The sequence below is a fragment of the Sediminibacillus terrae genome (assembly GCF_009602435.1).
GTDB lineage: Bacteria > Bacillota > Bacilli > Bacillales > Amphibacillaceae > Sediminibacillus > Sediminibacillus terrae.
In genome coordinates this window covers 173,015-288,357 of record NZ_VZDQ01000025.1, presented here as the reverse complement: position 1 = coordinate 288,357, position 115,343 = coordinate 173,015, and the positions used below count along the sequence as shown (strand labels likewise).

General features: G+C 42.8%; 104 protein-coding genes and 1 pseudogene (2 of these 105 running past the window's edge). 25 read left to right on the top strand and 80 right to left on the bottom strand.

Annotated elements, in window-relative coordinates:
* Nucleotides 1-1,513: the 3' portion of an efflux RND transporter permease subunit gene (locus F6X55_RS14750; protein WP_153464470.1), read on the top strand. It extends 1,526 nt beyond the left edge of the window; the window shows 1,513 of its 3,039 coding nt (coding positions 1,527-3,039); its start codon lies beyond the left edge, outside the window; it ends in the stop codon at nt 1,511-1,513.
* Between the two features lie 89 nt (nt 1,514-1,602).
* On the opposite strand, the gene F6X55_RS14745 is transcribed toward F6X55_RS14750, so the two are convergent.
* From F6X55_RS14745 to F6X55_RS14735, 3 genes are all read right to left on the bottom strand, one after another.
* Nucleotides 1,603-2,481, bottom strand: coding sequence for an SMP-30/gluconolactonase/LRE family protein (locus tag F6X55_RS14745; protein WP_035426518.1), 879 nt, complete (start codon nt 2,479-2,481; stop codon nt 1,603-1,605).
* A gap of 122 nt (nt 2,482-2,603) precedes the next feature.
* Nucleotides 2,604-5,336, bottom strand: a complete 2,733-nt coding sequence (gene ppc, locus F6X55_RS14740) for a phosphoenolpyruvate carboxylase (protein ID WP_035426573.1) — start codon at nt 5,334-5,336, stop codon at nt 2,604-2,606.
* Between the two features lie 208 nt (nt 5,337-5,544).
* Nucleotides 5,545-7,062, bottom strand: coding sequence for a DUF4179 domain-containing protein (locus tag F6X55_RS14735; protein WP_026569301.1), 1,518 nt, complete (start codon nt 7,060-7,062; stop codon nt 5,545-5,547).
* A gap of 200 nt (nt 7,063-7,262) precedes the next feature.
* Between F6X55_RS14735 and F6X55_RS14730 the strand changes: the two genes are divergently transcribed.
* A complete protein-coding gene (locus tag F6X55_RS14730; RefSeq protein ID WP_153464468.1) occupies nt 7,263-7,934 on the top strand; it encodes a serine/threonine protein kinase in 672 nt (223 codons plus the stop codon).
* A 152-nt stretch (nt 7,935-8,086) separates the two neighbouring features.
* Here the strand turns inward: F6X55_RS14730 and galU are convergent, their stop codons facing one another.
* Both galU and F6X55_RS14720 read right to left on the bottom strand, forming a co-directional pair.
* Nucleotides 8,087-8,977, bottom strand: coding sequence for a UTP--glucose-1-phosphate uridylyltransferase GalU (gene galU, locus F6X55_RS14725; RefSeq protein WP_026569299.1), 891 nt, complete (start codon nt 8,975-8,977; stop codon nt 8,087-8,089).
* 153 nt (nt 8,978-9,130) lie between these two features.
* Entirely contained in the window at nt 9,131-10,708 is a 1,578-nt protein-coding gene (locus F6X55_RS14720; RefSeq protein WP_081704442.1) for an alpha,alpha-trehalose-phosphate synthase (UDP-forming), read from the bottom strand.
* Nucleotides 10,709-11,149: 441 nt separating this feature from the next.
* Here F6X55_RS14720 and F6X55_RS14715 point away from each other — a divergent pair, with 441 nt between their 5' ends.
* Nucleotides 11,150-12,106 (top strand): LCP family protein, encoded by a 957-nt coding sequence (locus F6X55_RS14715; RefSeq protein WP_026569297.1) that lies wholly within the window; start codon nt 11,150-11,152, stop codon nt 12,104-12,106.
* A gap of 131 nt (nt 12,107-12,237) precedes the next feature.
* On the opposite strand, the gene F6X55_RS14710 is transcribed toward F6X55_RS14715, so the two are convergent.
* Nucleotides 12,238-12,468 (bottom strand): excisionase family DNA-binding protein, encoded by a 231-nt coding sequence (locus F6X55_RS14710; RefSeq protein WP_026569296.1) that lies wholly within the window; start codon nt 12,466-12,468, stop codon nt 12,238-12,240.
* Nucleotides 12,469-12,954: 486 nt separating this feature from the next.
* Between F6X55_RS14710 and F6X55_RS20105 the strand changes: the two genes are divergently transcribed.
* Entirely contained in the window at nt 12,955-13,116 is a 162-nt protein-coding gene (locus F6X55_RS20105) for a hypothetical protein (protein ID WP_162832879.1), read from the top strand.
* Nucleotides 13,117-13,197: 81 nt separating this feature from the next.
* On the opposite strand, the gene F6X55_RS14705 is transcribed toward F6X55_RS20105, so the two are convergent.
* The 5 genes from F6X55_RS14705 to F6X55_RS14685 are packed head-to-tail and all read right to left on the bottom strand — an operon-like array spanning nt 13,198 to nt 16,775.
* Nucleotides 13,198-13,734, bottom strand: coding sequence for a thioredoxin domain-containing protein (locus F6X55_RS14705; RefSeq protein ID WP_026569295.1), 537 nt, complete (start codon nt 13,732-13,734; stop codon nt 13,198-13,200).
* The gene (locus F6X55_RS14700; RefSeq protein WP_153464467.1) at nt 13,721-14,269 is read right to left on the bottom strand and encodes a MauE/DoxX family redox-associated membrane protein; all 549 of its coding nucleotides are present in this window, start codon (nt 14,267-14,269) and stop codon (nt 13,721-13,723) included. The genes F6X55_RS14705 and F6X55_RS14700 overlap by 14 nt, the downstream gene beginning before the upstream one ends.
* A complete protein-coding gene (locus F6X55_RS14695) occupies nt 14,270-16,078 on the bottom strand; it encodes an ABC transporter ATP-binding protein (RefSeq protein ID WP_153464465.1) in 1,809 nt (602 codons plus the stop codon).
* A 10-nt stretch (nt 16,079-16,088) separates the two neighbouring features.
* On the bottom strand, nt 16,089-16,562 hold the full coding sequence (locus tag F6X55_RS14690; RefSeq protein ID WP_153464463.1) for a thioredoxin domain-containing protein: 474 nt from the start codon (nt 16,560-16,562) through the stop codon (nt 16,089-16,091).
* 54 nt (nt 16,563-16,616) lie between these two features.
* Nucleotides 16,617-16,775, bottom strand: a complete 159-nt coding sequence (locus F6X55_RS14685) for a hypothetical protein (RefSeq protein ID WP_153464460.1) — start codon at nt 16,773-16,775, stop codon at nt 16,617-16,619.
* A 271-nt stretch (nt 16,776-17,046) separates the two neighbouring features.
* On the opposite strand from F6X55_RS14685, the gene F6X55_RS14680 reads away from it, so the two are divergent.
* Both F6X55_RS14680 and F6X55_RS14675 read left to right on the top strand, forming a co-directional pair.
* Entirely contained in the window at nt 17,047-18,303 is a 1,257-nt protein-coding gene (locus tag F6X55_RS14680; RefSeq protein ID WP_153464457.1) for a helix-turn-helix domain-containing protein, read from the top strand.
* Between the two features lie 174 nt (nt 18,304-18,477).
* Complete coding sequence (locus tag F6X55_RS14675) at nt 18,478-18,963, top strand: hypothetical protein (RefSeq protein ID WP_153464456.1); 486 nt, start codon at nt 18,478-18,480, stop codon at nt 18,961-18,963.
* Between the two features lie 91 nt (nt 18,964-19,054).
* Here the strand turns inward: F6X55_RS14675 and F6X55_RS14670 are convergent, their stop codons facing one another.
* A complete protein-coding gene (locus tag F6X55_RS14670; RefSeq protein ID WP_153464454.1) occupies nt 19,055-20,539 on the bottom strand; it encodes a methyl-accepting chemotaxis protein in 1,485 nt (494 codons plus the stop codon).
* A 190-nt stretch (nt 20,540-20,729) separates the two neighbouring features.
* Here F6X55_RS14670 and F6X55_RS14665 point away from each other — a divergent pair, with 190 nt between their 5' ends.
* Nucleotides 20,730-21,770, top strand: a complete 1,041-nt coding sequence (locus tag F6X55_RS14665; protein ID WP_026569288.1) for a ketopantoate reductase family protein — start codon at nt 20,730-20,732, stop codon at nt 21,768-21,770.
* Between the two features lie 198 nt (nt 21,771-21,968).
* On the opposite strand, the gene F6X55_RS14660 is transcribed toward F6X55_RS14665, so the two are convergent.
* The 7 genes from F6X55_RS14660 to F6X55_RS14630 form a co-directional block, all read right to left on the bottom strand.
* Nucleotides 21,969-23,942 (bottom strand): methyl-accepting chemotaxis protein, encoded by a 1,974-nt coding sequence (locus F6X55_RS14660; protein ID WP_153464452.1) that lies wholly within the window; start codon nt 23,940-23,942, stop codon nt 21,969-21,971.
* Between the two features lie 345 nt (nt 23,943-24,287).
* A complete protein-coding gene (locus F6X55_RS14655; RefSeq protein WP_153464602.1) occupies nt 24,288-25,055 on the bottom strand; it encodes a DUF817 domain-containing protein in 768 nt (255 codons plus the stop codon).
* A gap of 95 nt (nt 25,056-25,150) precedes the next feature.
* A complete protein-coding gene (locus F6X55_RS14650) occupies nt 25,151-25,372 on the bottom strand; it encodes a helix-turn-helix domain-containing protein (RefSeq protein WP_153464450.1) in 222 nt (73 codons plus the stop codon).
* Nucleotides 25,373-25,382: 10 nt separating this feature from the next.
* Nucleotides 25,383-25,865 (bottom strand): DUF2975 domain-containing protein, encoded by a 483-nt coding sequence (locus F6X55_RS14645; protein ID WP_153464448.1) that lies wholly within the window; start codon nt 25,863-25,865, stop codon nt 25,383-25,385.
* A 190-nt stretch (nt 25,866-26,055) separates the two neighbouring features.
* Nucleotides 26,056-26,421, bottom strand: a complete 366-nt coding sequence (locus F6X55_RS14640) for an NIPSNAP family protein (RefSeq protein WP_153464446.1) — start codon at nt 26,419-26,421, stop codon at nt 26,056-26,058.
* Nucleotides 26,422-26,474: 53 nt separating this feature from the next.
* Nucleotides 26,475-26,690, bottom strand: a complete 216-nt coding sequence (locus tag F6X55_RS20100) for a DUF6366 family protein (protein ID WP_153464444.1) — start codon at nt 26,688-26,690, stop codon at nt 26,475-26,477.
* A 184-nt stretch (nt 26,691-26,874) separates the two neighbouring features.
* Nucleotides 26,875-27,375 carry a hypothetical protein gene (locus F6X55_RS14630; RefSeq protein ID WP_153464442.1) on the bottom strand — a complete coding sequence of 167 codons (501 nt, stop codon included), beginning with the start codon at nt 27,373-27,375 and terminating at the stop codon, nt 26,875-26,877.
* 192 nt (nt 27,376-27,567) lie between these two features.
* Here F6X55_RS14630 and F6X55_RS14625 point away from each other — a divergent pair, with 192 nt between their 5' ends.
* Complete coding sequence (locus F6X55_RS14625) at nt 27,568-28,269, top strand: class I SAM-dependent methyltransferase (RefSeq protein WP_153464440.1); 702 nt, start codon at nt 27,568-27,570, stop codon at nt 28,267-28,269.
* A 103-nt stretch (nt 28,270-28,372) separates the two neighbouring features.
* On the opposite strand, the gene F6X55_RS14620 is transcribed toward F6X55_RS14625, so the two are convergent.
* The 4 genes from F6X55_RS14620 to F6X55_RS14605 all read right to left on the bottom strand — a co-directional run bounded on the left by F6X55_RS14620 (nt 28,373) and on the right by F6X55_RS14605 (nt 32,362).
* Nucleotides 28,373-29,515, bottom strand: a complete 1,143-nt coding sequence (locus F6X55_RS14620) for an AAA domain-containing protein (RefSeq protein WP_237648686.1) — start codon at nt 29,513-29,515, stop codon at nt 28,373-28,375.
* A 97-nt stretch (nt 29,516-29,612) separates the two neighbouring features.
* Nucleotides 29,613-31,049, bottom strand: coding sequence for an AAA domain-containing protein (locus tag F6X55_RS14615; RefSeq protein ID WP_161993095.1), 1,437 nt, complete (start codon nt 31,047-31,049; stop codon nt 29,613-29,615).
* Between the two features lie 164 nt (nt 31,050-31,213).
* The gene (locus tag F6X55_RS14610) at nt 31,214-31,462 is read right to left on the bottom strand and encodes a DUF3949 domain-containing protein (protein WP_153464434.1); all 249 of its coding nucleotides are present in this window, start codon (nt 31,460-31,462) and stop codon (nt 31,214-31,216) included.
* Between the two features lie 138 nt (nt 31,463-31,600).
* Complete coding sequence (locus F6X55_RS14605) at nt 31,601-32,362, bottom strand: SDR family oxidoreductase (RefSeq protein ID WP_153464432.1); 762 nt, start codon at nt 32,360-32,362, stop codon at nt 31,601-31,603.
* A 190-nt stretch (nt 32,363-32,552) separates the two neighbouring features.
* Here F6X55_RS14605 and F6X55_RS14600 point away from each other — a divergent pair, with 190 nt between their 5' ends.
* Nucleotides 32,553-33,164, top strand: a complete 612-nt coding sequence (locus F6X55_RS14600) for a TetR/AcrR family transcriptional regulator (protein ID WP_237648685.1) — start codon at nt 32,553-32,555, stop codon at nt 33,162-33,164.
* A 347-nt stretch (nt 33,165-33,511) separates the two neighbouring features.
* On the opposite strand, the gene F6X55_RS14595 is transcribed toward F6X55_RS14600, so the two are convergent.
* From F6X55_RS14595 to F6X55_RS14545, 11 genes are all read right to left on the bottom strand, one after another.
* The gene (locus F6X55_RS14595) at nt 33,512-35,185 is read right to left on the bottom strand and encodes an alpha-glucosidase (RefSeq protein ID WP_153464430.1); all 1,674 of its coding nucleotides are present in this window, start codon (nt 35,183-35,185) and stop codon (nt 33,512-33,514) included.
* 14 nt (nt 35,186-35,199) lie between these two features.
* Entirely contained in the window at nt 35,200-37,458 is a 2,259-nt protein-coding gene (locus F6X55_RS14590) for a glycoside hydrolase family 31 protein (RefSeq protein WP_153464428.1), read from the bottom strand.
* A 4-nt stretch (nt 37,459-37,462) separates the two neighbouring features.
* Nucleotides 37,463-40,798, bottom strand: coding sequence for a glycoside hydrolase family 31 protein (locus tag F6X55_RS14585; RefSeq protein ID WP_153464426.1), 3,336 nt, complete (start codon nt 40,796-40,798; stop codon nt 37,463-37,465).
* Nucleotides 40,799-40,872: 74 nt separating this feature from the next.
* On the bottom strand, nt 40,873-42,144 hold the full coding sequence (locus F6X55_RS14580; protein WP_153464424.1) for an ABC transporter substrate-binding protein: 1,272 nt from the start codon (nt 42,142-42,144) through the stop codon (nt 40,873-40,875).
* 31 nt (nt 42,145-42,175) lie between these two features.
* Nucleotides 42,176-43,057, bottom strand: a complete 882-nt coding sequence (locus F6X55_RS14575; RefSeq protein WP_153464598.1) for a carbohydrate ABC transporter permease — start codon at nt 43,055-43,057, stop codon at nt 42,176-42,178.
* Between the two features lie 9 nt (nt 43,058-43,066).
* Entirely contained in the window at nt 43,067-43,942 is an 876-nt protein-coding gene (locus F6X55_RS14570) for a carbohydrate ABC transporter permease (protein ID WP_153464422.1), read from the bottom strand.
* A 19-nt stretch (nt 43,943-43,961) separates the two neighbouring features.
* On the bottom strand, nt 43,962-45,179 hold the full coding sequence (locus F6X55_RS14565) for an ROK family transcriptional regulator (protein ID WP_153464420.1): 1,218 nt from the start codon (nt 45,177-45,179) through the stop codon (nt 43,962-43,964).
* A gap of 929 nt (nt 45,180-46,108) precedes the next feature.
* On the bottom strand, nt 46,109-46,639 hold the full coding sequence (locus F6X55_RS14560) for a hypothetical protein (RefSeq protein ID WP_237648683.1): 531 nt from the start codon (nt 46,637-46,639) through the stop codon (nt 46,109-46,111).
* A 1,053-nt stretch (nt 46,640-47,692) separates the two neighbouring features.
* Nucleotides 47,693-50,719, bottom strand: a complete 3,027-nt coding sequence (locus tag F6X55_RS14555; protein ID WP_153464418.1) for a DEAD/DEAH box helicase — start codon at nt 50,717-50,719, stop codon at nt 47,693-47,695.
* Nucleotides 50,720-51,970: 1,251 nt separating this feature from the next.
* Nucleotides 51,971-53,392 carry an ATP-dependent nuclease gene (locus tag F6X55_RS14550; protein ID WP_153464415.1) on the bottom strand — a complete coding sequence of 474 codons (1,422 nt, stop codon included), beginning with the start codon at nt 53,390-53,392 and terminating at the stop codon, nt 51,971-51,973.
* The gene (locus F6X55_RS14545; protein ID WP_153464413.1) at nt 53,389-54,579 is read right to left on the bottom strand and encodes a DUF262 domain-containing protein; all 1,191 of its coding nucleotides are present in this window, start codon (nt 54,577-54,579) and stop codon (nt 53,389-53,391) included. Before F6X55_RS14545 ends, F6X55_RS14550 begins: the two co-directional genes overlap by 4 nt.
* Nucleotides 54,580-55,449: 870 nt before the next feature.
* On the opposite strand from F6X55_RS14545, the gene F6X55_RS14540 reads away from it, so the two are divergent.
* From F6X55_RS14540 to F6X55_RS14530, 3 genes are read left to right on the top strand one after another with little or no spacing between them, the layout of a single operon-like run.
* Nucleotides 55,450-56,265, top strand: coding sequence for a hypothetical protein (locus F6X55_RS14540; protein ID WP_153464411.1), 816 nt, complete (start codon nt 55,450-55,452; stop codon nt 56,263-56,265).
* Nucleotides 56,256-56,444 carry a recombinase family protein gene (locus F6X55_RS14535; RefSeq protein ID WP_153464409.1) on the top strand — a complete coding sequence of 63 codons (189 nt, stop codon included), beginning with the start codon at nt 56,256-56,258 and terminating at the stop codon, nt 56,442-56,444. The genes F6X55_RS14540 and F6X55_RS14535 overlap by 10 nt, the downstream gene beginning before the upstream one ends.
* A 14-nt stretch (nt 56,445-56,458) precedes the next feature.
* Complete coding sequence (locus F6X55_RS14530) at nt 56,459-57,265, top strand: recombinase family protein (RefSeq protein WP_161993094.1); 807 nt, start codon at nt 56,459-56,461, stop codon at nt 57,263-57,265.
* A gap of 821 nt (nt 57,266-58,086) precedes the next feature.
* On the opposite strand, the gene rlmD (F6X55_RS14525) is transcribed toward F6X55_RS14530, so the two are convergent.
* Nucleotides 58,087-59,484: a 23S rRNA (uracil(1939)-C(5))-methyltransferase RlmD gene (gene rlmD / locus F6X55_RS14525; RefSeq protein WP_153464406.1), complete on the bottom strand. Its 1,398-nt coding sequence runs from the start codon at nt 59,482-59,484 to the stop codon at nt 58,087-58,089.
* Nucleotides 59,485-59,652: 168 nt separating this feature from the next.
* Nucleotides 59,653-60,006, bottom strand: coding sequence for a DUF4260 family protein (locus tag F6X55_RS14520; RefSeq protein WP_026569276.1), 354 nt, complete (start codon nt 60,004-60,006; stop codon nt 59,653-59,655).
* A 253-nt stretch (nt 60,007-60,259) separates the two neighbouring features.
* Here F6X55_RS14520 and F6X55_RS14515 point away from each other — a divergent pair, with 253 nt between their 5' ends.
* Nucleotides 60,260-60,547 carry a YhdT family protein gene (locus tag F6X55_RS14515; protein ID WP_026569275.1) on the top strand — a complete coding sequence of 96 codons (288 nt, stop codon included), beginning with the start codon at nt 60,260-60,262 and terminating at the stop codon, nt 60,545-60,547.
* Complete coding sequence (gene panF, locus F6X55_RS14510; RefSeq protein WP_153464403.1) at nt 60,544-61,977, top strand: sodium/pantothenate symporter; 1,434 nt, start codon at nt 60,544-60,546, stop codon at nt 61,975-61,977. The genes F6X55_RS14515 and panF overlap by 4 nt, the downstream gene beginning before the upstream one ends.
* Nucleotides 61,978-62,040: 63 nt before the next feature.
* On the opposite strand, the gene F6X55_RS14505 is transcribed toward panF, so the two are convergent.
* From F6X55_RS14505 to F6X55_RS14495, 3 genes are all read right to left on the bottom strand, one after another.
* Nucleotides 62,041-62,541, bottom strand: a complete 501-nt coding sequence (locus F6X55_RS14505; protein ID WP_153464401.1) for a hypothetical protein — start codon at nt 62,539-62,541, stop codon at nt 62,041-62,043.
* Nucleotides 62,542-62,880: 339 nt separating this feature from the next.
* The gene (locus F6X55_RS14500) at nt 62,881-63,417 is read right to left on the bottom strand and encodes a GNAT family N-acetyltransferase (RefSeq protein ID WP_026770793.1); all 537 of its coding nucleotides are present in this window, start codon (nt 63,415-63,417) and stop codon (nt 62,881-62,883) included.
* Nucleotide 63,418: 1 nt separating this feature from the next.
* On the bottom strand, nt 63,419-64,138 hold the full coding sequence (locus F6X55_RS14495) for a GNAT family N-acetyltransferase (RefSeq protein WP_153464397.1): 720 nt from the start codon (nt 64,136-64,138) through the stop codon (nt 63,419-63,421).
* 117 nt (nt 64,139-64,255) lie between these two features.
* Between F6X55_RS14495 and F6X55_RS14490 the strand changes: the two genes are divergently transcribed.
* Together F6X55_RS14490 and F6X55_RS14485 are read left to right on the top strand one after the other, a co-directional pair.
* Nucleotides 64,256-65,128, top strand: coding sequence for a LysR family transcriptional regulator (locus F6X55_RS14490; protein ID WP_153464395.1), 873 nt, complete (start codon nt 64,256-64,258; stop codon nt 65,126-65,128).
* Between the two features lie 106 nt (nt 65,129-65,234).
* A complete protein-coding gene (locus F6X55_RS14485; RefSeq protein ID WP_153464392.1) occupies nt 65,235-66,152 on the top strand; it encodes a class I SAM-dependent methyltransferase in 918 nt (305 codons plus the stop codon).
* Nucleotides 66,153-66,427: 275 nt separating this feature from the next.
* On the opposite strand, the gene F6X55_RS14480 is transcribed toward F6X55_RS14485, so the two are convergent.
* The 10 genes from F6X55_RS14480 to F6X55_RS14435 form a co-directional block, all read right to left on the bottom strand.
* Complete coding sequence (locus F6X55_RS14480; RefSeq protein WP_153464390.1) at nt 66,428-66,820, bottom strand: HIT domain-containing protein; 393 nt, start codon at nt 66,818-66,820, stop codon at nt 66,428-66,430.
* Nucleotides 66,781-67,218: an RDD family protein gene (locus F6X55_RS14475; protein WP_153464594.1), complete on the bottom strand. Its 438-nt coding sequence runs from the start codon at nt 67,216-67,218 to the stop codon at nt 66,781-66,783. The genes F6X55_RS14480 and F6X55_RS14475 overlap by 40 nt, the downstream gene beginning before the upstream one ends.
* Nucleotides 67,219-67,709: 491 nt before the next feature.
* On the bottom strand, nt 67,710-68,264 hold the full coding sequence (locus F6X55_RS14470) for a cysteine hydrolase family protein (RefSeq protein ID WP_153464387.1): 555 nt from the start codon (nt 68,262-68,264) through the stop codon (nt 67,710-67,712).
* A gap of 125 nt (nt 68,265-68,389) precedes the next feature.
* On the bottom strand, nt 68,390-68,941 hold the full coding sequence (locus F6X55_RS14465; protein WP_153464385.1) for an alpha/beta hydrolase: 552 nt from the start codon (nt 68,939-68,941) through the stop codon (nt 68,390-68,392).
* 107 nt (nt 68,942-69,048) lie between these two features.
* Entirely contained in the window at nt 69,049-69,756 is a 708-nt protein-coding gene (locus F6X55_RS14460) for an aspartate/glutamate racemase family protein (protein ID WP_153464383.1), read from the bottom strand.
* A gap of 308 nt (nt 69,757-70,064) precedes the next feature.
* The gene (locus F6X55_RS14455) at nt 70,065-70,538 is read right to left on the bottom strand and encodes an 8-oxo-dGTP diphosphatase (protein WP_026770799.1); all 474 of its coding nucleotides are present in this window, start codon (nt 70,536-70,538) and stop codon (nt 70,065-70,067) included.
* Nucleotides 70,539-70,588: 50 nt separating this feature from the next.
* Nucleotides 70,589-71,161 (bottom strand): histidine phosphatase family protein, encoded by a 573-nt coding sequence (locus F6X55_RS14450; protein WP_153464381.1) that lies wholly within the window; start codon nt 71,159-71,161, stop codon nt 70,589-70,591.
* 245 nt (nt 71,162-71,406) lie between these two features.
* Entirely contained in the window at nt 71,407-72,252 is an 846-nt protein-coding gene (locus F6X55_RS14445) for an ion transporter (protein WP_153464379.1), read from the bottom strand.
* 162 nt (nt 72,253-72,414) lie between these two features.
* Complete coding sequence (locus F6X55_RS14440) at nt 72,415-72,735, bottom strand: hypothetical protein (protein ID WP_110943264.1); 321 nt, start codon at nt 72,733-72,735, stop codon at nt 72,415-72,417.
* Between the two features lie 30 nt (nt 72,736-72,765).
* A complete protein-coding gene (locus F6X55_RS14435; RefSeq protein WP_153464377.1) occupies nt 72,766-74,160 on the bottom strand; it encodes an alpha/beta fold hydrolase in 1,395 nt (464 codons plus the stop codon).
* Between the two features lie 122 nt (nt 74,161-74,282).
* Between F6X55_RS14435 and F6X55_RS14430 the strand changes: the two genes are divergently transcribed.
* The 7 genes from F6X55_RS14430 to F6X55_RS14400 all read left to right on the top strand — a co-directional run bounded on the left by F6X55_RS14430 (nt 74,283) and on the right by F6X55_RS14400 (nt 76,695).
* Nucleotides 74,283-74,579 carry a DUF1433 domain-containing protein gene (locus F6X55_RS14430; protein WP_161993093.1) on the top strand — a complete coding sequence of 99 codons (297 nt, stop codon included), beginning with the start codon at nt 74,283-74,285 and terminating at the stop codon, nt 74,577-74,579.
* A 15-nt stretch (nt 74,580-74,594) separates the two neighbouring features.
* On the top strand, nt 74,595-74,933 hold the full coding sequence (locus F6X55_RS14425) for a hypothetical protein (RefSeq protein WP_161993092.1): 339 nt from the start codon (nt 74,595-74,597) through the stop codon (nt 74,931-74,933).
* Between the two features lie 18 nt (nt 74,934-74,951).
* A complete protein-coding gene (locus tag F6X55_RS14420; protein WP_026569258.1) occupies nt 74,952-75,272 on the top strand; it encodes a DUF1433 domain-containing protein in 321 nt (106 codons plus the stop codon).
* An 18-nt stretch (nt 75,273-75,290) separates the two neighbouring features.
* Nucleotides 75,291-75,614: a DUF1433 domain-containing protein gene (locus tag F6X55_RS14415; protein WP_026770805.1), complete on the top strand. Its 324-nt coding sequence runs from the start codon at nt 75,291-75,293 to the stop codon at nt 75,612-75,614.
* Between the two features lie 73 nt (nt 75,615-75,687).
* The gene (locus F6X55_RS14410) at nt 75,688-75,969 is read left to right on the top strand and encodes a DUF1433 domain-containing protein (RefSeq protein WP_026770806.1); all 282 of its coding nucleotides are present in this window, start codon (nt 75,688-75,690) and stop codon (nt 75,967-75,969) included.
* Complete coding sequence (locus F6X55_RS14405; RefSeq protein WP_161993091.1) at nt 75,959-76,342, top strand: DUF1433 domain-containing protein; 384 nt, start codon at nt 75,959-75,961, stop codon at nt 76,340-76,342. The genes F6X55_RS14410 and F6X55_RS14405 overlap by 11 nt, the downstream gene beginning before the upstream one ends.
* Nucleotides 76,343-76,359: 17 nt before the next feature.
* Entirely contained in the window at nt 76,360-76,695 is a 336-nt protein-coding gene (locus tag F6X55_RS14400; RefSeq protein ID WP_153464369.1) for a DUF1433 domain-containing protein, read from the top strand.
* 249 nt (nt 76,696-76,944) lie between these two features.
* Here F6X55_RS14400 and F6X55_RS14395 read toward each other — a convergent pair whose 3' ends face one another.
* Nucleotides 76,945-77,940 (bottom strand): tRNA dihydrouridine synthase, encoded by a 996-nt coding sequence (locus F6X55_RS14395; RefSeq protein WP_153464367.1) that lies wholly within the window; start codon nt 77,938-77,940, stop codon nt 76,945-76,947.
* Nucleotides 77,941-78,204: 264 nt separating this feature from the next.
* Between F6X55_RS14395 and F6X55_RS14390 the strand changes: the two genes are divergently transcribed.
* Together F6X55_RS14390 and F6X55_RS14385 are read left to right on the top strand one after the other, a co-directional pair.
* Complete coding sequence (locus F6X55_RS14390; RefSeq protein WP_026569252.1) at nt 78,205-78,666, top strand: DUF4879 domain-containing protein; 462 nt, start codon at nt 78,205-78,207, stop codon at nt 78,664-78,666.
* A gap of 12 nt (nt 78,667-78,678) precedes the next feature.
* Complete coding sequence (locus tag F6X55_RS14385; protein ID WP_026569251.1) at nt 78,679-79,020, top strand: hypothetical protein; 342 nt, start codon at nt 78,679-78,681, stop codon at nt 79,018-79,020.
* Between the two features lie 120 nt (nt 79,021-79,140).
* Here F6X55_RS14385 and rlmD (F6X55_RS14380) read toward each other — a convergent pair whose 3' ends face one another.
* From rlmD (F6X55_RS14380) to purL, 30 genes and pseudogenes are all read right to left on the bottom strand, one after another.
* Entirely contained in the window at nt 79,141-80,520 is a 1,380-nt protein-coding gene (rlmD, locus tag F6X55_RS14380; RefSeq protein ID WP_153464365.1) for a 23S rRNA (uracil(1939)-C(5))-methyltransferase RlmD, read from the bottom strand.
* 218 nt (nt 80,521-80,738) lie between these two features.
* Complete coding sequence (locus F6X55_RS14375; protein ID WP_026770808.1) at nt 80,739-81,674, bottom strand: diacylglycerol kinase; 936 nt, start codon at nt 81,672-81,674, stop codon at nt 80,739-80,741.
* 255 nt (nt 81,675-81,929) lie between these two features.
* Nucleotides 81,930-83,360, bottom strand: coding sequence for an Asp-tRNA(Asn)/Glu-tRNA(Gln) amidotransferase subunit GatB (gene gatB / locus F6X55_RS14370; RefSeq protein ID WP_026569247.1), 1,431 nt, complete (start codon nt 83,358-83,360; stop codon nt 81,930-81,932).
* Nucleotides 83,360-84,829 carry an Asp-tRNA(Asn)/Glu-tRNA(Gln) amidotransferase subunit GatA gene (gene gatA, locus F6X55_RS14365; RefSeq protein WP_153464363.1) on the bottom strand — a complete coding sequence of 490 codons (1,470 nt, stop codon included), beginning with the start codon at nt 84,827-84,829 and terminating at the stop codon, nt 83,360-83,362. Before gatA ends, gatB begins: the two co-directional genes overlap by 1 nt.
* A 15-nt stretch (nt 84,830-84,844) precedes the next feature.
* Entirely contained in the window at nt 84,845-85,135 is a 291-nt protein-coding gene (gene gatC, locus F6X55_RS14360; protein ID WP_153464361.1) for an Asp-tRNA(Asn)/Glu-tRNA(Gln) amidotransferase subunit GatC, read from the bottom strand.
* 523 nt (nt 85,136-85,658) lie between these two features.
* Entirely contained in the window at nt 85,659-87,173 is a 1,515-nt protein-coding gene (gene putP / locus F6X55_RS14355) for a sodium/proline symporter PutP (protein ID WP_026569243.1), read from the bottom strand.
* Between the two features lie 568 nt (nt 87,174-87,741).
* Nucleotides 87,742-88,041 carry a hypothetical protein gene (locus tag F6X55_RS14350; protein WP_153464359.1) on the bottom strand — a complete coding sequence of 100 codons (300 nt, stop codon included), beginning with the start codon at nt 88,039-88,041 and terminating at the stop codon, nt 87,742-87,744.
* Nucleotides 88,042-88,053: 12 nt separating this feature from the next.
* Nucleotides 88,054-89,319: a helix-turn-helix domain-containing protein gene (locus F6X55_RS14345; RefSeq protein ID WP_153464357.1), complete on the bottom strand. Its 1,266-nt coding sequence runs from the start codon at nt 89,317-89,319 to the stop codon at nt 88,054-88,056.
* A gap of 242 nt (nt 89,320-89,561) precedes the next feature.
* Nucleotides 89,562-91,109, bottom strand: coding sequence for an L-glutamate gamma-semialdehyde dehydrogenase (gene pruA, locus F6X55_RS14340; protein WP_026770812.1), 1,548 nt, complete (start codon nt 91,107-91,109; stop codon nt 89,562-89,564).
* A gap of 118 nt (nt 91,110-91,227) precedes the next feature.
* Nucleotides 91,228-92,343 (bottom strand): CamS family sex pheromone protein, encoded by a 1,116-nt coding sequence (locus tag F6X55_RS14335; protein WP_153464355.1) that lies wholly within the window; start codon nt 92,341-92,343, stop codon nt 91,228-91,230.
* A gap of 11 nt (nt 92,344-92,354) precedes the next feature.
* Entirely contained in the window at nt 92,355-94,358 is a 2,004-nt protein-coding gene (gene ligA, locus F6X55_RS14330; protein WP_153464353.1) for an NAD-dependent DNA ligase LigA, read from the bottom strand.
* Nucleotides 94,359-94,373: 15 nt separating this feature from the next.
* The gene (gene pcrA, locus F6X55_RS14325) at nt 94,374-96,587 is read right to left on the bottom strand and encodes a DNA helicase PcrA (protein WP_371069337.1); all 2,214 of its coding nucleotides are present in this window, start codon (nt 96,585-96,587) and stop codon (nt 94,374-94,376) included.
* A 26-nt stretch (nt 96,588-96,613) separates the two neighbouring features.
* Nucleotides 96,614-97,306, bottom strand: coding sequence for a heptaprenylglyceryl phosphate synthase (gene pcrB / locus F6X55_RS14320; protein ID WP_026569236.1), 693 nt, complete (start codon nt 97,304-97,306; stop codon nt 96,614-96,616).
* A gap of 279 nt (nt 97,307-97,585) precedes the next feature.
* The gene (locus tag F6X55_RS14315; RefSeq protein ID WP_237648681.1) at nt 97,586-98,029 is read right to left on the bottom strand and encodes a class I SAM-dependent methyltransferase; all 444 of its coding nucleotides are present in this window, start codon (nt 98,027-98,029) and stop codon (nt 97,586-97,588) included.
* Nucleotides 98,030-98,212: 183 nt separating this feature from the next.
* A complete protein-coding gene (locus F6X55_RS14310; RefSeq protein ID WP_153464347.1) occupies nt 98,213-99,112 on the bottom strand; it encodes an NAD(P)/FAD-dependent oxidoreductase in 900 nt (299 codons plus the stop codon).
* A 63-nt stretch (nt 99,113-99,175) separates the two neighbouring features.
* Entirely contained in the window at nt 99,176-99,619 is a 444-nt protein-coding gene (locus tag F6X55_RS14305; protein WP_026770817.1) for an RrF2 family transcriptional regulator, read from the bottom strand.
* Between the two features lie 275 nt (nt 99,620-99,894).
* The gene (locus F6X55_RS14300; RefSeq protein ID WP_153464345.1) at nt 99,895-100,476 is read right to left on the bottom strand and encodes a hypothetical protein; all 582 of its coding nucleotides are present in this window, start codon (nt 100,474-100,476) and stop codon (nt 99,895-99,897) included.
* A gap of 48 nt (nt 100,477-100,524) precedes the next feature.
* On the bottom strand, nt 100,525-101,139 hold the full coding sequence (locus tag F6X55_RS14295; protein ID WP_153464343.1) for an HAD-IA family hydrolase: 615 nt from the start codon (nt 101,137-101,139) through the stop codon (nt 100,525-100,527).
* 39 nt (nt 101,140-101,178) lie between these two features.
* Nucleotides 101,179-102,018, bottom strand: a complete 840-nt coding sequence (locus F6X55_RS14290; protein ID WP_153464341.1) for a DUF4037 domain-containing protein — start codon at nt 102,016-102,018, stop codon at nt 101,179-101,181.
* Between the two features lie 136 nt (nt 102,019-102,154).
* A pseudogene (locus F6X55_RS14285) lies at nt 102,155-102,563 on the bottom strand (VOC family protein).
* A 197-nt stretch (nt 102,564-102,760) separates the two neighbouring features.
* Nucleotides 102,761-103,747, bottom strand: coding sequence for a Gfo/Idh/MocA family protein (locus tag F6X55_RS14280; RefSeq protein ID WP_153464339.1), 987 nt, complete (start codon nt 103,745-103,747; stop codon nt 102,761-102,763).
* Between the two features lie 70 nt (nt 103,748-103,817).
* Complete coding sequence (locus tag F6X55_RS14275) at nt 103,818-104,132, bottom strand: YerC/YecD family TrpR-related protein (protein WP_026569227.1); 315 nt, start codon at nt 104,130-104,132, stop codon at nt 103,818-103,820.
* 39 nt (nt 104,133-104,171) lie between these two features.
* Entirely contained in the window at nt 104,172-105,242 is a 1,071-nt protein-coding gene (locus F6X55_RS14270; protein WP_153464337.1) for a DUF3048 domain-containing protein, read from the bottom strand.
* Between the two features lie 52 nt (nt 105,243-105,294).
* A complete protein-coding gene (locus F6X55_RS14265) occupies nt 105,295-107,037 on the bottom strand; it encodes an adenine deaminase C-terminal domain-containing protein (RefSeq protein ID WP_153464335.1) in 1,743 nt (580 codons plus the stop codon).
* Between the two features lie 1,046 nt (nt 107,038-108,083).
* Nucleotides 108,084-109,355 carry a phosphoribosylamine--glycine ligase gene (gene purD, locus F6X55_RS14260; protein ID WP_153464333.1) on the bottom strand — a complete coding sequence of 424 codons (1,272 nt, stop codon included), beginning with the start codon at nt 109,353-109,355 and terminating at the stop codon, nt 108,084-108,086.
* Between the two features lie 74 nt (nt 109,356-109,429).
* Nucleotides 109,430-110,962 (bottom strand): bifunctional phosphoribosylaminoimidazolecarboxamide formyltransferase/IMP cyclohydrolase, encoded by a 1,533-nt coding sequence (purH, locus tag F6X55_RS14255; RefSeq protein WP_153464330.1) that lies wholly within the window; start codon nt 110,960-110,962, stop codon nt 109,430-109,432.
* Nucleotides 110,959-111,558: a phosphoribosylglycinamide formyltransferase gene (gene purN / locus F6X55_RS14250; protein ID WP_026770825.1), complete on the bottom strand. Its 600-nt coding sequence runs from the start codon at nt 111,556-111,558 to the stop codon at nt 110,959-110,961. The genes purH and purN overlap by 4 nt, the downstream gene beginning before the upstream one ends.
* Nucleotides 111,551-112,579 carry a phosphoribosylformylglycinamidine cyclo-ligase gene (gene purM / locus F6X55_RS14245; protein WP_026569221.1) on the bottom strand — a complete coding sequence of 343 codons (1,029 nt, stop codon included), beginning with the start codon at nt 112,577-112,579 and terminating at the stop codon, nt 111,551-111,553. The genes purN and purM overlap by 8 nt, the downstream gene beginning before the upstream one ends.
* A gap of 35 nt (nt 112,580-112,614) precedes the next feature.
* Nucleotides 112,615-114,027, bottom strand: coding sequence for an amidophosphoribosyltransferase (gene purF / locus F6X55_RS14240; RefSeq protein ID WP_153464328.1), 1,413 nt, complete (start codon nt 114,025-114,027; stop codon nt 112,615-112,617).
* A protein-coding gene (gene purL, locus F6X55_RS14235) for a phosphoribosylformylglycinamidine synthase subunit PurL (protein WP_153464326.1) crosses the window boundary here: on the bottom strand, nt 114,003-115,343 show its 3' portion. 885 nt of this gene lie beyond the right edge of the window; 1,341 of the gene's 2,226 nt are visible here — the last part of the coding sequence; its start codon lies off the right edge, out of view; the stop codon is at nt 114,003-114,005. The genes purF and purL overlap by 25 nt, the downstream gene beginning before the upstream one ends.

Genomic DNA, 115,343 nt, shown 5'->3' with positions numbered 1-115,343 from the left:
ATGGATTGTTCGAAAAAAACGTTATAGCTTGTCGGTAATCGGCCTGTTCTTCGTCATGTTTGCCACATCCTTGTTCCTTGTTACCAAATTGCCGATGACTATCATGCCAGATGTATACAACCGCTATGCTGAGTTGATGGTGGAAACGGAAACAGGGATTTCACCGGAAGAAAAAGAAGACTTGGTTCTAGAAATGAACAACAAACTGCAGGCAATCGATGACGTGGAAACAAATTATGTCATGGACAACGGCAACATGCTCTACGCGATTATCAACATGACCAAAGGGGAAGACATCACCCGTGATCAAAAAGACATCAACAAAGATATCATGGCCACCCTGCGCAGTCTCGAAGACAAGACGCCATTGACCAGTGTTCAAAGCGCCATGTCCGGCGGCAGTGGTTATCCAGTTCAAATCCATGTAGCCGGGGAAGACTTTTCGGAATTGAACGGGATTACCGAGCAATTTATCACCGAATTAAAAGAAATCGACGGAATCGTCGGAGTCACCCATTCCATGGAAAACGCTTCTCCAGAACAAGTTGTGGAGCTGGATAAAGAAAAGATAGAGGATGCCGGTTTGTCCCAAATACAAATCAAGCAGTATATTGAGCAAGCATTCCTGGACGTCCCGGTCGGTGAAATGACTACCGAAGATGAAACGATACCGCTCAAAGCAACCTGGGATGATGAAACGGCTAGCCAAAAGCAGTTGCTGGAAAAGAAAATTCCTACAAGCGATGGAGAACAGGAATTATCCACTTTCGTCTCGCTGAGAACGGTGGAAACTCCAAATCAAATTTCCCATACTAACGGAGAACGCTATGTCTCCGTATCCGCTGATATTGAGGGGAAAGACCTGGGCACAATAAATCGCGAAGTACAAAAGCTGATTGATGACTATGATTTACCTGGCGGCTATTCTATATCGACCGCAGGAGATTTGGAACAGCAGCAGGAATTGATGATGGATATGGCAGTGATCCTCCTTCTCGCTATTTTCCTCGTCTACTTGGTAATGGCCGTTCAGTTCAATCATCTCGCCCACCCGCTAATCGTTATGTCGATCATCCCGATGACAGTGGTTGGCGTCATCGTCGGTTTATTTCTAACACAACGTGAATTAAGCATCATGTCTGGCATGGGAATTGTCATGTTGATCGGCATCGTGCTGAACAATGCAATTCTACTGATTGACCGAACCAATCAACTGCGCAACAACGGAGCAAATGTGGAGGATGCCTTAGTGGAAGCCGGAAAAAACAGGATTCGCCCGATATTCCTGACTACACTGACGACTGCAGGCGGCATGCTTCCATTAGCGCTGGCCACCGGAACCTCCGGAAACTACCAGGCACCGATGGCAACAGTGATCATTTCCGGCCTGCTGTTCGCTACTTTTATCACGTTGTTTCTGATTCCGGCAGTCTACCGGCTGTTCACCCGCAATAAAAAGAAACAATATCCGGAGCAGAAACCGGAGAATGAAACAGAGGAAGAAGCAATATAACCAATGGTTAGATGAAAAGTCTGTGAGGAAAAATCTCTCACAGACTTCTTTTGTTGAAAACCTTTTCGAATATATGCTATCTTCTACCGCTAATCCGCAAACCGATAACTTGCAGCACCTTTCACCTCAAGCTTGACCCGGAATATACCCCCGGCATGCGGCTGCCGTTCCAGTTGTTCTGCTGTTAAGTGTTCCCGGGCGGTGGTGATATACAATTCATCCAGTTCTGCTCCGCCAAACGCACATGACGAAACATGCGCCGCCGGCAATTCAATCGTCTGGAGGCATTCGCCGGTGTCGGGGTCCCATCTGCCCACTCTGGAACCGCCCCATTGCGCAATCCACAGCATGCCTTCCTCGTCGATCGTCAATCCGTCCGGGGCTCCCTCTTCTTCCGGTATATGAATGACCGTTTTTCGATTGGAAATGGCGCCTGTTGCCGGCTCATAATCAAACGCATCAACCCTCTGGGTGGGCGTGTCCGCATAATACATCGTGTTTTTTTCTTCAGACCAGGCTAACCCGTTGGATATCGTGACATCCGACACCATTTTGGTTACCGTATAGTCTGCATCCATCCTATACAAAGAAGCCGCTCCCGGTTCTGCGTTCAATGCCATCGTTCCTGTCCAGAATCTTCCCTGTGGATCACATTTCCCCTCATTAAAACGACTCTGCGGTTTGTCTTCTTCGGGATTGATTATCAAAGACAATGCTTGACTTGAGGGATTCCACCGATGAATTCCATGATGCATCGCCAAAAGCAGATTCCCGGAAGCCGTCATGGCGACAGCGCTCACAAACTGATCAAATTGTATCGTTTCATCCTTTCCCTCTCTCGGAGAAAAAACATGCAGCTGATGGTTATTGATATCCACCCAATATAGCTGTTGCCGCTCTGCATCCCAATGGGGACTCTCTGCCAACTCTGCTTTGGCATCCAATAGTAAGTCTGCTTGTATTTTCATCTGTATTACCTCCTCCTTCTCATTGAAACCGGGTCGGGACGGACTCACCAAATTGTATATCTTCTAACAAATAAATATCCCGGGCAATAGAGAGGTCCCTATTACCCGGGTTTATCTTGTTATCAGCCGGTGTTACGCAATCCGGCAGCAATCCCGCTGATGGTAAGCAACGCTTCAACCAACAGGTCATCGTCCGGCTCTTTTTGTTCCCGCAATTCCTTAATCAGATTCACTTGCAGTAGATTCAACGGATCCACGTAAGGATTCCGGCGATGAACCGATTCTTGTATGTTCACCGTATTGTCCAGTAATTCCTGATTTCCAGTGATTTTCAACAATACTTCTTTGGTTCTGTTATATTCTTCGACGATGTTACCGAAGATACGCTCGGCAATTTCCTTATCCTCCACCAATGCTGCATATTCCTTGGCTGTCGTGATGTCTGCTTTCAACAATGCCATTTGCAGGTTATCGACAGTTGAACGGAAAAACGGCCATTTTTCATACATTTCCTGTAACTGATGTAAATGTCCGGCGCTTTCCGAAGCATAGGAGTCCAACCCAGTGCCGGCGGCGTACCATGCCGGTAACAGCTGCCTGCTTTGCGTCCAGGCGAAAACCCACGGAATCGCCCGTAAATCTTCAAACCTGTCCCGATTTTTCCGGCTCATCGGTCGGGACCCTATATTTAAGGCACCTAATTCATTCAGCGGAGTAGCCTGTTTAAAATAAGTAAGAAAGTCAGGATCACCGAATACGAGTGACTGATACTTTTTCAGCGAAGTATTGGATATGTCCTCCATTATGCTGCGCCACTCTTTTTCCTCCCGCTCGTTGCCGCCGGCCAAACCGACCGTATTATCGACCGTCGACTCCAGCAAGGTGGAAGTAGCTTGTTCTAAACTGCGGTAAGCAATGTCCTCCAGCAAATACCTGGACGACAGCACTTCCCCTTGTTCAGTGATTTTGACTCCGTCACCCAGCGTTTCTGGCGGTTGCGATAGGATACTGCGATTCAACGGACCACCGCCTCTTCCCTGCGAGCCGCCGCGTCCGTGGAAAAATTTCAAACCGAGTCCGAACTTTTTCGCCACGTCATGTATTTCCTGCTGCGCCCTGTATAATCTCCAGTTGGCGGTAAGCGTTCCGCCGTCTTTACTGCCATCAGAATAGCCTAGCATGATTTCCTGCTGGTCTCCGTGCTTTCTTAAATGGCTGCTGTAACAGTCCATCCGGAACAAAGTTTCCATGATTTCCGGTCCGGCTATCAAATCATCGACTGTTTCCAAAAGCGGAGCCACGTTCAAATGAGTTTCCACTGAGCCATCAGCATGCACCCGGTAAATACCCGCCTCTTTTGCCAGGACGAGAACTTCCAATAGATCACTGGCAGATTTCGTCATACTGACCAAATAGACGGTGATGGCATTCCGGCCGAATTCATCGTGGGCGTCTTTGATCATTTGAAAGACCTTGAGCATTTCCTGGGTCTCTTCAGAATAATCCTCATTCAACAATAACAACGGACGAGGATCATTCAAAACTTCTTCAAGCACTTTCTGCTTTTCCGTTTCCGACAATGAAGCATAATCCTCCGCGATATGAACTTTCTTCAGGATTTCTGTTACCGCAGCTTCATGTTCTCCACTATGGTTACGTACATCAAGCGAGGCCAGATGGAAGCCGAATAACTGTACTTGTCTGATCAATTTGCCAAGCGCCTTCCACTCCCGGTCGACCGGCTGGTGTGATTGGACACTATTCTCAATCAATTGCAGATCTTCCAGAAGCTCAGCGGAATCCTTGTAGCCGATTGACGATTTCCCTGTCTCTTCAAGCCGCTTCAACATTACCGCAAATTTGCGCCGGTATATTTCTGCCTCGACCGCCCATGCCTGGCCTTTCTCCATGTAATCTGCTTCGTCTTTTTCTACTGAGGCAATCAACTCTTCGCTAATTATCACCCGTTCAGTCGAATGGCTGAAACGCTTCATCAGCTGAACAATGATTTCTTTGTACTTCTTCAATGCCAAATTGCGTTGTTTGTGTAAGGTTTCCCAGGTAACCTCCGGCGTGACATTCGGATTTCCGTCCCTGTCGCCGCCGATCCAGGAACCAAAATGCAGGAAGTTCGGCACTTTCCAGGTGGTGCTGTCGAAGTTTTCCTTCAACTGTTCTTCCAGCTCCTGATGGATTTCAGGCAGTACATCAAAAAAAGTTTGATCGAAATAATATAAGCCGTTGCGCACCTCATCCATCACAGTTGGTTTCCTGTGTCGCAGCTCATCCGTCTGCCAGAGAATGGTTACCTCGTTCACCAGTCCGTCTTCCAGCTCCTTCCGCTCTTTGCTGGTAAGCTGGGGCTGATCAAGCTTTTGCAACATACTGGCGATCTGTTTTTGAATTTCCAGCACAGAATGCTTCGTCGCTTCCGTGGGATGCGCAGTAATGATCAATTCCAGCGACAACTCATCAAGCACCTTTTGAATGGTTTCCTCATCCACTTGTTTGTTTTTCAACGAAACCACAGCGCTTTCAATTGAACCGGGCTGTGCCATTTCAGCTTCTTGAAGCTGATATTCCCTGCGTCTGCGAATACGATGGTTTTGCTCGGCTGCATTGATCAAATGAAAATATACCGAAAACGCACGAATCACCTGCTGACGCATGGGCGGCTTCAAGTTTGCGATTTCCTGTTTCAACGCTTTATATGTTCCTTCATCATATTCATTACGGAGCTTTTTAGTGGTGACCCGGATCTTTTCCACTTTTTCCAAAAGTTCAGGTCCGCCATGATGCAACAATACTTCTCCAAGAATATTCCCCAATGCTTTCACGTCTCGCCTTAATGACATACTACTGTCCCTTTCCTTTTCTAAAGTTTGCAAAGTGTCACCTTCCCCTAAATCTTCTGAATTTCGAAAACGTTGTCTTATCACTATTCTATAATGAATCGGCGAAAGTATCACGGAAAAACCATCAATCAATCTATAATCGATATAGATCGATTAAATATCAATCTATCAATTAGATTATAAGGTGACATTTTGCTTGATTCTCCACCTACAAATCAAAAGAAATGGTTTCGGCGGGAAAATACGTTTTCTGATAACTGCTTATTCTCAATTCTATCGGTTTCACTTCTTTTGAACCGTTACCGCTCAGGGTGTAAGTGTTTTCCAGGGGAAAATAACGGAGTTTCTCCATTTCGTCCCATGTTTGAACCTGATTCGGATCAAATTTATTTCCTTCTTCATCAACCAGGATGCCATCCTTTTCCTCCTGTGAAACCGACACGCTTTCCGGTTCCGTACGTATATCATATTGAACCCGTTCAAACTCCCTGTCTTTATCCCAACCTTCTTTGATGGTCAGGCTGGTTTCCCCATCGATGTTTATATCGGTTATCGAAATTTCCGTCCCTTTAAAAGAAAAAGATTGGGGCTCTTCTTTGTCCGGATCGATCGGAAAGGATTCATCCGTGGTAATGTACTCTTCGAGTCTGGCTACACCAAGCTGCAAAGACTCCTCCGGGGCTCGGTACATGGAGTCGAACATAGCCTGTGAATGCACCCACTGGCTATCCCGGTGCTGTTCCTCAGCGTACACCAACCCCAGGTCTTCCCGCTGATATGTTTTCTCTTCACCGATTAACCGGTCGAAATAAAAGAACCTGTCGCTGCCGTCCGGACCAGGCTCATATTTGTAATCGACCAACGTTCCAGTCGGCGCGATCCTTACCTGATCGATGACAATACGGTTTCCTTCAATGTCTGCTTCCACGTCTACAGGCTTCTCGATTATTTCCTCTTTGTCTGCTTCAATGGTGAACTCCCATTCGCCATCCAGAGCGGGCTCCGCTGAATGAGGACCACCGTACGGGTACGGATCGTTTGAATCCGCCAAGTCTTCCGCGGAAACCTCTCTCAGCATGTTGATTTGCAAATCAAAAACAGCGCTGTCTTCTTTGATCGGCGCCAAGGTAATTCGTCCACGATATTTGCCCTCCGGCTGCTGATCGCCATCCTTCAAACCATTGACAAGCTGGCCATGAGAACGCCCTATATCAAAAACGCCCTTTTCACTGTTGACCCGTGGTGGCTGGGAATAATCCAGCCGGAGCAATCTATTTTCTGCATGGTCCTCCACTTCATAGTATACGAAGGTCTGCAGGTCATCGGCAATTACATGGGTGATGGTTACTTCCACGTCTTCATCCCGCTGGCTGACATGTACTTCATTTCCTATCCCGTATTGTTCGATTTCCGCCACACTGTCTTCTGTCGGCATTCGCATGCTCTTCCACCAACCTGCCACTTTGTCCACTCCGCCAAAAGCAAAAGCCGCAGCTGCCAAACATAAACATCCGATCATTACCATTCCCCAAAACCGCGGGGTCGTTTTGGCAAGCCATTCTTTTATCCCTTTTCCGCTGTTCAACCGGTATTCCTGGAAATATTGGCGACAGTCAGGACATTGGCTGACGTGCGCTTCCAGTTTTTCTCTTTTCTTTTTGGCCAGTTTTCCTTGTTTATACTTTTTGACTACCCGTCTGGATTGTTCACAGTCGATATCTTCCACCTACTTTTCTCTCTCGATTCCCTTTTTTCTATATTCGACAATATCCTGTTTTTTTCCTGTCTCCTTCTACTTTTTCCCGTGAAGGGAAATAACTTTTTACTGCGACCGGATTAGAAAAACTAACGAATGACCTGTTTTGTATCGTATAATGGGAGGAACATGGATGGCATCATTACTGCCGGGAAAAGGACGGGAACAAAATGAGAGAATGGAAGCTGGCCGAGCAAGCTCTATCACAAATCGAAGTTCATTCTACAGAGGACAATCAGCTGGTAACCGTCACTGGCAGCATCGATGGGTTGACGATTGCGGGAATTGGCACGGATGCGGCAGTACTCCGATTCAATCCGCTGCCCGGTTATGCCTTCAAACTCTATGCGAATGAAAAAATCACAAAACGGGCGATTGAATATCAAGTTTATCAGCAGCTTGGACGAAACCGGCATTTCCCTGTCTGTTATGGCGCCGGGGACCGTTATCTTGTATTGAGCTATGAACCTGGCATCACATTATACGATTGCCTGATCCGCGGTATTCCGATTCCCCGCCAATTGATAGCGGACGTGGAAGCTGCCCGTCAGTATGTACGATCTTCAGGCCTCAATCCAAGGGATATCCATCTAAAAAACATCCTGCTGCAGAACGGCAGGGCGAAATTGCTGGATGTGTCTGAATATAGTAAGTCTGGCAACGACTATCGTTGGGATCATTTAAAAAAGGGCTATGACTTGTATTACCACCTTATCGAAGGAAAACCGGTTCCTATCTGGTTGATCGATCGAATCAGAAAATGGTATCAACCCGGAAATGGCCATGCACCTGCTTTTGAGGAAGTCGTCAAACGTGCAGCCAGGCTTTTGAAGCGGAGATGACCGGGTAATGTGCGGGGCATGGAGCGGGAAATCGGACCAGCTCCTCACTGCATCTAGGATAATTATACCTGCGGGTCCTTTGGTATCCCGTCACAAATAAAAAGAAGCAGATGACTGCGTGCCTGCACTCACGACAGTCGTCTGCTTCGTTATTAATTGACGCTGTTTTCTACGTCTTTCTCTTTCAAAGCCTTGCGGAGAAAGTCGGTAAGCTGTTCGCTCATTTCTTCATCCTGTAACGCCATTTCGATGGTGCTTTTGATGAAACCGAATTTTTCCCCGACATCATATCGTTTTCCTTCAAAATTATAGGCGAATACACGCTGAATAGTGTTCAGATGTTGAATCGCGTCAGTAAGCTGGATTTCACCGCCAGCACCTTTTTCTTGCTTATCAAGGTACATGAAAATTTCCGGTGTCAGGATGTAACGGCCCATGATTGCCAAGTTGGATGGCGCAGACCCTTGAGGCGGCTTCTCCACAAAATCGGAAACTTCATACAGGCGACCGTTCTCGCTGGAAGGATCGATGATGCCGTAACGCTGTGTCTCATCATCCGGTACGGATTGCACGCCGATTACCGAAGATAACGTTTCATCGTATATGTTCATCAGCTGCTTCAAACAAGGGACATCCGATTGCACGATGTCATCACCCAGCAAGACAGCAAACGGTTCATTTCCGATGAACTTCCGTGCGCTCCACACTGCGTGCCCAAGCCCTTGTGGTTCTTTCTGGCGGATATAGTGAATGTCGACTTTTGCAGGCTGTTTGATTTTTTCCAGTAAGTCATATTTTTCTTTTCTTCTCAAGTTTTCTTCCAGCTCAAAGGAATAGTCGAAATGATCCTCAATTGCGCGCTTCCCTTTACCGGTAACAATGATAATGTCTTCGATGCCTGCTTCCACCGCTTCTTCCACAATGTATTGAATCGTCGGTTTGTCCACGATTGGAAGCATTTCTTTCGGCATTGCCTTCGTTGCAGGTAAAAATCTTGTTCCCAGCCCTGCAGCTGGAATGATCGCTTTTTTGATTTTGCTCATTTTATCTCACCCTTTTACTGATTTTTTGTCCGTACCATGATTCGTAAAGGAAAAAGCCCTTCCCGGCTTATGCCTGGGAAAGCTTCTTCTTTTGTTCATCTTATCCATTTCTATTATAACAGAAGGTAAATTTTTTCATAAATTCATTTTGCTTCAGTCAATTCCCAAATCATGCAGAATATCGCTCGCCCAGCGGTCGACGTCGTGTTCAAACACGTGATCTCGCATGGTGCTCATCCGGCGTTTCTGCTCCTCTTCCGATGCATCCCATGCCTCTTTGACCACTTCTTTCATGCCATCGATGTCATGCGGATTGCATAACCACGCGTCTTTCAGTTCCTGGGCAGCACCGGCGAATTCACTTAAAATCAGGTTCCCATTACCGAATATGCGGGAAGCGACGTATTCCTTACATACGAGATTCATCCCGTCACGGATCGGCGTTACCATCATCAGATCGGCGATACGGAACAATGCCGCCAATTCTGTCCGGTTCAAGGAACGAGGGATATAGTCGACGGCCGGTAGTCCGAATCGGCCAAACTCGCCGTTGATGCCACCGACCTCTCTCTCCACTTCTTCGCGGAGTTTGGCATAACTTTCAACTCGTTCACGAGATGGCGGTGCCACTTGGACGAGCACCACTTCCTCCGGGTCCAGCATGCCATCAGCAAGCATTTCGCGGTAGACCTTCAATCGTCGATCGATGCCTTTGGTATAGTCCAAGCGGTCTACGCCAAGGATGATGCGTCGGTTGCCCAGCTCGCTTAGGTACCGATGAATCAATTTTTCCACCTCGGCACTGCGAGCCAGTCTGTCATATTCCTTACTGCTTATCGAGATAGGATAGTCGTCGACTTTGACTTTCCGGCCGTCTTTGGCCACCACCGTATTTTCCGTCGGCGATAGTCCGAGGAAGTCACGAGTCAAGTCCAGGAAGTTACGTGCCGCTCCTTGTACTTGGAAGCCAATCAAATCTGCTCCGAGCAGTCCCTCGACCACTCTTCGTCTCCATGGAAGTTGGGAGAACAGTTCCTTTGGCGGGAAGGGGATATGCAGAAAAAAGCCGATTCGAACGTCCGGCCGCAATTCCCTTAGCATTTGCGGGACAAGCTGCAGCTGATAATCCTGGATAAACACTGTTCCGCCCTCTGCCGCTTCTTTGGCAGCAGCATCGGCAAAACGCTGGTTTACTTCTACGTATTTATCCCACCAGCTTCGATCAAACTTCGGCGTCACCATGGCATCGTGGTAAAGCGGCCAAAGCGTCGCATTGGAAAAACCTTCGTAATACTCTTCCACGTCCTCTTGTGTCAGTTCGATCGGCACGATTTTCATGCCATCTTCTCTGAATGGCGCTGGGGGTTCACTGGTGCCGCCCGCCCAGCCAATCCAGGCACCTTCTCTCTTCTTCAACATTGGTTCCAATGCTGTAACAAGTCCGCCTGGCGACCTTTTCCATTGGACATTTCCATTTTCATCTGTATAACTATCTACCGGGAGCCGGTTGGCGAGCACAAGAAATGTCGAACCCTCCTGCTCCTTTTTATCGGCTTTGTGTTGTTGTTTGTTTTGATTTGTTTCAGCGTTATTTTCCTGATATGTGCCAGTATTTCTATTAATTTTTATAGATTTATTATCATATGTCGGATTTCCTGTTTGTACTTCTTGTTTGGTAATCGCGGATGAACCTTCTGGCGACCCTTTCTCTACGTTTTTCACTGGTTTCATTTGCCATCCTCCTTAATATTGTCAGAAAAATAACTGGTAACCAATAGATACCCATTCTTTTTCCGGGTAAAACAAGTTTTATTTTGGCTGGACTGGCAAGATCTTCTTTGCAGGGTGAAATTGAGGCGAAAGTCCGAGAATGAAGATAATGCGCGGAGAATTTTTGCTGGTCTAAAGGCATATAAAAGAAGAACTTGAAGTCTGAATTGTATATAGTAAGTCACATTATAGATGAATTGTTAAAAAATTGTTACAGTTTTGGAAGGTAATCTGACAACAGTTTCTGCAGTCGGCCATTTCTTCATGTCAGATTGCCAGCAAAAATTCACAATTGGAAAACCACAAGGATACTGTAGTTATCTTAAGCAATATTATGGTAGAATATTGTTGAAAGCTGTCCGGACGCCGGACTGCTATTTAAGTAAATTAGGAGAGTTTATCATGACTGAAATGAATGATAAAAGATTGGAATATAGAAAAAAAAGGCGTAAACGCAAAAAGAGAAGACGTTTTCTCGTCATCTTTTTATTGCTTATACTCGCCATCGGGGGTTATTCCTTCTACCAATGGTATCAAGCCAAGTCGACTGCCGAAGAGAAGCAGCCAAAGGAAGAGATCGAATTTCACGGAGCAGAAGAAACTGCCGACAATTTTAATGTGCTGATGATGGGGGACGATTCCCGTGGAGATGAGCCAGCGCGGACGGATACGATTATGATCGCCCATTATGATTCCAGTTCGAAGCGTCCGAAAATCGTCTCGATTATGCGGGACACTTATGTTGAAATACCAGGTCACGGCTATAACAAAATCAATGCAGCTTATGCGATTGGTGGTCCTGACTTACTGCGCGAAACCATCAGCCATAATTTCGGAGTGGATTTGCACTACTATGCCATTGTCGGTTTTGAAGGGTTTGTCGATGTGGTCAATACAATTGCCCCAGACGGAATCGAAGCAACGGTTACACCGGAAATGACCCAGGACAAAAAAGCACTCGGGGTTCAGCTGGAAGAAGGAACGCAGAAACTGAATGGAGAAGAATTACTGGCTTATGCGCGCTTTCGTCACGACAGCCAGAGTGATTTCGGCCGGGTACAGCGCCAGCAAGAAGTCATCCAGAAGCTTACCGACAAGGTGAAAAGCGTCTCGACGGTCACCAAACTGCCTGAATTGGTCGGATATGCTCAAGGGTATATCGACACCAATGTCCGCACCGGTTTGATTACCAGCATGGCAAAAGATGTGGTGTTGGGGAACACGAAGGACTTTGAAACATTGAGAATTCCTGAGGACGGTTCCTATGAAAACGTGAGATATGAAGGAGTAGGACTGGCATTATCGATTGATATGGAACACAACGCAGCCTTGATGCAGGACTTTTTACAAGATGAATAATGACCAAAAGCAGGACGCCAGACCAGGCATCCTGCTTTTTCTTTTGTTTGGAGAGTTTATTCGTGCTGGGTGCCCTTATCTCTCAAGTGCTTTTGCTTACCGAGCGGCGGGCAAGGTGCTTCCGTCTTTTATCAATCCTCGTCTTTTACGTCAATATCTTCCGGCAAGGGTTCAGCAAGGTATTCCTGGATCATCTGCTTATACTTCTCTACTTCTTCCAGATGGGAAACAAACTGTTCCTTGTTGATCAGATACTGCTCGCCATCATGGATGGCCCGGATACGATTGTGCAAAATCAGTGTTTCAATCACCGATTCTTTCATGGACAAATATTCAGCCGTTTCTTTCACCGTCAAATACACTGCATCACCCTCTTTTCTTCTGAATTTCCGCCCCCTCCGGCTGGATCCCTTTTCCTATTCAAATAGATGTTCCCTTCTATTGTGGCAAAAACCAGCATGGATTACCAGCCGTTATCCCATGGGAACAACTCTAGTTTTATACTGACTCGATCCCCCAGTTCTTAAACAAGCCACCCCCACGATATATTGTAAATAAGCAAGCAACCAGAACCGGGGTCAGTCCCCACAACCAGATTCTACCGGACCGTACCCAGGGGGGACTGCAGGGGGGACTGACCCTCACAGCGGTATTTTCCACCATTTCGAGAAGCGGAATCACTCTTCAAGGCCGCCCCAAAGCGAAATTGCAACTTTGAGGGTCAGTCCCCAAACAGGAACGAACTGAAAACATCGGATTGGGGACTGACCCCTTACCTGGACCCCTTACCTAACTCTCTGCTTCTTATTCTGTCTCTATCCATCAAGCTGAAGAAAGGAGGGGGATTATTGAGAGGGATGGATTGGCAGCTGGTGCTATTTGTGGGTACTTCTTTGGTGCAGGAATATTGGCTGTATTTCGGCCTGCCCCGGGTTTATTTTTGGGATGTCGAGAGGGAGCTTTATCGTAATACAGAGGTTCCTGAGGATGATGATCATCGTGCGGCATAGCTCCTGTCAATGAACAAAAAAAGCAGCCCGGTGCATGAGATTTCCCTTGCACCGGGCTGCTCCTTCTTTAAGCATTTGTGGTTAGCTTGCTTTAAAATAACGCTCGCCTACGATTTCACTGAATTCCTCCACATTTGTCCTTAACAGCATTTTTTCAATTATTCTGCCGTTTTCAATGGTAAGAACAGCAGGAAAGTCAGTTATCCCATAATTTTTAATCACCGTTTCTGATGTTACCAGGTGGATTTGCTCAGAAAGGTGAGCTGAATTCTGCACCATTTCTTCTTTAGAAAAAATAAAGACATCAATACCAAGTGTCGTTTGTTCTTTTATATAGGAAAGTATTTCTTTACATTTAGAACAAGACGGCTGCAAAAACAGGAGGACTGCATTCTTGTCCGCTCTTAACGTCACAATGGCATTTCTGTGATCGTACTCACGAAATGCAGGGGCAACGTCCCCTTCTGTCACGTTGCTCCCCCGTAACTTGATGTTCATATTCGCTTCTAGCTGATTCAACTTTGTTATATAAGAACCTACCAATCTCGCCAGCAGAAAAATGATTGCCATCTGAATAATCATAAACGTCCAAAGCAACAATTCATTAAAGTTGGCCATGTGCATCATCTCCAGTTAAGGATTTGTACTCACCATTCATATCTCCTATTTTCGAAAGAGTCGCAAGCATCAACAGGATAACGAAGCTGATCAGCAATGAAAGGAATAGTCCATATAAATCATGGAAAGGGAAGAATGTATGGTTGAACGTGGTAACGACCATTCCAATCAACGCAACATTCCTCAGAATCAAAAGGTATGACATTCTATGGTTTCCCAGTATGCCTCCACATCCGCAATCCATCTCTGTATTTCGTTCGATCAGGTTATTAAGCACTGCAATCGAATAGATCACTAACAGGATAACTGCCAAAACCAACCCTGCCCTTCTTTGTATAGAAAACAGCAGCGACATACTAACGAAAGCTTCTCCGATCACCGCCGCCATGGCGGCGCTTTTAGCAATCATCCCATTCCGCTTAATAATTGTTTGAACCTTGGTGCCGAAAGATTTGAAAGCGACGATTTTTGATGCAGCGGTAGAAATAAACACCAATATCAATGTCCATGTAAAAGCAGAAGTCAGAAGTTCCATTCAACCACTCCCTCTCAGGCCCGTTTCCGTTTGATACCATTGCGCCTGGGTGTTATACATATCGTAATAGCTTCCCTTCACTTGCATGAGTTCTTCATGTGTGCCAAGCTCCTTGATTCGTCCTTTTCCCATCACCAGAATCCTGTCAGCAAACCTGGCAGCGGACATTCGATGTGAAATGTACAATACTGTTTTATCTCTCGTAATCTGTTGAAATTGATTATAAATTTCCAGTTCGGATATCGGGTCTAGCGATGCGGTCGGTTCATCCAGTACAATGACTTGGCTGTCCCTGTAAAGCGCACGCGCTATGGCCATTTTCTGCCACTGTCCGCCTGAAAGCTCTTCTCCCTGTGTCAAAAATCTGCCCAACTGGGTATCATAACCTTCCTCGAACTCTTCGATAAACTTACCTGCACCGCTCAATCTGGCTGCCTGCTTCATTTTTTGCTCATTTATTTGGTCCAACTCTTTCCCGACAGCAATGTTTTCACTAGCTCGAAAAGAATACCGGATAAAGTCCTGGAAGATGACCGTTGTGTTTTTATGTAATTCTTTTTCACTCATTTTCGTCATGTCGATTCCATCATAGAGAATCAAACCTTTGGTCGGCTGATAAAGTCCAAAAAGCAGATTGACCAATGTTGTTTTCCCTGAGCCGTTTTCTCCCACGATTGCAATTTTTTCCCCTTGTTTTATCGTGAAGGAAATATTTTCAAGCGTATCATTGTTTGCATTTGGATACCGGTAGGATACATTTTCGAACCGGATTCCTTTTTCCAAAGCAGCCGGGAAAGGCAATGTTCCGGAATGGTGGCCGATACTGCTTTCCTCGAAATCAAGAAATTCGAAATAATCACGGATATAAAAACTGTCTTCATAAAGGCGGGCCAAATTATTGGAAATTTGCCCGATTGCTTCCTGGGTCCCCTGTACTGCCTGTCCAATCGCCACAAACTCGCCGATCTTGACCGTCGTCGTTCTGATAAGCCATATAATCACGAGGGCTGCCCCTGCATACATCAGTGCAGTCAATGAATCCAGCCCTATTTCTGCATATTGTTGTTTCTTGATCAAAGCTAATTTTTCACTTGCATTTTTATGGTATTTTTTCGACCATCTGCCGAGTAAGTAGTCGGCAATCCCAAACAGCCTTGTCTCTTTTGCAGCCTGCTTGTTGTTCATCAAATATTCAATATAGTTGATTTCTCTGGCGGCAGGGGTTTGCATGAACATCAGCCAAAAGTTCTTCCTGCCGTAAATTGCCTGGACGATAAATATCGGAATTGCTCCAAACACGCTGATGACAACCAATATCCAGTGAATCGTAAACAAAAAAACAAGAAAGGATACAATCTTGATAGCCGCCTCACCGATATTCAGGAGGTTCCTCAACGGAGTTAAAAACTTTGCCCCAGGACTGCCGGTAACCCGCTCCAAATGATTGTAAAACTCCGGAATATCGTAAAAAGAATATGGAGCAGCCATCGCTTTCCGGGAACTCAACGCTTTTAAATCATGTTCTAAAACAATTTGCACCTTGTCATCCATGAAACTCTTCAAACCGTCCATTATCGAACTAAGCAACATAATGGAAAATTGAATGGACAACAATATGAAAGCACCGCTAAAGTCTGCGCTTTCCTGTTGGATGATTACCGCCACAGTGTTGATCAACTCTTTCATCACCCAAACAAGTGCTACAGGCGCCAAACCACTGACAATGGCAAATATAATGGAACATATCACCCATAGCTTCGCTCTCTCCCAAACAAAGCCAATGGCTCTCAGCATGCTTTTAAAATTCATGGTATTCGCCTCACTGCTTCTGATTGTTATAGTCTACGCCAACCCTGGATACCACTCCCTGTTCATCATAGCTAATAAAAGCAGGTGTAAAGGTGAGTTTCATTTTATTAAAATGTTCCTTATTCAACCGGTTCAACCTGATCACGTCCTTGTATTTATCCACAAACCTTTCTGTTTCCCCCGACGAAGTCTCGTTCACATACAAAGACAGGTTAGCAGGATAATTATCTGCATGCTCGATAATCTCCTCGAGCACTAAGTGACACGGTGGACAAGAGGGAGATAAAACAACAACACATCCCTTTTCTCCAGGCTCTGCCGGAACGGTGTCGATATAGTCCGTCAGTTTTTCTCCTTCTAAGATGCTTCCTTTGAAAGAATCATGTTTTGCACTTTCCGCGTGAAGCTGTCGAAAGCTTCGCAAAATCTGTATCAGGATGATGAGGGCAAACACAAACCAAAGCAGCATTATTCCGTATTCCACTGGTCATCCCCCCTTTAATTGAAAGAGGAGAAGGCGGCAGCCTCCTCCTGGATATTAACATCCGCAATGCTTAAATACGGGTTTTCCTCCAATTTCCACATAAGTACCTTGATAAGGGGAAGAACAGCGGTAATCACTCAGGCAGTAAACCGGAACTCTTTCAGGGCCTCCAGGAGATTTTACACCAATTAATTTCGAGAATAATTTTGACATAATAACCACTCCTTCTACTATTTTTGAGAATATTCTCATAATTATCGTAGCATGACTCGTCCCGGAAAGGTATTGAGAAATAAATGTGAAGAAGTCCCCTGTTATAGAGTGCTTTCTCTTTCCTTTTTCTCAACTTTTTATGATCGGAGAAACGCAATAACTGGAAAAAGAAGAAAAATTTATTGTATTGAGAAAGTTTTGAAAATATAATTGGAATAATAGTACTTTTTGACATTATATTTCTCAATACAATGTTTAGGAGGAACTTGTTATGATTGGAGATAAGATTAACTATTATCGAAGACAGCGCAAAATGACGCAAGAGGATTTGGCACAAGGGATATGTTCTATTTCCTATCTAAGCAAAGTTGAGAACAATAAGATGGAACCCAGCGAGGAGATTCTCTCCCTTCTGTTAAGAAGGCTGGATATTGATATCCCTCTCGAAAACAAGCAAACATTAAGAGTGCTGACGGAGGCAATCTTTCATTGGTATGAGGTTCTTCGGGAACAAGACATGAAAGCAGCCGATAATCAATATGCCGGGTTAAAGTCAAAAGTTAAAAACTCTACCAATATAGAAATCAAACTAACATTTGCAGTAGTTGAATTCCGATATTTTTTGTTGAAGCAAGATTTTAAACAAGCACAAAATCTAGCGGAGTTCTTACACCAATATCAGGATGACCTTCCCCCAAAGCTGGCCTATTACTACCATTCTTTCAACAGCATTTACTTCTATCTTCAACATGACTACCCACAGGCATTAAAGTTTTGTAATAAAGCAATTGATTTAGGCAACCTTATTGCAGAAAAAATAGAACCAGAGGTTTATTACCAGGCCGCCTTGATTTACAGCCGGCTTGCCAAAACGCCTCTCGCCATGTCACTGGCCGAAAAAGCACTCTACTCATTCACGGAGACAGGTAATATTAAAAAATGCATAAGCTGTCAAATTATTATCGGAGTTTGTTTAAACCGGCTGGAGCAGCCAGAAGAAGCAAGAATCAAGTTCACAAAAGCCCTTCATTTGGCTAGAGAGCTCAATTTCATAACCGCCCAGGCTTATCTTTATCATAACATCGGAATGTTACATAGCAGCTTACATAATAAACCAGCGGCAATCGACTGCTTTTCCACTAGTTACGAAATTAAAATTAATCATCACATAAAAAGTTATCTTAATACTGTTTACCATCTAGCCCAAGAATTTTCCTCTATGCAGGAAAACGATCGAGCCCTTGAATGGATAGCAAAAGGATTGTCCAACTGCGAGAAGTTGCCTGCCGATCGCAAGGATTTCTTAATGCTTTGCATTTTAAAGTACCAAATTCTTGGTGACGTGGAGCAATTGGTACATTTTATCCACAATGAGGCCATTCCTTTCTTTAAAAAAAGTAATCTATGGTTGCAGGAATGCGAATGTAATGAAATTCTCGGCGATTTCTATTCAAAAGCACATCATTACAAAAAATCCAGTTATTATTTTTCTGAGTCGAACAGGCTCAGGAAAATGAATACAATATAACTTCAAGGAGGATGTAATAATGAAGAAAAAATTAGTCATTTTATTTTGCACTGCGATGATGGTACTGCCGATCATGCTTATGGAAGAGGATTTGCCAGATCCGATCGTCCCCCCTTCCCAACTGGATGTTCAATAAAAAGTAACCCACATCAAGTCTGACGCTCAGGAGGTATTATGAAAAAAATTCTGCTATTCTTACTATTACCACTCGCGCTGATTGCTGCCTGCTCGAATGCAGATTCAGAAGAAAACTATTCCGTGGAAGACGCCCGGAAAAACGATGATGTGATCGCCCAGCATCAAGCCAACAGCTTTCAAGAAATTGCCCAAGGTGCGGTCGAAGTCGAAAATGCCGACAAGCTGGTGCAACTGATGAACAATGTGGAAGAAAACAAGGAAGACGAACTGACAATTTCTGTATTTGATCTCGACGGCAGCCACTACGAAAATAAAATTTCCTATGATGGAGAAACAATCACCTTTGAAAATAACTATGGCAATTATGAGCAATCCCCTGCTGGTACATACGAATGCTCCTACATATCCCAACGGGGCCCTATCGTCTATCTAAGTTCATGTACTGCGGAGGATGGAACAGAACTATCTACGATGATCGGGTTTGTCGGAACAGAGGAAGCATTTCGCGAAGCGCAAAACTAAAAAGTACACTAAAAAAGGAACAGTGACGGCCTGCCGCCGACTGTTCCTTTCTCGTTACGCTACTATTATTCGCACTCCATGAAACGACCGATCATTTGTTGTCAACCATATTTTTCAACTCACCACTAAGCTTATTGATCTCTGCCACGGCGTCATTGATCGCGGCAATCAACTCATGTTCATTTTCCAGAGTCGAAACGATTTCCTGGGTGGACGCCGCATTTTCTTCCGAGATATTTGCCACATTTTCGATTTGGGTCTGAATCTGAGCAAAATTGTCCGTAGCCGACTTGATCTCATCCATACCCAAGGAAAGCTGTTCATTCGTCCCTTGGAATGAATCCTTCATTTCCTCGAAAAACTGGGAAACTTCGCTTAACAGCTTTTGTCCTTCGACAACCGCCGACTCGCCCTGGCTCGATTTCTCCTGGGCTTCCTGTGATTTATGGAAAAGCGTATTGGTTACTTCGGTAATATCCACGGTAATGCTCGCACTCTGCTCCGCCAGCTTACGCACTTCATCTGCAACAACCGCGAATCCTTTCCCCTGCTCTCCGGCCCTAGCCGACTCAATAGCGGCGTTCAATGCCAGCAGATTCGTTTGATCGGCAATTTGCTTGATGCCCTCCAACAGGGAGTTGACAGTTTCCAGGCTCGACTGAAGATCTGAAACCGTTACAGTCGTCGTCCCAATTGCTGCATTCACTGTCGTAAAGTGTTCTGTCACCTGGTTGATTTTATCCCAGCCGTCTTGCACTTTGTCATTCATGACACCTGACTGGTCTGCTATCTGTTGAGAAATGGCGATCGTCTGATTGGTTTTCTGCAGGGAACTTCCCATCGATTCACTAACCATCGAAACGCTGTTCGCTTCTTCCTGGATTCCGGCGGCCATTTGCTGGACCGAGTCCAAAATATGATGACTGGAATCATATATGGTAGAAATATTGGTATTAAAATGACTGATATTGCTCTCCAATGTTGTGGTTCCTTCTTCTATCGATCGAAACGTTTCTTCCAGTTTCCCTATCAACTGCTTTGCTTCCAGTTCCTTTTCATAGGACGCATTGATCAGCTCACGACCCCAGTTGGTCAACAAATAAAGTGCAGCCAAGACCCCATTGACCAAAACAAAAACAGTGATGAATCCTTTGAAATTATCATCTACGTTCAGCAACTCGGCAGAATTGAACAAATATGTCACCACTAGTCCGATGTCGACTACAATTCCGAACACAAGGATCAATTCTTTTTTAAAATAAAGTGCAATCATGGCAATCGATAATAATAATAAATAGTGTTTATTCAACGCATAGCCGTCTGTGAAGAAAAGTGCGATGACAACCAAGTAAGGCAGCAACGCAAAAATAAACCCTTTCCAGTATGTACGAATCGGCAAAAAGTAGTTACCCACCGAAAGCAAAATGACGAGTGCCCCCGCGATGATAATGCCCATCGCATCACTAAGCCCGCGCTCGATGACAATCGGGATGACTAACAGAAAAACGACAAGTAACAGCAACACCAAGTTGACTTTATGTACCCGCTGCGTATTATAGCTATCATGCTGTTCCATACAATCTCCCTCTCCCCTATCAATCTGTTATTAAAGAATATTTTTCCGTAGTTTCCATCGTAATACATTTTACCTACAAAAGGAATACTATTTGATAAAATATTCTCATTTTGGTATAATTTTATTGTCTTTTACAGTAATTTTTAGGTCAATTAGCCTAATCTATCATACACCTTGGGAGGTTTTTCTGATGAGAATTGCCATAATGGGAGCTGGATCTTTAGGAACAATAATCGGTGCTTATTTGTCAAAAGGCAAACAGGAAGTGGAACTAATCGATGTAAATCAGGAGCATGTGGATGCGTTGAATAAATCGGGAGCGACAATAGTTGGTACGGTGGATGAAACGATCCCTGTCACAGCCATCACCCCCGCTGAGATGAACGGTATTTATGATTTGGTGTTGCTGCTGACGAAGCAGGTCTATAATGGGCAAGTCTTGGAAAACCTCAAGCAATACATAAATGAGGAAAGCATCGTTCTTTCTTTGCAGAACGGTGTACCGGAAGAAGGACTGGCGAATGAGCTAGGCGAAAAACGTGTCATTGGAGGATCCGTGGAATTCGGGGCCACCTGGATCAAACCAGGAGTATCAGAGTTGACTACCACAGCAGAATCTTTCAAAGCCAATGCTTTTCAAATCGGAGAATTGGACGGCAGCATCACGGAACGAACGGAAAAATTGAAAAAAGTACTGGAGCTTGTCGGCGGAACAGAAATCTCTACAAACCTGATCGGCACGAAATGGTCCAAGCTGTTGGTCAACGTAGCGATGAGTGGAACTTCTACCGTGTTCGGCTGTACATATGGAGACGTGCTGGCCGATGACACCGCTGTAACCAGTGCGGTCATGCTTGCGGATGAAACCTTGGAAGCCGGACAAGCATCCGGCGTAGCGTTCACCTCTATCGCTGGTATCGATGTTGCCAAAACATTCAAAATCAACAAAGACAAGAGCAATCTCTCAGAAGTCATCGCCATGGCAAGAAAAGTATTCAAACCCCAGGCTCTGTTACGTGCGAGCATGCTGCAGGACTTGGAAAAGCAGCGCAAATCAGAAATTGACTATATCAATGGCGAAGTAGTCGCAAAAGGGAAAGAAACCGGGATTGCTACACCATTTAATGATCTGCTGGTCAAGTTGGTCCGAGAAGCTGAGAATGAAAAAACAGTGCCTGTATTTGAAGAAAACCTTGTACCTTTCAAGCAGTTAATCGAGAAGGAAATATAAAGTACTCAATGGGGGGGCAGGTACGTGAACTACGAATCTGTTCCCGACAATGATTATCCCGAAAATCACGAAAAATATTTCTAGGCAAAAGGAAAAAACAGCGCTCATCACCTTTGATGAGCGCTGTTTTTAAATGAGAAAAAGACCCGAATCTCCATTCGGGCCTTTCCTGTCTGTTTCTCTACTCTATCCTTTTCCTTACTCTGTTTTAAACTGTTTAACCATTTCCTCTAATTCCTCTGACAATTGAGCCAATGAGTCAGCATTCGTCGAGATATCACCAATCAAACTACTGACCTGAACAACAGACGCTGTAGTTTGTTCGATACCTGCTGCAGATTCTTCGGAAACGGAAGCGATATTTTCGATAGATGAATTTATTCCATGACTATTTTCATTGATTTCTTCTAAGTCTCCGGTTATGTTTTCGATATTAGCAACCATTTGCTCCACCGATTGACTGATTTTTTTAAACTCAGATCCAGTTATCTCCATTACTTGAGTTCCTTCGTCGACTTGCTTGTAGCCAGCTTTCAAAGATTCCGCCACACTTTTCGATCCCGATTGTACGGACTCTACAATGCCCGTAATATCCGAGATAGATGCTGATACTTGCTCAGCAAGTTTGCGCACCTCATCTGCCACCACAGCAAAACCTTTGCCATGTTCTCCTGCTCTTGCCGCTTCAATCGCAGCATTTAGAGCAAGCAAGTTAGTTTGTTCCGCGATTTCTTCGATAGCATTGACTAGTCTGGATATTTCATCAGATTGCTTATCAAGCGACTCCACCTTTTGAACGGAGTCTTTTACTAAATCGTAAATACTGTTCATTTGTGTAACGGAATTTTCCATCAATTGGTTTCCATACTTGGTACTTTCCGATACTTCATTTGATGACTTCTGAATCAAGACACCATTATCTGTCGCCCGGTTGATTTTGGATGAGAAATCTGCCATTTGTTCCGACAAGCTTGTTGACGCTTGAGCCTGTTGCTCAGATCCGGAAGCAAGTTCCTGCATTGTAGATGCCGTTTGACCGCTTCCTTCATCAATTTCCCTGCTCGCTTGTTTCACCTTTGCAGACTGTTCTTTAACTACCCCGGAAAGTCTTGCTATCTTCTCAATCATTTCCCGTAAATTAGCTTGTGTAGCTGAGGCTGATTTCGACAACTGCCCCAGTTCGTCCTCTCTTTCCTCGCCTTTGACTTCATTATTCAAAAACCCATTTGCCAACCTGTCCATCACGGATGTAACTTGTTGAATAGGTTTTGTAAAGCCACTGCTCAAGAAAAAAGCGATGACAGATACAATGACAACAGTGATGAGTCCAATTGCAATTACATAAAACAAAATTTTGTCATTCAAACTTTTAACAGCAGAAGCATCCTGGTCTATTTTTATGATGCCGATGACTTCAGACTGTGTAGGATCCTCCAAAGGCATATAATAGTGCAAGGAAGTATCATTTTCCTTGAACACTTCTTCACCTGCATTCACTTTCGATAGAAGAGACGAATCACTTGTCTTCTCTCCAATATTTTTGTCATCAGAGGAAACAAGTGTCTCCCCTTCTGTATTCATGATACTAAGCTGAACTCCCTTTAACGAATCGGTGATCGATTGAATGACTTTTCCATCTAAGCCTGTTTGCAGTGTGCCAATCACCTCTTCGTTGTGAACAATAGGGGCAAAAGCACGTACCGATAACCCGCTGCTGCCAAACTCGAAGCCTGCAATCGTATTTTCCGCTAACGCTTCCTGGACAGCCGGTATATCACTTTTATCATCACCGTACTTTTCTATATCGTGTCCGCGCAGCACTACTTCGCCTTCTGTATTACCAAATTCCAAAACATCCATCTGGTGTTCTGTCTGCAATCTGGTGAAAATCGGTTCAACCTCTTCTATTAATTGCTGCTGATCACCACTTCGGAACGCTTGTATTAAATTTTCATTTTCAGCATAGGATTGAGTGAGATTCAAAAGGTCTTCTGAAACATTGTTTAATTGTGCGGTAATTGATTCTTTTGAAGAGAGAATATTGTTATGGAGAATGTTTTCCAGCCCTTTATTCGCAGTAGAGTACAGAATGATACTTATCAATACTAAGGGGACAAGTGAAACTAGCAACAACGAGGCAAACAGTTTTGCCCTAATCGATTTTTTGAACATTATCTGGCTCCTTTGTGTTATCTTTCGATGTTTTATGTAAATCTTTTATAGAATAGCACGATTTTTCGACAAAATCCACCAAATTTTTAGTGTTTTTTAAGAATTTATGCCTATAAAAGCCAGGACTTCCAACTCACTTGTCTGCCTAATTGTAGAATAATAGGCTATTTCCCCCAAAAAATCTGTGTAAGCGTATATGTATAGCACCTATTCAGGCAAAGTTTGCTCTAGTAAAATCGAATGCAGTTCAGTTCTTTGTATGTTCTTTCTCGAAGTGACTTCGCTGATTCCCTGTATCCCGCCTGTGATTGAAATAATGATGAAGGGAGATTTTCACCTTGATATTCAATCTTGTGAATTTCTCCCCTTCACCCGTTTCAACGTCGCCACTATCAGGAAACTGACAATCACCAGTAAAAGCCAGGAGCTCACTTTCCCTAAATGTACGAGGCTCCACGCTTCGGCTTGGTTCGGATATTCCCAGGCACTAAAGAATGTGGCGATATTTTCCGCGATCCAGATAAAAAAACCAATCAACACGAAAGAAAGTGCCAGCGGCATGCGGTACCATGTTCCATTAACTTCATATGCGACCCATGACCGCCAAAAAACAATCACCACGAGCACGGCCAAAATCCAACGATCCAGCCAATAGTGGTGGGTGAAAAAATTCAAGTAAATCGCTGAAGCAAGCGGGACAACGATTCCAAACGGCGGCCATTTAATGAGCTCTACCTTCAGCCTTCTCCACGCCTGGCAAAGATAGCTCGCGACGCTTGCATACATGAACCCGCTATACAAAGGTACCCCGAAAATCTTGGAATACCCCTCCTCAGGATAAGCCCAGGAACCCATATGTACCTTGAAGAGCTCAAGAGCAAGCCCGATAAGGTGAAACAATGTAATCACTTTTAATTCATCCCGAGTTTCAAGTCCCGAACGCACCATCAAAATTTGCATCAAAAGACAAATGATGAGCAGCCAGTCATACCTTGGCAGGAAGGGGAGCTGCACAATTTTTGTCAGGGCCAATGAAACAAAAATAACGACCGGGAATAAACAGGACATTGCCTGTTCCCATCCAAAACAAACAAGCTGTTTTGCCGGTCTTATCCACTTCTCTGTTTTTGCATGATAGCCCCCGTGCGCAGCATCGCTTCTTCCCATTTGATTCATGGCTTTTCCTCCTTCTTTCTGTAACATTCCACTTATGTCCCGGTTTCTTCATCGGCCCGGTATTCCAATATATCTCCAGGCTGGCAATCCAACGCTTTACAAATAGCATCCAAAGTCGATAGCCTGATCGCTTTCGCCTTTCCGTTTTTTAATATCGAAAGATTCGCCATCGTAATCCCGACCCTCTCTGAAAGTTCGGTGACACTCATTTTCCTTTTCGCCAGCATGACATCCACATTGATGATAATCGCCATATTCCTCACCTCAGACCGTTAAATCATTTTCCGATTTTATATGAATCACTTCTTGCAAAAGCTTCTGGAGAACAGCTGCAAATACCGCAATGACAAGTGCCGCAAAAATAAGGAGCATGCCGATCAGGATGATTCCCGGAGCGTCATCTGCCTCTGCTATTAGATAAAAAAGAGGCATGCCCGCCATGAGCAGTACAGTAATGGCTGCTGCACAATACTTTATCTTCTTGAGTCCTTGTACAGAGAAATCAGAGAAAGCTTTGTTCTTGTCGATATAATCTAACAGTTTAAAAGCCTGATACAGAGCAAAGTAGAAAGGAATTGCCGAGGCATACAAATCGACCCAGACAAAATATTTCAAGTATGCCATGTCCGGATATAATTCCGCTGCGAAACTGCCGATTTCCGGCACGACAAAAATGCACAAGGCCAAAATCGGGATGCCGATAAGGATTACAGCAATTCGCAAAAAAAGTGTTGTTCCACGTTTCATAAGAGCACCTCACCTGATTAGTATTCCTTTGAATAATATCATGTTATTTATCGTTTTTCAATAAATAATTAATGTTTTGTGTCATGTTTTTATCTTTACTTACATTTCACAGACATAAAGAAAGAGCATTCTTTCGTGAAAAGAATGCTCTCCAAAACTCCTATAGTATTAACTAGAAGCGAACTGTTGCTTAAGTTTTTTTTGCCATGATTGTTTTATCTCGTGGTACAGTCGATTCCAAAAAGTCCTGGTCGATTTTGAAAAATACTTCTTTAAGCTTTTCTCGCCCTCCCATTTTCTCAAACCAACCTTCTACCCGGTTTACGTGTCCTTTATCAGCCCTAATCTTGCTTTCAATTTTTTCGTATTCCTCATAACTTTGATATTCCCACATAGCAAAAATCTCAATGGTTCCGTTGTTTTCTTTTGCCATCCATCTGCCGACTAGTCTAGCACCATACTTTAACTGGGTAGGTAAAAGTGTCTTGTTGAAATGCTCATTAAATTCTTCTTTGATCCGTGGGTCAATGTGATAGGTTTTTCTTCGATAAATCATCGTACCCTCCTCCGTATCCCTGTAACTTAATTTTGCCGAGGGGATTTTTTCGGTTAATGAAACCAGACGGCATAGAGAAGTAATCCCAAGATGAAGACAACAATGAGGATTCCTGTTCCTTTCCATCCCAATCCCTCTAACAAGTCCACAAGACTTCCACTTTGCGAGCGATGATAAGCATCATGCAAATTGCCCGTTGCATTGTTTTTCATTTCTTCCTGCCGATGTCGCGCTCCTCTGTCTTCTGGTGTTTCTCTGTGTTTATCCAAAAAATTCCTCCGCTTATTGATTTTGTATTTTTTGTTAGATAATACGCCGGTATAAGTTATACATTCAACAGAGGATGTTCATTTCCCTTCGTCAGATGGATAGATAAGCACTGAACGCTTCACGAAAAAGAGATATAAAAAAGAGACCAACCCCCTCTCAGGATTTAGTCTCTTTTACTAATTATCACCACATAATGCTTTTTCCGGATGTCACCTTGGCCCCCTGAAGTATATCTTCTGATCCAGGCCCCACTCCGATTTGCAAATCAAATATCTCAAACAGGGTACCATAACTATCTTTCTCCGGTCCCTCCAGTTCATCATAATAGAACGAGGTATTGGAAGAAAGATTTCGCACGAAGTTGTCCCCAAGCTCTTTTCGCTTCTCCTCATTCAAGCTGGCTCCTACTTGCAGTGTCATGGTGATTTGATCGCCGTCTACTTCAATATAAGCGTCTTTGACTCCGTCATACTCTTCCATCGTGGAATAAGTCATGTCTTTTATTTCATCCGTTATTTCGATATCGCCCGGTTTCACATCCGACGAACCCGCTTCTTTTGTCTCAGCAGTTTCTTCGTCTGCGCTCGATGTATCTTGGTCCGCCTTATCTGTGTCACTTTCTGAACAAGCAGTGAACAGAACAGCCAATGAAATCATAAGAATGCTCAGCAAAAACTTTTTCAATTGTGTTCTCTCCTTTGATGTATGAATAAATAGCCAAGATGATTATACCACCTGCAAAACAGGAAAAGAAAGCAACACAAGTAGGCTTTATTTACCAAATGGATGAATACTGATATGATAGCCTACTCCCATACCTCGCAAACACGCATAGCATAAAAGGGAAGGAATCCCAAAAGTCCGGAGGTAGCAAAAGTGGAGAAAAACTATACCGATTTGCTGGCTGCACTCCATATTGGCGGAGCCCATCCCGGCAGCCTTAAACAGACGAAGCAGATGTTGGACACGGTTGATTTGAACAAGCAATCATACGTGCTGGATGCAGGCTGTGGTACCGGGCAAACCATCGCTTACGTTGCCCAAAAGTACGGATGTACCGTTTACGGCATTGATCAACATGAAGAAATGATCCAAAAAACCAGAAAGCGTATCGCCGAAATCCCATCGCCTGTAAGGGTCTTCAAAGGAAATATAGAAGAACTTCCATTCGAAGAGAATAGTTTTGATATGGTCCTGTCCGAATCCGTGACAGCTTTCACCCAGGTACGGAAGGCTTTAAAGGAATACAGGCGAGTGCTGAAGCCTAATGGCACTTTAATGATGAACGAAATGACGAAAATTGGTCACCTGGAGCCCGATGAACAAGCAGAAGTTAAAGCGTTCTATGGATTTTCTGAACTGCTCAATCAAACAGAATGGGAAAACCACCTTGCTTCAGCGGGTTTTAAACAAGTGGAATCGAGAATGATTCCAGCAAATAAAGAAGCACCCGGAGAAGTGTACCGCATTGAAAAGCTGGATAGAGCATATAACGATATGTTGATGTATCATCAATTGTTAACGGAGAAATACGCTTCTAAGATAGGGGCTTGTTCGTATATTTCCCGCCTCGAATAGCTCCGTTTAGGCATTCAGGAAATCCCCCCTCCCCGTGACGAGCACAGGTCGACATATGAAAAGGGGGTTTTTTCTTTTTGTATGGAAGTGGAAGTATCCTATTTTAAACCAATTTCAATAGTTTGTTACGTAACTTCAGTTCCTCTTCACTTCCTGTTGTTTCCATTCTCTCTATCGTTATCCCGTACTTTTTCAGAATCCGGTCTTTCATCTTGTCTCTTTCTTGTTGCACCGGATTATTTGCATGGAAAGCATGACCATCTACTTCGACGACTAAGACTGGCATTTTATCCAGCTTATTAAAAATAACAAAGTCTGTATGGGTAAAAATGTTCATGGCGAATTTCCGTTCCTCAGGCGTCAACACGGTTGGATCTTTAATTAACATTCTTAGGGGTTGGTGCATCACGAAATCCAGACTTTGAAATTCTGGTTGTTTCAACACCGATTCTATAACAGCATGCAAGAGGTTTTCTGAAGCATGGGCGGACACTCGCTTTCTTCGTTTCATTACTTCCTTTAATGTGCTGGAATAATCTTTATAAAGTAGATCAAAAACAGAACGAACCTTGCTTTCTATTACCTCAAAATTATTATACTTTATATATCTCACTAAATCTCCGACGTTCGTACCTTTCCATTTGTCACCACCTGACGCTACCACGACTATTAATTGATTAACCGCACGCGACACAGCAACATTGACCAGATTAGCATCATCCACAAAGTCATCGGTGGAGATTTCATTCGAAACGGTTGAAAGAATGACTGTATCTTTTTCACGCCCTTGGTACTTATGTACAGTATCCACTTCAAACCTCTCTTTGTTTTTTTCCTCATTAAATTTGTCTGCCTGCCTTCGAAAAGGAGTAATAATTCCCAGTGACTCTGTCCCATTGAACAACTTTTGCTCAGGGATTATTTCCTTAAGCACTACATCAATCTGCCGCTGATTGACTGTCCCCCTCGCATGATTTCCTTTTACTGTTTTATACAAAACCAACGGGTCCTTCTTTTCCTTTTCATCAGTTAGTACGACCAATTCATTATTATAAAATTTATTGTTGCAAAAACCGATTATCTTAGGGTGGCATCGATAATGCTCTTTTAATAGTGTTTTCGGTATGTCTTCGTATAAGGCCGTTATGGAAGAAAGTAAACTATGTTCTGCATAATGATACGCATCATCCAGTGTATAACCTGCGAATATTCGTGAAGTTTTCTCCCTAACATCTTCGGGAACCACGTTGGGAAGCTGTTTAAGATCAATATGACTTTGAAAAGGCTATGAAAGAATACAGTGAAAAGTCGATGGAATTATTTAAAGGCGGATTAGTTTCTTTCTATGAAAAGAGAAAGAATAGAAAGAAATTCTCTGAAGATGTCATATGGAAAGATTTTAACCAGTTTTTGAAAGAGTACCCTGTAATTCTAAGTACAACATCTACTTGGGAAGCCTCATCAATAAGAACATAATCAAACAAATAGTTTTTACCAGCACTACCACGTAATGAATGGGTGGTATGGGCAAGTTTTTGATCTAGTTCCTCTATTCTTTGCTTCAATTCATTTATTTTCAATAGGTAATACTTGTTTTGTAAAAAAGAAACAACTGTTGTTGGTGGATGCTGATAAAGCCCAAAGCTGAAGACACCGTGAACAAGCAAATTGTATAATTTATTTCTCCATTTCACCTTACCCTTTTCAACAGTTTGCTTGTAGTCAATTAGAATCTTCATTACTTTATCAGAATGTAAACGGAAGAGGGAGTTCAATTGAAAAGAAGAAAACTTCTCTTCTTTATAATATTGAGTGAAATAGACGTATTCGGTTTTCAATTGATCCAACTCTTGTCTCAGCAAAGCATGCTGGTTCTTGTATTCCAACATTTTATCCAACATTTTTTGACTATCAAGTAATTCCTGTTTAATATGCTGGCTAGATTCTTCATCTAAACTCCACTCTTCCATATCAGCAGGATAGGGTCCCTGCTCTGCAAAAAACGACTTCTTATTTTCCTTATTGCCAAGGTATGCCGCAACAAAGTCCAGCTTTTCTTTCTCCAACTTTTGAAGAACATTAGCAGTTGCCGAATTATTATTGGAAACGATTGCGACTGTTTCCTTATTCATAAGCGCGTTGGCAATAATATTTAAAATGGTTTGTGTTTTACCTGTTCCTGGTGGTCCTTCGATTACACTTACTTGCTCCGTGATTGCTTTTTCTACTGCAGATTTTTGACTGGCATTAAAACCAAAAGGAAAAATTACCTGTTGTTGTAGTTTTTTCTTTGTTAAAGGTTTCTTTTCCAAGTAAGAAGACAGTACACTTCGCGGACTGATCTTATCCATACTATTGAATTGTCTGCCCAGGAAGCTTTGTTCTTCATCTTGCTTTTCTTTCATCGAGTTTGCTACCGTTTTTAGATAATCGAAACAATTTTTTGCCCTGTGATTAACCAGGCTGCTTTGTTCAAAACGAACATCAGAAGCGTGCAACAATTTTTGAAATCCGTTTTTAAAGATAAGCCGGAAATAAGTGGAAAAATCCAGAACAAGTTGAAGGTCGGATACCACTTTATTCTTTTCATACACTATATTAATAACAGGATCAATTTGCGTTGGATCCTTTAACCACTCTACATTATGCTCTCTATATGTATATAACTTACTATTGCCTTTATATCTGATCTGCCATTTCCCTTCCCGGAGCGTACAGGTATCTACTTGATCTGTTTTGTCCTCACCTTTAAGAAGGAGCAGATGCTGCTTTATGTCCAATCTTATGAACCCCTCTTCCGTCGAATTGTGCCACAACCATTTTACCATACTTTTCCTGCAACCAATATCCACCTAGTAAAATGGCAATGCTCAAAATTCGGGATCGTACAACCGTTATTCAATAAAATGGGATTATAATAAACTTCTTGATAAATGCCTTCAGCTCATATTTCCTTTTTCCATTTCAACCACAGCCAGGCAATAAAATTAGCCGGAATGATAAAAATGTTTCCCTGAGCAGTTGCATGCAGCATTTCTTCTTGTATCGGCATTTTACTGAAATACTCCTGCTGGGACAGTCTTTTTCTTTTCATTTCTTCTTTCATTACTTTTAAATAGCGGACTTGCAGGGGTACCATAACCGCTGTTACGACAACTAGAATACTGATCAGCATTAGAAATATAGTCCACATAGAAATCCCTCCATGCCTTGGTATTACTAGTATTTACGGTTTGAAGCACTTTATAGTTTCAGAGTAAATCAAAGAGATGCATAAATAAAACCCGAAACTTGAGAACCTTCATTCTCCAATTCCGGGTTTCTACGTTTATTAAAATGCAGCCGTCCAGCCTCCGTCAGCTGTAACAACTGTTCCATTAATAAAGCTTGCTTCGTCTGAAGCTAAGAACAGTGCAACCTTCGCGATTTCTTCCGGCTTGCCGGTCCGAGGCATAACATCACGGACAGATTTTGTACGCTCAAAGCCAAACTGATTCATATTCTTCATAGAGGAACCAATGTTTGTTTCTACTCCGCCGGGAGCAATGGCATTACAGCGAATGCCTTTTTCGGCATACATGAATCCTGTGTTCTTTGTCAATCCAATCACCGCATGCTTCGATGCACTATAGGTAGCCCCAGCATGCGCTCCGTTCAACCCTCCGGTGGAAGCGGTATTGATAATCACGCCAGCTTGCTTATCTAAGAAAATCGGAAGTGCTTTACGCATCGCTCGCATGACACCTTTCGTATTGACGTCAAAAATGAAATCCCATTGATCATCTTCAATGTCCCCGACAGGTTGAAATCCGTCCATGATGCCCGCGTTGTTCACCAGAATATCCAGTGTGCCGAATTCCTTCACCGCTGTATCGATCATGTTGTCTACATCTTCCTGTTTGATTACATTCACAGAAACGGCTTTTGCATTCCCGCCATTATTGGCGATTTCCTTCGCTGCAGCCTCCCCCCCATCCAGGTTGATGTCAGCGACCACCACTTTGGCGCCTTCCGATGCATACAGCTTGGCAATTGCTTTTCCCATTCCGGAGGCTGCTCCTGTTACGATGGCAACTTTATCCTTCAGTTTCATGCTTTCCCCTCCCTTTAATCGCTTTCATTGAGATTTATTCAACAGATGTTCACTAACAAACATCTATCTATAGTATAATAAGGAGGAAGCAAGAAACACAATGACCAATGAATCCCGCAAATGTCCACTAAGTAACAAATCAAGCCATCTTGTTGAATAACCTGCTGATAATGTACAGAGGAGGATTACATTGTCGTCTAACCAAAAGATCGATAAACGAATCAAGCGGACGAAAAAAGCGCTGCAGAACGCATTGATTACCTTGATGCAAAGTCACGATTTCAAAGCTATCACCATCACTGATATTGTGAAACATGCTGATTACAATCGGGGTACATTTTATAAGCACTATAAATATAAAGAAGAATTGCTGGAAGATATCATCGAGGAAGTCATCAAAGACCTGGTCGACTCCTACCGCCAACCGTATCAGGATACCGATTCCTTCACGTTCAATAGTTTGTCCGCTTCAGCCGTGAAAATTTTCGAGCATGTATACGCTCATGCTAACTTTTATCAACTGATCATCCAATCCAACGCATTGCCGGGATTTCATAAACGAATCTCCAATGAATTAAAAAAACTGCCCCTCCAAGACTTGGCAGAGATAGAACCAAGCCCTGACATTGATCCGGAACTACACGCCAGCTACCAGGCCTATGCGATTTTCGGTATGATCATGGAATGGGTGGAAGGCGGATTCAAGCTAACGCCGGCTTACATGGCCGATCAGTTATTGGAAATGTTGAAGTTCAGTCCGGTGAATAGCAGGTTTAAGATACGGAGTGATTTGGAGAAGTAACGATAGCACTATTGATTTGAAGGGATATTGAAATTTTGATAGAAAAGCTTCTAAACTAGTATTATGTATAAAAGGAGGTTTTTATAACACAAAATTACATTTTAACGTTATCTACCCAACTAATTGCCATCATTACGTGGAGGGAATATGTGCGGTTATATAAATTTGCAACCGGCAGAGTAGTTGGTACTCCTATTGGGCAAGTTCAGTTAAAAGTTGTGAAGGCACCTAATATTCTACTAGTTTTATATTTGGTTATTTTCAGTAAAACAAGTAACATTTTGAAAATTAATTTATATTAATTTGATATAACTATCACCTCCTTTTCACATTCTTGCATGTATTTGTTATTCTTTGGGAATGTAGTAAACAGAGCCCTCAAACGGTTGCAGTTCTCGATATTTGAAGTTATTTTCATTAGATATCAGTGGAGATGCATTTTTAATGTTAGTCGTTATTTCTTCTTCCAACCTCTGTTCCTCATTTGAAAAATTACACAAAACAACGAGAATCCCTTCACTATTTTCTCTTTGGTACGCAAACACATTCAGGCTTTCTCTCATTAATAATTTGAACGAGCCAGAGGTTATAATATCCCACCCTTTTCTCAAACTAATTAATTTTTGGTAGTAATAAAAAATAGAATCTTTATTTTGAAGTGCCGATTCTGCATTAATAGACTTATAATTATCGTTTACAGGAAGCCACGGCGTTCCTTCCGTGAATCCCGAATTCTTCGAATCGTCCCACTGCATTGGAGTTCTCGCATTGTCTCGGCCCTTCGTATAGATTGCTTCCATTATCCTTTCATGGGACCAGCCAAGTTCGGATTTTTCCTTGTACATATTCAACGTTTCAATATCCTGATAATCATTCAGGTCCTCAAAGTGTACGTTCGTCATTCCGATCTCTTCCCCCTGATAAATGTATGGGGTCCCCTGCATCATATGCAGGCAGGTTGCAAGCATTTTCGCAGACTTCTCCCTGTATTTTCCGTCATCACCAAATCGGGAAACGATGCGGGGCTGATCATGATTATTCCAATATAAACTATTCCAACCGGTGCCATGAAGGGAGGTCTGCCACTTTTCAAAGTTCTCCTTCAGATTTCTCAGGTCCAGAGGCTTTATGTTCCACTTATCTTCCCCCTCTTCGTCCAGCGACATATGTTCGAACGTGAAAATCATATCCAGCTCTTGATTATCCGGATCCGTATAAACTGTCGCATCTTCTGGTTCAGCTCCTGGCATTTCTCCTACTGTCATGACGTCACGTCCCGAAAGGACTTCTCCGTGCATCTCTTGTAAAAATTCGTGGATACGAGGACCATTAACGAAATAAGGACCCGGATCCCCATATTTCTCCCCGCTCTTCACTCCCCCGTCCGGATAAGCCTGGTCTTTCGATATGAAATTGATGACGTCCATGCGAAATCCGTCGATCCCTTTATCCAACCAAAAGTTCATCATGTTATAGACGTCTTTTCTCATTTTGGGATTTTCCCAGTTAAGGTCAGGCTGTTTCTCCGCGAACAAATGAAGATAATATTGACCAGTCTGTTCATCATATTTCCACGCTGACCCGCTGAAAATTGATCTCCAGTTCGTCGGAGGTCCTCCGTCCGCTTTTCCATCCTTCCAAATGTAATAGTCACGATAGGGATTGTCCTTGCTACTCTTTGACTCTACGAACCATGGGTGTTCATCTGAGGTATGGTTCACTACCAGATCCATAACGATTTTCAAATCACGGCTATGCGCTTCTGCCAGCAACCTGTCCATGTCTTCCATGGAACCGAACAACTCATCAATCATTCTATAATTCCGTATATCGTAACCATTGTCTTCTTGCGGAGAATCATAGACCGGAGACAGCCAAATCACATCAACTCCAAGTTTTTTTATATAATCGAGTTTTTCAATGATGCCCGGGATATCTCCCACTCCATTGCCTGTCGTGTCATTGAAACTTTTCGGGTAAATCTGATATACCGTACTCTTTTTCCACCATGCCGTCGTCATACCAACCATCCTTTTTATTTTCCGATTATTTTTATATCTGACACTACTAAATTCGATTCAAAATCACCTTGTTTGTAAGTCTTCACGTCCCCATCTGATGAGAGAACAATATCTGTTAATACATACTCTCCCTTTTGGTAATTATAAGAGATATGATCATCTTCATATAATCGCCCTCTCATATCTCTATCTCCGTTAGAGAAAGCGATGAGGCTGACGCGCTGTTGTTCTTTCGTATTTCTCACCTCATCACCAAAAGGAAGAACCGTACCTGCTTTAACAAAGACTGGAATGGTTTCTAAATCGGCATACACTAGGTGAAATTTACCGCCTTCGATTTCTTCTTCGTTCCACCAGTCAAACCATGTTCCTTCCGGGAAGTAAACGGAGCGATGCGTCTGGCCCGGGCGAAGCATTGGCGCCACCATCACATCTCTTCCTAAGAGAAACTGATCGCTAATATCAGTTGCCTCTTTATCCTCTGGGTACTCCATTATTAACGGTCTGACTACTGGTACTCCGCTTTTCTCCGCTTCATGAAACAACGTATAAAGATAAGGGATGAACTGATACCTTAGCTGTATGAACTTTTTGACGATCGTCATCGTTTCTTTATTGAACGCCCACGGTTCCTGGTAAATAGAATCCTGAACACTATGATTTCTAAAATAAGGAAGAAAGGCTCCCACTTGTGTCCAACGAACCAGCAGCTCAGGAGTGCAATCCGATGCAAAACCCCCGACGTCAGCGCCACTGAATGCTACTCCAGACATTCCAAGATTCATAATCATCGGAAGAGACATTTCTAAATGCTCCCAATGACTACGGTTATCCCCAGTCCATACTGCCGAATATCGCTGTACACCTGCATAGCCGGCGCGCGTCAGGGAGAACGGCCGTGTATTGGGTATAAGTTCTTTTAACCCTTCAAATGTAGCTTTGCTCATGTACAAACCATAAAGATTATGTCCTTCCCGATGACTGATAAGCTTCCCGTCCTGATTATGCCTCACGTCAAGGTCCATCGTTTTACTCTCATTAAAAACAGATGGTTCGTTCATATCATTCCAAATGCCTCGTACCCCTTTTTCTGTATAGAACCCATGAAGGTGTCCCCACCATTTTTGCACTCTCGATTGAAAAAAGTCGGGAAATGCGCTAGTGCCTGGCCACACCGCTCCATAATAGATGCTTCCATCTATATATGTACTGAAGAAGTTTTCAGAAACACCTTCACGATACACAGGATATTCCACATCCTTCTTGACTCCTGGGTCGACGATAGGAACAACATCAATACCGCGTTCATTCAGTTCTTTGATAAGGTTGTTTGCATTAGGGAAACGGTCTTTGTTGAAAGTAAAAACTCTATAATCATTCATGTAGTGAATATCTAAAAAAATACAATCGAGAGGGATCTCGTATTTTTCAAAAGCCGCAGCTACCTCTCGTACTTCCTCTTCGGAACGATAGCTGTAACGGGACTGATGATAACCCAAGGACCATTGAGGAGGCAGTGGTGTCGTTCCTGTTATTGTTGTATAACCTCGTATTGTATCTTTGATATCCTCTCCAAGAATGATGTAAGTGTTTAATGGACCTCCTTCTGCAGAGAACCTCACTCTATCCTTGAATGTTTGCATATCGAATTCTGTTCGGTGAGAATTGTCCAGAAATACACCGGTCGTCGTTTCTCCAGGATCATGGATCAGTACAAATGGGATCGATTGATACAGTTCGACCGTATCCTTGTTGTGAGGAGCAAATACATCTGTATTCCAGTTCGTAATTTTCTCTCCGTTTTTATTGAGGAAACCACTCTTCTCTCCCAATCCGTATATAGGAGTTTTGGCATCTTTTTCGAATGTACCAAACACCTTCTTATCTTTAGTGAAAGATACCCCGGATAAATGAAACGCTGTTTTTCCATTTCTTTGAGCTGTAATAGATAAACGATTCTTTTTGATAGTCACTTGCAGATTTTTGTAGGTCAAGAATAGTTCTGCATCAGTGTCTGAATAATCTGCATCTTCGACAGGTTCATCCTCTACGACTGCCAGCGTGCTGTCTGTGGAAACTTTCTCAAAAGGATGAACACTGAATCGAAGTGTCTGGTCATTAAGAAGGTAAAGGAAGAATGCACCTTCGGTTAACGTTCCTTCAACTACTTTCCCATTCCATTTTACTGATTCTACAGCACCTACCTCATGTACCTGTTCCTCAGCCCCTCCTTCTTCTGAAGGCAAGATGGCATAACTCGTATGTTCAAGCAATGGTTCACCCCTCCTCGTCTTGCATGACGCGTGCTACCTTGTCATTACCTATAACTTCAATCTTCAGGTCATTTATATCAGTATCCGCCTTCACCTTTACTTCCTCTTCCGAAACGTCAACAGAAAGTTCTATCGTATGTCCGAGATGATCTGTCAGCGTTTGATGAAAGGATGCATCACAATACACGCGACACAATGGTTGTTTATATGAAGATAAGTCATTACCCACAGCACTTCCAAGCCCCTCTGAAGGAGAAACGTTCAAAAGTAGTGCTCTGTTCATACGCATGAAGACTGGAATATCATTCACCTTTGCCGTGCAAGTTATATAAGCAGGCCCTTCGTGAATTTCTTCTGTCCATAAGTTCACCCATTTCCCTTCCGGCAGATAGACCTGCCGCTCAATATGATTTTCCTCAATAATAGGAGCCACAAGCATGGATTCACCGAATAAATACTCATCATACACACCCGCCACTCGTTGATCTTCCGGGAAATCAAGCATAAGCGCCCTCATTAACGGCTCCCCTGTTTGGCAGGCTTTCTCAGACTCCTGATATATATAAGGCATCAAATTCATGCGCACATTAGCAAAAAATCGATATACATCAATAACCCGGTCGTCCCCTGTTCGGGAAGCGATATTCCATGGGGTGCGGTCCTGACTGAACTCTGCCTTACTCTCCGCGTGATATTGCATAATCGGACAAAAAGCTGCCATCGAAGAGGAACGCATGAATAGCTCTGCTGTAGGGATATCTCCGTTAAATCCTGCCAAGTCCCATCCCCAGAACACAATGCCTGCCAGACCAGCATTCAACCCGGCTACAAGCGATCTTTTAAATGCAGCAAATGTAGACCGTTCATCCCCGGCCCAGTGCGCAGGGAAATTTTGTGCGCCAGTATAGCCGGCACGGCTGAACGTGATGCCATCATTTCGTTGAGCAAAGTCGTAATAAGCCTGAATGTAATCGTTGGGATACTGATTTCGCATTTCACTTCCCGTCTGGCCGTTCGCAAACTGCAGGTTCTTACCGAAAACGAATTCTCCTCCATCTGTTTTAAATCCATCAACTCCTATATCCAAAAGGTACTGGCGTTTCTGAAACCACCATTCACTCCCTTCCTTGTGACTGAAATCCATGATCAGGCTATTTGTAAACCAGTTCTCAGGAATTCTGTAAGGAGTGCCGTCTTCGTGCTTAACCACATACCCTTTTTCAACCATGTATGCCTCATCCTGATCTTTTAGCGGATGCGTTTGTTTATTTAAGTATTTTTGAATCGGAATCTGCCATAAGATAAGTTTCAGATTTTCCTCGTGTATATGTTCTACCATCCCTTTCGGATCCGGCCAGCGCCCCCAGGAAGGGAACTCCATTTCTTCATAACTGTGAACGTATCCCGGTTCCTTCAACTCATAGGTGGCGTCATTGAACATATAATACGTCGCTTCATCACTCCATTGTTCCAATACGATAACTGTAGCGGGGATATCATGATTATTCGTCGCTTCGATTTCGTTCTCTACAATAGATTGACGATCCCAGTTATTACTAGACATCCAGGGGCCGAGCGCCCAAGCGGGAACCATCGCAGGCTTTCCCGTCTCTTTCGTAAATTGCTGTACTTGTTGTTTATAATCACCAAAATAAAAATGGACAGTCGTTTCCTGAACGTTGTTATTTTGTGCGAACGTCCACGTCGTCTTATCTTTCAAAGATGCTGCCAAATCAAACAATGTGTACATTGCAGTATCCACATAACACCCATATCCTCTGTTGGTCATATAAAACGGAATAGGGATATACGTCCTTGTCCCCTGGTCTCTGTATTGGTTATATACATAGCAGTCAATTATCTCACCGCGTTGTTCAATAGAATTGTATCGTTCACCGAACCCATAAAAATTTTCGTTTTCAGGCGTGTACCAGTGGACCTGAAATTCGTGGACTATCCCATCTATGCCCTCTTTCCATTCAAATGTCGGCACTAGTGAATGAGTACGAAGAATCTCTTGTTCCTTGTAAAACAATGCGATTTCGGCATTTTCAGCGTGTACTCTAAGCTGATAATCTCCTCGAAAAATAGAAGTTTCCTCATCTTTAGAGGCATCTATTTTATTACCATACTGACGAATACTCATATCCATGCCATCGTCACGCATAATAAAAGTAAGGTTATGCCCTTCACCGAAATAAAGTTCCAGCATATCTTCTGTTTTATTCGTCACTTTGAAAGAGTTCGCATACTTCTTTTGCCTTGTATAGAGGGGATACGTATCAGAGGTAAGATTCCCTCCCTCTTTAAATGTCACATGAAAACTATAAGAGTATTCCCCATGATCCGGTAATGAAGAAAGCTTTCCCTGATAAATAAGTGTCTCGTCCTTTTTTTTCGACTGAAGCTCAAGAGAATCTTTCCAGTCCCGATTCTTGTTTTGTATATGGACTTCTACACCCTCAATTTCCTTTTCACTGACTACCTGACAAGCTATATGAACATAATCATCGGTCGTAGGGTAGTGAGGAATTCTCTCGGTCAGCTGTGGCAAGTACACATTCTCATTGCCCAAAGGATCATGGATGATCTTTTCTCCTTCTCCAAACTGAGAAGCATAATAATCAAATAGAGAAAGAACAATTTCACCCAGCTCATCTTCCTCCATGTGGGCTCGTGCTAAATGAGAGTAATGAAATGCGTTTTCTTTATCGGATTTTTCAAGAAAGTAAAGGGCCATCAAAGCTGTTGCAGATTTTGAAGTATAGTCAGCCCCTCGATAAGGAAGCATCCCACTCTCTTCTTCCAGATGCAGTACCATTTTGTTGGTAGCTTCTACGATAATCAGGTCTTCCGGAGAGAACAATCCATAAGGCATGACGGCAAGCGTTTGATCTACAGAAATCCCTCTTGTTTCTTTTCCATTTAAAGCCGTGCCTCCGGAAAGTAATTCATTGAATACAAAATCACGAATCTCTGTCATCACTTTCTGCAGGGACATCGCCTGTCGGTTATTCTTCGTTTCGGTCAATGCTGCGTATACCATAGAAACGTTGGAAAGATAGATATCTTTTTCGTTCCCCCATAAATCAGTGTTCGGCTTCTTCCACTCATCAGCCAAATAGGCAATATGAGGTTTATAGTCGATACCTGTGATTTCTTCATTATTTGGTTCCAGTTGGACTTGTTTCTGTAGAAGCCATACCCATGTCGCTATGGTATATAAAGGATCTTTTTCTATATCCGGCTGATAGTCTTTGATTGTTTCTTCGACCTTCGTATGTTCTCCTCGCAATTGATCAACATGAGCCCGAAATAACTGTATATAAGTCTTATCCACGGTTATCACCCCTTCATGAAAAAGGATATATGTGTACGTGCTTCACATATATCCCTCTCCTTTCATACAATTAGTTAGTTCAAAATATTTTCGTATTCGGATTGTAGTGTCTTAATGACATCTTCCGTTGACTTGCTCCCGTTTAAGGCTTTTTCGAATTCCTGGTCCGTCACATCATTGATTTGACTCCAGTTCTCCACTACTGGCGGAAGTACCAACGTGTCCAGTGCATTGAATACAGCTTCACGATTTTCCGGAGGAGTCTGCTCAAGGTAAGGTTGAAGTACTTCCTCGTTGTTTACAGCTGGCAGTTCCCAGGAATTTTCTACGCGCAGTTCAGCTACCTGATCACTGGCACTCATGAATCGAGCAAATTTATAAGCAGCTTCTTTTTTATCCGTATCGGCGGAAACAGCCAGACCATTTGCAAAGAAGTGATGAGCTTTTTGCGTGTTTCCTGCTTCCAAAGCTACATCCCATTCAAAAGATGCGTCTTTAAATGCTTCAAACATCCAAATACCTGTGTGAACAATACCAAGCTGTCCATTCATGAATAGATCAGCTGGAGCCTGACCGGACATTTCTGCCGGAGATGGAGTTACGCCTGATTCCGTCACTTTATCAACCATATAATTCATAGCTTCCAAGTTTTCTTGTGTATCTACAGTAGGCTCCCCATTTTCGTTGAAGAGTTCCCCCCCGTTTTGTGCAGCAATTTTAAAGTACTCATTCATTGTTGCTGGAGCATAAGTACCCCATACATTATTCTCTTCGTTTGTGATTTTCTCAGCTGCAGCCAACTCGTCTTCCCATGTCCAGTCAGCTGTTGGATAATCGACACCTGCTTCGTCAAACAAGTCTTTGTTGTAAAAAGTTAAAACGTTCGAAAAGCTCTCTACCATTCCATACTGTTTCCCATCATATTGGTAAGCTTCAAATGCTTCCTGATTCAATTGAGAAGGATCGAAATTTTCGTCTTCTTCAATGAATCCGGAAAGGTCAGCTAAGGTACCTTTTGAAGCGTATTGAACAAAGTTTTCATAGTTCAATTCAAATACATCCGGAGCGTTCCCGCCAGCCAGTCGCGTTTGCAACTTCGTGAAGTAATCATCATAAGCAGCTAATTCTGTATTTACTTTGATATTCGGGTTATCTTCCTCAAAGGCCGTTACAATATCAGCCAGTACGTCTTCATAGTCTGGTGCTGCAGAAAAGCTGTAATAAGTTATTTCCGTAGTGCCATTGCCGTCCCCACCTTCTTCTTCACTTTCTCCCTCTGAGGAACAACCCACCAAACTAATAATAGCAACCATGAAAAACAAAGATAAAAGCCACAATTTCTTCATGTCATTCTCTCCCCTTTTAATAAAATTGAATTTATTCTTTCATTCCGCTCATAGTCATGCCTTGGATGAAATATTTCTGAGCAAAAAGATAGACAATTAAAATCGGTAGTACACTAATAACAACACCAGCCATCATCAATCCCCAGTCTGTAGCCCAACGCCCCTGGAGCAGGGACAGACCTAGCGGTAGAGTAGCTAACTCCTGGTTACTGATTACGATCAATGGCCACAGGAAGTTGTTCCAGGATTGCATGAACGTGAAAATTCCCAAAGCGGCCAACATCGGCTTGATCAATGGAAGGCACACGCGATAAAAGACTTGAAAGTGATTCGCGCCATCCATGAATGCTGCCTCTTCCAACTCTCTTGGGATTCCTAACATCGCTTGCCTCATAAGGAAAGTTCCAAACACCGCAAACATGGTAGGAATGATCAGTCCAGGATACGAATCCAGCCAGCCAAATTGTTTAATCAAAATGAACTGTGGAATCATCGTGACCTGCGTCGGCACCATCATTGTGGCAAGATACAAAAGGAATAATTTATCTCTTCCTCGGAACTGCATGCGTGCAAAAGCATAAGCCGCCATGGAACTGAAAACCATTTGACCAATGGTCGTCAGTACCGCAACAACGATAGAGTTCCATAAAAAGCGCATCATAGGAAATTGTTGCGTAACGCTTTCGTAATTTTGAGTAGTAGGCTCATTTGGCACGAATTCCGGAGGTAAAACCATTGTTGCTCCATCCGGTTTCAAAGATGTAGAAACCATCCAGAGAAAAGGAATCAGCATAATGGAAGCGCCTCCAATTAGCAATAAATAAAAAAGGATCTTGTTGATAGTAGGACGTCGTTTCTTAGATTTCTTTGACTTCGTGTTCTGATAAACCAACGCCTTGCTCGAATTCTCCATAGCCATATATCAATTTACCCCCCTGTCTTGAACTTTCATTTGAATCCATGTGAAGAGGAAAATGACTAGAAACAACACCCAACTCATGGCAGAAGCGTAGCCCATTTCAAAGTAACGAAAAGCATGGTTGTAAATATTCTGTACCATTACTTCTGTTGAGCCTCCAGGTCCTCCTCCGGTCATAATCATGACCTGATCAAACACCTGAAAAGAGTTAATCAGAGAAATGATTGTCACAAAGAATGTTGTCGGTGCCAACAGTGGAATCGTGATGTTCCACAGTTTTCTTGCTTTTCCTGCACCATCAATCGAAGCAGCTTCATAAAAGGAAGGAGATATGTTCTGTAGGCCACCCAGGAACAAAACCATGACAAATCCTATATCTTTCCAGGCACTTGCCAGGATGATACCAATCATTGCTGTGTTAGGATCACTCAGCCACTGCGGGCCATCAATACCTACAATCGATAGAGCATAATTGATAAGTCCGTATTCAGGGTTATACAACCATTTCCACACTAGAGAAACCGCTACCCAACTTGTAATGACCGGCAAGAAGAATGTAGCCCTGAAAAATGCCCGGAATTTCATTTGTTTATTTAATAACAATGCACAAGCTAAACCAAAAATCAAAACCAATGGAATGTACCCAAGAATAAAAAAGATAGTATTTCGAAAGGAAACCCAAAAATCAGGGTCTTGCGCTAAACGTATGTAGTTTTCAAAACCCGTAAATTGCATCTCTCCAAGTAAATCCCAATCTGTGAAACTGATAATCAACGAGGAAACAATCGGAGCTCCTATGAATGTTAGAAAACCAAGCAGATTGGGTAGAAGAAAGATACAAAGCCAAAAGAATGTTTTTTTCCTTGTCATTCCTACCATGCATCCCTACCTCCTTTGCTCATATACTTTGTTTCATTTGTTCATAAATCGGCTCTTGGAAGAGTTGACTTATTGCTAACAGGGCTCCTCCGGTGAACCAGGAATCGTCTTTCAAATGAGAAAAAACAATATCTGTATCAATGCTAACTTTCTCGAAGAAATTGTCGTTAGCAATAGCAAGAACTTCTTTTTCAAACAGATGTTTGTATTTCACGCCCTCCCCGACAATAATAATCTTCTCCGGGTTTAACGTATTGATAAGATTTCTTAGTCCATATCCGAGGTGGGTACCCATTTCTTTCATGAGGGACTGGGCGAACACATCGTCTCCATCGGCTGCTTTTGCTACTGCCGAGAAATGATGGTCCTCTTCTTCATACGCTGAATCTTCCTTTGATTTTTCTTTATATTTATTTTCGAAGTAGAACTCTGAAGCGTACATTTCGAGACACCCTTCTTGCCCGCAGTGACAAGAATACCCCCCCATGACGAGATTCGTATGCCCGAATTCTCCAGCGCCACCTACGGCTCCATAATAGATTTTCCGATCAATAACAACAGACAAACCTAATCCGGCCCCAATCGAAACAACTAAAAAGTTATTGTCTTTCTGACCTTCTCCTTTTTCTAGCTCAGCTAACGTATAGCCATTAATGTTATTATCCACAAACACTGGAACTGTAGGAAACCTTTCTTTTATCATCTCGGTGATAGGAACATTCTCCCACCCCAACATGGAAGCACGAATGATTTTCCCTTCGTGGCGATTCACAAGTCCAGAAGACAAAATTCCGATTCCTAATAGGCTGGATAAATCTTTATTCTGTTCGTGGAAAATCATTTTCACTTCTCTCTCAATTAAAGCAACAATTTTCTCTGCTGTTGTGTGCTTTTCAAATGGAACGTACGTTTTTAAAAGGATACCTCCCTCCATATCTGTAAGCGCTGTCAGAATTTGGTCTTCCTCAATTTTGATACTGACAACATACCCATGATTTTCATTGAACTTTAAAAGTTTAGCCTTTCTCCCCCCTGTCGAGGAAGCTTCTCCGACTTCATAAATAAGGTTTTGAGCTTTCAACTCATCCATGATATAAGAAAGCGTTGAAATCCCTAATTCACATTGCCGTGAGATTTCAGCTCTACTAACCGGTTGCTGGTGACGAATAATATTTAAAACTTTGAATCTATTAATTTCTTTGATAAGTTCCTTGCTTCCAGTTCTTAAAGATTTCATAAAATCACCTCAATCATCTTACTTACTTCTTTCAGTGAACGAATTAAGTATATATAAACTATACATCAATGTTAATAATTTGACAACTATATTTTTGATTTTTAAGAATTTTATTTTTTGCATTATATTATTTGCATAAAGAAAGATACCATTTATACTTCTAGGGCACCTTTCTTTGAATTATTAGCCTATTGCTCTACGTCAACAAAGAGATGCCATAATAACACCATCCACCAGCCCTAAAATTTACTAATTCATCTTTCATTTGTCTTCTTCCTCCTCCCTTATACATTTAATATCTGCCTCAATGTTTCCTTGACAGCTAGCGAGTTCTCTTTTCTAATACGATTATTAAAAAAATTTTTAAATTAAACTACTATTTGTTAATTCAATCAGCATTTCAATTTTTTTCGAACATCTTCTAAGTATTTAGTTTCTAAAATTGAGAAATAGTAATCAAAATCCCTCTAAACTGCGGAAAATTATTTAGTTGATCGTGTTTTAATAAGGTTAATAACTTGTCATAATCCTTTTCCTTCATGCATCTATTAATTGATTCTTCCAAAAAGTTATTCCGCTTAACTCCACAACCAATATTTACTTCCGTAATAAATGATTTAATCTTTTGAATACATTAAATTTCTTGCCCAAACATGTCCACATCATTAAATAAAGAGGACTTAAAAGAAGGCAACAACCTAAGGGTTAGTTGCCTTCTTTTAAAATGAGTTGTGCCACACACTCCACATGTCCGGAGTGTATGTGGCAATACAATGAGATGTCGGTGAGTTTACTTGTTATCAAACGTATGAACACCCTCCATTCTCCCCCCTTAACGGAATGAAGGAAGTAATTCAATATCCTTGAATTGCGCCCGTTTGAGGCATAGGCGAAATCTATCTGAGATCCAATCTTCTAAGGGGTGATAATTATTCAAAATCAAATAATACTATATCATTATAAATGTCTTTATCTGGGTAATTCTCATAGTACAAATTCTCTGCAACGGCACATATTTTTTTGCAAAAATCCACTACACTAATTCTTATATAAATATCGGGATCCTTTGTTTTGTCTCCGTCACTCCACGCCTTACTATAACTAGTTATGCTATTTGATAATACAAACTTAAGACTTTGAGAATTTTTTAAACCTAGTTCTTTCTGTACATCCTCTGTCGCATCAAGGGATCCCTCATGAAGTAATAAATTACGTAACTCATATACTATTTCTCCATTAATAGTTAGTGATTCTAAATCATCCAGTCCAACTTTAGGCTTGTCATATTTATAAATATATTCATTATACCAACGTTTATATCTTCTGCCAGATCCTTTCAAATTAGGATATGAAATTTTCCCACATATATCTGGTAATGTTAGTGTTAATGCTAAAGCTGATAAATAATTTTTGTTTTCTAAATTATTTTTTATTTCATTTATAAGGTGTTTCAGGATCAATCCCCTCCTTGCCAAAGAGAGATGTTTTCCTCTATTTACCTACCTCCTTTCAATAGAAGAAAACACCTCTGTATGAGATGCCTATCAACTTTAATTCGCTATTCTTCATCATCTTAAACAGCTGCTCTTTATAAGTTGGGCTATGTTAAAGTTTAGTGTTGATATTAGGTAAAAGAATAGAACTTCCAAATTCATAGAAGTTCTATTTTGTATTATTGTCTATTAAACTAACGCCCTCTTTACTTATAAAAAGGTAAATTATTTTATATACCCAAATTGACCAGATGCAAAATAATCCAACCATCTGCCGTCAGGTTTCTGCAAGAGAACGACTCACAAGTCAAAATCATTACACTTCTTCCTCTGTGGCCTTGCTCGAATTGTTCCTTCTTTACTTATTAGCGTAGTACTTGTTATACACTCTCATTTCACAATCATCGTTATCTATGCATAACCAAAGTTTTATCTTTTTTTCGTTCCCATCAACTTCGTCAGTAGTTACCGTCTTATACTCAATCTCTTCCTCGTTTGTGTTCCCGCACTCATAACATTCTCTAGCCATTTCATTCATCCTCCTATTCTTTTACTTTAATAGTCTTTCTTTAAGAATAATGAAATTGTTCCTTTAAACACATTACAATTGCAATGTTTAATAAAGCAATCATGTTTTTCTTTCTTATCAGATTTAATATCGAAACTATAACACTGAGAGATAAAAGTACAACTGTTGAAACAATGTCTTTAGCAAAATACACATAATTTATAACCCCTAAAATACCAAAATTAAAGGCAACAAATTTATGAAAAACTTCATTTTATCCATTTTATCCCCCAATATCTCTTTTTATAATAACATAATTATCCAAATTCCAGTTAATCCTTCTTAAAGTAACCTGCTCCGTTACTTAAATAAGACGAGGCTGATCTCCTCGTTGGAGAAAAGCCCCCTATTGTATAAGACTTAATTTCGAGAAATTTCTTTAAGTACATCTTTATAAAGGTAAATCATACATCAGCGAGTATATATTCATGATAATTTATATATCCTGTATATCATTCACTAAAGTAACACGTTAGAGGTATCGCATAAGTATCTTTAAGGTATGAATCAGTTGCAAGAATAATTTGTTTCATTGGATCAGTAATTTTTAGTATCGAAACTCCTGGTTGGACAACTGAGATCTGAAATTGTGTTTCAAAACCAGATTTCACCATCTTTTTCAGAGTAAGTAGAGTACGTAAATTCCCCTTTTCAAACCGAGTTTCGTTATAGCTTTTTTTCCTCTTATTTTCCCGCTCAATCATCCGTTGAACAAGTTGCAAGGCATTGTCATTCCACATAATCGACTTCTCAGTTTGACCACAAACTTCATACAAGTCACCAACACGCGAACCGGGATGCTCACCCCCTGAATATTTACAATGGTACAAATGAAAAACAATCTTCTCATTTTCCTTATCAATTTTGATCGAAACTACATCTGCGATTTCTCCAGCTCCGTCATCATCGAAAATAATATCTGATTTTTGGTCTACAATATTGTGAATCGTAGCGTATTGAATCGAATCAGTTTTTCTGCCTATCCCTTGAGATTCAGATCTTATATCGACATTGTATTTTTTCCAATCAAACGGGATTAAAGAGTTTGGTGGTAATGCTATGTCGCTCTTGGGTACTATAACTGTTTTTAAATTTTCTTGTACTACAATAATAGATCCATCATCTTGTATAAAAGAAATTTCAGGTGAGTTCTCGTACAGATATTCAGTCAAGTTAACAGTTCCATTCCCCGATTTGACTTCTAGCTCCTCCCCTTCAATTTGCTTGAAACTGTATGAGTTCTCATCAATAATCTGTTCATATGTAACCTTTCGCTCATTTATATGAAAATCAAAGCGAAGATTTCCATTGACTATGTCAGGATTCTTTAAATCTGTTTGAAAAAAAGGAATTGATTTTTCTTCTTTAGGTATATACAACTGTTTAGAGGTAGAATTGGAAATTTCAATTGACTCAGGCAGCGATATTTTATAAGGGACGCCTTCGGGAAATTCCTTGATAACTTCGAGAGCAAGGGAATTTTCTAATATATCATTCGTAACAATAGTGTCATCCAAAACCTTTGTTCCAATTTTTTGACACCAATCCGTCCAAAATTTAACACTCTCTACCCAACGCATCCAAACTTTCCCTCTATATGAACAACCAATGCTGATTCGTTCCCCACCTCGATAACCATAACCAAATAAATTAGACTTTGTTGATCCCGAAGTCACAGCCTCAGAAATTCCAGATTTAATATCAGCTCCAGCAAACATTCTGAAACTAATTCTTCCGCTAGGTTTTTGCTTTAATCCCAATGTTCCTAACATTAACCTATTAATTCCATCTAAGCTTCGGTAAATAGGATCTCCTTTAATTGCAATTGCTTCTGGGAACACACTTTCCACAAGTCTATTTCCTTTTCTGGTATCAGTTTCATTGATATGAACAATTCCATTAACATTATCAAAAAACAGCACAAAGAAATCATAATCATATTGAACTATATCATTTTGATCTGACCAGCCAACCTTTTTTTCAGTTTCCTCAATAAAAATATAAACATTATTCTCTTCATTTATTAGTGACGTAGTTCTATCTGGATTCAAAATTTGTTTCCACCCATTAACAAAAATACTTTTTGAGGGGTGTTTGAACATTCTAGTGCTTACTTTCATCTTTAATTGGGATAAATCTATATCCTTCGAATGACCCTTTTTAAAATTATCAATGAATTCACCATGCTCAACTTCCTCTTTAATTGCTTGATTTGAATGGATATTAAGAAGTTCATTCCAATCAGCGTTTTGATGGTATAAATCTTCAATAGCTTCTTTCAAATCGTCCATTGCTACATTCGTGATAAGTTTTGCATTGCCTAACTTATTGCTACTTGTTCGAGCAAACCTTCCAATGAATTGAAGTGTAATTGGAAGCGATTTATATTTGTCATGTATTGCTGCAATCTTCAAAGTTGGAATATCGATCCCTTCTCCAAACATATCTACACAAACTACGATTTTTGACTTACCATCTTTAACTTGCTGCAAGGATTTATTCCTTTTCGTCATAGGAATGCCTCCGTGAATAACAACTGGGTTAAACACCTCATATTCAGAGTAGATGTTTTCATATAACTCATCCGCTCTTTTTCGAGTGCTAACTCTCGCTAAAAGCACATGTTCATATTCCACAATATCTTTTTCTAATAGCTTAATAGCAGTATTTGCAATTTGTTTGTCAGACTTTTGTTCATCAAATTCTTGAATAGGATAAAAATCAATTGGTTTAAAATATCCAGCCTTTTGAGCTAAAGCCAAACCATAATTAAAAATTATCCTACCATCGATTTTCTTACCATCATTCCTATAAGGAGTCGCAGTAAACTGTAGAATTTTTTTGTCTGAAAACCTTTCTCTAACTGTTCGCCAATCAGGGGCTGCAAGATGATGTGCTTCATCAAATATTACAACGTCCACTTCTTCAACAAGTGTATCGATAACAGATTCCGGCATCTTCTTAATCATACCAGGAGTTGAAACTATGATATTTGACTCTTTAAGAGTCTCAATCAGAGTTGTTTCTTCCTCATCTGATACTTTTGATTTATACAGAAAAGTTGTTGGATAAATAACTTCATCTGAAATCATTTTTAGATTTGGAAGTATCCCAAAATGACTTGCTCCCTCAAAGATCTGTTCCCTCAACAGATTAGAAGGTACAATGATAAGCGTTGTGGATATCCTTTCAGAAATAATCGTAGCATACATTGTTTCTGACTTACCTGTCCCCGTGGGTAAGACAATAGTTGCTGGAGAATTTGAAGTCGCCCAATGGGCACGAATTGCAGATAACGCTCCAAACTGAGGAATTCTTAAACCTTTCTCTTCAGGACTTCGAGAAACTCTCTCATTATAAGACACTTTCCAGCTATTAATAATTTCTGTTCGGTTAAATATTCTACCTTCAGCATCCGTACAACGACTTAACTTATTATCACGGCCAATTGTCGTGATAATATTTTTATACTTTCCCATACAATCCATCCCCTGTCATATAATTACATTTAAGTTAATTATAACAGACCAAAAGAACTAAATATAAAAGTTTTTACCTTCAACAAAGAACCGGATTTCTTACACCCAAAACCACAGAGAGAAAAAGTAAATGATTTCATTTTATAGATATATTGTGAATCCAATTTCCCTTTATTAAACTATAGATATATCTGTAGTGATAAAGATTATTAGAAATTAGTTTCTATTGTAATTCATTAGATTGAAAAAAATATACAACTTCATTCAAAAGCTCGTTTACTTATAACAATTTGCTAATAAACATGCTGCCAAAGCCTAAAAAATAAATGCCATAAACAGTAGTCGATTTCTATAAAACTGCACTTTAAAAAAACTAGTAAATTATTTTTTAACATAGAACATAATGTAAAACCCCATAAATTGTATATCTACAAAAAAAATAACCCTCCTGCCCAAAAAAGGTAGGGGGTTACTTTTTTAATCCAACGAACGCTTTTGCCATTTATAAATTTATTATAACTCAATTCTTTCCTTTTTTAAACAAATAATTTAGGAGAGGCTGATATACTCTCAAAAGTTAAATGTTGCATTATCCGATTTAAAAGGTTTAATTCGTAACATAAGTAAATCCCACCAGGGTCAGAGCCGCTACCTCTGCCAAAACGCTGTCTTTTTTAGTCTGACAATAAAAACTATTTAATTTTATAGAGGAATAAGTCGCATCTGCCCTGAAAGCGACTCTAAATAAGCAGGTAAGGTGAGGAGAGCTGAGCCGATGCAGAAAATCAGCGTAGCAATCATTAGTCAAGGTCTTTTCTGCTGTTTTCAGACCGGATTGTTAGTCTTAAAGGAGCGGGAACGGCTTCTTGCAGTAACAATTCGGTGGAGTTTCGATTGGTCACGGCCATTGGTGCTTGTCACGATGTATGTGGGCGAAACTACATACGCGGTAATTTAGCAAATGACAAGCTGAAGAGATTCAGGTATTAAACAGCAGCATCATCGGGGTTCCCAGTTTGAACTAAAGTAATGTATCCAATAATACCACTTCCTCTGTCCTAGAAGTCTTTTTTTCTAGAGACAGGGAGGGTATTTTCATAGTCAGTAACCCGATTACCTAAAGGTATGTATCCTTTGATCCTTCCCTCCTTCAGTTGCATATTTATTCTCAAATAAATGTTATATACAATCCAACTAAATCTTAAGAGACGCAAACTGATATTTCAGGAATACTGGGATAGAGATCCATCCTTATTGCCTAGTAGCACTATCTAAACTTGATAAAAATTTTTCAACTTGATCATAATTTTCGTTTTCCCATAATTCATAAAAGATATCTACTACAAAACTTAAATCACAATGTGTTTTATTAGCAACTTCTATTAACCAATCGTGATAATCCATTCCTTGTACTTTAGCTAATAGTACCCTCAATTCTTGCTCATCTAAATTTAATTTATTACTAAGTTCCTTAAAGTAAGAGCGAGTTAATTTTTGAAACTCTTCTTCTAAGCTTCTCTCACCTGGTAAAAATACATAACCCCAATTTAAAGAATTAAATGGTATTTCCCTACTTTCTTTAACATCGCCATCATATACTCCGATAATGTTATAATCCATATGTTTTAATTTTGGAATGCTAATTACTTTAGTGATTTCAGCAAAACCTTTAATTTGCTCCAACCTGTAATACTTTAAATAATAGCGTGCATGCCTTTTACAAATACTTTTAAAGAATTCTAAAGCTAAGGTATCCTCAAAAATCAAAATACCTTTAGTATTTATTACTAAACCTAAATCTTGTAAGATATCTTCCTTGTTTCCAGGCTTAACTACATCTATAGAATCTAAATAATTTTGCAATATTAACAGTCTATCTGTACTTATATTTTCTAATATAAAAGGCGAATGTGTTACTAATATTACTGAAAACTTATGATTGTTCATTTTGTCTGCAATAAAATTCATTAGATTAATTTGTGATTTAACACTAATGAAGACTTCCGGTTCTTCAATTAAAATTAAACCACTCTTGGATATTCTCTTAAATAACCAATATATATAAAATAAAAAATGTTCTCCTGTTCCCATTTTCAAACTGTCATATTCTAGTCCATTACAGGAAACTTGAAAATAAGGTATTGTAATATCATCTCCTACTTCTATTTCTCTCAATATTACAGAATCGTATACCTTACCTACTAAATAGTTTAAATGCGCTAAGTCAGCTTTTTCAAAAATATTATCATCATGTTGCTCAATTAACTCGTTAAAATTAGGTTGACCTATAAACTTGTTAATTTCCATAAGCTTTATGAAATCGATTTCTTCTAATACTACATCCTCGCTAGTAACATCAATTAACCTATGTCCGTCTTCATTTTTAATTGGAATATTTCTATTCCCTTCTTTTAAGTTCCCATAAATTTCAATACCTTCAATTTTAATTTTATCTTGATCGTTAACTTTTATTCCCAAAATATCTTTAATAGCAGTGAAAACTGTAGATTTTCCTACACCATTCAAACCACATATAGCGAAAATTCCCTTTTTAAAATTAATAGGATGATTAATACCCAATATACCATTTAAATTCAGACTATCTATATAGTATTTATAACTGTTTCTTTCAACTTTTCTCCATATGTCAGGGACTTTTGCTTGCCGTATCATTTATTAATAGTCCCTCCCCACTTAAATTCTGTAGTAATTTCTTCAAGTGTGCGGCTCATGCTATCTATATCTGAAGTTAAATATTTTGCTAGATTGGGATTAAAACTTTCATCTGAGGTGTAAATTATTAAGTAGATTTCTAAAATTATATCTCTATATATAATTGACATTGCATCTGTACTGCCCATGCTTGCCCTTTGATTGAATATCAAAAACAATTGAGTTAGATATTGATAATCATGGAATAGGATATTAATCTTTTCAAACCCTAGCAAATTTGAGGAAGCTTTACCTTTTACTAATTCCCTTGCATATTCAAATGTATAAATTAATTCAGCCATTAAATCTTGATCAATATAATTTTTATACTTATACGAAAAAAGCAGCCAACTAAATAAAGTTGCTTTATTAATGTTTAACTTGGTAATAACAAATTTGGATTGCCCTAATTTTGAACTTCCTATAAAAAAGACCAATGTATCTTTAACTTCATCAATAATCTTTTGATTGAAGGAGTCATTATTTCTATATTTATCAGATATATTTGTAGATGTAATTTTTTTCTTTAAATTCCCTACTTCAAGTGTATAACAAAATTTGGATATAATATCATCATATGCCATCCTTGAATTAGAAAATCCTATTGTCTGTTTATTAGCCCCAAGTTTCTCGAAATGATTAACAAGTTCCTTAATTTGATTTCGTGTATCCCCTATATAAGAGTTCCTTTGTTCCGCTGAAGTCAATGTTGCAGGTTGATTTAATCTAAAAAATAACTCTGCCGGTTCTTCAGGTGAAAACTCGGTCAATCGTATAATCGTCAGACTATATTTTTTAAACTTTCTCTGAATATTAGGGTTAAGTTCTTTAAATTTCATATTATGTAACATTGAAATGCTTTCATCGACGGGCTGTAATCTACCATCTATACTAAATTCATTATTCATAAAATCTCTGATAGCCACTAACCTTTGTTGTCCATCTAAGACTTCATCTATATATTGTTCATTTTCAATTAAGTGAATCGGAGGGATCCTCCAACCTCTTAAAATGGAGTCAATTAATTTTTTCTTTTTATTTGCAGTCCAAACTTCTCCTCGTTGAAATTCTGGACTTAAATTTAAATCTTCATCTTGAATCCTACTATATATAGTTTCTATTTCTAACTCTGTCACTGTACATTTCATAAAAGCACCTCCTTTTATAATATTACCTCAATAAAGCAATATTTTCCATTTTTATTTCTGTATTTTTATACCCTGTTCCGTATGTTCTACTTAAGAACAATTTTTAATTTTAGACTCACCATATCTCAGCTTTTTCAAAAAACTTTCTCTTGACTTTTTTCTCGTAATGGTTATGTTTCTTCTGCCGGTGGATAAACTACCGGACAAAATTACACTTGGAGGAAACAAACATCATGAGTACTTCACAATCTCAATTTACGCAACAACTGCAAAAACCTTTACAGAAAGGGACACTGTCTCAGTTTTTATTTAATAGTTTTATAGAATATCAAACACAAAGGGAGAACAAATATGTCACAAAAGAAAAGTAATCCCACAATTCCAGGTCGGAGAAGCAGAAATATTCGAGTTTTGATTAAGAAAGGACAAGAAGAAAGCTCCGTGCAATCAAGCTTTGATTTATTCGGAGAGGAATCAACTAAAAGGAATGACTGTATAAATAACACCTCCATCGGTCAATGATGATAGATGGAGGTGAGACTATTGAGAAGACGTGTTCAACTTCGTTCTGCATCAGAACAAAACAACACAACGACCGTATGGGTTCAGCGCTTAACTGCAAGATTAATCATTGAACAATTGCAACTGCGCACCATTTACATGCCAAACTGCTGCACGAAACAATGCCAAAAATAAAAAATGAGGTGAAATAAAGTGGAAACTAAACTTCATGTAATTCTTTAGCCGTGTCAGTACTAAAGGATTCGGACAAAGAGGAATTAATCGACCAGTTTTTTTCAGCGGTCTTAGAGGTTAATACAATTGATGAATTGCATATCTTAGTTAAATCTTTTCAAGGATCTCAGGTGCATGTCAGAATTAAATTTAATTAAAATGGCAACTAATCCATTTTATGCTGCACATGATCTCGAAAAAGGAATTAACAAACTGAAGCATATTGAGCCTTACCTTACGCTGGAAGCCTTTGATCGATTACAAAAAGCTAAAGGGGCATTATTCAAGACTTATGAAAAAACAGTAGAGCAAATTAAGATGCAGATAAACCTGTTATCCCCTACCTGCGGTTATTGTAAGAAGACACCAAATTATCGACAGGACAAAAACAGTGTTTATGGTTTTTTCACATGTTCTAATAATGCTCATAGAAAGTTCAAAGTTAAGTTACCGATTATCGAGCTACAACAAATAATCGAGCAGGCTTTACAAGAAATTGCTAACAAGCTGGATAACAAAAAGCTTTGCAGTCACTCGCTGGAATCTTTCAAGAAAATCAAAAAGCAAACAGAGTTAGAGATTTCAAATCATGAGTTAAGAATAAGAGAGCTTATGGAAGAGTTTGTATTAAGCAGCAACCAGTATTCGGAGGATTGGAAACTTGATTCTCGTTATAAGAAGGCCAACCATTTGAGGGAAGAAAAACAGAAACTTGTAGATGATCTGAGTGAAAAAGAATCATTACTTGAAAATAATAAAGAGATATCACAGATAGTCGAGAAGTATCTGAATAATAGATCAAGAGTCAGCTTATCACTACTTTGCTCACTAATTATTAAGAAATTGATTATTTACAAAGAGGATATAGATATAGAGGTCTTCAACTTTGACTATTTGCAAAATATGCAATCTGAATTAGTTTACGGAGGAGACGAATCCGCATGGACTTAGCATTTGGTTGTATAAGACGATCATCTTATAAGCAACAAGATAATAATAGCATTGAAATCCAAAAAGCCCATATCCAAGAATTTGCAAGTCGAAAAAATTTAACAGTTCCAGATGAATTTATCTATATCGAAGATGTACGAGCGCATATTCCAAACGTGCAGATCAGCGAAAAGAGCTGATGAGACTCAAGAATATGATGATCGAATCAGAAGTTCCGCGCGTTATCTTTTTTGAAGAGTCACGCATGGATCGTACAGGATATACCTTTGTAAAAGACTTTTACCGTCCCCTTCAAAAAGAACTTCCTCAACTGGAGGTATTCACAACAAACTCCGAAGAGCCCTTCAACCCAGACAGCCCACAAGCTAAAACTGCTCTCCTTGTCTTCCGACAAGAATCGGAGATAAAGTCAGAACGTGCACTAGCAAGCTTAACTGCCACTCTAGAAAAAGATGAAAAAGTACGACCTAGCGCGAAGATTCCTTATGGATATAAGCAAGTTAACAGACAACTCATCCCAAATGAAAAAGCTGAAGTTGTAACTTTCATATATTATCTTCAGAGCTGGGGCACTTCTAAGGTTAAAATCGCAACAATCTTAAATGAAGCAGCTATCCCCTCTCCTACTGGCGGTGAATGGGGTGCCAATACAATTGAGATTATTCTCAAGAATCCAGCATACACAGGTACGCTCTCTTGGAACATTCGGAAACACAAAAAAGAAAGAAAGTACGAATACCCTGATTTTCATGAACCCATCATAGACCGTTTTCTTCTGCATTTAAAAGACAACAATATTAAGCTCCAAAGCAAGTTTGGCCGGTTAGATACGCCATTTCTCTTTTTAAACAAAATCACTTGTAGCGACTGTAAAGAAAGTCTCAAAACACAGAATGCTTCCACTACGAGAAATGGTAAAAAGTATTATTATCAGGACTATGTCTGTAAAACATGTAACTACAAACTGGAGATCAATACCGTACATGCGACTCTCTATTAACTCATGTTCAATCCCTAGCTTCAATTGATGCAACTAAAACCACTACTGTAGCTTTCCTCAAAGAAATACAATGCGTAACGAAAGAAAAAATCACTAACCTCGAAAAAGATATTGACAAATTGAATTCAAAGGGTTGTATTGCTAAAGAACACGAGGACAAAGAGTTACAATCTGTAATCGACTCCCTAAAAAAGGATAAAAAGTCTGATTTAGAAAGTTTAGAAAACAGCTAAAAAGCTCTGGCTGAACTTCAAGAAGCAGTTCATTCTGGTGTGTTTTTCACTCGATTTGACCAGGTACTTAAACAACAATTGAATGAATCAGAAAAACGACTTATTATTCTTTATTTTGTAGACTTAGTTCTCGTGTCACCTGAAAAGGCACCTCAAATCGTCTTCCGGAAGAACCCATTTGAGAGCATTTATAAAATGAATAATGGTCAAAGTACCGAAAATAACAGATAGGTAGTTAGATACATTACCGAACAGTTTTCCTGCATTGCTTCAAACATCTTCAAATAATTACCCAAGCCCTTTGTTATAAGGGCTTAAATTTAAAAATTGTTCGGTAATCTACCTATATTGGTATACCAGTACGGACAAATAACAGAAACATATTTTCAGTATAGGATAAAATACCGAAATTTATACCTTCCATATCGGTAATAAATTAAAAGAAGTTCTTGCATTGAAAGAACTAACACCAAAAATCCTCCATTCGCTTGTTGAGAAAATAACCTGTAATCAAGATGGCAGTGTTAACATCCGGTATAGCTTTGTTAATCCGTTACAACTGCAATAAAAAAGGCAACACCCTAAGGGTTAGTTGCCTTCTTTTAAAATGAGTTGTGCCACACACTCCACATGCACCGTATGCGGAAACAAATCGACCGGCTGTACTTCCTTCAACGAATACCCAAATGGCTCCAGTTCCTTCACATCCACAGCAAAAGACTCGGGGTTGCAGGATACATAAATGATTCGCTGCGGTTGGGCACGACCGATTTTGCGCATCACTTTTCCGCCTGCACCGGCACGTGGTGGATCCAATAGCAGGATATCAGGCGTGCCTAGTCTCTCAAGCACCTGGTCGATTCCCATTCTGGCATTCTCAGCCAAGAATTCCGTGTTGGAAATGCCGTTATCTGACGCATTTCGTTTTGCCGATTCGATCGAGCTTTCCACGATTTCTATGCCGGCAAGTTTTCCGACTTTGCTTGCGAACGGGAGGGAAAAAGTTCCGACTCCACAGAAAAGCTCGAGCATTTTTTCTGTTTCCTTGGGCTGCCCCATTTCCAAAGCAAGGTCGATCAGCTTCTGGGCCTGTACAGGGTTTGTTTGGAAAAAGGTATCGAACCAAAGGCGGTAGCGATAGCCTCCGATTTCATCATAAATGAAGTCTCGTCCCGACAGCAGGATGGTTTCCTCCGCCTGGGTACGGTCCGCCCAATCGGTATTCACGAGCCATAACAAGCTTTTCACCTGCGGATAATTTTCTTCGATTCTTTTCTTCAACTGGTCGGCGGCGTCTGCCAGATTACCGTCAGGACCTTCCGTCGCAAACAATCCAAGCATGATTTCTCCCGTCACAAACGACTGTCTCACCATTAAATGACGTAACAGCCCCTGGTGTGTTTCCTTTTCATAACCGCTCAATGCATATTCTTTCGCCCAATCGGCAACTTCCATGACAGCTGCTGTCATCTCTTCGCCCGCAATCAGGCATGTTTCAAGCGGAATGATGTTGCGGAAATTCCCTTGCTCATGCAAGCCCATCGAGCCGTCCGGGGCAAAAGTGAATTCCATTTTATTGCGATAATGCCAAGGCTCGTCCATGCCAATGGTGTCCCGGACCAATTCCGGATTGAATCCTTGAGATATCAAGGCATCTTTCACGTGGGCAGTCTTTTGCTTCAGCTGCCCTTCATATTGCCAATGCTGCCATGCACATCCCCCGCATTTGTCAAAGTGCGGACATGGCGCCGTGGTTCTTTCCGGATGGACTTCCAGAAGCTCTTCCAATCTCCCCTTGGTCCGTCTCGCCTTTGTGTTCTCTACAGAGACCCGCACCTTTTCGCCTGGAAGCGTTTTGGGCACCATCAGCTTTAATTTCCGCGGGTTTTCGTTTCCGGTGTCACGCCAGACAACCGCGCGGCCGGATCCTTTTCTATCTAAATGATCGATTTCAGTATCCATGATTTCCGCTTTTGAATTCGGCATCATCATTCCTCCCTCCAGTAACGGAATCTATTACGCTATCGTATCCTTAAAGGGATTGCTAGTTTAAGTTGATTCCTATCCTTTTTTAACATGTTTTTCTGCAAGATGCCAGATAAATTTCTTGCCAGTTCCATAAACCAGCCACCCTACTGCCAAGAGCCCATACAATCAGTCAATTTTTTGCAAATGTGTTACTTTAAAACCTTTCGAATACTTTAGCCCAAAGCCAAGGGAGCGGTCTAAGTAAATATGTGCAATCCAAATCACAGCAGTCATCAGGAGGAAAGAAAATCCACCTAGATAAGCAATGAAAAGTAAAATGCAAGGTATTATCAAACTATGTCCGATATTATAAACAAGAGAACCTATTCTAAGGTTGAATAAGTAACCGACCATGGTAAGATCAGGGACTAATAACAAGAGAAAAAATAACAGGATGGAATAGTCCAGCTTTATATAGATAAACAGACAGATAATAAAACCGATAACATACTCCACATATATGACATTCCGTAAAGACATTGTGCTCAACCCCTTCTTCCGTATTTTATCTTTCTGTATACTTGATATATCCATAGCTTCCCTATTCAACAAGTAAAAGCTAGATTCCTCTACCGTAGGCTCCCAGAGTTGAATAACGCAGAAATTCGCGCTAAGGTCTATAAGGGTATAACGAATGCCAACAAGTTTCTCGCTTTTCAGGGTGAAAAACCTTTAAAATAGATGAAAAGGAGAAAGTCTATTGCTTTAAAATTCAACCAGGGAGGGATGAACCTTGAAGAAAAAACCTTCGGGAGGAAAAGATGCCCGTTTTCGCATCGCCAACAGAGAAGCACTTATCGGTATCGGTTTAGCAGTTTTCAATTTCATCTGGTGGTTTGCCTTCGCCTATGGATTAGGCGGAAAAGACCCTTCAGAATATACATATGTTTTCGGATTGCCGGCATGGTTTTTCTACAGCTGTGTGGCAGGAGTCGTCGTGATGGCGGCACTTGTGTTTATTGTCGTGAAATATTTTTTCACGGATGTATCCTTTGATGATGAGGTGTATGAGGACCAATGAATTGGGAAGCAGCAATTACGTTATTCGGCTCCGTCGCCCTGATCTTTTTTATCGGGTTGATGGCAAGCCGAAAAGAAACAAGCGGAAAATCATTTGTCCAGGATTACTATCTTGGCGGCCGGAGTTTGGGTGGTTTCGTCCTGGCGATGACCATGACGGCTACCTACGGCAGTGCGAGCAGCTTCATCGGCGGCCCGGGTGTAGCTTACAATGAAGGGTTGGGCTGGGTATTATTATCCGTCACACAGGTGGCAACTGGATACTTTACCTTAATGATCCTCGGGAAAAAATTCGCCATTGTGACCCGGCAATATAAAGCCACGACATTGGTCGATTTTTTAAAGGAACGATACCGGTCCAAGCTTGTCGTCCTCCTGTCAGCCGTCAGTATCGTCGTCTTTTTGTTTTCGGCAATGGCGGCGCAATGGATCGGCGGGGGGCGATTGATTGAATCCTTGACCGGTTTGTCTTATACATCGGCTTTGTTCATTTTTGTCGTGACAGTATTGATTTACGTGACATTCGGCGGTTTCCGTGCCGTCACGTTGACCGATGCCATCCAGGGAAGCATCATGTTTATCGGAACGTTGGTGCTGTTAATAGCCGTCATCATCGCTGGCGGCGGCATTTCGGAAATCATGGCAGACTTGCAGGCGGAAAATCCCAACCTGATAACCCCTTTTGGTTCGGATGGAACATTGACTGCACCTTACGTATCCTCTTATTGGATTTTGGTCGGAGTCGGTGTAGTCGCCCTGCCGCAGATCGCCGTACGGGCCATGTCCTATAAAAATACGAGGTCGTTCCATCTGGCATTGATGATCGGGACCATCGTCGTCGGAGTCATCATGCTGAACATGCACTTGATCGGGGTATTCGCCAGACCGATTTTGCCTGGCATCGAGGTGGGCGACAGAGTCATGCCGCTCATTGCTCTGGAGGTTCTCCCTCCATGGCTGGCAGGGGTTGTCTTGGCTGCACCGTTGGCGGCGATTATGTCAACGGTCGACTCGCTTTTGTTGATTGTCAGTTCCACAATCGTCAAAGATGTCTACATCAATTATATAAAACCGGAAGCGTCCCGAAAAAAAGTCCAGCGAATGAGCATGGGGATTACCGCTTTGCTTGGCATCCTGGTGTTCCTGATGGCGGTGAACCCGCCGGACTTGATCATTTGGCTGAACCTGTTTGCCATCGGCGGATTGGAAGCGGCCTTCATCTGGCCGATCGTAATGGGCCTTTATTGGGAAAAAGGCAACAAATATGGCGCCATCGCCTCGATGCTGGTCGGTATTATTTCTTATATAGTCTTCCAGTCTTTTTATCCCGAGCCATTCGGGATGCACGCAGTGGTGACATCGATTTTGCTGGCATTGCTTGCCTATGTCGGATTTAGCTTGAGTATGAGACAAGAACCCTTGAAGCATTGAAGAGAATTTTATTTATGTGAAACAAGCCCCGGGAAAACAGTTGTGTTCCCGGGGCTTAAGCTTTCATTCTACTTCCGATAAAATGATGCCTGTGACCGTTTCATCGACCGTGAATTCCATATTTATTTTATTTTGCTTGTCAATATAGCCAATCACATTTGTGCCTGTGTCCATCCGTTTATAGTAATCATCCCCGAACGTCTGAAACACAGCTTGTTCAGACTTACCAATCAGGTCTCCAAGGTCCGAATGAACAATGTTTTTCGCCAGGAAATACCGCTTTGCTTTCCCATCGACAAGCCTGATATCCAAATCATATAATTTCTCGTCTTCTCCGTATATGTAGTACGTGGAAGGAGGCTCCTCGACTGTTTCCGTAAAATCCGGCTCCCCCAATACCTCTTTCACCTGGGTTTCTTTTGCATTCAACGTCAAAGTGTCGATCGTCACATCTGATAAATCCGTGCTTTTCGTTTGCTCGTAAAAATCCATTTTCTCTTTTGATCCGCATCCGCCAATCAGGATAGTACACGATACTAACGCAAGTATGAATATGTTTCGCATGTAATTGCCTCACTATTTTCTATTTTTGCTGCCAACGAATTCTTCTTACCGGAATTAGCAGGATTCCTTTTCTTTTTTTCTCGCTTTTACCGCTTTTCTCACATAAATAGAGGAAAGCAACAGATACAAAATGGTGACAATGGCTAATAGCACGGTGTTATTCCTGAAGCCCTCCTGGCTTGAGACAACTATTGTGTAAGTCACCCACATAAGGATAATCCGAATTGTATAGTTTACAAAATCCGACTTAAACACGAACCTCACCATCCAGTTACAATTTAACCAATACTAACATAAACCGTGATTGCATAAAATGACATTTCACAATCCTATTTTCCTCTAACCATTTCCGTTAAGACCCTCCCATCCCAAAGCAAAAACCTCATGTCCAGCTGTATCCAAATCCGGCCTGCGCTTTAGTCCGCTTTTTTGCGCGACTTTCCGGGAGGCTGTATTAATCGGACGGATTCTTGCCAGGACAGGAAGTTCCGGCAAGTAATTGCGGGCCATTTCAATCGAACTAGCGGCCGCTTCTGCCGCATAGCCCTTCCCCCATGCTTTAGGCGAAAACCGATAATACAAATTCAGCACATCCCGCTTCCGCCAGCAAATCTGTCTGATTCCGGTGATGCCGATTACTTCATCTGTTTCCGGCAAAACGACCAGCCAATACCCATAGCCATCGGTCGACCAATTATTCCGCCACTCCTTTATGGTTTCGACCGCTTCTTCAAGCGATTTCATCGGCCCGGCCGGTCTATAGCGATTGGTTTCTGGATCACTTTCTATCTTAAAAACGTCCCCGGCATCTTCCGGCCTTGGCTTACGAAGCAGTAAACGATTTGTTTTCACTTGTTCAGGGAATGGGTATTTCACTCTATTTCTCCTCCTCCGTTTTGCGTTGATAGACATACATGGGGGAAACAATGTCGAATCCCAGTTTTTTATACAATGGCATCCCTTGTTGAGAAGCTCCCAGGATACAACGACTGCACGATTTTTCAGCCGACCTGGCAAGCAAGTGGGAACAAAGCTTTTTCGCCAGACCTTTTCTGCGATACTTGGAATCTATAAAAATATTGTCCAGGCAACAGAGACTTCTATCTCCCAGAAACGAAACCCTCCCGTGTCCCGCCAATTGCCCTTTTTCATATAGGACATCGTACTCGACAGAAGTATTTTCCAGTCGCTCTTCGTCGGCAAAGTCTTTGTCAAAATAAGCATTGACCTTATTGGCCAGTATTCTCGTTTCAATTCTCTTGATAGAGTTGTCTCCATTTTCGACGAGATGCCAGTCATCGGATTGGATAGTGGAATGGTACATCAAGTATTCTTTCGCGACCTGTTCATAATGGACGAGTTCTCCTGGATCTTCATCGTCAATCACGGTTACCCAATGGTCTTCCTGATCCATCAGAAAATCCCCCTTATCGACAGATTCCCGCACAACGAAAAACTCTTTCCTTCGTCCTGCCACTTCCTCCCCGAAATCCACTTTGATAAAAAGTGGTTGTCTTTCCAGTTGGGTGTTCGGTTTTCTTCTCACTTCCATCCATGCATTGGCAAACGCCTCGATATATGCTTGAAGATTTTCCATTGTTTTCGCCTCCCGCTCCTCTTGACAACCATTTTAATCCAACATGTTATAATAGACAAAACGAATTTTTCGATATGAATCATCGAATTTCCCAATAATAGAGGGGCGATTTGCACAATGGATTACGAACAATTGAAAACCTTTTTGACCGTGGCCGATGTGAAAAGCTTTACCAAAGCAGCAGAGCTGTTACATATCACACAGTCTACCGTTACTTCCAGAATTCAAGCAGTAGAAAACTTTTACGGCAAACAATTGCTGACCAGAAGCAAGAGAGGGATAAAACTAGCAGAAATCGGGACAGAACTGTTGCCATATTTACAAAGGCAAATGGAATTATGGAATAAGTCTTTGCGGATGGTTTCTGAACATCATGCCGCCCTTCGCACAATCACTATCGCTACTACCTACTCCCTTTGGAGAGGAACCATGGTCCAAATAATAAGAGATCTCCAATCATCTTCTTTTTCCTTAAGATTGGAAACAGATCACTCTCCCATCATCGTTGAAAAAGTTCTCGATGGCACGATTGATGCTGGCTTTGTCTATAACAAACCAGTTAGCCCGAACATCGTCTCCATTCATGTGTTGAATGATACCTATCGTTTATACGGGCACAAGCACTTCGCTGGTACAGACCTGGAAAACATACTAGAACTCCCCCGCTTGCCGTGGATTTATATGAACTGGGGTCACCATTTTGAAAAATGGTTGAAAGAAGAAATAGGCAGTGACTTGTTCAAGCCGTTAATAGAAGTCGGACATAGTGAGCTGGAAATGAAACTGATCGAGGAAATGGAGGGGGTAGGGTTTTTGCCGGATGAAATGGTGGACCGTACAAGAACAGACTTAGTCCCCCTTACCGTCGGGTCCCAAAAACCGATTCCTGCTCAAAATGTGTATTTTATCTACAAGAAAAGTAGAGGACAAGAAGAGGCAATTCAAACGGTAGTGGAAAAGCTTCGGAATAACGGCAAACTAAATATTTGACAAAAAATTCTAGTTATGCTATAATTTACTTTTACATGACTTGAATGTATAATAAGATTCTCCTGGCCAGGGGAATCTTATTTTGTTTAAGGGAGACGGTCAATAAATGAACAAAGAAAAGTCCAGTTTAACTTCTCTTGTTTCTACATTCGCCCGTGTTTATCACAGTGAATACGACCAGCCAAAAGTATTTGATGACTTTGTCGCAAAGAATCTGATCACCCAAAAAGAATTCGCCGACATCCGTGAAAACATGATCGACGGGGTTCCTTTTTTCAATGAAAAAATAGCCCGACAGTTTCAAGACCAACCAGATGAAATATTAAAATGGATTACGCAAGTTCAACTTTCTCCTACTCCGCTCGCACGTGCAGCATATTGTGAAAGTGTATTGCTTCATGAAATCCGATTAGGTGCTAAGCAGTATGTCATTCTTGGCGCCGGCATGGATACCTTTAGTTTACGACATCCCGAATTAAGGGAGCAGTTAAAAATATTCGAAGTGGACCACCCAGCAACACAAGCATTCAAAAGGGAACGGGTGACACAGTCGGACTATGAAGTGCCGGCCAACCTTTCTTTTATCCCGATGGATTTCACCAGAGGATTTACGGAGCAGCCGCTTGTGGAAGCAGGTTTTTCTCCCGGCAACAAAACATTCTTCAGTCTTTTAGGCGTGTCCTATTATCTGACGAAAGAAGAAAATGCCGATTTATTGAAGAAACTGTTTGCCAAAGTGCCTTCGGGCAGTTCGATCGTTTTTGATTACCCAGACGATACACTTTTTGATGAAAAAGGAATATCGAACAGGGTCCAACATATGGTGCAAATGGCAGCAGCAAGCGGTGAACCAATGAAATCCAGTTTCTCTTTTAACGAAATGGAGAAAATGTTAGAGGATGCAGGATTACTTATTTATGAACATTTATCACCGGAGACAATCCAGAAGCGATTTTTCATGAACCGTTCCGACTATTTAACTGCGTTTGAGACGATACACTACATTCATGCGGTCAAAAAATAAGCAATTCTGTCAAACGAACATCCCCCCGATCGGGATGTTCGTTTTTATTATTTGATGAATCCTAATGCTCCCCCTGAGCCAAATAGATAATTTGTGACTAATAGAGCTCTGCCTACATTAGAAAAAATCACTCCGCGTCTATCCTGCATTGTTCCAGCCCTATTTCCAAAAAATTTTGGATATGATGCTTTCCCCTTCATTTTTGGATTGCTAATCATTCTGCCTGAATCACGCAGTAATGCTAGATAAGCTTGCACTTGACCATGCAGGAAACTTCACCTACTCGAGAGTTTCTCTCCTGACACAATATGCCAATGTAGATGTTTGGAATCCTGGTAGTCGCCCAAGTTAGTGATCACTCTGCAGGCACCTTGTTCCTCTATCACCATTGCGGCAACTTTCCTGATGACATCGAGGAGTTCCAGCAACAATTCATTATCCTCTTCCTCCAAGGTAATCAACGAGGAAATGTGTTCCTTCGGTATGGCAACAATATGTACCGGCCAAAATGGTTTGGTGTGATAGTAAGCCAACACGTTATCTGTTTCCAGCACTTTTTCAATTTCTGTTTTTCCACTTAAAACCTCGTCACAGTAAAAATCCTCCGTCACGGCGTCCCACTCCCTATTCAAATATGATGAGCATTCTCGTTTTTCTCTGGTGGACATCTTGTCACATAGGTTCCGGCAATAAAATCATGAATCGCACGGCGGTCTTCCCGAATCCCCACCATTAAGACACTGACAATCAATCCAATTCCAAATGTGAGTGCATAAAAAATACCGGCTACCAATTCCCGTAATAACATGGTACCGACTCCGACCTTTCCTCCTTCAATCCTGACAATGCGATTTCCCGTCACCCTTCTTCCCAAGGTATAGCCATACCAGAGAACAGGTAAGAGCAAACCATATAAAATTCCGATAAAATCAATGACACGAAAATCATCTCCATTAATAAAATCCCCGTAAAAAATATAGGAGGTAAGTACGGTTCCCAAGGTGATAATTATGCCATCGATTATTCTGGAAACAATTCTCTTGTCCAGTCCTGCTGGTTCTGTCATTTCCACTCGTCATTCCCCTTTTCCTTATCCAACATACTATCCTTCTCGATTACTATTTATTTTAACAGTTTTCCAAACATTTCTAAAATTCCTTAAATGTCAACATGATTATTCTTTTGATACCACTTTGACAAAGGAACAGGCCAAAGACTTTTATATGGAGAAAATTGCATTTTTTAAAACCAGGATTACACAGTAAAGGGTTACCATATTACGGATGTAAAATATGCAGATGGTCATACATTTTGGCACCATTTGATGTTGGAAGTGATGGAACGAAGCAGAAATTTCATGAAACCGCACAGCTAAGGGAAAAGAGTTATTGATTGGAGAAAAGGATGATCCATACGTTTGATATAGAGACGAGAGAATGAAGGTGAAACTCGAAAAGCCTGCGTTCAAATAAACAGAATCAGTCTTTTAAAAAGACCCTTATCATCTCGCGACAAGGGTCTCTCTTTCCAAATTCCAACGCATATGAATACAATGGCCTATCTGATTTTATCCAGGAGCTGTCCGGTGGAAACAATCGTCGCAAATTCATCATGCAAGGTGGCAAGCGATACATGATGAATAGTCTCCGCATCATGGTAAATGTTATCATGATCCGTAATTCCGAAGGCTGCCGTGGCATCTGAGACAAGGTAGGTATCGAAGCCTAAATTGCCGCTCATTCTCGTGGTAGTGGAGACACAGTGCGGAGTGGTCAATCCTGTTATGACTACGGTTGAAATGTCATTCCTTCTCAAAGTCTCTTCCAGATCCGTACCAATAAAGCTGCTATTCACTTTCTTTGTGATAACCTTTTCCCCATCCTCCGGCTGCACGGATTCTTTTATGGCAAACCCTTTGTTGCCTGGGTGAAATAGCGAGTCGGGATTGTCCGAGGTATGTTGGATATGGATGACCTTCCATTCCTTTTCTCTCCAAACATTCAGAATTCTGCGAATATTTTCTTCGGCTTGCGGATTGTTTCTCACTCCCCACTTTTCATCTTCAAAAGCTTCCTGTACATCGACAATGATCAGTGCTTTGTTTTTATTCATCTGTTTTCTCCTTTACTCCCCTTTTTGTCCAGGTAAACTTTTGCTATGCCGATGAACATTTCACAACATCGGGAAACTTTATTTCACTTTTCCATCAAAAACCGGAAAAATATTTAACGAGTAATTTACATGTCCTCTATATCCTGGACCAGTGTAGGCAATCCATTAAGAAATAAGTGCTGTTTTCCTTCCAGTTCCCTTGTGGTTGCTTGTGGAAGCTTTTCAGCATATGCGATATGGTGTGCGAAAGGAACGATGTCTTCATCCACACTATGATAAAGGAACAAATTCGGTATGACAGGGAGCTTTTGTTCGAAATTATGCTGGAGTGTGAATTCATTTGACTGCCAACTTTCATCCAGCCCCCAATATGGTGAGGCGATAATAAACAAACCGGAGAAAACCAGGTTGCATGATTGCTCCGTTAGATACTTAAGTAAGACAGAACCCCCCAATGAATGACCAATCAAAATCACTTCTCCAGTAAGTTTACGGAGTTCTTTCTCAAGCTGTTTTTTCCAATGTGCATATACGGGATTTTCCGGTTCTGGCATGGCCGGAGAAACAAAGCTATAATTATCTCCCAGCTCCTTGGTTAGATAGGAAGACAAATTGCCGCTTCCCTGATCTTGACCTTGTTCACCAGCACTATGAATAAACAAGACCGTGTTTTTCAAACGATAACCCTCCCATCTAATAGACTCACTATTCCCGTCTGTCTCACTAGTACTTCTACAAAGTTAGCGTTAATCCTGCCGGGATACACACACCGTAATATTGAATACTAGTTTACTAGCTTGGTTTGATTTAATGCCTTCCTTACCGCTTCCCTTGCATGAATAATTGTTGTGTCAAATAACGGAACATCTGCGTCTTCGGGTTTAACTAATAAACCGATTTCGGTACATCCTAAAATGATTCCTTCTGCGCCATTTTTCACTAAATGGCGAATAACCTGTTTATAATAATCCTTTGAGGAAGAGGAAATTTCACCCAAACATAATTCATCATAAATAATACTGTTCACCTTAGTCCGTTCGTCTTCATCCGGAACTACAACGTTGATAGCGTTTGATTCCAATCTCGCCTTATAAAAATCCTGTTCCATCGTATACTTTGTCCCGAGCAATCCTACTGTTTTCATACGGGCATTGTGAATTTGGGCTGCAGTGGCATCAGCGATATGCAAAACAGGGATTTCCACTTTGTCTTCTATGTAATCAATCACTTTGTGCATCGTGTTGGTGCAAATCACGATAAAGTCCGCGCCCGCTTTCTCAAGAGAAAATGCGACTTCACCTAAATGCTTTCCAGCACTTTCCCAATCGCCTTCCGCTTGATAACGTTCAATCTCTTCAAAATCCACACTATACAACAGACATTTAGCCGAATGTAACCCGCCTAACTTGTTTTTCACTTCTTCATTGATGATCCGGTAATACTCTACGGATGATTCCCAGCTCATGCCACCTATAAGTCCGATCGTTTTCAAATTTTATCCCTCCATGTCTAGATTGCGATTTTACAAATCCCTTTTTTTAAGCAGGGAAATAATTTCTTCATTTTGTTTAACTTGAATATCACTATTTACTTTTATCAGGCGTACCCATCTAATTAAAAAGGCTAATATGATAATCGGTAAAAATGTAAATAATCCAGAGAGAAACAGTTCCATGATTACTCACCCCAATATCTCTAATATTTTGGTTAAATATTCTTTTAGCAAGTAAGCTCTATATGTATAGGAATATCTCTAGTAATTAAATTACTACTTCACTGTGTGGATTTTTCAAATGAATGTCAAGTCCGTTTAACAGTCACATTTCCTTCTCGGTCTTGTTCATTATCCCAATGGATTTGCATTTCAAAAGTACCTTCTTCAAACAGATAAGGAAAACTCAACTTCGTTGCGACCTGCATGGGAAGTTTCAGGGCCTTGTCTATTTGTATCCAAGTAGGTTCTCCCTCTGGTGGATTTTCTAACAGTTCGCCGCTGAAGTCTTCCGTTATGTAATTAAAAATGATATAACGATCGCTATTTTCTTCATTCACAAATTCATAGAGACCTTTGTAGACCAGATTTCTCACCGTTAGTCCAGTCTCCTCCTTCACCTCACGAATGGCGCCTTCCACAAAACTTTCCGGAAACTCCACTTTTCCACCAGGAGGAATATATCCTTTTAATTCATCATGCTGCCTATTTAGCAGCAATACTCTGTTTTTATCTTTTATCATACAGGTAGTCCAAAATTTATAATTAATGTTTCCGTTCACTTATTAACCCCCTTTATGAAGAAGCGAATCATGGCACACTCCAAGTTCCACTAAAAATTTATTTTCAAGTCCCCGATTTCTTTTGGAAAGTCGTTACGAGATAATTTTCTACCCGTCATGTATTGTCTATAAGAAGTAATGGTTCCATCATGAGAAATGATATAAATTCTTTCTTTTCCTGTTTGCTTACACCTATTCAGGAATCTTTTTGCAATACTTGCAAATACTTGTTCAGAGGACTTATTGATACCTTTTGACCACCACTCGCCGAATTGCTCTTCTATGAAAAAATCATTGAATTCTTCTTTAACTTTTTCTTTTGGCAGAAGATTGTCACAGGGCAAGGCAGCCCATTCTGGATTTTGGGGGAACATTCTTGGAGAAACGAGCGGACTGACCACTTTCTCACAGCAAGTCCCTTCACTCCAAATTTGAGCTGTCTGAAGCGTTCTTCTTAAGGGACTACTGATAATTAGATCTGTTTCTGATAGAGGATACTGCTTTTGAAGTGATATTGCTTGAAGCCTCCCTGCTTCAGTCAATCCTGGGTCTGTAATATGTAAACTTTCAGGAGGAAACAAGGTATGTTCTCCTTGGCCATGCCTTATAAAAACTAATTCCATGATCTTCACTCCCATTCGTCGGTAAGGATTTTATTATAAAAACTCATCATGATAGATTCTAGATGCCAAGTAAGCAATCACGCCTAAAAGAATGGGATATTCTTTATTTGTAGCTGACTTTTTCCGTTCACTATGAAAGCCACATCAAATGAAGAACAGCGAAAAAATTCTAAGAACAATGCTGGTTTAAATTAAAACCACTAACTTGCCAAAGAAGTTAGTGGTTCCCAACGAGAATATCAATCCTATTCCTGCTCTTCTTCCCAGTCGGCCTCTGGGTTCTTTCGCTCAAGAAGCAGTTGCTTGATCTCCCGCATTTCCGCTTTCAGTTCCTGGTTATCCTTCGATAACTTCGCCAACTGGTCTTGATGTAAATCTTCGCCCTCCTGACTTAGGAAGTCTACAATCACCGCTACTACCAGGTTGAGGATTACCAAGGCGCCGATCACAATGAAGGAGATAAAGTAAATCCAGGCCCATGGTATTTCGTTGATTACCGGCCTTGCTACCTGGCTTGCCCACGATTCAAATGTGACCACTTGCGTCAGGGTGAACAAGGAAGCATGGAAGCTGCCAAAGTATTCAGCCGGCAAGACATCCCTGAAATAGGTGGTTCCGATAATCGCGTAGATGGAAAAAATCAATACCGTCAAACCCAGTATTCCTGTTAAAGCGGGGATTGACCGCATCAAAGAGTCGACGATTTTTCGTAACGCAGGAACGGCCGGAATCATTCTTAACAGACGCAGGACCCGTACCAACCGTACAACCGTGACAAATGGTGCTGTATAAAAAATCAAGCTTGCGGCCACGATCAAAAAGTCAAAGACATTCCAATTATCCGAGAAATACCTTTTCGCACCGAGTCCAACCAATTTGATCACCATTTCCACCACGAATATCCAAATAATGATCCGATCCATCAGTTGGAGCATTCGATTGCCCACAAAGTAGGTTTCGCCAATGATGACCAATCCATTTAACACAATGATGGCAATGATGATTGCTTGAAAGTATTTATTTTCTGCTATCTCCCCAAGTTTATTTCGGGGAACATGCGGTTGATTTGATACTTGTTTACTTGCTGACATGCTGCCTCCCTCTCAACCGTTTTTGTCTTATATATCGGTTATATCTTCTTCGCATTATATCAGAATTGTGTGTTTCTTATTACTTGGAAGGCTTAAGTTAGAGAACTGTATGAAATCCAAAAAAGTTACGCTGGATCATTCAGAACCTCGAATGGACACTTTTTACCAAAACCATGATTTCAGCTTTATATTTTCATAGATATCCTTGTAAAGATTGTTGATTTCCGTAAGATCGGATTGATTCTTCTCAAATCGCCGGATCAGTGCCTGGTTCGCCTTCCCGTCAAAATTATGTTCTAGTTTACCAATGATATCCCTGTGTTTTTCAGAAAGAGGCTGGACCTTATAACATCGGGCAAGGTATTGCTTGTAGAACTCCACTTTTGCTTCCAAATCGCTTTTGATGCGGTTCTTCAACTCATTCTCTTGCCTTTTCGTTTCTAAATAATTTTCCCACCAGTCCGCTATATTCGTTTCTTTCATTGCATCCACCACTTTTCTTCTTGTATTGCATTATTGGATTTTTAACCATTGGGCTAGCAGCTGATCCACCTGGGTAAAATCCTTGCTCATTTTTTCCATGTTATAAGCAATATCCCCTGTGTCCAAATGGGACCTTTGAAGTTTTGCCAGCAGGTCTTCCAATTCATCGATTTCAAGTAACATCGGTATTCCTTCTGGTCCAATCTCTGTCAAATCACGAAAGGCTTCTTCCACGTGGGAAGAGTTCAACTTATCATATTCACCATAGCCAACCATATTTATGTACTTACTCTTCAACTCTGTCATGGTTGCCAGGTAGTCGTCGAGAAAATGTGTCACAGCCTTTCTTGTCACTGCTATTTGGTGCTCACTGTCCTTCAGCTCTGTCACGTAACTATCCATTAAACTCGCCTGGATACGGATAGGAAAGTCCGAAACACCACTATTTTTCAGAGCTAAAGGCGACATCGTTAATTGGTCTTGAATCTTTTCATCATATAAGAGACTTGGCAGAAAATAGCCGTTTTCATCATACATGCTGTTGTCCATATAATTCTTGATGCCATGGCTAGATAACCCCCAGCCGCCAGGCGCAGGATCCCCCATATAATAAACGGAACCAACGGAATTTTTATAATAGGTCCCTACAGAATCATCAGGGTAGGTGTAAGAAATGATGTTATCTTTAAATTCTCCATTTAGAGCTCGCTTTTGATTTTCATCGGACAGTAAATCAAAAATATCGGCAGCAGCGAAGGTAATAGCATGCGAATCGTACTTTACCGCATAGTATTGAGCAAGACCGCCGCCTAACGAGTGGCCGACAAAGGTAATGTTGTTGGCCCCAAATTGCTTTACATATTTATTTACGATGGTGTCCGCTTCGGTAAATTGGTTTTTGTTGGTGTATGTGATGGATTTATCATGGGGAGTTAACTTAGCTGTACCAGCAAGAAGCGCAGCATCTTGTGAGGGGCTTGCTATATAAGGTGTTTTTCGATATTCCTTTTTGCTATAATTGGAATTACCAAGGACGATACCTTCCACATCTTCTTTCACATCTTTTGCGAATTCAGAAAAGTCCGTGTCTTTCGTTTCATAAATCAGTTTGCCATCTTTTAACTTCGCCCCTCCGCCAGCTCCTGCCAACCTTGCATCCTGTGAGGGGGAACCAACATATTTTTGTTCGACTTGTTTCGTGGTAGTGGTCGGAAGTTCTGTTCCACGGAAACTGATAACTACCTCTTCTGTCTCGGGATTTTGCAGGACATAACCGTGAAGGCCGGTGTCTTTGTCAGTGATGGTTTCGATCGTTTTCCAAACCTCTCTTCGTCTAGGAAAACCAACTATAACTTCCGAGATTTTATCATAAGATTGTTCTGCAATTTTAGAAGCAGTTTTATCAGTTATCAGAGAATCTTTCATTATCCTCACCCTTTTTAAAGTTATCAATTAAATTTCAAGTAATTAAGGATGTGCGAAACATGAAAATATTTACTTTTTTTATAATTATTATAGAGTCTATTATACTATTAGGAGGTTGTAATGTGAATACTAATAAAAGCAACTTCGATGAGCAAACGATTAATCAAGCTAAAGAAACAGCTGAGAGTTTCTTAAGAAATAATTATGAAAACATCCAGACAATAGAATTTAGCGAGGAATATAGTAATCCGATGGGTGGGTTGATGATTAGGGGAACAGTAAATGAGCAGGAGGACGCAAACTTTTCAATTGATATTGATATTGATTCGGGGGATAAATTGCAAGTAGGCAGTATAGGGAAAGGAAAGGACTTTCCAGAAGAAAAAGAAGAGTGTAAAGAGAGATTTTGTGATTATTAATTAAGGTTGGTTTTCATGATGCATAAGTATCTTATTACTTTTTTGTTGAGCACTTTACTGCTTATAGGATGTAATGCGAATTCACCGAATGGAGATTACGATCAAGAAACAATATCAAAAGCTAAAGAATCAGCTAAAAGTTATATTGAAAATAACTACGAAGGAATTCATTCTATTGAACTGGAAGAGCCATACCAAGCACCCATGGGAAGCATGACAGTAGATGGAACGGTGAATGGAGAAATTGGATTCTCGATTAGTTTAAATAAGGATTTCACGATATCTAGAATTGGTAAAGACGAAGGATTTCCGGAAGAAAAAGAAGAATGTAAAGAAAAAACATGTGATTATTAATGAAGGATGGTATTTTCCGTGTGGAAGTTTCTTTTTGTATTAACCACTATCATGTGTGTTGGATGTAATTCGTCTAATCCGTATAACGAAAACACAATCTCTCAAGCTAAAAAAACTGCTGAAAGCTATATTGAAAACAACTATAAAGGTGTGGAATCCATAAAATTTGAAGAACCCTATCAAAGCCCCATGGGAGCTTTGTCGATTGATGGGAAAGTAAATGGTAAAAGTGGTTTCTCCATAACATTAAATGAGAATCTTACAGTAGCCGGAATCAGTATAGAAGAAGGATTCCCAGCTGAAAAAGAAGCGTGCGCAGAGAAAGTTTGTGATTATTAATGAAGGATGGTAATTGCTGTGTGGAAGTTTCTTTTTGTGTTAACAACGCTCATGTGTGTTGGATGTAATTCGTCTAATCCATATGACGAAAACACAATCTCTCAAGCTAAAGAAACTGCTGAAAGCTATATTGAAAACAACTATAAAGGTGTTCGATCCATTGAACTTGAAAATCCATATCAAAGTCCCATGGGAGCGATGATACTAGATGGTACAGTTAATAAAGATATTGATTTTTCCATAACTTTAACTGAAGACTATTCTGTAGCTGGCATCAGTAAAGACAAAGATTTTCCTAAACGAAAAGATGAATGCAGAGAAAACAGTTGCGATTATAAATAAAAAAGGATTGGTATCCATTATACGTGAATTTCTTTTTATTATTTTATTTCCGTTCGTTACGTTAGCAGGATGCATGGCGGATGATGATAAGAACCACTTTGATGAAGAAACAATTAATCAAGCCAAAGAGACGGCAGAGAGTTATTTAAGTAACAATTATGAAAACATCCACACTATTGAATTTAGTGAGGATTACAGTAGCCCTATGGGTGGGTTGATGCTAAGAGGAACGGTTAATGAAAATTCAGAGTTTTCTATTAGCATGAGTGATTCTCTTCAAATTGAAAGTATTGGTGCAGGAGAAGGATTTCCTAGTATAAAAGATGAATGCAAGGAAAAAAGTTGTGATTATTAATAAAAAAGGACTGGTTTTCACTATGCGAGGAATTCCTTTCATCATTTTGTTGATACTCCTAGCTCTGGCAGGTTGTAATGTGAATACGAACACCTTCGATGAGCAAACGATTATTCAAGCTAAAGAAACTGCTGAAAGCTACCTTAAAAATAATTTTGAAAGCATTCATACGATAACGTTTAGCGAGGATTATAGTAACCCAATGGGAGGCTTAATGATTAGAGGGATAGTGAATGAAAATGAAAAAGCAAACTTTTCCATCGATATTGACATTGATTCCTCTCAGAATAAATTTTATGTAGGAAGCATTGAAAAAGGAAAGGAATTCCCTGAACGAAAAGATGAATGCAAAGAAAAAAGTTGCGATTACTAACAAGGCAGGTATCCATCATGGAAAAATATCTTTTCATAGCTTTACTGTCCATTACAATGCTGGCAGGATGCGTTGGAAAAACGAATAGCAACTTTGATGAGGAAACCGTCAATAAAGCTAGAGATACTGTGAAAAGTTATTTATATAATAACTATGAAAACATTCGTACGGTAGATTTTAGTGATGATCTAAGCGACCCGATGGGGGGCTTAATGATTCGCGGCACTGTCAATGGAAAAGCGGGTTTCTCTGCAAGTGTCGACCCAAAAGAATTTACGGTGAATAGCCTTGGGGAAAAAGAAGGCTTTCCTAAAGTAAAAGATGAATGCAAAGAAAAGGTTTGTGATTATTAATTAGAACTAGCGTTTTATCCCTTCCACGTTAATTCCTCACTTATGTTAGCACTCCATTCCCCTGCATGTATTTTATAATATTTGAAGTCTTAAGCAATATAAAAAGACCCCGAATTTCGGAAAAAACTTTTTAACGAAATCAGGGTCGTGGCTGCTTTTCTTAATTAGGCATTGAATAACGTACTTATAGAGTGAAAGCTGGTAGATATATTCCAGAATCAGTAACGAATTAAAGTAGGTAATCCCACGTCATGCTTCGCTTTTTTCCACCATTCCATTAGGATTCTTACCTTCGAAGTCATCAAGCACTGCCCGCACATCATCTGTTGACTTAGTACTCATCAATTGATTTCTTAATTCACTCGCCCCCCGGAATCCTTTTACATAAATCTTGAAAAAGCGAAGAAGCGGTTTGAAAGGACGCGGCTCGAATTCTTGCGAATATTTGTCATGGAGATCAAGGTGCAGTCTTAACAGATCTAGCAATTCCTTACTGCTATGATCTTGGGGTTCCTTCTCAAAGGCAAATGGATTGTTGAAAATACCGCGCCCGATCATGACCCCATCCACATCATATTCTTGTGCGAGCTTCAACCCGGTTTGACGGTCGGGAATATCCCCATTGATTGTCAACAGGGTATCTGGTGCCACTTCGTCGCGAAGTTTCTTGATCTCTGGGATCAGCTCCCAATGGGCATCTACTTTGCTCATTTCCTTCCTCGTACGCAGATGGATGGAAAGATTGACAATGTCCTGTTTGAGCAAGTGTCCTAACCATTCTTTCCACTCGTCTACCTCTGTGTAGCCGAGCCTTGTTTTCACACTTACTGGCAAACCTCCTGCCTTCGCTGCTTGTATGATTTCAGCTGCCACGTCGGGACGGCGGATAAGGCCGCTGCCCTTCCCTTTTGGTGCAACATTTGCTACCGGGCAGCCCATGTTGATATCTATCCCCTTAAACCCTTGCTTCGCCACACCGATACTCGTTTCACGAAACAATTCGGGCTTGTCCCCCCATATATGGGCAACCATTGGCTGTTCATCTTCTGTAAACGTCAAACGCCCGCGCACACTTTGGTTTCCCTCTGGGTGACAATAACTCTCTGTATTTGTAAACTCTGTAAAGAACACATCAGGTCTGGCTGCTTCACTCACCACATGACGAAAAACAACATCTGTCACATCTTCCATTGGTGCCAGTACAAAAAATGGCCGTGGTAAATCGCGCCAAAAATTTTCTGTCATTTTTAACTCCATTCCTCTCATCACGGGATACCAAAATACATCCTTATCCCCAAAATAAAAAAGCAAAATGGCTTTGCTCCCTTTACACTTATACCATGGTTAAGCACACTTTATCAAACAGTAAAAGCTGAGTAGTAAAAAATTCCCAATCTTTCAGATAATTAGATAAACCTTCCTATTTTTTAGAAGATTGTTGTTTTTTGTAATAGATTGGGTTAGGATGGTGGTGTAGGGATTTATTACCAAAAAAGAGGAGGACGAAGAATGAAAAAGTTGTTAGGAGTACTTCTTATTGCTTTCTTGGCCATTCCATTATTACCGGCTGACAAAGCATCTGCAGCACCTGCGCCGGAATTGACAAATGTCCAAATATTCGGGGTTACTTCGGACGCAGCCAATTATGTATGGGAAGATGTTAACTTCAACCAGCAAAGCGCTGTGAATCCGATGGGGGGAGAAACGGGATATCTGGCCGTCTATGTAGAAGGCACGATACAACAAGGTACATTCCGCGTTTACAATAATGGGAATAATATCACCTCCCAAACCTTTAAAGCCTTAGATGATGAATACGTAACCGACAGCGGCAATAATGTGATAGGCACAATCAAGTATGTTGGCTTTCCGTTATCCGCCGTTTCAAGTGGAAGATTCACCATTTCCGCAAACAACTACTACCCGCCAAACAATACACTGTATGAAAATCTATATATTGAAGTAGAATAGGAGTTTTAAGACATGAGAATTACCCCCGATAACACACAATTCGCCGCTTACAGCCGTCTGACGGTTTCCGCTCATTTGCGGAACCAATTACGTGATGGTACAAGTATGCGTGAACAACAGGAAGATTTATCTTTTTCTAAGTTTCAGGAACTGCTGGACGATGAAAAAGTTGTGAATCAAAAGAATGTTAGAGAGATGTCCGACTTTCATCGGAGTGCTTTGGAAACACAAATGAATTATACAGATAACCCACGACGCACCCAGGAAGTGAAAGGTATCATGGAAAAAGCGTTCGCTTTAGGATTGGTGGATGAAGATAATACGCTGATCAATAAGTTTGACCAAAAAGCCTGATACCAGGAAGGAACTACGACACAGCCTTTTCCCTTAGGAGAAGGCTGTTTTTTTATGTTACTTCCTATCCATAATATGACCCCGAGTCCGCATTAACGAACTCAGGGCCGACAATCAAAATTATTTTTTTAAGCGAATCTCCGCCACTGCTTCGATATGCCCGGTTTGCGGGAACATGTCGACTGGCTGTACCTGTTTGGTTTCGTAACCGCCGTCTTCCAGGATGCGCAGATCCCTTGCAAGGGTGGATGGATTGCAGGATACGTAGACGATCCGCTCCGGTTTCATGGTGACCATTGCTTCAAGCAAAGCTTCGTCGCAGCCTTTTCTCGGCGGGTCGACGACGATTACATCCGGCCGCAACCCCTGGGCAGTCCACCAAGGCATGACCTTTTCCGCTTCTCCTACATAGAATTCTGCATTCGCGATGTGGTTCAGCTTTGCGTTTTTCTTGGCATCCGCAATCGCTTCCTGAACGATTTCCACCCCGTAAACCTTCTTGGCCTGCTGAGCGAGGAACAAGGATATCGTGCCGATTCCGCAATAAGCGTCCACGACGGTTTCGCCGCCGGTCAACGCTGCATATTCCAAGGCGGTATCATATAGACGTTTTGTTTGCGGAGGATTTACCTGATAAAAAGATCGTGCCGAGATGGCGAATTTAATGTCGCCGATAGTATCATAAATGTACTCATTCCCCCACAATACCTTGGTATCTTTTCCAAAGATGACATTGGTCTTCTTTTTATTGACGTTATGCACTATCGACTTGACGTGCGGATAAGTCTCGTGAATTTCCTTGACGAGTTCCTCCTGATGGGGGAGCTCTTCCGTCCTGGTAATCAGGACGATCATGGTTTCACCGGTTTCCTGTCCGGTCCGTACCATGATATGGCGAAGTACTCCTTTATCGCTTTCCTCCTCATAGGCGGAGATTCCCAGTCGATCGGCCATACGGCGGACGACTTCCACCATCCGATCATTGACTTCATCCTGGATGACGCAGCGGTCCATGCCTTCAATGATTTTGTGACTGCGTTTTTGATAAAAACCGGTAATCAATTCTCCATCGCGTTCTCCGACAGGAATCTGCACTTTATTTCGATAACGCCATGGATCTTCCATGCCCAAAACTGGATGAACCGGCACATCCTCCAAGTGGGCGATTTTTCGCAGGGCATTCTTCACTTGATTTTGTTTCATTTCCAGCTGCAGCGCGTAACTCATATGTTGCAGCTGACAGCCTCCGCACTGGACATATACGTCACATGGCGGCTCTACTCGTTCCGGGCTGACTTCTTTTATATCCAACAACTTACCGAATCCGAAGTTTTTATTGACTTTGACAACCTTCACTTTTGCTGTTTCCCCGGGAAGTGCATACGGAACAAAAAGTGGGTAGCCTTCCACTTTTCCGACACCTGCCCCTTCATGCGTCAGATCCTGGAACGAAAGCTCGATCGTCTGATTCTTTTTTACAGGCGGCTTTTGTTTAGCCATAACTATCATCGTCCTTCTTGTCAATTGCTGACAAAAGTTTACCACATATAGGGACGGAAAGGAAATATCTATTCACAAACTGACATTTCCGGTAATTTCCCGGGAAATATTTGCCTTTTCGACAACTCTTTTCAGTCCTGTTGTCATTTGTTTGGAGCATTCTTTAATGGTAGAAAGACAACAAAAAAACGCACAGACGAAATGTCGTGCGTCTTTTATCATGAATTTTCCAGTCTAGCTTGCTTCTTGGCCTCTTCTTTTTCAATGAAAGTTTCTGGCACAAAATATTCTATATGTCGATAGAGATTGACGAACTCTCCTGGGAGATCGCCGCCATATTCCCCATCGACATTGAGCTGCATCTTTTCTTCCGTGTGCACCTTGATCCGGTTGGCCCGGGCATGGAAAAGAAGCGAGTCTTCCAAATGGGCGCCACGCAATGCCAGGGTGGCAATACGGATAAACTCGGCAATGTTGGCTTTTTTCAGTATCAGCAAATCGAACATGCCATCATCCATCGTTGCACCCGGGGCCAATTTTTCGAATCCGCCAACCGAATTGGTATTGGCCACCAAAAAAAGCATGATTTCACCTTCGAAGATTTTCCCATCATACTCGATGGTTACTTTGGTCGGCCGCAAAGACGGCAGCATTTCCATTCCTTTTAAATAGTAGGCCAGCTGGCCAAGGACAGTCTTGAGTTTACTCGGCACTTCGTAGGAAAGCTCAGTCAGCTTTCCACCCCCGGCTATATTCATGAAGTACTGATCATTTACCTGGCCAATGTCGAGAGCTTTCACCCGGTCTGCCAGGATAACGTCCACCGCTTTAGAAATATTGCGTGGAATGTGCAACGCACGCGCCAAATCATTTGTGGTTCCGACTGGAATGATACCGAGTTTCGGCCGAAAATCATTGCCGGCGATGCCGTTGACCACTTCGTTGATCGTACCGTCTCCGCCAGCGGCTATGACGATATCGAATCTGCGATCGACAGCTGTCTGGGCAGCTTTTGTGGCATCTCCCGCACAGGTGGTGGCATGGGCAGATGCTTCGTAACCTGCTTGTTCAAGCGATTGTAAAACGCCGGGAAGTTCTTTTTTAAAGGCTTCTCGACCTGATGTTGGATTGTAAATAATACGGGCCCTTTTCATAAGGTCTCCCCCTGTTCCATCTATCATTGCAGGCAGCTGTAACTATGTCAGTGCCTTACTGAAAAAAAACAAAGACAAGCACTTTTGCTAGTCCATCTTCCATCATAGCCCTTTTCCGTCGGTTTGAAAAGTTTTTTTCCATCATTCGGTGAAGGAATAAAGACACATCCTGTCTGAAGGCTTGGAACGCCTGCTTTCCAATCGATAAAAGAAAAAAGGGTGGCTCCCATTAGAAGCCATCCCCCTTTTTTCGTGCTAGCGCTTATCCATTTCTTCTTTCAAAATCTTGTTGACCATTGGAGGGTTTGCCTGGCCTTTGGTGGCTTTCATCACCTGGCCGACCAGGAATCCGAGCGCCCGGTCTTTTCCGTTCTTAAAATCGATGATCGACTGCTCATTTTCATCGAGTATGCCGGTGACGATTTCTTTCAGCTGGCCTTCATCAGATATTTGTACCAGCCCTTTGTCTTTGACGATTTGCTCAGGATCGCCGCCTTTTTCAACCAACTCGGCAAAGACTTTTTTGGCGATTTTTGAAGAAATCGTTCCATCCTCGATCAGCTTGATCATTTTCGCAAGTCCTTCCGGTGTCAGCGCTAAATCATGCAGTTCCACCTGTTTCTTGTTCATATAGGCTGATACTTCTCCCATCAGCCAGTTGGAAGCCTGCTTCATGTCCGCCCCTTGTTGAATGGTTTCTTCAAAGAAATCGGACATTTCCTTGGTGCCGGTCAAAACCATGGCATCATATGGAGGGAGCTCGAGTTCATGAATATACCGCTGTTTCCGTGCATCCGGCAATTCGGGTATCTCTGCACGGACGCGCTCTTTCCAAGCCTCGTCGATATAAAGTGGTACCAAGTCAGGCTCTGGGAAGTAACGATAATCATCCGAACCTTCCTTTACCCGCATTAAAATGGTTTCTTTTGACTGTTCATCGTAGCGCCTTGTTTCCTGCAAAATTTCTCCGCCGGAAAGCAACACTTTTTGCTGGCGTTTTTCTTCAAATTCCAACCCTTTTTGGACAAAGGAGAAGGAGTTCAAATTTTTCAATTCGGTCTTTGTCCCGAATTCTTCCTGACCGATAGGACGGATGGATAAGTTGGCGTCACAGCGCAACGAGCCTTCTTCCATTTTACAGTCGGAAACACCGGTATATTGAATGATGTTTTTCAGCTTTTCCAAATAAGCATACGCCTCTTCCGGCGAACGCAAATCCGGTTCAGAGACGATTTCGATCAATGGAGTACCCTGGCGATTGTAGTCGACCAGTGAGTAACCGTCGTCACTGTGTGTGAGCTTACCGGCATCTTCCTCCAGGTGTAGCCGGGTAATGCCGATTTTTTTCTTCTGACCGTCCACTTCGATCTCGATCCAGCCATGTTCGCCGATCGGCTGATCGAACTGGGAGATTTGATAAGCTTTCGGATTATCCGGATAGAAATAGTTTTTCCGGTCGAATTTAGTGTCGGTGGCAATTTCACAGTTCAGGGCCATCGCCGCTTTCATCGCGAAGTTCACTGCCTCCTCATTGAGGACCGGCAATACCCCTGGATACCCTAAATCAATCGGATTGACATTGCTGTTCGGATCAGCACCGAAATGATTGAAGCTCGGGCTGAATATTTTGGAATCTGTTTTCAACTCGACATGGACTTCCAAGCCGATGATCGTTTCAAAATTCATTAGTTGGCACCTCCCAATTCAGGCTGTTTTTTATGGTGGTCGGTTGCCTGCTCGAATGCATATGCGGTCCGCAGCATGGTAGCTTCGTCAAAGTGCTTGCCGATAATTTGCAGTCCGATCGGCAGGCCATCACTGGAGAATCCGCACGGTACGGACATGCCCGGAACTCCGGCAAGGTTGACAGGAATGGTCAAAATATCGTTCGTGTACATGGTTAGTGGATCATCGATGATTTCTCCCACTTTGAAAGCAGGGGTAGGCGTCGTCGGTCCGACTATCACATCATAATCCTCGAACACTTTTTCAAAATCATTTTTTATCAGCGTACGGACTTTCTGTGCCTTTTTGTAGTAAGCATCATAGTAGCCAGAGCTCAATGCAAAAGTTCCAAGCATGATCCGGCGCTTCACTTCATCGCCGAAGCCTTCACTGCGGGAACGCTTGAACATGTCCATCATGTTATCTGCCTGTTGGGAACGGACACCGTAACGAACACCGTCAAAGCGGGCCAGGTTGGCAGACGCTTCAGAAGATGACAAAAGGTAGTATGCGGCTACTGCATAGCGTGAGTGCGGAAGGGAGACTTCTTCCCATGTGGCACCTAAATCTTCATATACCTTCAAAGCCTCGAGAACTGCTTGCTTTACTTCCGGATTGACCCCTTCGCTTAAGTATTCAGAAGGGACAGCTATTTTCAATCCTTTGACTCCCTGGTCGAGAGTTTCCGTATAATCCGGAATCTCGATATCAGCGGAAGTGGCATCCATCGGGTCATGCCCGACAATAGCCTGCAACAGATGGGCGTTGTCTTCCACCGTCCGTGTAATCGGACCGATTTGATCCAGGGATGAAGCGAAAGCCACTAAACCAAACCGGGATACGAGTCCATAAGTCGGTTTCGATCCGACCACACCACAAAAGGCTGCCGGTTGACGAATCGAACCCCCTGTATCGGAACCAAGGGAGAAAAATACTTCTTTCGCTGCAACGGCTGCTGCGGACCCGCCGCTCGAACCCCCCGGCACATAATCAGTATTCCACGGATTGCGTGTGGCGGAATAGCTCGAGTTTTCGTTGGATGATCCCATGGCAAATTCGTCCATATTCAATTTTCCGATGGTGACGGTATTCTCTTTCTGCAGTTTCTCGACTACTGTAGCGTCGTATAACGGATCGGTAAAATTATCGAGGAATTGGCTGGCACAAGTCGTGCGCAGACCTTTGGTCACAATGTTGTCTTTAATGCCGATCGGCAGCCCGTATAACAAGGAACGGGCATCTCCATCCTGCTTATCGAGCTCTTCCGCCCTGGCTTTTGCCTTTTCTTCATCAAGCGTCAAAAATGCTTTGACCTGATCATCGACAGCGTTGATTCGATTATATGATTCCGCAACCAAATCACTGACGGTGATTTCCTTGTTATGTAGCTTGTCCTGTAACTGTTTTAGCGTATAATCAAAAAGCGACATGCTTTGTAAACCTCCCTATTCAAGTATTGATGGGACACGGAATTGCCCATCCTGTTTGTCCGGTGCATTCTTCAATGCATCTTCTTTCTCGATCCACTTTCCAGGCTCGTCCTTGCGCATTACATTTTTCAAATCCAATACATGGGTTGTCGGTTCTACATCATCCGTATTCAATTCATTCAGACTTTCAGCATAATGGATAATATCATCCAATTGTTTCGTCATTTTTTCGACTTCTTCCTCGCTGATCGCCAGCCGGGCCAGATGGGCCACATGCCTTACCTGTTCCTTCGAGATGTTGGACATCTCAGTCACCTCCGCTTGTTTTATTCGTCTAGGACAAGAGCTCAAGCGCCTGTATAAGGAATACAGGCTAAATCCGCCACGTCCTGTGGCAACGCCTGCATGACCCAAATCCTGCGGCCTCCGACAAGCTTAACAGCCATGACGTGGGGACATTTTGCCACACAGAGGGTGGGCTTAAGGCGCTGGAGCTGGACTTGGCTGTTTCAGCCAATCATTTTCCATAGACAATTAAATTTATCATTTCCTTTACAATAAAAAAGGTTCTCCGTTGTTTCTCGGTTGGATAAGCTACCTGTCACGAATAGAAGCAATATTTATGATAATAGCAAAAATACCGGAACATTGGCAACTTGTACAACAGCCGCCACTTGCTATTTTACCATGTTTGAGCAGCTTGCTGAAATGGAATGGTCCCAATCCTTTCCAAAGAAAAAGCATAAGCAAAGCTCCTTTGCACCGAAAGGCCAACTTCCTGACAAATGGAAAAGGAGCCCTTCCCAATGGAAGGACTCCTTCGCTTTTATTAATAGTGAGATTTTGCTTCATCGAATTCTGCTTCTGCCTCTGGATGCGGTTTACCGGCCATACTGACCAGTACCGATACAATCAGGTTGAGCAAGAAGCCAGGGACGATTTCATATAAGTCGAAAATGCCGCCCTCTAAGAAGTCTCCCCAGATGACCACGGTAATCGCACCGACGATAATGCCGGCAAGGGCACCGTTTCTGGTGATTCCTTTCCAGAACAAGGAAAGCAGGATAATCGGACCGAATGCTGCACCGAATCCAGCCCAAGCATAACTAACCAGTTCCAGTACAGAACTATCCGGATTGGAAGCAACAAATGTGGCAATCAAGGCAATCGCAATAACTGCAGCCCGGCCAACCCATACCAGTTCACGCTCGCTGGCATTCTTGCGCAGAATCGCTTTGTAAAAGTCCTCTGCCACTGCTGAAGAAGAAACAAGCAATTGTGAATCAATCGTACTCATGATTGCAGAAAGAATTGCCGCCAACAGAATACCGGCGATAATCGGATCGAACAAGATTTGCGAGAATGCAATGAATATTTTTTCCGAGTCAGCCAGCATCTGCACGCCATTTTCACTGGTCACTTCAATGCCGAATTGCGACAGCATCCCAACATCCTGTGTGTTGATAAACGCTAATCCGGCAAGACCAGTGAACACTGCTCCATATAAACCTAGAATCATCCACGTGGTACCGATAAACTTGGCCATCGGTACATCCTTCGGTGAACGAAGCGCCATAAAACGGGTAATGATGTGCGGCTGGCCGAAGTAACCAAGTCCCCATGCAAACGAAGAAAGGATGGAGATGATTCCTACACCAGCTACCATATTCAAGTGGCTCGGTTCGATTTGGCCGACAGCATCGATTGTAGCATCCCAGCCACCAATGACGAAGATGGCACGAATCGGCACGACTATCAGGGCCAGGAACATTAAAATCCCTTGTATAAAGTCGGTCCAGCTTACTGCCAGGAATCCGCCAAGGAATGTATAAGACACAATGACGACTGCACCGATCCACAGTGCTTGATTGTAGGATAGTCCAAACGATGCTTCAAACAGCTTCGCGCCTCCTACCATACCGGATGATGTGTAAAAAGTGAAGAAAACTAAAATAACAATTGCTGAAATCACACGCAAAATGTGGGATGAATCGCGGAAACGATTTTCCAGGAAATCCGGAATCGTGATGGAATTGTTGGATACTTCGGTGTAAACGCGTAAACGCTTGGCGACAAACTGCCAGTTCAAATAGGCACCGATTGCCAGTCCAACTGCCATCCAGCCTTCAGCAAGCCCTGTAGCATAAATGGCTCCCGGCAAACCTAATAACAACCAACTACTCATGTCCGAAGCACCGGCACTCAATGCGGCTACTCCAGGCCCAAGCCTTCTGCCTCCAAGTACGTAATCTGATAAATCATTCGTTAAACGATATGAAATGACTCCGATTAACAGCATACCGATCAGGTATACAATAAAAGTTACTAACGTAGCTGTTCCCATGTCTTCCTATTCTCTCCTCTCAGTAAATAACGTGATAATTGATAAAATGATCAAAATTGGCATCGGTACAAATAACCAAAACCAGGTGGCGCCAGTCAGTGCAAAGTCTTCCATGGTTTCTCCTCCTTTTTTTATACATTATGTATGCATTTTCGTTTTTATCATTGAGACAAGGGTAAAAGCGAAAATACAGACACAACCTCTTAACTATAACATACATCATTTTTCAGAACATTGTAAAATTTATCGAAACTCCATTTCGATTAATAAATATGCATTTTTTTGCCGATTTTCGTTTATATTTTGCGATTAGGATAATATCTATTCACCAAAATTAATAAAATTAAATGAACATTCTTTACTGCATCCAGTTCGAACTGTCCTTTTCTTCTGGTATCGTATTTCAAAACACTTCCCCTAACCCTGCTTCACACCTCCAATGACCAATCATTATAAAAAAAGACCCGGAACAGCGTTTATAAAACGCTATCCCGGGCAAGTAAGGTTTAGTAGGTAGTAGTATAATTAAAGCAATATAAAATTGCTTTATTAATAAAATAGTGATTACTTAAAAGATACTTGGTTCTGCATCCTTATAACGAAAAATACTCGGTTCTGCATCTTTGGATAACTCAAAAGAAAAGATGCTCGGCTCTGCGTCTTTGGCTAATTTAAAGGAGAAAATACTCGGTTCTGCATCCTTTGATAGGTCAAAAGAGAAGATGCTTGGTTCTGCATCTTTGGATAACTCAAAAGAAAAGATACTCGGTTCCGCATCCTTTGCTAAACTATTATAGTTCTCTCCAACCATATAGATTCCACTTAATAACAGTACCCCTAAAACTAACTTTACTAGGTTCTTCTTCAAATTAAACCCCTCCTATATTTTTATTAACTGTTCATACGAGAAATTAGCAAGCTTATAGTACTTTGAAGCTAATTTATATTTACTCTGGTTTTCATAATGTTTCCCAACCATGTTAGTATAAACAATTAATGAAGCATAATCTTTTTGTTTCTGCAAATAGGGAATGAATTCTCCGACAACAAGCTCTTCAAACTTTTGATTTTCGTTTTTCAAGGCATAGTCATAAGTCCTTAATTCATAATCATAGATTTTAAATCGTGATCGATCCAAATCTTTCATCACTTTATGGCCTTCATCCACCATTTCTTTACACATACTATAGTTTTTATTTACATAATACTCTCGCATTAAAGAGGTAATTGCTATAAGAATTTCTTTTCGTTTTAAATATTCCTTTTTCTTTAGAACTTCTGTATAACATTTAATGCAATTTGCATTGTCGCCTTTAGATGCATATAAATTAGCTAAATTAATGTTTGTAAGTTGAATTAATTCATCATTTTTATTTAGCTTCGCAAGGTGTTGTGCAAGGTTATAATTTTTAATTGCCTTATCATAAATACGAATCCTTCGATAAGAGATGCCAAGCAAAATATGGCATTGCGCACAGCGAATAAAATTATAATTTTTACTATACTCTTCCAATGCTTTGTTCGCATAATCGATCACTTCCAGTGTATTACGTAACTTACTGTAAGTGACTGCCATAGTGTACTTGAGATCAGCTGCTTCGTCATCCGAAATATCAATTTGATTGGCCTTTTCTTCGGCTAGTTTGTATAAGCGGATCGCCTGACCAAATTCTTCGATGACAGAATTATAATTGCCCTTGAACTTCATCCAGAAATACAGTTGGTAGTTGTCAAAGGTGTTGGATATTTCTTTCAAGTTATTAATCTGCTTCAGAGCTAAATTGACTTCATCCATAATCAAGTAATAACGGATTTTATGGATTTCGAATAAAACCTGGGTATGGGAATAATTGTTGTCGATGATTTCTTGTAGTTCCTGATACTTATTCGTGATATCTTCTTTCCTGTTGACCTCGAACAACATATCGAACCATTCCTGACACTTTTCTTTCAACATAGTGTCTTCTTCACTTTTGACTTCGACTCCAAGTTTGGTGCATAGCATGTTGATGACATCTGCACTTGGTTCTGTGCGGCGATTTTCAATCTTGGATAAGTAGGATTCTGAAACAATTCCTTCTGCCAGCTCTTCCTGTGTCATGTTTTGTTTGATTCTATGTAGTTTGATAAAAGGGCCAATTTCCATAGATTGTCCACCTCGTACCTTTAGGGTAAATAACCTATGTTTATAGATGACCGTTAGACCTATTGGACTAATCTATAAATATGGGTTTTTCCTGTAATTCCATAATAACACATTTCATGAAAATTCATATTGGGAAAGTTGAGGGGGGTTTATAGCGATTAAGTGGTCCATAACTTTCCTACTTTCCTAAATAAAGAAACCCAGCCCTTTTGATTGCAAAAGGACTGGGTTTTTCAAAAATTTTAGAGCATTTCCGAAGTTGTTTTCGGCTGCATCAGATGGGACAAATAGTCTGGTCCACCGGCTTTTGAATCAGTTCCGGACATATTGAAGCCTCCAAATGGATGGTAACCGACGATTGCAGCTGTACAACCTCGGTTGAAGTAAAGGTTGCCAACATGGAAATCTTCACGAGCCTGTTCGATATGCTCCCGGTTGTTGGTAATCACTGCACCGGTCAAACCATACTCGGTATTGTTGGCTATTTCGATTGCTTCATCGAAATCCTTTGCTTTCGTAAAGCCTACCACCGGACCGAAAATTTCTTCTTGCATAATCCGGGAATCCGGCGCCAAATCAGCGAAAACAGTAGGGTGGACGAACCAGCCTTGGGATTTATCCCCTGTTCCCCCGGCCATCAGCCTTCCTTCCTGTTTGCCGACCTCAATATAATCAAGAATCTTATTATATGCAGCCTCATCGATAACTGGACCCATGTACGTGTCATGACGTGTTGGATCTTGGACGTTCACTTCCTTTGTCTTCTCGACTACGCGCGCCAGAAGATCATCATAGATGTCCTCATGAGCCACTACACGGGAACAAGCCGAACATTTTTGGCCTGAGAAACCGAAAGCGGAATAAGTAATCGCATCGGCAGCAAGCTCAAGGTCAGAATTGTCATCGACAATAATGGTATCTTTTCCACCCATTTCGATAATGGATCGTTTCAACCATTTTTGCCCCGGCTGTACAACCGCCGCGCGTTCATAAATCCGGGTTCCGACTTCGCGGGAGCCGGTGAAGTTTATGAATCGAGTACGCGGATGGTCTACTAAATAGTCTCCCACTTCTGAACCGCTTCCAGGAACGAAGTTTACAACACCAGCAGGCATGCCAGCTTCTTCAAGCACTTCCATCAGCTTGTAAGCAATGATCGGTGTCGTACTTGCTGGCTTCAACAACACAGTGTTGCCGGCTACCATAGGTGCTACGGTTGTTCCAGCCATAATCGCGAATAAGAAGTTCCATGGAGAAATGGTGATTCCCACTCCGAGCGGGATATAGTGCAGCCGGTTATTTTCGATTTCACGGCTGTTCACTTCTACGCCATTTTTCATATCAAGCATCTGGCGGCCATAATATTCCATGAAGTCGATTGCTTCTGCCGTATCGGCATCCGCCTCTTTCCATGGTTTTCCGCCTTCTTTTACGAGGTGGGCAGTAAATTCGTGCTTGCGTCTGCGCACAATTGCCGCAGCGCGGAACAGAATGTCAGCACGCATTTCGGGATTGGTTTTCCTCCACCATTCAAATGTTTCATCTGCAACTTTCATTGCTTTTTCTGCAAGGTCCTGATTGGCTTTTGACACATACCCAATCACTTCCGATTTATTCGCAGGATTGTAAGAAACGATTTTTTCCTCGGTAGTAATACGCTCTCCACCAATAATCAGCGGATACTCCTTGCCGAAATTTTCTTCAGCTTTTTTCAGTTCCGCTTCCAATGCTTTGCGATTTTCTTCAATCGAAAAGTCTGTAAAAGGTTCGTGCTTGTAAGGTGTTACCATGAACATGACCTCCTTATTCTATCAAACATTCTGGCCTGAACATGCTTACTAGATTGTCAGGCGCAACCATTTCCCATTTTAACCGAAAATGTCGCGCAATTCAAACGCTTTCGTACCGTTATTGATAGATATGGACTTCTGGTTCATCCTCGCCCGCATCCCGGGTGATCAGGCTTTCCTGCCGCTGATTGGACATGATGTTGATTTCCAGGTCATAATAATTTTCAAAGGTTTCCATGGCCAACCCATAGACATATTGGGTAAATCCAACCACTTCTGCTTTCCCTTGAAATTCTATCGGAATCTCGATCCTCAATTTTTTCAATTCATCGTCAATATAGAAGCCTTCGCCGATTACTCCCGTATAATTCGGGAAGTATTCACCCACATCCTGTTCAAACGTCTTCATCCGATCGCTTTCTTCGGAATAATTTTCTTTCGCTTCGTCGGAAGGAAACAGAACGTTTTCTTCATCGATCGTTTCCCACTCCCCGAGAGAAGAGGAATTGGCGGACACTTCCGTCTTGGCCACGAATTCACCGGGCACCAGCGCACTGCGCTCTTCTTCCCGATAAAGGGCAATCATGATCGGAATGTTCGGCATGTCCTCCATCCCTCTGACACGCTCCAGGATTTGCTGGGCTATTTTTTTCCCTTCGCTCAGCATCTCTTTCTTGCTGATCTCCTCATAGTAATAAGGGCCGCCGGTTTCCGTCTGGAATCGGTAGTTCGATTTCAGGGCAATCCCAATCGACATGCCACCCAGTTCCACTGTATTTTCTCCGGTTTTCTGCAAGTAATCCTGTTCCAGAACGTGTGACAAATACCTCGGGTTATTCCGGTACACTTCTTTTTTCGATCCCTTTTCCACTTTCGGATTCAGCTCATCGATCCAGGAGAGTACTGTGTCTTCATCGATTTTTTGCCCTTCCTGAAAGTAAAACTTATCCGGATCAAAGGATTGTTTGGAATGCCTGCGCAAGCCTTCTTCCAATTCCCCGATATCGAGACGGTTGGCGACTTGCTTGACGATCACTCCCCGGGCTTTGCTGACCTTGTAAGGAAGAATTACCTTGTATTCTTCTTCCGTCACATTGTAGCTGGGGATGATGGCCGTTTCCTGGTTGGTATCATCCTGGTTTTCTTCGATGATTTCCTCATCGTTGTCAAAGGATGGCGCACACCCGGCCAATGCCAGGAGTACGCATAACCAAATGACTGCTTTTCTTTTCATTCTGTTCACCCTCACTCTTCCAAGGCTCTCTTCAATTGTTCTTCATCCCAGATTTCTATATCAAGCTCTTTTGCTTTGTCATACTTCGATCCGGCATCTTCCCCGGCAACCAGTAAATCTGTTTTCTTGCTGACGCTCCCTGTCACCTTGCCGCCAAGCATCTCGATTTTCTCCTTTGCTTCCGGCCGGGAGAAGGTTTCCATCTTGCCGGTCAGCACGACGGTTTTGCCGGCAAAAACAGAATCCGCGGTTGACTCTGATTTTTTGATGCCTTTATATTCCATGTTCAAGCCAAGTTCTTTCAGTTCTTCAATCAATTCCTTCACTTGCGGTTTTTGGAAATAACGGACGACAGAATCAGCCATCTTATCGCCGATTTCATATACCGCAGTCAAATCTTCATACTCGGCGGCCTGCAGTCTGTCCATGTGTTCAAATTCTTCAGCCAATGTTCTGGCAGCCTTGGCTCCGACAAAACGGATACCGAGACCGAACAACAGATGTTCTAAAGAATTTTCCTTCGATACCTCTATTGCCTTCAACAAGTTGTCGACCGACTTTTCACCCATTCGTTCCAGGTTTAACAGCTCATCGCGTTCTAGTTTATATATATCGGAAATATGGTGCACGAGGTTTTCATCGAATAACTGCTCGATCACTTTTTCCCCCAAGCCGTCGATATTCATGGCATTGCGGGAAACGAAGTGAATCAGCCCTTCTTTCAACTGCGCCGGACAGTTAGGATTGATGCAGCGCAATGCCACCTCTTCTTCGAGACGGACCAGTCCGCTTCCGCAGGCTGGACAGTGATCGGGCATATGGAACTCCTGTTCTTCGCCAGTCCGCTGCTCGTCCACTACTCGGACTACTTCCGGGATGATGTCGCCGGCTTTTTTAATGACGACGGTATCGCCGATCCGGATATCTTTTTCCTTGATCAAGTCTTCGTTGTGCAGCGAAGCCCGTTGTACCGTGGTACCGGCAACCTTGACAGGATCCAAAAGGGCGGTCGGCGTCACGACACCTGTCCGGCCGACACTTAGTTCGATATCGTACAGCCTGGTGACCGCTTCCTCGGCCGGAAATTTGTAGGCAATCGCCCAGCGCGGACTTTTCGCAGTAAAACCAAGCTGCTCCTGGTGGTCGAGACGGTCCACCTTGATCACGATTCCGTCGATGTCATAATCGAGGCTTCCCCGCTTCTCGACCCACTCGTCGACAAATTCGATCACTTCATCGATATTTTCACATTTGCGCCATTCAGGATTTGTTTTCAAACCGAGCTTCTGCATGTATTCCAGCCGTTCACTATGGGAAGAAAGCGCACCGGCTTCCCACTGACCGACCCCATATAGAAAAATACTGAGATTACGTTTGGCCGCAACTCTCGGATCCAGCTGTCTCAATGAGCCTGCTGCCGCATTGCGCGGATTGGCGAACGGTTCTTCGCCATTCTGTTCTTTCGCTTCGTTCAAAGCGAGAAAAGATTTTTGCGGCATGTATGCTTCACCACGGACTTCGATCGGTTCCTTCTGGCTGATTTTCAGTGGGATACTGCCAATCGTCCGGAGATTGGTGGTTATGTCCTCTCCAACGGTTCCGTTGCCACGGGTCGCCCCTTGAACAAACTTGCCGTCTTCATATTTCAACGAGACAGCCAGCCCGTCGATTTTCAATTCACAAACGTAGGTGACAGCTTCGCCTACCCCTTCCCGGGCCCTGCGGTCGAAAGCACGGAGGTCCTCTTCGTTGAAAGCATTGGCAAGACTGAGCATCGGTACAGCATGCTGGACTTTTTTGAACTCATCGATCGGTTCTCCTCCGACACGCTGTGAAGGAGAATCCGGTGTAACCAATTCAGGAAACTGTCCTTCCAGCTCAAGCAGCTCATGGAGCCGTTTATCGTACTCGGCATCTGGCACACTCGGTTTGTCCAATACATAATATTCATAACCATACTGGTTTAGTTTGTCTCGTAATTCTTCGACTTTTTCTTTGGCTTGTTCCAGATTCATCTCATACACCTCAATTTATTCTTTAGTGATTGGTGCGAACTTTGCCAGAAGCCGCTTGATGCCTGTCGGTGCAGGAAAGGCGATATCCAGTTCCATTGCTTCGCCCTCGCCATGGACTTTGACCACTGTTCCCTGTCCCCACTTTTTGTGGTTGGCTTTATCGCCCGGCTGCCAGCCGATGCTTTCTCCGCCAGTCGTCGCCGGCCGATTGATCTTTTTCGCTGCGCGTTTCGGTGCGGCGAATGGATCTGGTTTAGACTGGGTCGGCCCAAACCCGAATGGCGCTTGTTTGGCCTCTTCCAGTCCTTCCATCAATTCTTCGGGGATTTCATTGATGAAACGGCTGACTGGGTTCATATTGGTACGGCCGAATAGCGTCCGCATTTTGGCATGGGTAAGGAACAACTGCTTCTCGGCCCGGGTAATGCCGACATAAGCAAGACGGCGTTCTTCTTCCATCTCTTCGTCATCCATGATCGACCGGCTGTGCGGAAAGACGTTTTCCTCCATGCCGATCAGGAAAACGACAGGAAATTCGAGCCCTTTTGCCGCATGCAGCGTCATGAGGACAATTTTGTTATCGCCCATCGGGTCTTCGTCGACCTTATCGATATCGGCGATCAAAGCCAAATCCGTCAAAAAGGCGATCAAGGTTTTGTCTTCGCTGCTTTCTTCAAAATGCTTGGTTACCGTTTTGAATTCCTCCAGGTTTTCCAGACGGCTCTGTGCTTCGATACTGCGTTCATTCTTAAGCATTTCTTCATAGCCTGTCCCTTTCAACACCTGTTCAACCATATCGGTGGCGGACAAGAATTCCTGTTGTTTCGTCCAGTTGCGAATCAAGGCACCGAAGTCGGCAAGCGCTTTGGCCGCTTTGGCACTCACACCGGTAAAGTCGACTTCCTGGACGGCTGTGTACAGGGAGATTCCGTGTTCTGCCGCATAAGCCTGCAGCTTTTCCAGAGAGGTTTTCCCGACCCCGCGTTTCGGTTCATTGACGACCCGCGCAAAGCTCAGGTCATCATCCGGATTGGCGATCAGGCGTAGATAAGCAAGCATATCCTTTATTTCTTTTCTGTCGTAGAACTTGGTGCCTCCGACGATTTGATAAGGGAGGTTCGCTTTGACAAACGTTTCCTCGACGGATCGGGATTGCGCATTGGTCCGGTAAAGGACCGCAATGTCTTTGTACGTATATTCACCTGAAGAAACAAATTCTTCTACTTTATCGGCTACGAACAAACCTTCATCCTGCTCTGTTGCTGCCTGATAATAACGGATTCTGCTGCCTTCGTTGTTTTCTGTCCATAAGTTTTTCGGCTTTCTGCCGGAATTGTTTTTGATGACCGTATTGGCAGCATCGAGAATCGATTTGGTGGAACGGTAATTTTGTTCGAGCATGACGGTGGTGGCATTCGGGTAGTCTTTTTCAAAAGACAGGATGTTTTGAATATCCGCACCGCGCCAGCGGTAAATCGATTGGTCGGAGTCCCCGACGACACACAGATTCTGATAGCGGTCTGCCAATTGTTTTACCAAGTAATACTGCGCATGGTTGGTATCCTGGTACTCATCGACATGGATGTATTGGAAACGACGCTGATAGTACTCCAGTACTTCTGGCACACGGTCGAACAAGTTGATCGTCTGCATGATCAGGTCATCAAAATCCAGCGACTGGTTCTTTCTCAACGTCTTCTGATAACGCTCGTAGACTTCCGCGATCTGTTTTTCATAAAAGCTTCCGACTGTTTTGCTGTATTCTTCCGGGGTGACCAGCTCGTTTTTAGCCGAACTGATTGCTCCAAGCATCGCACGCGGTTCGAATTTTTTCGGATCGATATTCAAGTCTTTCAAGATTTGCTTGATGACAGACAACTGGTCGCTGCTGTCGAGAATCGAAAAATTGCTGTTGATGCCGATCCGGTCGATGTCTCTGCGCAGAATCCGAACACACATCGAGTGGAAGGTCGACACCCAAATATTAGCCCCGTCCGGTCCGACGAGCTGATATACCCTTTCTTTCATTTCCCTTGCCGCTTTATTGGTGAACGTGATTGCCAAAATGCTTCGCGGGGAGACTTCTTTTTCTCCAAGCAAATAGGCAATCCGGTGGGTAAGCGCACGAGTTTTCCCACTTCCAGCTCCGGCCATGATCAAAAGCGGTCCTTCCGTATGGGTTACCGCTCTTCTTTGTTCTTCGTTCAATCCTTTCAGCAAGTCATCCATCGTTTGACTCACATGTGACACCACCTTTATTTATTTCCCTTGACTGCTTTGACTGTTTTCAATGCATTTTTCAAGTCCTCGTAGACACTGTTGCCGACGACGACTACGTCTGCTCCTTGTTGTTTCATTTCCTCCGCCTGTCCGGGCGACGAGACGCCGCCGCCATAAAACAACAATGTTTGCTCCAGCTCCCTGCTGACTTTTTCAACGAGCCTGGGGTCTCCATATGTTCCGCTGTATTCCAGATAAAAAATCGGCAAATGGAACATGTTCTCCGCCATTTGCGCATACGCCACGACATCTTCTTCGGACGGAACAAAGCTGTCGGTCGCCTGAAAAGCCTTGGCTTCCTCATTTAGGATACAGTATCCTTCGACAAACATTTCATTCCAGTCGATGACCTCGCCGTATTCCTTGACAGCCTGGTGCTGCAGATCAAGCATCCATTTCTTGTCGCGACTGTTGAGCACCATCGGTATATAATAGAAATCAAAGCCCGGGGTGATTGCTTCCAAGTTGGAAACCTCCAAAACGACAGGAACCGTAAAACGGCGGATTCTCCCCAACAGATTCAGGACGTTATCCAGGGTGACATTGTCGGTGCCGCCGACAATCACTGCGTCGGTGCCCGATTCGCATATCTGCTCCAATGCTTCTTCCGATATTTCCTTATCGGGATCCAGCTTGAAAACATGCTCCCATTGCTTCATATCATACATTCAACAACTACCTCCATCCGGAGCCGGCCACGGCCCGGCTGCTAAAAAATGAGCCTCTGATGGCACAGAGGTTCTAATATATCTCCATCTAATCATTATACCAAAAAACAAGCAATGAAAAGAGTGAAAAATGCATGAAGTTTTTAGGTGCCGGGGCCTGACCCCCAACATGCCGCATTGGTAGCGACGCAGTGTTATCATGTTGGGGGTCAGGCCCCAAAAAAAACCGCTTGGATTGTTTCCAAGCGGTTTTCTGCTTTTCCCCTTCCTGATCAGGGGCTATTTTTGTGCTATGAGGATGTATACCTTGTCGGTCGGTTTCAGCTTCTTTATGACGCTGAAACCCGCCATAACCATTTCTTGTTCCATATCTTTGACGGAAATCCGCGGATGGTGATTGTTGCCGGATTCCTCCTTTTCCAGTTCTACACATACAAAATATCCTCCAGGCCTGAGTACTTTTCTGATTTGCTGCAAGGATTTGGATAACGGATCGATTTCATGAAGAACCAGCGATGCAAGGGCAATGTCCACCGAAACGTCGGGCAATGGAATATCATCGATATTCGCATTTACCGTCCGGACATCCGTCAAACCGTATTCTTTCGCCTTGGATTCGATCATCTTCAACATATCAGGGTCTAAATCCAATGCATAAACCGGTCCACCAGTCGCCTTAGCCGCCGGAATCGTCAAATAACCAGTTCCGGCGCCTACATCCAAAATAACGTCTCCCTGTTTGACCGGAATCATGCTCAATAGTTGTTCTGGCGGTATATCCCCTCTTTTGTCCGGGTTCTCGAGGAATTCCATTTTCTCGCCAATCGTTCCTTTTTCGTCCGTTCATCATGCTTATGTTTTTCCATTAAATTTTCTCCTCCTTTTTCTCAATACGTGAGATCGTTTTTAAAAATCTTCGTTCACTAAATCAGCTACTACGCCAATCGCTGTTCTACTCCCTTCGCTTGCGGCAATAACCAATTGGGCAGGAGCGACGAGGGCATTATCTCCACATGCATACACCCCTTCGACCTCCGTACGGCCGAAATCATCTGTTTCTATTCCGCCCATTGTGTTCAACGAACACCCTAAACTTTCTATTAATGAGGATGCCTGCTTGAGCTCGCTTGCAATAAAGCCTCCTTCCCTTTCCAGCTCCTCCCCTTCCTTGAACCTGATTTTTTCCAACTGACCCTTGTCACCTTGGAAACTTTCTATTTCGTTGTCGATGATCCGGATATTTTTCTTCGATAACAATGCTTTCTGTTCTGCTGTGAAAGGAGTTTTTCCATTCGTACAAACCACCAGGTCTTTACTCCAGTTAGCTATCAATTTCACCCCATGCATGGCACGCTCATCTTCTGCCACGACAACTAGTGGACGGTCTCTTAATTCCCACCCATCACAAAACGGACAACTGAACAAACTAGTCCCGTAAAATTCATGAATTCCCTCGATATCTGGCAAGAGTTCAGTAAGTCCTGTGGCCAGAATAATCTTTCTGGACCGATAACGATCACCCTCACCTGTTTGTACCAAGAAGGACCCGTCTTCTTTTTGAATAGCTGTCACGCGCTGATTCCGGATTTCAAGACTCGGGTATTCCTTCAAATCTTCCCTGGCAAGCCGTTTGAATTCGGATGGTTTGATTCTGTCTCGAGTAATGAAACCGTGTGATTCGTACGTGACTGCATTTCTTGGTTTGTCTTCGTCGAACAGAACAATATTCTTTTTTGCCCTGGCAAGGACAAGCGATGCATTCAAACCCGCCGGTCCCCCTCCAACAATTACACAATCCAACAACATATTGCTTCCTCCTTTTATAAAGTATATTAAAGACTCTTAATATCTATAATTAAAACAAAAAAATTAATGGGAATGGTTTACCCTGTTTTTCTCTTCTCTTTTGGCTTCCATTTGTTTGGCGATTTCACTTATATATTTTTTGTCTAATTCTTCTCTCAATTTTTCTTCCGCATCGATCATCACATTTTCAATCATACATTCTCCATTACGGGATTCCTGGTGTTCCATGGAGCAACTGAACAGCGTTGTCATCCCTTCAATTGCCTGTATTACATCCAAAAAAGAAATTTCGCTTGAATTCCTTGCGATACTGTAGCCGCCTTTTACACCCGGAGTCGACTCAATCAAACCCGCTTTTACCAGTTTGGTCAGGATTTTGGACAAGTATGTCGGAGACAAGTCTTGTGCCTTCGCCAACTGATCTACGCCAACCGTTTTCCCTCTGGGCGCCGACATCAAATATACCATGGTGTGTAAGGCATAATTGGTCGCTCTCGAATATTTCATGCACGCTCCTCCTTCCTCTGTATATTAAGGACCCTTAATATCTTTAATTAGTTTATACCTTATGGAATCAAAATGCAAATGGATTGCCGCAGGATGGAAACATTCCGGATTTTCAGAGGTCATGTTCTTCTGTTAAACATATGTCACATAGGTGATTCCGACGAAGTCGTGAATCCCTCGGTTGTTTTTTTCGCCTCTTCGGTTTTTCCTTGCAGGACCACAAGCAACTCACCAGGATCATTTATACAGACAGTCGCTGTGCCATCCTTTTTCCATTACATTCCTTCACTCACTTCATAAAAGGTTCTATACATCATAAAATTGTTCATGAAACCGACGTGAAGATTATGATATTGCATTTTCAACGTTTTTCTGGAGGTGAAGCTGCTATTTTGGAAATCTACAATCGATTCCTCTAACGAAAGCAAGCTTTCTATGCTGAGAACTAGATATCCTCTTTGTTCTTTTGAATAATCGCCTTGCTCGACCAGGCTAAGCAAAGTCTCCCTTGCGTTTCTCACTTCAAACAGCATCGTTTCTAAATCTTCTTCCTTCATCTTGTGCGTATTCTTGCTAACCAGCCATTCCTCTTCAAATAAAGGAAGTATATACTGCGTTCTCTCCACCGTCATGTCGATCGGTGTTTCTGACTCCAGTTCTTCCAAGTCTTTTCCAAAAACATCGTTGAACTCTTCAACATCTTCGAGATAACCATCCACCATAACCGGGTCTGGTTTGTACGCATACGATTTATGGAGACTGAAAATGGAATAAGGATAAAACCAAGTCATTGTCAGGATATAAAGTATAATCAAACCAATCGCACCGGCGATGATTCTTTTTGTTCTATTTGTCACGTAAAATCCCCCATAAAAAACGCGATATGGATGCACCTATAAGTCCATTCAAACTATGGCGTACAACTGCTGAAAATCTTTAATGGCGTGATCGGAATGGTCGCTTGCGGCTCCCAGCTCATCAAAGAAACAAGCATCTATGCCGGCTTTTTTTGCCGCTATTAAATCCAAATCCCTATCGCCTATCATGATCGCTTCAGCGGATACGATACCATGTTTTTCTATCAGATATTGAATTGCGGCTGGACTCGGCTTCCGTTCAAATCCATTTTGCGAGGTGATGAAATCCGAAAAATAACCATCCAACCCGAACTTCTCTAGTAACATGATGGAAGATTCTCCTCTATGGGTGTACAAATAATTTTTCCGGTCGGTTGAATGGATGTATTTACAAACCTCTGCAATTCCTGCAAATGGTTTGGAGGAGTCAGCTTCCACTTCTTTTCGGCGTGCTTGATAGCTTGCCTTGAATTCCTCGTCTATTTGGTATTTCTTTTCAAAATAATTCAGAGCAGCTGACATCGAGACTTTCAATTGTTTCACTATGTTTTCTACTGGCTCTTCTATTCCTCTCTCTTGAAGCAATTCTTGAAAAATTTTTGCCATCACCGGGTATGTATCAAACAGTGTCCCATCGAAATCCCATATAATATGCTTGTACATGTTCTGACTCCTCCTGTTGAAAAATATAGCCTATCACCGTTACTCGCCCTGCCTTTGCGGTCTCAAGAATCGGGTTCTTTCCATAACACTCGTCAAGTCGATTTCCGGATGTGTCCGCTGGATCAATTCGTAAACTTCTTGAAGAATTCCTTCAATCTCCCGAATGCCTTTCTCAGGAGAATCTATCAAGACTGATGGAAGGCTTTCCGTTATATTTTTTGGGGCCATTTTCATTTTTTCCAAGGTTTGCTTTTGCCATTTAAAGGCAGGATGATGGACATATAAACGGTTTAAACCAAAAAGCATTCCCATGATATTCGACTGGACAGAAGTGATCACCTTATAAAGCATCAGCCAATCTTCTCTGGCCAGCAGTGCTTCTCGGTTACTCCATCTGTTTCCTAAATCAAGATTTTCTCTAATCATGGCCTCGCCCAGTTCTTCAGGGTATACTTCCACTTTTTTCTTTAGCGAATCAATAATTTCCTTTCCGCCAAGCGGCACCCCGTCAAAAATAGTGGCTGCCAAGCATTGTTTATCCAAGTCAGTATCATGACAAGTGATTACCTCATCCAGAATTCTATGGATGGTGTCAGTCAAAAAGCTACTTATCTCTAACTTTATTCCTTCTGTTATATACGTCTCCGACCACTCTTCTTCTTCATAAGGATGAAAATCAATAATGTTTCCATCGACTTCTTCAATGGGATTTTTTCTATCTTGTTCATTCGGGCTTTCTTTCCAAAATATAAAAAGTTCGATGTCGGAATAGTCATCCTGCCAACGGCGTGCCACCGAACCACCAAGCAAGACTGCTTCGACCCTATCGTTTCGCATATATACTTTAGAAAGATTTGTCGCCAACTGCAATAAATCCATCTAACTCCCCCTTGCCTTTGATATTGAGTTTCACTGTTTTTCGCTAAAACCTGCAGCATGGAGACGATAGCTATCTCAATCTTCATCTGTTAAGAGAAAACTGTTCCCCTTCTTTATCTCGCTGGTTTTTCCTTCCTTAAATACCGTTCGTATTCATCAATACGATTCTCCAGCCATCAGGGTCTTCGATTGTTATCCCTTTTTCTTGCCAATATTGATTTTTCGGTTCCACTTCACCGTAACCCATGCAGTTCAATCTCTCAGCCACCTTCTCCAGTTCCTCCTTGTCAGGGATATAAAAAACCAATGTTATCTTTTGTTGGAGCAGGACAGGGACTTCCGTCTGCATGATGGGTGAATTCCAAATGGTAAGGGAGATCAGGCAGACCAAAAATAACACCTTCATACCCTCGGTGGCCCGAGAATGTTGTAAGTATCTTGAGGCCGAGTCCCCTTTCATAAAAGGAAACCACCTCATCAAATTTATCAGTAGGTCTCGCGATTCTAACCTGGGTTGCGGAAAAATCGGCAAACTCCATCGTCATCCCCCTTTCCGTAACAATGTACTGCTATAGCTGTGGAAAAACATAGCAACAACCTAACCTGATTTTAACATTCCTTTCCATTGTTTTTTAGAAAAATCTGAAATAAATCTGGTGTCTGATCATTCCTGCATTACATTTTCCCATAGAAAAAGCCTGAACCACCGTGTGACTCAAGCTTCTTCTCGATTTCCGAGTTTTTACTGTTCATCTGCTGGAAAATGAATCCCCGACTGTTTACGGATCTCCTCCAACACCCTGGCAGTTTCCAGCGAGCGTTCGAACGTACAGATGTCCGACTCGGTTTTCCCTTGTTTCACTAGTTCTACGAAAGCAGCAGCTTCATAGAACATGCCGTTCTCCACTTGCGGCCTGCTGACATCCTCGCTAGTGCCGTCTTTATACTTGATTTTCACCCGGGTCGGTGTGTTGATATTGTCCACCAGAATACTTCCCTTCTCTCCCTGGATTTCAGACGGGAGAAAGGAATCAGCTATTTTGGAGTACATCACCGCCCCGTTCAATTGCGGATAGTCAAATAAGGCACTTCCTTGGCCATCTACGCCGGAATCCAGCATTAGACCGCTGGCCGTCACTCGCTCAGGAGTGCCAAATAACGTAACCATTGGATAGATGCAATACACACCGATATCCATTAGTGAGCCATTGGAAAAAGCCGGGTTGAATGCATTGAGTACGGTCCCTTCCTTATAAGCATCATACCGCGAAGAGTATTGACAATAGCTGGCGAAGTAACGTCGGACGGTCCCGATTTTCTCCAGATTATCCTGCACTGCTTGAAAATTAGGGAGAAACATAGTCTTCAACGCTTCCATCAATAAAACACCGTTCCGCTTTGCGGTTTCGATCATCCGTTCTACCTCACGGCTGTTAGAAGCAATCGACTTTTCTACCATCACGTGTTTCCCGCGTTCCATGCACTCTATCGCCTGTTCTGCGTGCAGTGAATTTGGGCTGGCAATATAGACAGCATCGAAAGCATCGCTTGCCGCGAACGCTTGTAAATCTGTATATGTATATTCGGCTTTGTGTTTCTGCGCGAATGCACGTGCTTTCTCTTCTGTCCTTGAATAAACCGCCGTCACTTGGAAATCTTCCACTTGTGCAGCGCCATCAAGGAATTTTTCCGTGATCCAATTAGTACCGATTATCCCGAACTTGACCATGTCATTACCCCCTAGCCTTCTCATCCTTCAAAATAAACGCCGGTCTACAGTTATTGCAGACCCGGCGCCTTTACTTTTCCTCTTTTTCCTTATCGTTTTGCTCCAGCCGGTCGAGGACCATCGAATAAGCGTCGTTCCCATAGTTCAGGCAACGCTTGACCCGGGAAATCGTGGTCGTCGATGCATTCGATTCCTCGACGATCACTCCATACGTGTCCCCTTCGCGAAGCATTTTTGCTACCAGCAACCTTTGTGCCAATGCCTGAATTTCACTGATTGTAGCGATGTCGTCGAAAAAACGGTAGCATTCTTCCCGGTCCTCCAGGCTGAGAATGGCATCGAACAATCGATCGAGCTGTTCGCCCCTTAGTTTATCTATTTGCATTTTACTACACTCCTTGTAAGAGGTTGTCCAATACGTCTCTTAGTTGATGGTGACAGTCTCTTCCAGGCTTTGTCTGTCTGGCACGACATTGATCCAGGTTTTGCCTGGAACCAGTCCTGCAGGTTCCCCATCTTTCACCGGAAGGATTTTCCCATCGATATTTGCCCATTGGACTTCCTGTACTACACCTTTTTGAAGCAAGTACGCCTTGCCTCCGGACTCCATGTCCACTTCACGCCTGCCTGCATCGTCGATGACTTCATGATGAGTAGCCATAATCAGGACGTTATCTAATTGTACTGCTTTATCGGAGTCTAGTTCAACTGTCTGGCTGTCTCCATTATAACGCAAATATTTTTCCTGTTCCTCATCATAGACATAGCGTACAGGAGTATCATTGTAGGAAAACGAAACTTCGGAGGCACTGTCCCCGGAAATAGCAGCTGTTTCCCCCTCGTCCAAAAAAGGAAGCGGCTCATAGTCTGCCTGCATCTCATATCCTTTTTCCTCGGCGACCTCTTTCACGGCGTCAAACTGCAAATACGAATTGTGAGGTGCCACACGGTCCTGCGAGCGCTTGAACAAATGACCGTCATTATCATGATACGCTCCGTTCAAATGATCCGCAGCCCCATTTTTCAGCATATCCTCGATAAAGTTGGCAGCACCGTGATACACATAAAGAGCCCCGTAATCATCCGCCAAATTGAAATAATACGGACGGGCACTTCTCACCGGTCCCACCACTTCCGGCTGTTCACTATGGAACAATGCCATGAATCTCGTGATTCTTCCCTCAGCCAAAATTTCGAATACAATGTCCGCTTTCGTCAAGCCGGACTGCGGCCTTGCCTTATAGTGGTTGTTGATCATGACAGCAACGATCCGGTTATCGACTGGATCGTTTGTGCCAATTCCAGTCAACGGATAGACATTTTCATATGCTGGTTCTTCGGTTTCTTCCGGTTCGCCAACCGGTTCCTCCTGTTCCTGCTCATCCGGTTCCGTTTTAGGCGCCTGTGACTGCTCGTCCTTCGAGCAGGCTGCCGCCAACCCAACAATCAGGATCAGCAGTAAACCGAGAGTAAGTTTCAACCATTTGTTTCGCATTTCCCCACACACCTTTGTCTTTTTTCTCTCTCTTTTTGTTTTAACCTCTATTTTACCGCATGATTGCCGGAAAAAGAACCTCCTTCTTTTTCACATCGATGATTCCTTTCGGGGTTATCCGGATAAACGGCAAATGGGTCGATGACAAAAACAACAGATTATACACCGGATCTTCGTACCGGTAGCCAAATGCCTTCAGAATCGATTTCAGTTCTCTTTCCTTCTCAATAAGGTCTTCCATTTTACCGGCAAACATCATCCCCGCCAAAGGCAGCGGCATCTCGTAAATGATTTCGCCTTGGTGAGCCAGTACGATTCCGCCGCCGATTTCTTTCATGCGTCGGAAAGCCAGCATCAAATCTTGCTTGTTCTTTCCGATCAACACGATATCTCCAGTGTTGGAATAAGAACTGACCATGCCCCCAAGCTTGTTGGTGAACCCTTTGATAACCGTGTTGACCCGCCATTCCCCCTTGCGGCTTGCCAGCATCAGAAACGCTTCGTCATACTTTTCCTCGATTTCATCCACAGTGACATCCAATGTCAAGGCAACGGGTTTGATGATGACATCATTGACCATCTCCAGGCCGATTGGAATCGAAAATTGCAAGTCGCCATCTTCCAACTCCCAGTCCAGTTCCAGTGGTCCGATGCCGTACTCCTTCCAATCGATGGTACGGTCACGTGATACTTGACTGCCATTCCGTTTCATCCATTGGCCCTTGGCAATTACCGAGACAGGGTCCGGATTGTCTTTTGCTTCGAGCAGGTTGATATGCGCTACCTGCCCCGGGGCTATGCTCCCCAGTCTGTCTCGCATATTGAAGTGCCTGGCGGCATTATAACTGGCCATCATATAAGCATCTTCTACAGGGACCCCTTGTTCCAAGGCTATGCGGACACATTGGTTCATCATGCCTTTTTCATAAAAAGAAGGGGTGGACCCGTCCGTGGTCATGGTAAGCTGGTCGTATTGGTCGAGCCCAAGTTGTTGAATTTCCTCCAGGATCTTCGGTAAATCCGGCCGGATCGAGGAATACCGCAATCCTGCCTGATACCCTGCTTGCAAGCGGTCCAACACCTCCTGCCCGGTCATGGATTCGTGGTCGGCACTGGCACCGAGCAGTTTCATTTTGATCAATGTATGTTCTGAAGCGCCCGGGAAATGGCCTTCGATCGGTTTCCCCAGACGTTTCGATTCCTGCATCCAGTACAAAATCCGGTCGTCGTCTTCCAGGACCTGGGGCCAAGAAGTCAGTTCCCCGCCCTGCACAACGGCTTCATGTTCGAGCCAGGATATGACCTGGGCATTGCTGAATACACTCAATTCACCTTGTAACGAAGATTGGGAATCGAATCTTGCCCACCAGTACATCGACACGGGTAAATCCATAAAATCATCCAATAGTGTAAACGCTTTCTTAATTTCCAATAAATATAGCCAGATAAGGTTGTCGTTCATCAATGTCGTGGTGCCGGTTTGGGCAACATATTCACTGAGCTGATGCGGATTGTATAATTGGAAAGGATGTGCATGCGGCTCTATGTATCCAGGTACAGCATACTTCCCGTCGCAGTCGGTTATTTCTGTGCCATTCGTGTTTTTGGGCAGGCGGTCTCCGACGTAAACGATGCGGTCTTGATACACCCATATATTCGCTTTAATCCATTTTTTCAGGAATACATTTAAGTAAACGACATTCTTCAAAAGCAATGTCGGTGCAAGCAGGCCGTCGATAACGGAAACGTGTTCGCGCAGTTGCTTGTTTCTCCAGCGATAGCGATGCTCATTCATGGCAAACTCTCCTATTCTCTGATTGTTTTTTCTATCGTAACACATGGTGTAAACCAAAGATAAGCATTTGGAAGATAATATAACAAAATCTTCATATTTTTACTATCATTCTATTCACGAAAGTCTCGATTATTATGATGATAGCAGGTCCAATATGAAACCGTCCTTTATTCCTATAAGCAGGGGAGCCGTTTAATCCTTAGTCGAAACCTGAAGCCTAGCTTTTCACAGTTGATAGAAACAGCGCATTAACTGTAATGGGAAGTGTCCTTGCCTATTCAAAAAGCGTGCTACCCACCGCTACGGTAGCATACTTCGCTTTCCGCGGGCACGGCTTCAGCTAACTTGGTAAAGAAAACCGCTTTACCAAGTGGATCTTCAGCTCGTGCTGTTCCCGCTGGAGTCTGCGCATGCTACCTGCGCTAAAAAGCATGCTGACTATCGCCTAGAGACTTTTTCTTTGAGAACCAATAACCCATCTTAAAAACGTTTGTCAGGAAATGTCTACTTCTTTTTCATAAAAGACAGTTGTAATTCCCGTCTTTTCTCCTGTTCTTGGACTTTCTGCTCTGTTTTCCGAGCTATGTCTTTTGATGATACGGTACATGGAGTACCGAAAAATAAAAAAATGTCTAGTACACGGGGTTATAAACAGGAAGCTGTTCCTAGCAAAGAAAATACCCGGAGACTCCTCGAAAATACAAAACAATTTTCTTCGTGCGATGCATCGCTGCCGCAGCCTTTCTTGGGACTGCGATTACTCGTCCCACCGAAAACACCTGTCCTGCGGGAGGAAAGGCCTCGGTGAGCTCCCGCAGAGCGTTAGCTCGAGGAAGCTCACCAGCCGCCCGCGGAAAGCGCAAGGTATTTTCGCAGCGTCGAATTCCAACTCAACAATAGTAAGAAGTCTGGAAGACGCATCCAAACTATGTCGTAGTTTATATGTTTTCCGCAAAGGTAACACATAGATAAACATCTTCTCTTAATATCGGAAAAATCATCAAGCTAGTGTAGGCATGGAAAAAGGGCAGCTGCGGGCTGCCCTTTTATACTTTATCCGTTTTGTCGGCAAATCCGATGTCCCGTCGATAAAAAAAGTTCTCATTGCCATCAAACCTTTTCAGAAAGGAGTAAACCGCCTCCTGTGCAGCCTTCTGACTTTTTTGCAACGAACCAGCCAGCAGGACACGGCCGCCTGTGGAAGCATATTGCTCTCCCTCCCGTTTCGTTCCGGCATGGATCACAAAACAGTCTTCTTTCTCCGCTCCATCCAGAGCAGGAAGCAGCTTCGCTTTTTTATAAGGACCAGGGTAACCGGCAGAAGCAACCACTGTCCCGATGCACGCAGCTTCCTTCCAAGTAAGCCGCGGGTCCCTTCCTGCTTTCACATCGATGATGACCTGCAGCAAGTCATTCTCCAGCAACGGGAGCACGACCTGGGTTTCCGGATCGCCCATCCGGGCATTGAACTCGATTACTTTGGGACCTTCAGAAGTTTCAATCAAACCTGCATAGAGTACACCGGTAAATGACCGGTTTTCTGCGACCATTCCGGCGGCGGCAGGCTTCAGAATATCAGAGATAGCTGACTCGACAACTTCATCAGCCAAGTCCGGAACTGGTGCATAGGCGCCCATTCCGCCGGTATTCGGTCCCCTATCTCCTTCATGGGCCCGCTTATGGTCCCGGGCAGGTATCATCGGATAGACCTGGCTGCCATTCACAAAAGCCATAAGAGAAAATTCTTTTCCCTCTAGAAATTCTTCGACGACAATTCTGCTTCCCGCATTTCCGAATTCGTTCTCAATCAGCATCTGATCAACAGCAGTAAGCGCCTGTTCAAGTGTCTCAGCCACTACCACCCCTTTACCGGCTGCAAGTCCGTCCGCTTTGATAACAATCGGAGCACCTTGAGCACGGATATAAGCCTTTGCTTTTTCAGCATCCGTAAAGGTTTGATAGGCAGCAGTCGGAATTCCATAGTCATGCATGAATCCTTTGGCAAAATCCTTGCTTCCTTCAATGACTGCCGCTTCCTGTGCTGGACCGAAAATTTGCAGCTGTTCTTTCTCAAAAGTGTCGACAATCCCGGCAGCCAGCGGGTTTTCCGGACCGACGATGGTCCAGTCGATGGCTGCTTCTTTTGCAAATGAAGCAAGCTCTTCGATTTGCCCATCCTTTATTGATACGCAATGCGCATCCCGGCTGATTCCGCCGTTCCCCGGTGCAGCATACAGTTTATCGACAAGCCTGCTTTCCTTGAGCTTTTTTACCATGCTATGTTCCCGTCCTCCGCTGCCAATTACTAATACGTTCATCGAACCCCTCCCCTGTACTGGTCTGAATCAAAAGCAGCGGAACCCACTTTGCCAGGTTCCGCTTTTCCTTCCTGTTAATGCTTGAAATGCCTCATGCCGGTGAATACCATGGCGATACCATGTTCGTCACAAGCTTTGATAGAGTCTTCGTCCCGCTTGGAACCACCTGGCTGGATAATCGCGGTGATTCCTGCTTTGGCAGCTGTCTCTACCGTATCGGGCATCGGGAAAAAGGCATCGGAAGCCATCACAGCTCCTTTTGCTCGTTCTCCCGCTTGTTCGAGCGCGATTTTTGCAGCGCCTACACGATTCATTTGCCCGGCACCGACTCCCAGGGTCTGGTCTTGATTGGCAATCACAATGGCATTTGATTTCACATGTTTTACTGCCTTCCAAGCAAACAACAGGTCTTTCATTTCTTCTTCGTTGGGTTTTCTGCTCGTCGCCACGGTCAATTCCTGTTCGGTCACTTGGCCGCTATCGATGTCCTGCACAAGCAGACCGCCGGTTACGCTTACGACTTTTTGCCGGTTAGGGCCCGGGTTCTCCATCGGAATTTTCAATAGACGGATATTTTTCTTCCCTGTCAACAACTCCATCGCCTCTTCCGAGAAGGAAGGAGCAATGACGATTTCCAGAAAAATCTCCTTCAGCTGTTCTGCAGTAGCTGCATCTACTTCGCGGTTCAGTGCGACAATGCCGCCAAAAATAGATACAGGGTCTGCCTTATAGGCCTTGCGGAAGGCAGATCCGATCGTTTCTCCGATCCCAATTCCGCACGGATTCATATGTTTGACGGCTACGGCTGCGGCTCCCTCGTATTCCAGGACCATTTCCAGTGCCGCATTGGCGTCCTGAATGTTATTATAGGACAACTCTTTTCCGTGCAGTTGTTCCGCATTGGCAATCGACGCTCCCTTTCCATTCGGCTGTCGATAAAATGCTGCATGCTGATGAGGATTCTCTCCATAGCGCAGCGATTGTACTTTTTCATATGTAACAGTATAAGTTTCCGGAGCCGTCTCCTCAGTAATTTCGGAAAAATACCCTGCGATCAGGGCATCATAATTGGCAGTATGACGGAAAACCTTGGCCGCTAAGCGTTTACGGTCTTCCTCTTGGAGTCCGCCATGTTCCAACTTTTCCAACACCTGCTGATAATCATCAGGATCTACCACCACGGTGACATCCCGGAAATTTTTTGCCGCTGCCCGCAGCATGGTCGGACCGCCGATATCGATGTTTTCAATTGCAGTCGCTTCGGTGACTCCGGGTTGATCAATCGTTTGTTTAAATGGATAAAGATTGACGACTACGATATCGATCGGATCGATCCCCCGCTCCTCAAGCTGCTTCAGATGTCCGCCTTCATCGCGTTTTGCCAGCAACCCGCCGTGAATATTCGGGTGCAGCGTTTTGACTCTGCCGTCCAGAATTTCATCGAATTTGGTTACATCCGAAACCGGAATAGCCGAAAGTCCAGCCTCCTGCAGATTTCTCAGGGTTCCTCCCGTAGATACCAGCTCATAGCCCAGCCGGTCCAGCCCTTTCGCAAAATCAACTACATTGCTTTTATCTGAAACACTTAATAATGCGCGCTTCTTCATGATTTAATCTCCTCTCTCTTTTTCGTCTGAATGAGTGCCTGGATAGTCTTGGGAAAAAGCCGGTGTTCGATTTCCTGGATGTTTGCCTGCAAGGTGTCCTGGTCATCCTCGGGTTGGATCCTGATAGCTTCCTGATCGATGATTGTCCCTGTGTCCATCCCTTCATCGACAAAATGCACCGTTACCCCAGTCACCTTGACCCCTGCCAAAAACGCTTGTCCGATTGCATCCTTACCTGGAAAGGCAGGTAACAAGGAGGGATGGATGTTGACGATACGCCCTTCGAAAGGGTCGAGCAGGGTATCGCCGACCAGCCGCATATAACCGGCCAAGATCAACCATTCTGCCTGGCAATCGTTCAGTTCTTGCAATATATCCCGTTCATAATCCACTTTTGAAGTGTAGGTTTTAGGTTGAAAAACAAATACGGGAATTTGACGGTCCCTGGCTTTTTCGATAACCTTAGCCTCAGAATTATCGCAAACCAACAAAACGATTTCTCCATCCAGTCTCCCTTGGTCGATTGCATCAGCTATTGCAGCAAAGTTGCTGCCGGTTCCGGAAGCAAATACAGCCAGCCGTTGTTTGTCATGCATGACGAAGGTTCACTCCCTGCTCATTAGTCACTTTCCCAATACGGAAAGCCGCTTCTCCTTGTTGTTCCAGCAGGGTGATGGCAGCTGCAGCTTCTTCTTCAGGGACGATGACTGCCATTCCGACCCCCATGTTGAATACGCCGAGCATGTCTTGAAATGAAAGACCACTATGTTTTTGAAGCACCTCATACACTGGCGGAACCGACCACGATCCGGTTTCGATGGTTACACCGAGATGTTCCGGGTATGCACGCGGAAGGTTTTCGTAAAAACCGCCGCCAGTGACATGGGAAATCCCTTTTACCGTGATTTGGCGGCGAAGGGACTGAACAGCCTTCGCATAAATCTTCGTCGGCGTCAGCAAGGTTTCACCCAGCGTCCGATCCAACGGTTCATAGATTTTATTCAAATCGAGTTGATGTTCTTCTACAATTTTGCGCACGAGGGAAAAGCCGTTGGAATGCACGCCACTGGAAGCAATTCCGATAACCGCGTCGCCAGGCTGGATGTCACTGCCATTGATGATTTTGGTTTTTTCGGCGATGCCCACGACAAATCCGGCTAAATCATACTCACCATTTTGATATATCCCCGGCATCTCTGCTGTTTCTCCGCCGATCAACGCACAGCCTCCAACTACGCAGCCTTCCGAGATCCCTTTGACGATTTGCTCGATTTTTTCCGGTTCATTTTTGCTGCACGCAATATAATCAAGAAAAAACAACGGATCTGCACCTTGTGCGACAATGTCGTTGACACACATGGCTACAAGGTCAATCCCTACGCTGTCGTGCTTATCCATTTCAAAAGCCAGCTTCAATTTGGTCCCGACCCCATCCGTACCTGAGACAAGGACAGGCTCCTCATAAGAAAATGAACCGAGCTCGAACAATCCGGCAAAAGCCCCGACACCGCCGAGCACTTCTTTCCGATCGGTTTTGGCAATATGTTTTTTCATCAACTCTACTGCGCGGTATCCAGCTTCCACATCCACGCCTGCTTGTTTATAAGCTTCACTCATATGAACGCTCCTTTTCTGCCAGCCGGACCACGGCACTATGCCTTTGTGGCCGGAAGTGCTGTTTCAGGATATATTTCAGTCGGATAGTTTCCGGTGAAGCAGGCATTGCAGATACCATATTCGGCCGAATTCTCGCCTGCCACAATCGCATTTTCCAATCCTTCTGTCGTCAAATAGGAAAGGCTGTCGGCACCGATCAGTTCCCTGATTTCTTCGACACTGTGGGAAGAGGCGATCAATTCACCTTTTGTCGAGGTATCAATCCCGTAATAGCAAGGGTTCTCGATCGGAGGCGAAGCAATCCGGACATGGACTTCTGTTGCACCTGCTTCCTTCAACATTCGGACAATCCGTTTACTAGTCGTACCGCGGACAATCGAATCATCGACCATGACTACCCGTTTACCGTCCACGATTCCCCTGACGGCGGAAAGCTTCATTTTAACACCCTGTTCCCGCAGCTCTTGGGAGGGCTGGATGAAAGTCCGGCCGACATAGCGGTTTTTGATCAATCCGAGCTCATACGGAATGCCGGATGCTTCCGAATAGCCGATGGCGGCAGAAATACTGGAATCGGGAACACCGGTCACCACATCAGCTTCCACAGGAGCTTCCTTGGCCAGCTCCTTTCCCATTGTTTTGCGGGAAGCATGGACGTTTTTTCCGTTCAAGTCACTGTCCGGGCGGGAAAAGTAAACATATTCCATTGAACAAAGCGTACGATTTAACGGAGAAGCGAATGTACGGGAACTCACCCCGTGATCATCGATGATCAACAGCTCGCCCGGCTTAATCTCCCGCAAGTAAGAAGCACCGATCACATCAAAGGCACAGGTTTCGGAAGACACAACGTAAGCACCGCCGAGTATGCCCAATGACAACGGCCGCAAGCCGCGCGGATCCAAAGCTACGTACAGCTTGTTTTCGGTCAGGATAGAAAAGGCATAAGCACCTTTGATCATACTAAGCGCTTGAATGATGGCTTCCTCCATCCGCAGGTGGCCGCTCCGCTTGATTAAATGGGCCAGCACTTCGGTATCGGAAGTCGTCTGCAGAATGCTTCCTTGGGCTTCGAGCTGATGCTTCAAGGCATACGCATTGACCAGATTGCCATTGTGGGCAAGCGCCATGCTTTCCTTTTGCGACCGGAACACGAGCGGCTGAACATTTTCGTAGCCGCCGCCCCCCTGCGTCGCATAGCGGACATGGCCCAGAGCAGCGTTCCCCCTCAGCCGGGAAAATTCGTCCTGTTGGAACACTTCATTGATCAGACCGTTTCCTTTATGAAGATGAAGGGATTCTCCATCACTGGTCACAATCCCCGCTCCTTCCTGGCCGCGGTGCTGCAATGCGTGGAGCCCGTAGTAGGCAACCTCAGCCGCTTTTTCATGACCCCAAATTCCAAATACGCCGCACTCTTCATTTAAGCCTTTGATTTCAGCAAGCATGGTATGGCCCCTTTCCAAAGTGCTTTCAGATCTTCTGCCGCTTGATTGATTCTTGTTTCACCATTTATCCGTATGCGATACTGTCCATCGTCCGTAACGACACCGATTTGAATGGCATCTTCCACAATCTGTTCAAATGCCCGTTGATTCTCCTGGCTTACAGATACGAGGAAACGGGATTGCGTTTCGCTGAACAATTCGGTCACAGCATCCCCTTCCAATGATACGTCCAGACCGGCCTGGCCGGCAAAACAGCTCTCAGCCAGGGCCACCGCAAGTCCTCCTTCCGCCAAATCATGGGCAGAAACAACGGTACCGTCCTGAATCGCCTCTAGTAATTGAGTCTGTCGTTTCATTTCCAGTTCCAAATCAATTGCAGGGGCTTTGCCGAAGTATTTGTTTTCCAAGACATTTTGCAGTTCGCTTCCGCCAAACTCCGCTTTCGCTTCACCGATTACGTAAATCGCGTCTCCCGCCTTCTGGAAGAAAGATGGCGTCACATGATTCAGTGAGTCCAATAAGCCGACCATTCCGACAACAGGGGTCGGAAAAATCGCCTGGCCATTCGTTTCGTTATATAGCGATACATTGCCGCTGATAACCGGCGTGTTCAAAGCAAGACTGGCTGCACTCATGCCATCGACACTCTTTTCCATCTGCCAGAAGTTCTCCGGTTTGTCCGGATTTCCAAAGTTGAGCCCGTCGGTCAAAGCGAGCGGTTTTCCGCCTGAGCAGACGATATTCCGGGCTGCTTCCGCAACTGCGATTTTCCCGCCGGTTTCCGGATCCAAATAGATGTAACGAGAATTGCAGTCCGTGGTGATGGCAAGGGCCTTGTCAGTCCCTTTCACTCTGATCACTGCCGCATCAGAGCCTGGCATGACTACTGTATTTGTCTGTACCATCGAATCATATTGATCATACACCCATTCCTTGTTGGCGATGGTCGGCTGCTGCAGCAGTGTCTTGAGCGTTTCTGTATAGTTATGGACACCGTCTGGGTAGTAATCGACTTGCTGATACGCTTTAAAGTAAGCAGGTTCTTCGGAAGGTTTATGATAGACCGGCGCATCCTCCGCTAGGGAATCTACGGGGATATCCGTAACCACCTCGCCTTTGTGCAGCAAACGGAATTGCTTGTCATCCGTCACCCGTCCGACTGCAACAGCTTCAAGTCCATACTTTTGAAAGACATCGATGATTTCCTGCTCTTCGCCTTTCTTCACCACCATCAACATCCGTTCCTGCGATTCGGACAGCATCAATTCATATGGGGTCATCTCCAATTCGCGCTGTGGTACCAGGTCTAGGTCCAT

Coding starts and splice junctions, on each gene's coding strand:
- F6X55_RS14745 (WP_035426518.1), bottom strand. CDS start 2,481: ATGAAAATACAAGCAGACTTACTATTGGATGCCAAAGCAGAGTTGGCA.
- ppc (WP_035426573.1), bottom strand. CDS start 5,336: ATGTCATTAAGGCGAGACGTGAAAGCATTGGGGAATATTCTTGGAGAA.
- F6X55_RS14730 (WP_153464468.1), top strand. CDS start 7,263: ATGAGAGAATGGAAGCTGGCCGAGCAAGCTCTATCACAAATCGAAGTT.
- galU (WP_026569299.1), bottom strand. CDS start 8,977: ATGAGCAAAATCAAAAAAGCGATCATTCCAGCTGCAGGGCTGGGAACA.
- F6X55_RS14720 (WP_081704442.1), bottom strand. CDS start 10,708: ATGAAACCAGTGAAAAACGTAGAGAAAGGGTCGCCAGAAGGTTCATCC.
- F6X55_RS14715 (WP_026569297.1), top strand. CDS start 11,150: ATGACTGAAATGAATGATAAAAGATTGGAATATAGAAAAAAAAGGCGT.
- F6X55_RS14705 (WP_026569295.1), bottom strand. CDS start 13,734: ATGGCCAACTTTAATGAATTGTTGCTTTGGACGTTTATGATTATTCAG.
- F6X55_RS14700 (WP_153464467.1), bottom strand. CDS start 14,269: ATGGAACTTCTGACTTCTGCTTTTACATGGACATTGATATTGGTGTTT.
- F6X55_RS14695 (WP_153464465.1), bottom strand. CDS start 16,078: ATGAATTTTAAAAGCATGCTGAGAGCCATTGGCTTTGTTTGGGAGAGA.
- F6X55_RS14685 (WP_153464460.1), bottom strand. CDS start 16,775: ATGTCAAAATTATTCTCGAAATTAATTGGTGTAAAATCTCCTGGAGGC.
- F6X55_RS14680 (WP_153464457.1), top strand. CDS start 17,047: ATGATTGGAGATAAGATTAACTATTATCGAAGACAGCGCAAAATGACG.
- F6X55_RS14675 (WP_153464456.1), top strand. CDS start 18,478: ATGAAAAAAATTCTGCTATTCTTACTATTACCACTCGCGCTGATTGCT.
- F6X55_RS14670 (WP_153464454.1), bottom strand. CDS start 20,539: ATGGAACAGCATGATAGCTATAATACGCAGCGGGTACATAAAGTCAAC.
- F6X55_RS14665 (WP_026569288.1), top strand. CDS start 20,730: ATGAGAATTGCCATAATGGGAGCTGGATCTTTAGGAACAATAATCGGT.
- F6X55_RS14660 (WP_153464452.1), bottom strand. CDS start 23,942: ATGTTCAAAAAATCGATTAGGGCAAAACTGTTTGCCTCGTTGTTGCTA.
- F6X55_RS14650 (WP_153464450.1), bottom strand. CDS start 25,372: ATGGCGATTATCATCAATGTGGATGTCATGCTGGCGAAAAGGAAAATG.
- F6X55_RS14645 (WP_153464448.1), bottom strand. CDS start 25,865: ATGAAACGTGGAACAACACTTTTTTTGCGAATTGCTGTAATCCTTATC.
- F6X55_RS14640 (WP_153464446.1), bottom strand. CDS start 26,421: ATGATTTATCGAAGAAAAACCTATCACATTGACCCACGGATCAAAGAA.
- F6X55_RS14610 (WP_153464434.1), bottom strand. CDS start 31,462: ATGTGGACTATATTTCTAATGCTGATCAGTATTCTAGTTGTCGTAACA.
- F6X55_RS14605 (WP_153464432.1), bottom strand. CDS start 32,362: ATGAAACTGAAGGATAAAGTTGCCATCGTAACAGGAGCAGCCTCCGGA.
- F6X55_RS14595 (WP_153464430.1), bottom strand. CDS start 35,185: ATGACGACGGCATGGTGGAAAAAGAGTACGGTATATCAGATTTACCCG.
- F6X55_RS14580 (WP_153464424.1), bottom strand. CDS start 42,144: ATGAAGAAATTGTGGCTTTTATCTTTGTTTTTCATGGTTGCTATTATT.
- F6X55_RS14575 (WP_153464598.1), bottom strand. CDS start 43,057: ATGGAGAATTCGAGCAAGGCGTTGGTTTATCAGAACACGAAGTCAAAG.
- F6X55_RS14570 (WP_153464422.1), bottom strand. CDS start 43,942: ATGGTAGGAATGACAAGGAAAAAAACATTCTTTTGGCTTTGTATCTTT.
- F6X55_RS14565 (WP_153464420.1), bottom strand. CDS start 45,179: ATGAAATCTTTAAGAACTGGAAGCAAGGAACTTATCAAAGAAATTAAT.
- F6X55_RS14555 (WP_153464418.1), bottom strand. CDS start 50,719: ATGGGAAAGTATAAAAATATTATCACGACAATTGGCCGTGATAATAAG.
- F6X55_RS14550 (WP_153464415.1), bottom strand. CDS start 53,392: ATGATACGGCAAGCAAAAGTCCCTGACATATGGAGAAAAGTTGAAAGA.
- F6X55_RS14545 (WP_153464413.1), bottom strand. CDS start 54,579: ATGAAATGTACAGTGACAGAGTTAGAAATAGAAACTATATATAGTAGG.
- F6X55_RS14540 (WP_153464411.1), top strand. CDS start 55,450: ATGTCAGAATTAAATTTAATTAAAATGGCAACTAATCCATTTTATGCT.
- F6X55_RS14535 (WP_153464409.1), top strand. CDS start 56,256: ATGGACTTAGCATTTGGTTGTATAAGACGATCATCTTATAAGCAACAA.
- F6X55_RS14530 (WP_161993094.1), top strand. CDS start 56,459: ATGATGATCGAATCAGAAGTTCCGCGCGTTATCTTTTTTGAAGAGTCA.
- rlmD (WP_153464406.1), bottom strand. CDS start 59,484: ATGCCGAATTCAAAAGCGGAAATCATGGATACTGAAATCGATCATTTA.
- F6X55_RS14520 (WP_026569276.1), bottom strand. CDS start 60,006: ATGTCTTTACGGAATGTCATATATGTGGAGTATGTTATCGGTTTTATT.
- panF (WP_153464403.1), top strand. CDS start 60,544: ATGAATTGGGAAGCAGCAATTACGTTATTCGGCTCCGTCGCCCTGATC.
- F6X55_RS14505 (WP_153464401.1), bottom strand. CDS start 62,541: ATGCGAAACATATTCATACTTGCGTTAGTATCGTGTACTATCCTGATT.
- F6X55_RS14495 (WP_153464397.1), bottom strand. CDS start 64,138: ATGGAAAATCTTCAAGCATATATCGAGGCGTTTGCCAATGCATGGATG.
- F6X55_RS14490 (WP_153464395.1), top strand. CDS start 64,256: ATGGATTACGAACAATTGAAAACCTTTTTGACCGTGGCCGATGTGAAA.
- F6X55_RS14485 (WP_153464392.1), top strand. CDS start 65,235: ATGAACAAAGAAAAGTCCAGTTTAACTTCTCTTGTTTCTACATTCGCC.
- F6X55_RS14480 (WP_153464390.1), bottom strand. CDS start 66,820: ATGTCCACCAGAGAAAAACGAGAATGCTCATCATATTTGAATAGGGAG.
- F6X55_RS14475 (WP_153464594.1), bottom strand. CDS start 67,218: ATGACAGAACCAGCAGGACTGGACAAGAGAATTGTTTCCAGAATAATC.
- F6X55_RS14470 (WP_153464387.1), bottom strand. CDS start 68,264: ATGAATAAAAACAAAGCACTGATCATTGTCGATGTACAGGAAGCTTTT.
- F6X55_RS14450 (WP_153464381.1), bottom strand. CDS start 71,161: ATGGAATTAGTTTTTATAAGGCATGGCCAAGGAGAACATACCTTGTTT.
- F6X55_RS14445 (WP_153464379.1), bottom strand. CDS start 72,252: ATGTCAGCAAGTAAACAAGTATCAAATCAACCGCATGTTCCCCGAAAT.
- F6X55_RS14440 (WP_110943264.1), bottom strand. CDS start 72,735: ATGAAAGAAACGAATATAGCGGACTGGTGGGAAAATTATTTAGAAACG.
- F6X55_RS14435 (WP_153464377.1), bottom strand. CDS start 74,160: ATGAAAGATTCTCTGATAACTGATAAAACTGCTTCTAAAATTGCAGAA.
- F6X55_RS14425 (WP_161993092.1), top strand. CDS start 74,595: ATGATGCATAAGTATCTTATTACTTTTTTGTTGAGCACTTTACTGCTT.
- F6X55_RS14410 (WP_026770806.1), top strand. CDS start 75,688: ATGGCGGATGATGATAAGAACCACTTTGATGAAGAAACAATTAATCAA.
- F6X55_RS14400 (WP_153464369.1), top strand. CDS start 76,360: ATGGAAAAATATCTTTTCATAGCTTTACTGTCCATTACAATGCTGGCA.
- F6X55_RS14395 (WP_153464367.1), bottom strand. CDS start 77,940: ATGACAGAAAATTTTTGGCGCGATTTACCACGGCCATTTTTTGTACTG.
- F6X55_RS14390 (WP_026569252.1), top strand. CDS start 78,205: ATGAAAAAGTTGTTAGGAGTACTTCTTATTGCTTTCTTGGCCATTCCA.
- F6X55_RS14385 (WP_026569251.1), top strand. CDS start 78,679: ATGAGAATTACCCCCGATAACACACAATTCGCCGCTTACAGCCGTCTG.
- rlmD (WP_153464365.1), bottom strand. CDS start 80,520: ATGGCTAAACAAAAGCCGCCTGTAAAAAAGAATCAGACGATCGAGCTT.
- F6X55_RS14375 (WP_026770808.1), bottom strand. CDS start 81,674: ATGAAAAGGGCCCGTATTATTTACAATCCAACATCAGGTCGAGAAGCC.
- gatB (WP_026569247.1), bottom strand. CDS start 83,360: ATGAATTTTGAAACGATCATCGGCTTGGAAGTCCATGTCGAGTTGAAA.
- gatA (WP_153464363.1), bottom strand. CDS start 84,829: ATGTCGCTTTTTGATTATACGCTAAAACAGTTACAGGACAAGCTACAT.
- gatC (WP_153464361.1), bottom strand. CDS start 85,135: ATGTCCAACATCTCGAAGGAACAGGTAAGGCATGTGGCCCATCTGGCC.
- putP (WP_026569243.1), bottom strand. CDS start 87,173: ATGGGAACAGCTACGTTAGTAACTTTTATTGTATACCTGATCGGTATG.
- F6X55_RS14345 (WP_153464357.1), bottom strand. CDS start 89,319: ATGGAAATTGGCCCTTTTATCAAACTACATAGAATCAAACAAAACATG.
- pruA (WP_026770812.1), bottom strand. CDS start 91,109: ATGGTAACACCTTACAAGCACGAACCTTTTACAGACTTTTCGATTGAA.
- F6X55_RS14335 (WP_153464355.1), bottom strand. CDS start 92,343: ATGAAAAGAAAAGCAGTCATTTGGTTATGCGTACTCCTGGCATTGGCC.
- ligA (WP_153464353.1), bottom strand. CDS start 94,358: ATGAATCTGGAACAAGCCAAAGAAAAAGTCGAAGAATTACGAGACAAA.
- pcrA (WP_371069337.1), bottom strand. CDS start 96,587: ATGGATGACTTGCTGAAAGGATTGAACGAAGAACAAAGAAGAGCGGTA.
- pcrB (WP_026569236.1), bottom strand. CDS start 97,306: ATGTATGATATGAAGCAATGGGAGCATGTTTTCAAGCTGGATCCCGAT.
- F6X55_RS14310 (WP_153464347.1), bottom strand. CDS start 99,112: ATGTTGTTGGATTGTGTAATTGTTGGAGGGGGACCGGCGGGTTTGAAT.
- F6X55_RS14305 (WP_026770817.1), bottom strand. CDS start 99,619: ATGAAATATTCGAGAGCGACCAATTATGCCTTACACACCATGGTATAT.
- F6X55_RS14295 (WP_153464343.1), bottom strand. CDS start 101,139: ATGTACAAGCATATTATATGGGATTTCGATGGGACACTGTTTGATACA.
- F6X55_RS14290 (WP_153464341.1), bottom strand. CDS start 102,018: ATGGATTTATTGCAGTTGGCGACAAATCTTTCTAAAGTATATATGCGA.
- F6X55_RS14280 (WP_153464339.1), bottom strand. CDS start 103,747: ATGGTCAAGTTCGGGATAATCGGTACTAATTGGATCACGGAAAAATTC.
- F6X55_RS14275 (WP_026569227.1), bottom strand. CDS start 104,132: ATGCAAATAGATAAACTAAGGGGCGAACAGCTCGATCGATTGTTCGAT.
- F6X55_RS14270 (WP_153464337.1), bottom strand. CDS start 105,242: ATGCGAAACAAATGGTTGAAACTTACTCTCGGTTTACTGCTGATCCTG.
- F6X55_RS14265 (WP_153464335.1), bottom strand. CDS start 107,037: ATGAATGAGCATCGCTATCGCTGGAGAAACAAGCAACTGCGCGAACAC.
- purD (WP_153464333.1), bottom strand. CDS start 109,355: ATGAACGTATTAGTAATTGGCAGCGGAGGACGGGAACATAGCATGGTA.
- purH (WP_153464330.1), bottom strand. CDS start 110,962: ATGAAGAAGCGCGCATTATTAAGTGTTTCAGATAAAAGCAATGTAGTT.
- purN (WP_026770825.1), bottom strand. CDS start 111,558: ATGCATGACAAACAACGGCTGGCTGTATTTGCTTCCGGAACCGGCAGC.
- purM (WP_026569221.1), bottom strand. CDS start 112,579: ATGAGTGAAGCTTATAAACAAGCAGGCGTGGATGTGGAAGCTGGATAC.
- purF (WP_153464328.1), bottom strand. CDS start 114,027: ATGCTTGCTGAAATCAAAGGCTTAAATGAAGAGTGCGGCGTATTTGGA.